At 61.9% G+C, this 115,343-nt stretch carries 100 protein-coding genes and 2 pseudogenes (2 of these 102 only partly in view); 53 read left to right on the top strand and 49 right to left on the bottom strand.

The genetic code is table 11. The features are described 5' to 3' along the window. On the top strand, positions 1-314 hold the 3' portion of the coding sequence (locus C4N04_RS16445; RefSeq protein ID WP_077989079.1) for a heparinase II/III family protein. The gene continues 1,480 nt to the left of window position 1, outside the view; 314 of the gene's 1,794 nt are visible here — the last part of the coding sequence; its start codon lies beyond the left edge, outside the window; the stop codon is at positions 312-314. Positions 315-348: 34 nt separating this feature from the next. Further along, entirely contained in the window at positions 349-1,197 is an 849-nt protein-coding gene (locus C4N04_RS16440; protein WP_077989080.1) for a carbohydrate-binding protein, read from the top strand. Here C4N04_RS16440 and C4N04_RS16435 read toward each other — a convergent pair. Both C4N04_RS16435 and C4N04_RS16430 read right to left on the bottom strand, forming a co-directional pair. Further along, complete coding sequence (locus C4N04_RS16435) at positions 1,192-2,202, bottom strand: helix-turn-helix domain-containing protein (RefSeq protein ID WP_077989081.1); 1,011 nt, start codon at positions 2,200-2,202, stop codon at positions 1,192-1,194. The two genes, C4N04_RS16440 and C4N04_RS16435, sit on opposite strands and share 6 nt — an antisense overlap. Beyond that, positions 2,199-2,765 (bottom strand): isochorismatase family protein, encoded by a 567-nt coding sequence (locus C4N04_RS16430; protein WP_096763145.1) that lies wholly within the window; start codon positions 2,763-2,765, stop codon positions 2,199-2,201. The genes C4N04_RS16435 and C4N04_RS16430 overlap by 4 nt, the downstream gene beginning before the upstream one ends. Positions 2,766-2,970: 205 nt before the next feature. On the opposite strand from C4N04_RS16430, the gene C4N04_RS16425 reads away from it, so the two are divergent. Together C4N04_RS16425 and C4N04_RS16420 are read left to right on the top strand one after the other, a co-directional pair. After that, complete coding sequence (locus C4N04_RS16425) at positions 2,971-3,639, top strand: response regulator (protein ID WP_096763146.1); 669 nt, start codon at positions 2,971-2,973, stop codon at positions 3,637-3,639. Further along, complete coding sequence (locus C4N04_RS16420) at positions 3,629-5,029, top strand: sensor histidine kinase (protein ID WP_077989084.1); 1,401 nt, start codon at positions 3,629-3,631, stop codon at positions 5,027-5,029. The genes C4N04_RS16425 and C4N04_RS16420 overlap by 11 nt, the downstream gene beginning before the upstream one ends. A gap of 308 nt (positions 5,030-5,337) precedes the next feature. Here the strand turns inward: C4N04_RS16420 and C4N04_RS16415 are convergent, their stop codons facing one another. The 4 genes from C4N04_RS16415 to C4N04_RS16400 all read right to left on the bottom strand — a co-directional run bounded on the left by C4N04_RS16415 (position 5,338) and on the right by C4N04_RS16400 (position 9,162). Further along, entirely contained in the window at positions 5,338-6,219 is an 882-nt protein-coding gene (locus C4N04_RS16415; protein ID WP_077989085.1) for an ABC transporter permease, read from the bottom strand. An 11-nt stretch (positions 6,220-6,230) separates the two neighbouring features. Further along, positions 6,231-7,049, bottom strand: coding sequence for an ABC transporter ATP-binding protein (locus C4N04_RS16410; protein ID WP_040112544.1), 819 nt, complete (start codon positions 7,047-7,049; stop codon positions 6,231-6,233). Between the two features lie 93 nt (positions 7,050-7,142). After that, positions 7,143-8,156: an ABC transporter substrate-binding protein gene (locus C4N04_RS16405; protein WP_077989087.1), complete on the bottom strand. Its 1,014-nt coding sequence runs from the start codon at positions 8,154-8,156 to the stop codon at positions 7,143-7,145. A gap of 277 nt (positions 8,157-8,433) precedes the next feature. Continuing rightward, positions 8,434-9,162 carry a FadR/GntR family transcriptional regulator gene (locus C4N04_RS16400; protein WP_077989088.1) on the bottom strand — a complete coding sequence of 243 codons (729 nt, stop codon included), beginning with the start codon at positions 9,160-9,162 and terminating at the stop codon, positions 8,434-8,436. 192 nt (positions 9,163-9,354) lie between these two features. Between C4N04_RS16400 and C4N04_RS16395 the strand changes: the two genes are divergently transcribed. Further along, positions 9,355-9,615 (top strand): ribbon-helix-helix domain-containing protein, encoded by a 261-nt coding sequence (locus tag C4N04_RS16395; protein WP_077989164.1) that lies wholly within the window; start codon positions 9,355-9,357, stop codon positions 9,613-9,615. Beyond that, positions 9,615-9,890: a type II toxin-antitoxin system RelE/ParE family toxin gene (locus C4N04_RS16390; RefSeq protein WP_077989089.1), complete on the top strand. Its 276-nt coding sequence runs from the start codon at positions 9,615-9,617 to the stop codon at positions 9,888-9,890. The genes C4N04_RS16395 and C4N04_RS16390 overlap by 1 nt, the downstream gene beginning before the upstream one ends. Before the next feature lie 64 nt (positions 9,891-9,954). On the opposite strand, the gene C4N04_RS16385 is transcribed toward C4N04_RS16390, so the two are convergent. After that, positions 9,955-10,962: a LacI family DNA-binding transcriptional regulator gene (locus C4N04_RS16385; RefSeq protein WP_077989090.1), complete on the bottom strand. Its 1,008-nt coding sequence runs from the start codon at positions 10,960-10,962 to the stop codon at positions 9,955-9,957. Between the two features lie 175 nt (positions 10,963-11,137). On the opposite strand from C4N04_RS16385, the gene C4N04_RS16380 reads away from it, so the two are divergent. The 4 genes from C4N04_RS16380 to C4N04_RS16365 all read left to right on the top strand — a co-directional run bounded on the left by C4N04_RS16380 (position 11,138) and on the right by C4N04_RS16365 (position 15,642). Then, positions 11,138-12,469 carry an alpha-L-fucosidase gene (locus tag C4N04_RS16380; RefSeq protein ID WP_106796552.1) on the top strand — a complete coding sequence of 444 codons (1,332 nt, stop codon included), beginning with the start codon at positions 11,138-11,140 and terminating at the stop codon, positions 12,467-12,469. Positions 12,470-12,518: 49 nt separating this feature from the next. Then, on the top strand, positions 12,519-13,742 hold the full coding sequence (locus C4N04_RS16375; RefSeq protein ID WP_106796529.1) for a sugar ABC transporter substrate-binding protein: 1,224 nt from the start codon (positions 12,519-12,521) through the stop codon (positions 13,740-13,742). A 99-nt stretch (positions 13,743-13,841) separates the two neighbouring features. Beyond that, on the top strand, positions 13,842-14,768 hold the full coding sequence (locus tag C4N04_RS16370) for a sugar ABC transporter permease (RefSeq protein ID WP_106796528.1): 927 nt from the start codon (positions 13,842-13,844) through the stop codon (positions 14,766-14,768). Further along, positions 14,758-15,642, top strand: a complete 885-nt coding sequence (locus C4N04_RS16365) for a carbohydrate ABC transporter permease (RefSeq protein WP_096763151.1) — start codon at positions 14,758-14,760, stop codon at positions 15,640-15,642. The genes C4N04_RS16370 and C4N04_RS16365 overlap by 11 nt, the downstream gene beginning before the upstream one ends. Before the next feature lie 109 nt (positions 15,643-15,751). Here the strand turns inward: C4N04_RS16365 and C4N04_RS16360 are convergent, their stop codons facing one another. Then, positions 15,752-17,014, bottom strand: coding sequence for a DUF3422 domain-containing protein (locus C4N04_RS16360; RefSeq protein ID WP_106796527.1), 1,263 nt, complete (start codon positions 17,012-17,014; stop codon positions 15,752-15,754). Positions 17,015-17,351: 337 nt separating this feature from the next. Beyond that, positions 17,352-18,638, bottom strand: a complete 1,287-nt coding sequence (locus C4N04_RS16355) for an ABC transporter substrate-binding protein (RefSeq protein WP_040112223.1) — start codon at positions 18,636-18,638, stop codon at positions 17,352-17,354. Positions 18,639-18,829: 191 nt separating this feature from the next. Here C4N04_RS16355 and C4N04_RS16350 point away from each other — a divergent pair, with 191 nt between their 5' ends. The 6 genes from C4N04_RS16350 to C4N04_RS16325 are packed head-to-tail and all read left to right on the top strand — an operon-like array spanning position 18,830 to position 26,967. After that, complete coding sequence (locus tag C4N04_RS16350) at positions 18,830-21,352, top strand: hypothetical protein (protein ID WP_106796526.1); 2,523 nt, start codon at positions 18,830-18,832, stop codon at positions 21,350-21,352. Positions 21,353-21,368: 16 nt separating this feature from the next. Then, positions 21,369-22,463, top strand: coding sequence for a glycoside hydrolase family 88 protein (locus C4N04_RS16345; RefSeq protein WP_106796525.1), 1,095 nt, complete (start codon positions 21,369-21,371; stop codon positions 22,461-22,463). Further along, the gene (locus C4N04_RS16340) at positions 22,460-23,824 is read left to right on the top strand and encodes a glycoside hydrolase family 28 protein (protein WP_106796524.1); all 1,365 of its coding nucleotides are present in this window, start codon (positions 22,460-22,462) and stop codon (positions 23,822-23,824) included. Before C4N04_RS16345 ends, C4N04_RS16340 begins: the two co-directional genes overlap by 4 nt. Further along, positions 23,812-24,918, top strand: coding sequence for a sn-glycerol-3-phosphate ABC transporter ATP-binding protein UgpC (gene ugpC, locus C4N04_RS16335; RefSeq protein WP_077989097.1), 1,107 nt, complete (start codon positions 23,812-23,814; stop codon positions 24,916-24,918). Before C4N04_RS16340 ends, ugpC begins: the two co-directional genes overlap by 13 nt. A 2-nt stretch (positions 24,919-24,920) precedes the next feature. Beyond that, on the top strand, positions 24,921-25,907 hold the full coding sequence (locus C4N04_RS16330) for a sugar ABC transporter permease (protein WP_106796523.1): 987 nt from the start codon (positions 24,921-24,923) through the stop codon (positions 25,905-25,907). Between the two features lies 1 nt (position 25,908). After that, the gene (locus tag C4N04_RS16325) at positions 25,909-26,967 is read left to right on the top strand and encodes a carbohydrate ABC transporter permease (protein ID WP_040141842.1); all 1,059 of its coding nucleotides are present in this window, start codon (positions 25,909-25,911) and stop codon (positions 26,965-26,967) included. A gap of 205 nt (positions 26,968-27,172) precedes the next feature. Here C4N04_RS16325 and C4N04_RS16320 read toward each other — a convergent pair whose 3' ends face one another. Then, positions 27,173-28,324, bottom strand: a complete 1,152-nt coding sequence (locus C4N04_RS16320) for an ROK family transcriptional regulator (protein WP_077989099.1) — start codon at positions 28,322-28,324, stop codon at positions 27,173-27,175. 170 nt (positions 28,325-28,494) lie between these two features. Here C4N04_RS16320 and C4N04_RS16315 point away from each other — a divergent pair, with 170 nt between their 5' ends. Then, the gene (locus tag C4N04_RS16315) at positions 28,495-29,526 is read left to right on the top strand and encodes a helix-turn-helix domain-containing protein (RefSeq protein WP_106796522.1); all 1,032 of its coding nucleotides are present in this window, start codon (positions 28,495-28,497) and stop codon (positions 29,524-29,526) included. A 39-nt stretch (positions 29,527-29,565) separates the two neighbouring features. Here C4N04_RS16315 and C4N04_RS16310 read toward each other — a convergent pair whose 3' ends face one another. Next, entirely contained in the window at positions 29,566-30,603 is a 1,038-nt protein-coding gene (locus tag C4N04_RS16310; protein WP_077989101.1) for a LacI family DNA-binding transcriptional regulator, read from the bottom strand. A 163-nt stretch (positions 30,604-30,766) separates the two neighbouring features. After that, positions 30,767-31,399 (bottom strand): TetR/AcrR family transcriptional regulator, encoded by a 633-nt coding sequence (locus C4N04_RS16305; protein WP_077989102.1) that lies wholly within the window; start codon positions 31,397-31,399, stop codon positions 30,767-30,769. A gap of 98 nt (positions 31,400-31,497) precedes the next feature. On the opposite strand from C4N04_RS16305, the gene C4N04_RS16300 reads away from it, so the two are divergent. The 5 genes from C4N04_RS16300 (at position 31,498) to C4N04_RS16280 (ending at position 39,625) form a co-directional block, all read left to right on the top strand. Continuing rightward, the gene (locus C4N04_RS16300; protein ID WP_096763160.1) at positions 31,498-32,565 is read left to right on the top strand and encodes an efflux RND transporter periplasmic adaptor subunit; all 1,068 of its coding nucleotides are present in this window, start codon (positions 31,498-31,500) and stop codon (positions 32,563-32,565) included. After that, positions 32,562-33,647 (top strand): efflux RND transporter periplasmic adaptor subunit, encoded by a 1,086-nt coding sequence (locus C4N04_RS16295; RefSeq protein ID WP_096763161.1) that lies wholly within the window; start codon positions 32,562-32,564, stop codon positions 33,645-33,647. Before C4N04_RS16300 ends, C4N04_RS16295 begins: the two co-directional genes overlap by 4 nt. Then, entirely contained in the window at positions 33,644-36,715 is a 3,072-nt protein-coding gene (locus C4N04_RS16290) for an efflux RND transporter permease subunit (RefSeq protein ID WP_077989105.1), read from the top strand. The genes C4N04_RS16295 and C4N04_RS16290 overlap by 4 nt, the downstream gene beginning before the upstream one ends. Before the next feature lie 160 nt (positions 36,716-36,875). Then, positions 36,876-38,030 (top strand): alpha/beta fold hydrolase, encoded by a 1,155-nt coding sequence (locus tag C4N04_RS16285; protein WP_077989166.1) that lies wholly within the window; start codon positions 36,876-36,878, stop codon positions 38,028-38,030. Positions 38,031-38,173: 143 nt separating this feature from the next. Continuing rightward, positions 38,174-39,625 (top strand): NCS1 family nucleobase:cation symporter-1, encoded by a 1,452-nt coding sequence (locus tag C4N04_RS16280; protein ID WP_040141824.1) that lies wholly within the window; start codon positions 38,174-38,176, stop codon positions 39,623-39,625. Positions 39,626-39,690: 65 nt separating this feature from the next. On the opposite strand, the gene C4N04_RS16275 is transcribed toward C4N04_RS16280, so the two are convergent. Continuing rightward, positions 39,691-41,574: a HAMP domain-containing methyl-accepting chemotaxis protein gene (locus C4N04_RS16275; RefSeq protein ID WP_077989106.1), complete on the bottom strand. Its 1,884-nt coding sequence runs from the start codon at positions 41,572-41,574 to the stop codon at positions 39,691-39,693. 201 nt (positions 41,575-41,775) lie between these two features. On the opposite strand from C4N04_RS16275, the gene C4N04_RS16270 reads away from it, so the two are divergent. Together C4N04_RS16270 and C4N04_RS16265 are read left to right on the top strand one after the other, a co-directional pair. After that, the gene (locus tag C4N04_RS16270; protein WP_106796521.1) at positions 41,776-42,486 is read left to right on the top strand and encodes a DUF4272 domain-containing protein; all 711 of its coding nucleotides are present in this window, start codon (positions 41,776-41,778) and stop codon (positions 42,484-42,486) included. Positions 42,487-42,620: 134 nt separating this feature from the next. After that, positions 42,621-43,664: a magnesium and cobalt transport protein CorA gene (locus tag C4N04_RS16265; protein ID WP_106796520.1), complete on the top strand. Its 1,044-nt coding sequence runs from the start codon at positions 42,621-42,623 to the stop codon at positions 43,662-43,664. A gap of 104 nt (positions 43,665-43,768) precedes the next feature. Here C4N04_RS16265 and C4N04_RS16260 read toward each other — a convergent pair whose 3' ends face one another. From C4N04_RS16260 to C4N04_RS32175, 3 genes and pseudogenes are all read right to left on the bottom strand, one after another. Continuing rightward, entirely contained in the window at positions 43,769-44,542 is a 774-nt protein-coding gene (locus tag C4N04_RS16260; RefSeq protein ID WP_009994434.1) for an aminoglycoside phosphotransferase family protein, read from the bottom strand. Between the two features lies 1 nt (position 44,543). After that, positions 44,544-45,419 (bottom strand): MBL fold metallo-hydrolase, encoded by an 876-nt coding sequence (locus C4N04_RS16255; RefSeq protein WP_077989109.1) that lies wholly within the window; start codon positions 45,417-45,419, stop codon positions 44,544-44,546. 62 nt (positions 45,420-45,481) lie between these two features. Beyond that, positions 45,482-45,807, bottom strand: a pseudogene (locus C4N04_RS32175) (hypothetical protein). A 77-nt stretch (positions 45,808-45,884) separates the two neighbouring features. Between C4N04_RS32175 and C4N04_RS16245 the strand changes: the two are divergent. The 3 genes from C4N04_RS16245 to glgB are packed head-to-tail and all read left to right on the top strand — an operon-like array spanning position 45,885 to position 54,601. Then, on the top strand, positions 45,885-49,112 hold the full coding sequence (locus C4N04_RS16245) for an alpha-1,4-glucan--maltose-1-phosphate maltosyltransferase (protein ID WP_106796519.1): 3,228 nt from the start codon (positions 45,885-45,887) through the stop codon (positions 49,110-49,112). Next, entirely contained in the window at positions 49,113-52,394 is a 3,282-nt protein-coding gene (gene treS, locus C4N04_RS16240) for a maltose alpha-D-glucosyltransferase (protein ID WP_106796518.1), read from the top strand. Further along, the gene (gene glgB, locus C4N04_RS16235) at positions 52,391-54,601 is read left to right on the top strand and encodes a 1,4-alpha-glucan branching protein GlgB (protein WP_106796517.1); all 2,211 of its coding nucleotides are present in this window, start codon (positions 52,391-52,393) and stop codon (positions 54,599-54,601) included. Before treS ends, glgB begins: the two co-directional genes overlap by 4 nt. Positions 54,602-54,607: 6 nt before the next feature. Here the strand turns inward: glgB and C4N04_RS16230 are convergent, their stop codons facing one another. Both C4N04_RS16230 and C4N04_RS16225 read right to left on the bottom strand, forming a co-directional pair. Continuing rightward, complete coding sequence (locus C4N04_RS16230; RefSeq protein ID WP_106796551.1) at positions 54,608-56,236, bottom strand: thiamine pyrophosphate-dependent enzyme; 1,629 nt, start codon at positions 56,234-56,236, stop codon at positions 54,608-54,610. A gap of 34 nt (positions 56,237-56,270) precedes the next feature. Next, positions 56,271-57,449 (bottom strand): amino acid aminotransferase, encoded by a 1,179-nt coding sequence (locus C4N04_RS16225; RefSeq protein WP_106796516.1) that lies wholly within the window; start codon positions 57,447-57,449, stop codon positions 56,271-56,273. 150 nt (positions 57,450-57,599) lie between these two features. On the opposite strand from C4N04_RS16225, the gene C4N04_RS16220 reads away from it, so the two are divergent. Then, positions 57,600-58,067, top strand: coding sequence for an Lrp/AsnC family transcriptional regulator (locus tag C4N04_RS16220; RefSeq protein ID WP_009995216.1), 468 nt, complete (start codon positions 57,600-57,602; stop codon positions 58,065-58,067). A 24-nt stretch (positions 58,068-58,091) separates the two neighbouring features. Here C4N04_RS16220 and C4N04_RS16215 read toward each other — a convergent pair whose 3' ends face one another. The 10 genes from C4N04_RS16215 to C4N04_RS16170 all read right to left on the bottom strand — a co-directional run bounded on the left by C4N04_RS16215 (position 58,092) and on the right by C4N04_RS16170 (position 66,490). Next, a complete protein-coding gene (locus C4N04_RS16215) occupies positions 58,092-58,853 on the bottom strand; it encodes an ABC transporter ATP-binding protein (protein WP_106796515.1) in 762 nt (253 codons plus the stop codon). Beyond that, positions 58,850-59,890, bottom strand: coding sequence for an iron chelate uptake ABC transporter family permease subunit (locus tag C4N04_RS16210; RefSeq protein WP_106796514.1), 1,041 nt, complete (start codon positions 59,888-59,890; stop codon positions 58,850-58,852). Before C4N04_RS16210 ends, C4N04_RS16215 begins: the two co-directional genes overlap by 4 nt. Further along, a complete protein-coding gene (locus tag C4N04_RS16205) occupies positions 59,887-60,912 on the bottom strand; it encodes an ABC transporter substrate-binding protein (RefSeq protein ID WP_106796550.1) in 1,026 nt (341 codons plus the stop codon). Before C4N04_RS16205 ends, C4N04_RS16210 begins: the two co-directional genes overlap by 4 nt. A gap of 160 nt (positions 60,913-61,072) precedes the next feature. Continuing rightward, positions 61,073-61,918, bottom strand: a complete 846-nt coding sequence (locus C4N04_RS16200; protein ID WP_077989114.1) for a metal ABC transporter permease — start codon at positions 61,916-61,918, stop codon at positions 61,073-61,075. Next, positions 61,915-62,775 carry a metal ABC transporter permease gene (locus C4N04_RS16195; protein WP_096763169.1) on the bottom strand — a complete coding sequence of 287 codons (861 nt, stop codon included), beginning with the start codon at positions 62,773-62,775 and terminating at the stop codon, positions 61,915-61,917. Before C4N04_RS16195 ends, C4N04_RS16200 begins: the two co-directional genes overlap by 4 nt. Then, positions 62,772-63,671, bottom strand: coding sequence for a manganese/iron ABC transporter ATP-binding protein (locus C4N04_RS16190; RefSeq protein WP_106796513.1), 900 nt, complete (start codon positions 63,669-63,671; stop codon positions 62,772-62,774). The genes C4N04_RS16195 and C4N04_RS16190 overlap by 4 nt, the downstream gene beginning before the upstream one ends. Beyond that, the gene (locus C4N04_RS16185) at positions 63,668-64,585 is read right to left on the bottom strand and encodes a metal ABC transporter substrate-binding protein (protein WP_106796549.1); all 918 of its coding nucleotides are present in this window, start codon (positions 64,583-64,585) and stop codon (positions 63,668-63,670) included. Before C4N04_RS16185 ends, C4N04_RS16190 begins: the two co-directional genes overlap by 4 nt. Before the next feature lie 266 nt (positions 64,586-64,851). Beyond that, positions 64,852-65,715 (bottom strand): alpha/beta hydrolase, encoded by an 864-nt coding sequence (locus C4N04_RS16180; RefSeq protein WP_106796512.1) that lies wholly within the window; start codon positions 65,713-65,715, stop codon positions 64,852-64,854. Positions 65,716-65,717: 2 nt separating this feature from the next. Further along, positions 65,718-65,999 carry a hypothetical protein gene (locus C4N04_RS16175; protein WP_040112194.1) on the bottom strand — a complete coding sequence of 94 codons (282 nt, stop codon included), beginning with the start codon at positions 65,997-65,999 and terminating at the stop codon, positions 65,718-65,720. A gap of 26 nt (positions 66,000-66,025) precedes the next feature. Then, a complete protein-coding gene (locus C4N04_RS16170) occupies positions 66,026-66,490 on the bottom strand; it encodes a hypothetical protein (protein ID WP_179363839.1) in 465 nt (154 codons plus the stop codon). 202 nt (positions 66,491-66,692) lie between these two features. Here C4N04_RS16170 and C4N04_RS16165 point away from each other — a divergent pair, with 202 nt between their 5' ends. Both C4N04_RS16165 and C4N04_RS16160 read left to right on the top strand, forming a co-directional pair. Then, a complete protein-coding gene (locus C4N04_RS16165) occupies positions 66,693-72,992 on the top strand; it encodes a HAMP domain-containing protein (RefSeq protein WP_106796511.1) in 6,300 nt (2,099 codons plus the stop codon). A 10-nt stretch (positions 72,993-73,002) separates the two neighbouring features. Further along, complete coding sequence (locus C4N04_RS16160; RefSeq protein ID WP_106796510.1) at positions 73,003-74,676, top strand: response regulator; 1,674 nt, start codon at positions 73,003-73,005, stop codon at positions 74,674-74,676. Here C4N04_RS16160 and C4N04_RS16155 read toward each other — a convergent pair. Together C4N04_RS16155 and C4N04_RS16150 are read right to left on the bottom strand one after the other, a co-directional pair. Beyond that, complete coding sequence (locus C4N04_RS16155) at positions 74,612-75,058, bottom strand: type II toxin-antitoxin system RelE/ParE family toxin (protein ID WP_106796509.1); 447 nt, start codon at positions 75,056-75,058, stop codon at positions 74,612-74,614. The two genes, C4N04_RS16160 and C4N04_RS16155, sit on opposite strands and share 65 nt — an antisense overlap. Continuing rightward, positions 75,058-75,339, bottom strand: coding sequence for a type II toxin-antitoxin system ParD family antitoxin (locus tag C4N04_RS16150; protein WP_040112189.1), 282 nt, complete (start codon positions 75,337-75,339; stop codon positions 75,058-75,060). Before C4N04_RS16150 ends, C4N04_RS16155 begins: the two co-directional genes overlap by 1 nt. 172 nt (positions 75,340-75,511) lie before the next feature. Here C4N04_RS16150 and treZ point away from each other — a divergent pair, with 172 nt between their 5' ends. From treZ to C4N04_RS16095, 12 genes are all read left to right on the top strand, one after another. After that, positions 75,512-77,290, top strand: a complete 1,779-nt coding sequence (gene treZ, locus C4N04_RS16145) for a malto-oligosyltrehalose trehalohydrolase (RefSeq protein ID WP_106796508.1) — start codon at positions 75,512-75,514, stop codon at positions 77,288-77,290. Between the two features lie 13 nt (positions 77,291-77,303). Then, entirely contained in the window at positions 77,304-79,211 is a 1,908-nt protein-coding gene (gene malQ, locus C4N04_RS16140) for a 4-alpha-glucanotransferase (protein ID WP_106796507.1), read from the top strand. 17 nt (positions 79,212-79,228) lie between these two features. After that, positions 79,229-79,429 (top strand): hypothetical protein, encoded by a 201-nt coding sequence (locus C4N04_RS16135; RefSeq protein WP_009994205.1) that lies wholly within the window; start codon positions 79,229-79,231, stop codon positions 79,427-79,429. A 99-nt stretch (positions 79,430-79,528) separates the two neighbouring features. Beyond that, entirely contained in the window at positions 79,529-79,744 is a 216-nt protein-coding gene (locus C4N04_RS16130) for a hypothetical protein (protein ID WP_040141785.1), read from the top strand. Positions 79,745-79,755: 11 nt separating this feature from the next. Then, positions 79,756-79,938, top strand: a complete 183-nt coding sequence (locus C4N04_RS16125) for a hypothetical protein (RefSeq protein WP_040112185.1) — start codon at positions 79,756-79,758, stop codon at positions 79,936-79,938. Between the two features lie 9 nt (positions 79,939-79,947). Beyond that, a complete protein-coding gene (locus C4N04_RS16120) occupies positions 79,948-80,136 on the top strand; it encodes a hypothetical protein (protein ID WP_040112184.1) in 189 nt (62 codons plus the stop codon). An 80-nt stretch (positions 80,137-80,216) separates the two neighbouring features. Further along, on the top strand, positions 80,217-80,378 hold the full coding sequence (locus tag C4N04_RS31850) for a hypothetical protein (RefSeq protein WP_167482290.1): 162 nt from the start codon (positions 80,217-80,219) through the stop codon (positions 80,376-80,378). 134 nt (positions 80,379-80,512) lie between these two features. Next, entirely contained in the window at positions 80,513-80,917 is a 405-nt protein-coding gene (locus C4N04_RS16115) for a hypothetical protein (protein ID WP_106796506.1), read from the top strand. Between the two features lie 254 nt (positions 80,918-81,171). Next, complete coding sequence (locus C4N04_RS32170) at positions 81,172-81,402, top strand: hypothetical protein (RefSeq protein WP_040112537.1); 231 nt, start codon at positions 81,172-81,174, stop codon at positions 81,400-81,402. A gap of 99 nt (positions 81,403-81,501) precedes the next feature. Further along, positions 81,502-81,765, top strand: a complete 264-nt coding sequence (locus C4N04_RS32165; protein ID WP_009989019.1) for a hypothetical protein — start codon at positions 81,502-81,504, stop codon at positions 81,763-81,765. Between the two features lie 128 nt (positions 81,766-81,893). Further along, entirely contained in the window at positions 81,894-82,397 is a 504-nt protein-coding gene (locus C4N04_RS16100) for a hypothetical protein (protein WP_106796505.1), read from the top strand. Positions 82,398-82,527: 130 nt separating this feature from the next. Further along, entirely contained in the window at positions 82,528-82,779 is a 252-nt protein-coding gene (locus C4N04_RS16095) for a hypothetical protein (RefSeq protein WP_077989123.1), read from the top strand. Positions 82,780-82,856: 77 nt separating this feature from the next. On the opposite strand, the gene C4N04_RS16090 is transcribed toward C4N04_RS16095, so the two are convergent. Further along, positions 82,857-83,585 carry an endonuclease/exonuclease/phosphatase family protein gene (locus C4N04_RS16090; RefSeq protein ID WP_040112179.1) on the bottom strand — a complete coding sequence of 243 codons (729 nt, stop codon included), beginning with the start codon at positions 83,583-83,585 and terminating at the stop codon, positions 82,857-82,859. Between the two features lie 123 nt (positions 83,586-83,708). Here C4N04_RS16090 and C4N04_RS16085 point away from each other — a divergent pair, with 123 nt between their 5' ends. Then, the gene (locus tag C4N04_RS16085; RefSeq protein ID WP_106796548.1) at positions 83,709-84,671 is read left to right on the top strand and encodes a lysylphosphatidylglycerol synthase domain-containing protein; all 963 of its coding nucleotides are present in this window, start codon (positions 83,709-83,711) and stop codon (positions 84,669-84,671) included. On the opposite strand, the gene C4N04_RS16080 is transcribed toward C4N04_RS16085, so the two are convergent. After that, the gene (locus C4N04_RS16080; RefSeq protein WP_106796504.1) at positions 84,618-86,129 is read right to left on the bottom strand and encodes a phospholipase D-like domain-containing protein; all 1,512 of its coding nucleotides are present in this window, start codon (positions 86,127-86,129) and stop codon (positions 84,618-84,620) included. The two genes, C4N04_RS16085 and C4N04_RS16080, sit on opposite strands and share 54 nt — an antisense overlap. 90 nt (positions 86,130-86,219) lie before the next feature. Between C4N04_RS16080 and C4N04_RS16075 the strand changes: the two genes are divergently transcribed. Next, the gene (locus C4N04_RS16075; protein ID WP_106796503.1) at positions 86,220-87,470 is read left to right on the top strand and encodes a DUF763 domain-containing protein; all 1,251 of its coding nucleotides are present in this window, start codon (positions 86,220-86,222) and stop codon (positions 87,468-87,470) included. A 3-nt stretch (positions 87,471-87,473) separates the two neighbouring features. Here C4N04_RS16075 and C4N04_RS16070 read toward each other — a convergent pair whose 3' ends face one another. From C4N04_RS16070 to C4N04_RS16025, 10 genes are all read right to left on the bottom strand, one after another. Beyond that, on the bottom strand, positions 87,474-88,391 hold the full coding sequence (locus C4N04_RS16070) for a DMT family transporter (RefSeq protein WP_106796502.1): 918 nt from the start codon (positions 88,389-88,391) through the stop codon (positions 87,474-87,476). Between the two features lie 189 nt (positions 88,392-88,580). After that, entirely contained in the window at positions 88,581-89,324 is a 744-nt protein-coding gene (locus C4N04_RS16065) for an ABC transporter ATP-binding protein (RefSeq protein WP_106796501.1), read from the bottom strand. Then, a complete protein-coding gene (locus C4N04_RS16060; protein WP_077989127.1) occupies positions 89,321-90,175 on the bottom strand; it encodes an ABC transporter ATP-binding protein in 855 nt (284 codons plus the stop codon). Before C4N04_RS16060 ends, C4N04_RS16065 begins: the two co-directional genes overlap by 4 nt. Further along, positions 90,172-91,107, bottom strand: a complete 936-nt coding sequence (locus C4N04_RS16055; protein ID WP_077989128.1) for an ABC transporter permease — start codon at positions 91,105-91,107, stop codon at positions 90,172-90,174. Before C4N04_RS16055 ends, C4N04_RS16060 begins: the two co-directional genes overlap by 4 nt. A gap of 4 nt (positions 91,108-91,111) precedes the next feature. Beyond that, entirely contained in the window at positions 91,112-92,206 is a 1,095-nt protein-coding gene (locus tag C4N04_RS16050) for an ABC transporter permease (protein WP_077989129.1), read from the bottom strand. Positions 92,207-92,211: 5 nt separating this feature from the next. Then, complete coding sequence (locus C4N04_RS16045) at positions 92,212-93,798, bottom strand: ABC transporter substrate-binding protein (RefSeq protein WP_106796500.1); 1,587 nt, start codon at positions 93,796-93,798, stop codon at positions 92,212-92,214. 62 nt (positions 93,799-93,860) lie between these two features. After that, entirely contained in the window at positions 93,861-94,811 is a 951-nt protein-coding gene (locus tag C4N04_RS16040; RefSeq protein ID WP_077989131.1) for a dihydrodipicolinate synthase family protein, read from the bottom strand. 23 nt (positions 94,812-94,834) lie between these two features. After that, positions 94,835-95,722, bottom strand: a complete 888-nt coding sequence (locus tag C4N04_RS16035) for an SMP-30/gluconolactonase/LRE family protein (RefSeq protein ID WP_106796499.1) — start codon at positions 95,720-95,722, stop codon at positions 94,835-94,837. After that, positions 95,719-96,549 (bottom strand): NAD(P)-dependent oxidoreductase, encoded by an 831-nt coding sequence (locus C4N04_RS16030; RefSeq protein ID WP_106796498.1) that lies wholly within the window; start codon positions 96,547-96,549, stop codon positions 95,719-95,721. Before C4N04_RS16030 ends, C4N04_RS16035 begins: the two co-directional genes overlap by 4 nt. A 21-nt stretch (positions 96,550-96,570) precedes the next feature. Next, complete coding sequence (locus tag C4N04_RS16025; protein WP_009993885.1) at positions 96,571-97,284, bottom strand: FadR/GntR family transcriptional regulator; 714 nt, start codon at positions 97,282-97,284, stop codon at positions 96,571-96,573. A 367-nt stretch (positions 97,285-97,651) separates the two neighbouring features. Here C4N04_RS16025 and C4N04_RS16020 point away from each other — a divergent pair, with 367 nt between their 5' ends. From C4N04_RS16020 to C4N04_RS15995, 6 genes and pseudogenes are all read left to right on the top strand, one after another. After that, the gene (locus C4N04_RS16020) at positions 97,652-99,589 is read left to right on the top strand and encodes an ABC transporter substrate-binding protein (protein WP_086156604.1); all 1,938 of its coding nucleotides are present in this window, start codon (positions 97,652-97,654) and stop codon (positions 99,587-99,589) included. Positions 99,590-99,709: 120 nt separating this feature from the next. Beyond that, positions 99,710-100,696, top strand: a complete 987-nt coding sequence (locus tag C4N04_RS16015) for an ABC transporter permease (RefSeq protein ID WP_040112166.1) — start codon at positions 99,710-99,712, stop codon at positions 100,694-100,696. 9 nt (positions 100,697-100,705) lie between these two features. After that, positions 100,706-101,827: an ABC transporter permease gene (locus C4N04_RS16010; RefSeq protein WP_077989135.1), complete on the top strand. Its 1,122-nt coding sequence runs from the start codon at positions 100,706-100,708 to the stop codon at positions 101,825-101,827. Between the two features lie 7 nt (positions 101,828-101,834). Next, positions 101,835-103,571 (top strand): ABC transporter ATP-binding protein, encoded by a 1,737-nt coding sequence (locus C4N04_RS16005; protein WP_077989136.1) that lies wholly within the window; start codon positions 101,835-101,837, stop codon positions 103,569-103,571. A gap of 74 nt (positions 103,572-103,645) precedes the next feature. Beyond that, positions 103,646-103,801, top strand: a pseudogene (locus C4N04_RS16000) (mandelate racemase/muconate lactonizing enzyme family protein); the annotation flags it as partial. A gap of 12 nt (positions 103,802-103,813) precedes the next feature. Further along, positions 103,814-105,001 (top strand): galactarate dehydratase, encoded by a 1,188-nt coding sequence (locus C4N04_RS15995; RefSeq protein WP_106796547.1) that lies wholly within the window; start codon positions 103,814-103,816, stop codon positions 104,999-105,001. Between the two features lie 65 nt (positions 105,002-105,066). Here the strand turns inward: C4N04_RS15995 and C4N04_RS15990 are convergent, their stop codons facing one another. The 7 genes from C4N04_RS15990 to C4N04_RS15960 all read right to left on the bottom strand — a co-directional run bounded on the left by C4N04_RS15990 (position 105,067) and on the right by C4N04_RS15960 (position 111,796). After that, complete coding sequence (locus C4N04_RS15990; protein WP_096769936.1) at positions 105,067-105,639, bottom strand: NADPH-dependent FMN reductase; 573 nt, start codon at positions 105,637-105,639, stop codon at positions 105,067-105,069. Between the two features lie 84 nt (positions 105,640-105,723). After that, positions 105,724-106,389, bottom strand: a complete 666-nt coding sequence (locus C4N04_RS15985) for a nitroreductase (protein WP_077989139.1) — start codon at positions 106,387-106,389, stop codon at positions 105,724-105,726. A 288-nt stretch (positions 106,390-106,677) separates the two neighbouring features. Continuing rightward, positions 106,678-107,037 (bottom strand): metalloregulator ArsR/SmtB family transcription factor, encoded by a 360-nt coding sequence (locus C4N04_RS15980; protein WP_096769938.1) that lies wholly within the window; start codon positions 107,035-107,037, stop codon positions 106,678-106,680. A 209-nt stretch (positions 107,038-107,246) separates the two neighbouring features. Further along, the gene (locus C4N04_RS15975) at positions 107,247-107,939 is read right to left on the bottom strand and encodes a response regulator transcription factor (protein WP_096769939.1); all 693 of its coding nucleotides are present in this window, start codon (positions 107,937-107,939) and stop codon (positions 107,247-107,249) included. Position 107,940: 1 nt separating this feature from the next. After that, positions 107,941-108,318 (bottom strand): response regulator, encoded by a 378-nt coding sequence (locus C4N04_RS15970; protein ID WP_040141746.1) that lies wholly within the window; start codon positions 108,316-108,318, stop codon positions 107,941-107,943. A gap of 2 nt (positions 108,319-108,320) precedes the next feature. Further along, complete coding sequence (locus C4N04_RS15965; protein ID WP_096769940.1) at positions 108,321-108,962, bottom strand: response regulator; 642 nt, start codon at positions 108,960-108,962, stop codon at positions 108,321-108,323. Then, on the bottom strand, positions 108,959-111,796 hold the full coding sequence (locus C4N04_RS15960; protein WP_106796497.1) for an MASE1 domain-containing protein: 2,838 nt from the start codon (positions 111,794-111,796) through the stop codon (positions 108,959-108,961). The genes C4N04_RS15965 and C4N04_RS15960 overlap by 4 nt, the downstream gene beginning before the upstream one ends. A gap of 330 nt (positions 111,797-112,126) precedes the next feature. On the opposite strand from C4N04_RS15960, the gene C4N04_RS15955 reads away from it, so the two are divergent. The 3 genes from C4N04_RS15955 to repA all read left to right on the top strand — a co-directional run. Next, positions 112,127-112,879, top strand: coding sequence for an NAD(P)H-binding protein (locus tag C4N04_RS15955; protein ID WP_009995534.1), 753 nt, complete (start codon positions 112,127-112,129; stop codon positions 112,877-112,879). A gap of 291 nt (positions 112,880-113,170) precedes the next feature. Beyond that, the gene (locus C4N04_RS15945) at positions 113,171-114,484 is read left to right on the top strand and encodes a hypothetical protein (protein WP_106796496.1); all 1,314 of its coding nucleotides are present in this window, start codon (positions 113,171-113,173) and stop codon (positions 114,482-114,484) included. A gap of 276 nt (positions 114,485-114,760) precedes the next feature. Then, positions 114,761-115,343, top strand: partial view of a plasmid partitioning protein RepA gene (gene repA / locus C4N04_RS15940; protein ID WP_077989142.1) — the 5' portion only. The gene runs 611 nt beyond the window's last position; the window shows 583 of its 1,194 coding nt (coding positions 1-583); its start codon is at positions 114,761-114,763; its stop codon lies beyond the right edge, outside the window.

Below are 115,343 nucleotides of genomic sequence, written 5' to 3'. Positions count from 1 at the left end.
ATCCAGAGGAAGCGCAACTGCGCAGCTATCGCCGCACAGTCTCCTTGCTGCGCGGGCGCCATGTCGAGATCGTCGACACCCAAGACGGCGACCGGCCGGCTGTCCTGTCGCTGATGACGTGCCTCGCGCCGACCGTCAACTCCGACAGAATAGATCTCGCCGATCTCGGCAACATTTTTGTCGAGGGCGCCGGCGAAATCGAAGTCGATGAGATCGAGGTCAATGACATCAGGCTGAGATCGGCCTGGCCCGAGCAGCTCTACCGGCTGCGTCTGCCGCTCGCCGGCAATCGCCTGAAATTGCAGATCAATTAGAGAGTTAGAGCATGATGTCCTCCGGAGGTCGAGCATGGAATTGACGCTGAAGATCGTGGATGCCGACGGGTTCGTGCGGGCAAGCGCCACCGGGCGGGACGAGACCTTTCTGGTCTATCGCCAGGATTATCGCGAGGGCGACTGTGTCGTCGTCGAAGCTTCCGAACCCGGGCATCTCTTTCTCGCCTTGGACAGCGCGATCCAGCCCGGTTTTGTCTACATTAGGGAAAGCGCCTACTCGCTCGCCGTGCCTTTCGACGATAAGCGCAAGTCCTATTCGCCGAATGCCTTCAAGGGGGACATCCACCGGCTTTCAGCGAGAAAGGCGCGGCCCGACGAACTCGCGCAGCGGCGCAATCTCGCTCTGAACCCCTGGGACGACCACGCCAATCGGGCGCTCTTCCCGCATGCGCGGGCCAATGTCGAGACCCGCGGCGAAGCGGTCTTTGCGGCGCGCAATGCGATCGACGGGGAAAAGGCCAACGATAATCACGGATTCTGGCCCTATACGAGTTGGGGCATCAATCGCGACCCCGAAGCGACTCTGACGGTGGAGTTCGGTAGGCCCGTCCGGATTGATGAGATCGTCTTCTACCTCAGGGCCGATTTCCCGCATGATTCCTGGTGGGAGCAGGCGAGCGTCACCTTCTCGAACGGCAAGACCCGCTCCTTTTCGTTGACAAAAACCGGCGCCGCGCAATGTTTTTCCATCGAGCCCTACATCGTCGAATGGGTGGAGCTGCACGGCTTGGTTAAGGCCGAGGACGGTTCGCCTTTTCCGGCGCTGACGCAGATCGAAATCTGGGGAGCAGAGGCGTTGGGCGCCGCAGCCGTCGCTGCCGAAGATCAGACCGGTCACGCCGCTCTTTCTGTTCCTCTATGAACCCAAGGCCGGCCTCGGCCGCGCTGCGCTCGGCGGGCTGTCGTACAGACGGTTCCACGCTCGGCGCAGCTGCCGGGCCGAGCCGAAGCCTGAGCGCATTGCCACAGCCTCCATATCCAGCCGTGAACCGGCGAGCATTTCGCGGGCAAGCGCCACGCGCATGCGGTTGACGAAATCCGTGACGCTCATGCCGGTCTGCTCGTTGAACAGCCGCGAGAGGTTCCGCGGACTGGCACCGCTGAGGTGCGCAAGCGAGGCGACCGACCAGTCGCGAGTGGGATCGGCGGCGACGGCATCCTGTGCACGATGAATGACCGGATGGATATGGTTACGGCCTTCGAGCCAGGGCGAAAGCTGCGGGTCCGAGCCGGCGCGCCTGAGATAGACGACGAGATATCGCGCCACCGCAAGCGCGCACGCATGTCCCGCCGCTTCGGCGACGATATACAGCATGAGATCAATGCCGGCGGTGATGCCGGCGCTCGTCAGGCGCTCTCCATCCTCAACATAGAGGCGGTTGTCCCGGATGCGCGCGGTAGGCGCGAGTCTGGCCAGGTCTTCCATGCAGCCGTGATGGGTGGTGCATTCGCGGCCATCGAGCATTCCGGCCTCGGCGGCGAGCAGGGCGCCGGAGCAGATCGAGACCAATCGAACTCCCGGACGGATGCCGCGCTTCAGCCATGCGACGATGGCGGCCTGCGCGGCGCGCTCCTGCCCGTCCCAGGGACGGTTGTTCTCCATCGGCGCGTCGGCGCTGCCCGCGATGACCACGAGCGCCCGATCGGGCAAGCGCTCCGGCAGGGTGGCGACGCCGGTGACGGAAAGGCCGATCGAGCTGCCGACCGTTGCCGAAGGGCCGATATAGGTGACGCTGAAGCGCACCGCCTGCTGTTCGAGATTGGCCTTGCGCAGCACTTCGATCGGACCGGCGACGTCGAGCAGCAGCACGCGCGGCGGCACGACGACGAAAACGGGAATCTCGAAGGGCTGCGCGACTTCCGTCATGCGGCGAGTTGCTCAGCGCGCCCCGCCAGCGCCTGTTCGACGGTTGAGATCCTTGCGAAACGGCCCGACAGGACCAGTTCCGTGCGGCCGCGTATTTCCCCGGCGCTCCAGGTGCGTCCCGCCGCGTCGGTCATCGGGAAAGTCAGCGTCGCTTCGCCGACATAATCGACCTGATAGCCGAGATCCGATGCGTGGCGGGTCGTGGTCTCGCAGCACTGTTCGGTGCGGATGCCCGAGACGATGATGCGACGGACGCCGTTCTCGGTCAGCCAGACGTCGAGACCGGAGCCGACGAGCGCGCTGTGACGGCTCTTTTTGAAGGTCACGTCGGGGGCGATCCTCAGCGGAGCGAGCGTCCTGACGAAGCCCCAGCTTTCCGAAAACGGCCCGCTTCCATCGACATGGAAGATCTGAACGACGGGTATCCCGCTTGCCGCCGCGCCATCGATCAGAGCCTGCTGGCGATCGATATAGGCGGATGCGAGGCTTTCATCCCAATAATCGCGCTGCCGGAAGGACTCCTGAGCGTCGATGACGAGAAGTATGGTTTCATGGCCGGACATTTCTTGCTCCGTGGATGTTGATCATGAAGCCATATTCGGTGATCCCTGGACAGAGGAAAATGCACGCGTCGGACAAATAGCGGACACTTCGCGCCAACTAAGGCGGAAGGCAGCCCGATGCCGCGAACGGTGGACGCGATCGAATGTTGCCGCCCTTCCATGCGCCCGCTTCCGCGAGCCCCTCCGCACGTGCTAAGGGGATTGGATGCGACTGCTTGTGGTGGAGGACAACAAGGAACTGGCGGCCTGGCTGGGCAAAGCCCTGCGGCAGGCGCAATATACGATCGACATTGCCTATGACGGCGAAGACGCGGAGCATCTGCTCAAGGTGGCGGAATATTCGGCGATGATCCTCGACCTTTCGCTGCCGAAGCTCGACGGATTGACGCTCCTGAAGCGGCTGAGACAATCAGGCAACAAGCTCCCGGTCATCATCCTGACCGCCAATGCGAGCCTCGACGGCCGCGTGGCCGGGCTCGACAGCGGCGCCGACGATTACCTCGCCAAGCCCTTCGAAATCGCCGAACTCGAAGCCAGGATCCGCGCGGTGGTGCGCCGCGGGCAGGACCGGGCCTCGTCGGAAATCACCGTCGGAAACCTGCGTTTTTCCGGCGGCACACGGCAGTTCTTCGTCGAGGGCGAGCCGCTGCAATTGACGCCGCGCGAATATGCGGTTCTCGAGCAGCTGGTTATGAAGCTCGGCAACACGGTCTCGAAGGCCGCCCTGTCGGAAAGCGTCTTCGGTTTCGATGACGAGGCGGATCCGAGCGCCATCGAAATCTATGTCCATAGGCTTCGAAAGAAGCTCGAGGCCAGCTCCGTGCAAATCGCGACGTTGCGCGGCCTCGGCTATCTCCTCAGACATGTTCAGTAGCGTCTACAGCAAAATCGGCGCCGCCTTCGGCCGGCTCAGCCAGAGCCTCAGGGTGCAGTTGCTTTTCCTGGTGCTGCTGACGCTATTCGGCGCGATCGGCTTCAATCTCTACGACAGCTTTTGGTCGGCCGACGCGACAGCGAGACTGGTGACGGACCGCACGCTTCTGGCCTCGGCCCGCGTCATTGCCGAGGCGGTGCGCGTCGACGAGGGCGGCAATGTCCAGGTCGATGTGCCGCCCGCAGCGCTCGAGATGTTCGATACGGGGTTCGGCGACCGCGTTTTTTACCAGGTGACCACCGTGTGGGGCAATCTGGTGAGCGGCTTTCCCGATTTGCCGCTGCCGGCCGCTCAGCGTGTCGGCGAGGACCACGCCTTCCATGGTGCCGATGTGCGCGTGCTGATGCTCGACCATCCCGTCGTCGGGCTTCCCAATGACGGCACGATTTCCGTGACCGTCGCGGTGACGCATAAGAGCCAATATGCGATGCGAAGGCAGCTCTGGCTGTCGGATTTTTCGAAGCAGTTCGTGCTGGTCTTCTTGGCGAGCCTGGTAACCATTCTTGGGCTGCAGCGCGGCCTTGCGCCGGCCCTCAGGCTGCGCGACGCGGTGCGAGAGCGCGGCCGCAACCGTTTTGATCCGCTGCCGCCGGAGATGGTTCAGAGCGAGCTGCGCCCACTCGTCCATGCGTTGAACGACCATATGCAGCGCGTCCAGAGCCAGATGGCGGCGCAGCGGCGGTTCGTATCGAATGCAGCGCATCAGCTCAGAACGCCGCTCGCGCTGATTTCGACGCAGGCGAGCGTGGCTGCCCGCGAAGGCGATGCGGTTCGCCGCGACGAGGCGCTGGTGGCGCTTCGCACGAGCACCCGGCAGATTTCGCGCCTCGCCGGCCAGCTCCTGACCTTGTCGCGGGCCGAGCCCGGCAGCCGGCGCCCGCGTGGCGACGTGACCGATCTCAGCAAGGCCGCCCGCGAGATATTGGAAGCGCATGCCGAAGAGGCGCTGAAGCGCAACATCGATGTCGGCCTGGAAGCGGACGGCCCCGTCATCGTCGAGGGCGACGGCACGATGCTGCGCGAAATGCTGGTCAACCTCATCGACAATGCAATCCGCTACAGCGGCGCGGATGGACGGGTGACCGTCTCGGTCGGACAGGCGGACGGAAGTGCAGTCGTGACCGTGGAGGACAGTGGTCTGGGCATTCCCGAGAGTGAGCGCGACCATGTCTTTGAACGCTTCTACCGGATCATGGGAACCGAAAGCGAGGGAAGCGGCCTCGGGCTTGCGATCGTTCGCGAGGTCGTCGAAGGCGCCGGAGGTTGGGTGTCGCTCGGCGATGCGGAAGGCGGCGGTCTCATTGTGACGGTGCGGCTGCCGCTTGCTTAGATCGGAGAGGTATCAAACGAAAGCCGGGCTTGTGTCGCGGCTGTCCGGTTCGAACCTCATGGCTGCCCCTCACCCTAACCCTCTTCCCGTAAACGGGGCGAGGGGACTTGCCCTGCGAGAGAGTGACAGGGAATGGAGAGGTCGCGGCATCTTCCCTTCTCCCCGCAGGCGGGGAGAAGGTGGCGGCAGCCGGATGAGGGGCAGGCGCCAGACGAAGCGGGCAGAGACGAGCCTTGCCATCAAAAAACGAAGACCGGGCTTCACGCCCGGCCTTCATTTCGATCTGCCTTGGGAGGAGGCCGATCCGATTACTGCGTATCGAGCTGCTGCTGCGGCCGCCAATTCGCCAGGCGGTTCTCGATCAGCGTCATGATGTATTCGGCAACGAGTGTCACGACCATGACGAGGAGGATTGCAGCGAACATGCCGGCCGCGTCGAAGGTGCCCTTGGCGATCGAGATCAACTGGCCGATGCCGAAGCGGGCGCCGACGAATTCGCCGACGATCGCGCCGATGATCGCAAAGCCGAAGGAGACGTGCAGGCTGGCGAAGATCCAGCTCATCGCCGAGGGAATGACCACGGTGCGGGTCACCTGCCAGTCAGAGGCGCCGAGGATGCGGGCATTGGCGATCATGTTGCGGTCGGCCTCGCGCACACCCTGGAAGGCGTTGGCAAAGACGACGAAGAACACCATGATGAAGGCGAGCGCCACCTTGGACGGCAGGCCGAGGCCCATGATCATGATGAAGATCGGCGCGAGAACGACGCGGGGGATCGAGTTGATCGCCTTGATGTAGACAGAGAAGATATCCGACAGGAACCGGTTGCGGCCGAGGCCGATGCCGACGAAGACGCCGGTGATCGAGCCGGCGAAGAAGCCGATCAGCGCCTCTTCCATCGTTACCCAGAGATTGTACCAGAGCGACCCCTCGGTGGTGCCTTCGGTTGCCCATTCGTAGAGACGCTCGAGAACGCCGCTCGGGCTCGAATAGAAGAACGGGTCGATCCATTGCAGGCGGGAGGAGAGCTCCCACATGCCGATCACGAAGACCAGAATGGCGATCTGCCAGAAGCGCACCAGCGTGTTGCGCCGGCGCATCGCCTTCAATGCGGTGGCTTCGATCTCGGCATCGGATGTGCCCGGACGGAAGAGAGCGGCCGAACCGGCCTCGAATGTGATGTTTGCCATGAGATCCTCCCTCAGGCCGCTTCGCTTGCGCGGCGGTAGCTGGTCTCGACCTCTTCGCGCAGGTCTTCCCAGATCGTCTTGCAGTAATCGATGAAGCTCTGCTCGTAGCGAATTTCCGAGACGATGCGCGGCCGGGGCAGATCGATGGTATAGACGGACTTGACCGTGGCCGGGCCGGCGGTCAGCACATAGACCTTGTCGGCAAGGGCGACTGCCTCTTCGAGGTCGTGGGTGACGAACACCACCGAGGCTTTGCGCTCCGCCCAGAGCTTCAGGAGTTCCTCGTGCATGACGGTGCGGGTCTGCACGTCGAGCGCCGAGAAGGGTTCATCCATCAGCAGGATTTCAGGTTCGTTGATGAAGGTCTGTGCCAGCGAGACGCGCTTGCGCATGCCGCCGGAGAGCTGATGGGGATAGTGGTGCAGGAATTTCGAAAGGCCGACGCGCGCCAGCCAGTCCCGGGCGCTCTTTTCCGCCTCTGTGTGTGATTTACCGCGAAACAGCGGCCCGGCCATGACGTTGTCGATGACATTCTTCCAGGGAAAGAGCGCGTCGGTCTGGAACGCGAAGCCGACACGCGGGTCGATGCCGGTGATCGGCCCGCCCATCAGCCGGACTTCGCCGGCGGAGGGGCGTGCGAGGCCCGTTACGAGATTGAGCGTCGTCGATTTGCCGCATCCTGTGGGGCCGACGACGGCGACGAACTCGCCGCGGGCGACCGTCATGTTGAAATCGCGCAGTGCGGTGAGCGACTTGCCGGTCGGCGAGACGAAGCGGCGGCTGACATTGATCAGCTCGATCGCCGGGATCTGAGTGTTGTCCTGTTGCATGGTGATACCTGAGGCGTGCTTGAGGGCGCGCACGCAATGCCCTGATCGAACGGAGGCCGCTCCCGCTTGGGAGCCGGGAGCGGCGCGACTGACTTACTTGACGTTCTTGACGAATTCCGTCGTGTAGGTCTTGGAAAGGTCGATCTGCTTGCCCTTGACGTTCTTGGAGAACTCCGACAGCACGGCAAGCACGGTCTTCGGACCATCTTCCGGCATGACGCCGTCGGGCGTGAACATGCCTTTGCTCTCTTCGAGAGCCTTGATATAGCCGTCCTTGTCGCCGACGTAGAAATCCTTCGGCATCTTGTCGGCAATTTCGGCGGCCGAATGCGTGTTGATGTATTTCAGCGTTTTGACGAAGGCGTTGGCGAGCTTCTGCGCCTCTTCCTTGTGTTCCTCGACCCAGGACGTTTCCATGTAGAGCGAGGCGGCCGGATAGGTGCCTCCGAGCGCCTGACGGGTCGCTTCAACCGTGCGCATGTCGACGAGAACGCTCGCTTCGCCGGTCTTGATCATGCGCGAGATCGTCGGCTCCGTCGTCATGCCGGCGTGGATCTGGTCCTGCTGCATGGCGGCGATGAAGGTGCCGCCGGCGCCGACCGGAATGGTGACGACGTCGCCGGGCTTCAGGCCGGCCTTCGAGGCCATGAAGAGGGTCAGGAAATTCGTGGACGAGCCGAGACCGGTGACGCCGAGGCTCTTGCCCTTGAAGTCGGCCGGCGACTTGATCTCCGGATGCTTGCTCGACACCATTTCGACTTCGCCCGGCGCCTGGCTGAACTGGACGATGGATTCGACGAACTTGCCCTTGGCCTGGAGATCCACACAGTGGTCGTAGAAGCCGACGACACCCTGGACGGCGCCTGCCAGCAGCTGGTTTTCGGCATCGACGCCGGCCGCTTCGTTCAGGAGCTCGACATCGAGACCCTCGTCCTTGAAGTAGCCGAGGGATTCGGCGAGCTTGGCGGGCAGATATATCTGCTTTTCATAGCCGCCGACCATGATGGTGATCTTGTCGGCCGCATGGGCGGCGCTGGTGGTCAGCGATGCCGCGGCCATGAGGGCGGAAAAAGCGACGGTGTGCAAAAGGCTGCGTGAAGAACGCATGGAAAACTCCTCCTAGTGGTTTACCCGCATCGTCGTCTCGCCACCTTTGACCCGTGTCTCCTCCACGATGCTGCCCTTTCCTATGACGCCGAAGCTTTCAACTAGCTTTCAGCCGCAGGCGGGTAGACAGCCCGTCCATGACGCATGGGGAATAGGGGCTGCGCAGCAGCCCTACAATAGACGTGATGACGCAATCGGCCAGCAGATTCGCCTGCTGCTGCCGGATGATGGCTTGGCCCCGTGATGCCCGAAGAGTTTGCGGCGCTTGCCGCCGCCCTCAGCTTGTAAAGCTGCGCAGATCCTTCAGCAGGTTGCGATATCGCGTTTGGCTGCCTACCAGATGCTCGCGCATGGCGTTGCGCGCCGCCTGATCGTCCCTATCGGAGATCGCGACGATAATCGCTTCATGTTCGCGATGGATGAGCTTGCGATAGGCGGTCTGCTCGGCGGTTCTGGTCTCCGGGACGAGCCTCGACTGCGGGATGATCGCCGAGCCCTGGGATTCCAGGAAGTGCTTGAACAGCGGATTGTTCGTCGCCTCGGCGATAGCGACGTGCAGTTCCAGGTCCGCCTCGCGGATGGATTTGTCCGTCTCGATGCAATGGAGGATTTTCCGGTGGCATTCGAAGATCGCCTCCTCCTGCGCCGGTGAACGGCGGAGCGCAGCAAGCCCCGCTGCCTCGATTTCGACGGGGGTGCGGATCTCGAGCACTTCGAGATCCGAAGCGACGCGGGCCTTGTCGACCTTCCGGCCCGACAGCGCCGGGTCGGGGCTGATCACGAAAATCCCGGCTCCCTGGCGCACCTCGACAAGCCCGTCGGATCGAAGCGCGGCGACGGCCTCGCGCACTACGGTTCGGCTGACGCTATGCGTTTCGGTGAGTTCATGCTCGCTCGGAAGCTTGTCGCCGGCGGCATACTGCCCGCTCAAAATGGCTTGCCGAAGGCTTTCGCCGACCCGTGAGACCAGCGACCCCGAGCCTCTGCCGCGATCCTTCCCCTGCATAGCCACGCCTTCACCCCGCATCGGCCTTGATCCGGATGCCGGCGGCACTCGGAAATTTACGATTCATCACACATGTATGACAAATTTCGCTTTCTTACAATGGAGGAAAGGCGGTGCGGCACTGATGCACCTCGACATGGACTTCATCAGAACCAATCGCTATGATTGACGCTGATTCAAAAGGAGGTTTCGATGGAAACTAAAGTGCTGACCGCGCACGTGCCTCTACCCCTCGCGCAGAAGGTCGATCAACTCGCAGTGAGACTTGAGCGCTCGCGCGGCTGGATCGTCAAGCAGGCGCTGACGGCGTGGATCGACCAAGAGGAGGAACGGCGACGTTTGACGCTTGAGGCGCTGGCTGATGTGGACAGCGGCAACGTCATCGATCACCAGTCCGTCCAGGCTTGGGCTGATAGCCTCGACAGCGATGCGCCGGTTTCATTGCCTCGGTAATGGAACTTAAGTGGACGAGCAAAGCGGTCTCGGACATTGATCGCCTTTATGCCTTTATCGCGCCGGTTAATCGACAGGTGGCGGCCCGGACTGTGCAGGCGTTGACGACGGCGCCTCTACGGCTGCTTGAGCAGCCACGCCTTGGTGAGCGGCTGGAGGAGTTCGATCCTCGAGAGGTTCGCCGCATTCTCGTTGGCCGATATGAGCTGCGTTACGAAATCCAGCAGTCGGTCATCTATGTATTGCGGTTCTGGCATACGCGTGAAGATCGGTAAAGCTTGGAGGCTTAAGCCATGTCGTTGGAAGCGTCCTCCCGCCGCGTCGCAGGCTTAGTATTGCTCACAGCCGCCTGGTCGACTCCCCCCGCACGAATCTCGGGGTCAGGATGAAATCCCGCGGCGGCTCGGCGGCGGCTTCGGGACTTGAGATTCTTGCCAGCAGACGCTGCGCCGCCAGCTCGCCGAGCTTGTGCGCATCCTGCACCACCATGGTGATGCGCGGCGTGATGACGTTGCTCCAGGGCACGTCGTCGACCATCGCCAGCGATACGTCCTCTGGGCAGCGGAAGCCCATTTCCTGCATCACCTGCAGCGTCGCGAGCCCCATCATGTTGTTGGCGCCGATGATGGCGGTCGGCCGGTCGCGGCGGGTGAGCAGCCGCATCGCCTGCGTATGGCCGCCCGTCCTGGTATAGCCGCCCTCGGTGACCAGCGACGGATCGACATCGACGCCGGCGGCCGCCATCGTATCCATGAAGCCATTCAGGCGTTCATCGGCCGTGTGCAGGCCACTCGGACCGGAGATGAAGGCAATGCGCCGATGGCCGAGCTGCAGCAGGTGCTCGGTCAGGATGGTGGTCGTCAGCGGATTGTCGGAGCCGACGAAATCGCGCTCGGCACCTTCCACCTTCTGATCGAACATCACGATCGGCGTCTTGAAGTCGCGCAGGAACGCCGCGTATTCCGCGCCGTGGCCGTTTGTCGCCAGCGCAATGCCGGCGATCTTCTGGGCCTCCATCCGCTCCAGCAGCGCCCGTTCGAGATCAGCCCTGCCGGAGGAGTCGGCGATCAGGACGAAATAGCCACGGTCGAGCGCCTGATGCTCGATCTCGCGGCGGATATCGCCGAAGAACATGTTGCCGAGATTGGCCGACACGAAACCGATGAGCGAGCTGCGCCCGCGCGCCAGCGTCTGGGCCACCGGATCGATACGGTAGCCGGTGGATTTGATCGCCTGCTGGATGCGGTCGAGCGTCTCGGCGCCGACCCGTTTCGGGCTGTTGAGCGCGAGCGAGACGGTCGAGATCGAAACCCCCGCCAGGCGCGCGACATCTCGTATGGTCGTCATGTCTATCGAACCGGTTCTAAAGCTTTCTGTTTGTCAGATTTTAATGGTCTGCGCAACTGATCCCGCTCTTATGGTCCAACTTTTAGGTATTCGGCTGTATTCGGCGGTATCTCAATTTGAGCTTGACAGAGACAGTATCAAGAAAGATGATCAGTCACCGAACCGGTTCGATATGATGTCGAACCGGAAAAACAGGGAGGAGAAACCTGTGACGAGTTCGGAACGCCAGCCGGGCAAGCACGCCTGGTTCAGCCATGATCGCCTTGGCATGTTCATCCATTGGGGTCTTTATGCTCTGGGGGCGCGGCATGAGTGGTTGAAGAACCGCGAAGAGCTGAACGACGACCATTACCAGCGCTATTTCGAGAATTTCGATCCCGATCTCTACGATCCCAAGGCCTGGGCGCGCCGCGCCCGGCTTGCCGGCATGAAATATGTCGTGGTGACGACCAAACACCACGAAGGCTTCTGCCTCTGGGACAGCAAGGTCACCGATTACAAGGCGCCGAACACGCCCTGCGGCAAGGACCTGCTGACTCCGTTGGTCGAAGCGTTTCGCGCCGAGGGGCTGAAGATCGGCTTCTATTATTCGCTGCTCGACTGGCATCACCCCGATTTCCCGATCGACGTTCACCACCCCTTGCGCAACCACCCCGAGGCTGCGGCGCTGAATGCCGGTCGCAAGATCGCCAATTACGCCGCCTATATGCGCGAGCAGGTGCGCGAGCTTCTGACCGGCTTCGGCCGCATCGATATCATCTGGTTCGATTTCAGCTATCCCGGCCGCGAATATCGCGGCCTGCCAGGCAAGGGCCGCGCCGACTGGGAGAGCGAGCGGCTGCTCGAACTGGTGCGCGAGCTGCAGCCCGAAATCATCGTCAACAACCGCCTCGACCTGCCGCCGGGCAAGCTGCCCGACGTGACGACGCCGGAGCAGTATACGCCGCGGGTGGCGCCCGCAATCGCCAGTCAGGGTGTGCTTTGGGAAGCCTGCCACACCTTCAGCGGCTCATGGGGCTATCACCGCGACGAGGACAGCTGGAAGAGCCCGGAGCAGATCATCCAGCTGCTGATCGATTCCGTCGCGCTCGGCGGCAACCTCCTGATGAATGTCGGCCCGACCGGCCGCGGTACCTTCGACACCCGCGCCATCGCCGCGCTCGAGGTCTACCAGAACTGGATGGAGGTCAACGGGCGCTCGATCTATGGCGCCGGCCCCTCCGAATATCCGGTGCCGGCCGGCTGCCGCTACACCCAGCGTGGCAACCGTCTCTATCTGCATGTCTACAACTGGCCCTACCGCCACATCCATATCGAGGGCACCGCCGACAGGATCGCCTATGCGCAGTTCCTGCACGATGCCAGCGAAGTGCGCTGGCTCAGCCAGACGAAGGAAGTGGATTCCAATATCGGCGTGATGGTGCCGGAGGGCATGATCACGCTCGAACTGCCGGTCCGGCGACCTGATGTCACCGTTCCGGTGATCGAGATCGTCCTCAAGGCGTGAACTCGGTCGCATTCGCGTGTTCATTGCGTCATGGAGGGAGGAGAAACCCATGAAGGTTCTGAAGAAAACGCTTTTGCTTGCCACAATCAGCGGCAGCCTCTTTGCCACAACAGCATCGGCCGAGCAGATCAACCTGACCTGGCAGATGTGGACCGGTTCCGAGGCCGATACCAAGGGCTGGCAGCACCTGGCCGACATGGTGACCGCCAAATACCCCGATATCAAAGTGACGCTGACGACGACGGGCTGGGTCGATTACTGGACTCGCCTGCCGGTGCTGGCGGCATCAGGCCAGCTCGCCGACATCGTTTCCATGCAGTCGCTGCGCATGCCGAATTTCTATTCCTTGCTCGAACCGCTGAACGAACGGATCGAGGCGGATAAATTCGACATCGGCGCCTTTACGCCATCGATCATCGGCGGCATGTCGGTCGATAAGCAGCTTTATGGTCTACCCTATGACGTTGGTCCCTGGGTCGTCTATTATAACCAGGATGCGCTTGAAGCGGCAGGTATCCCGCTGCCGAAGCCGGGCTGGACGCTCGCCGAATTTACCGACGCCGCCAAGAAGCTGACGAAAGACGGCAAGTACGGCTTCGGGATCACTCCGCAGAACTATTCCGTCCTGGCGGCGGCTTGGGGTGATAAATATGTCAACGATGCCGGAGAGCTCGATCTTACCAATCCCAGCGCCATTGCCGCCGCCGAGAGAGTGATCGGCTTTCCCGCCAAGGATAAGATCGCGCCGCTGGTGCCGTCGAGCGCCGATGTCGGCACATTCATCCAGGGCCGGTTCAATTCGGGTAACGTCGCCATGTATGTCGACGGGCCCTGGTCGATCATCGGCATGAAGGACAAGGCCAAATTCAAGATCGGCCTCACGACCCTGCCACGCGATGATGCCAAGGAACTGGCCGCGGTCACGGCCGGTTCCGGTTTCGGCATCGCCACGACGAGCAAGAACAAGGACGCGGCCTGGAAGGCGATCCAGGTGCTGACCAGTCCCGAGGCGCTGCAGTATCTTGCCGAACAGGGCCGAGCGCTCCCGGCTCGTACGGCTTCGCAATCATCCTGGTACAAGGTGGCGGCCAAGGACATCACCAATGGCGGCGAGGCGCTCGATTATTCGCTGGCGCATTCGGTGCCCTATGTGATCACCAACAACTGGGCGGCGGTGGAAAACCTCTTCAACCAATATTTCCCGCCGGCCTTCGGCGGCAGTGCAGACGCCAAGCAGACGATGGAGTCCATCCAGAGCCTCGCGCAGCAATAGCGCATGTCGCGCAGAAGCGTGCGCGGCTTTGCGAAGCGACTTGCGTAAGAACAAGAGCTTAAAGCGCGGCGGCAGAAGTTGCCGCGCGTGGAGGAAGACATGTCGGAAAGCGCCGTTGCCGAAATCAGACTGCAGCCCGGTCAGCCTCGGCCCTTCCTGAAGCCGGAAACGCAGACGGCCATGCTGTTCCTGCTGCCGAGTTTTCTCGGCTTCATGATTTTCATGGCGCTGCCGATCCTGGCGTCGCTGGCGCTGTCCTTCACCAACTGGCAGCTGTTGACGACGCCGTCCTTCGTCGGCTTTCAGAATTATATCAAGCTCTTCACCGTCGATCCCGCTTTCTACACCATCCTCGGCAATACGCTGTTCTTCGCGGTGGAATATCTGGCACTGAATATCATCGTCTCGCTGACGCTCGCTGTTTGGATATCGAGCCTCAAGCGCGGCAAGGCGATCTTCCGGGTGATCTTCTTCCTGCCGACCTTCACCCCGACGATCGCAGCCTCCGTGGTGTGGCTGCTGATCTTTACGCCGGATGGGCTGGCCGACAGCATCATCCGCTCTCTCGGCCTTGGCCTGCCGAATTTCCTGCTGAGTTCGAGCTGGGCGATGCAGGCGGTCGTGCTCGTTACGCTTTGGGCGAATGTCGGCTATAACGTCGTGATGTTCAACGCCGCGCTCGACCTGGTGCCGAAGCACTATCTCGAGGCGGCGATGATCGATGGGGCAGGGCCCTGGCGGCGCTTCTGGCGCATCCGCCTTCCGCTCATCTCGCCGACGGTTTTCTTCGCTACCGTCATGACGGCCATCACCTCGCTGCAGGTCTTCGACGAAATCTTTGCGATGACGCGCGGCGGCCCGGGCTCGGCGACGGCGACACTCGGCTTTGCCATCTACCAAAAGGGCTTCACCAATTTCCAGATGGGTTATGCCTCGGCGCTGGCCTGGGTGATGTTCGTCATGATCATAAGCCTTACCATCCTGCAGTTCTACATGCAGCGCAAATGGGTGCATTATGACGACTGAAGCGAGCTCACGGCATCCGCATTCCGTCTCTGCGGGCCGGCGCCGCATCCTGCGGCGCATCGGCACTTTCTTCAGCTATGCCGGCCTATCGCTGGTCGCGCTGCTCTTCCTCTTTCCGTTCTTCTGGATGGTGTCGAACGCGGTGCGCTCGAATAACGAAGTGCTGACCGTGCCGGTGCGCATCCTGCCTGAGGAATATCAGTGGGGCAATCTTATCGAGGCGCTGGTTTCGCTGCCCTTCGGCACCTTCCTGATGAATTCCTTCATCGTCGCCTGCGGTGTGACCGCGATCGTGATCGTGGTCTCCTGCCTGTCCGCCTATGCTTTTGCCCGCCTGCGGTTTCCCGGACGGGAAGGGCTGCTGCTCACCTATCTCAGCACACTGATGATCCCGCAGGTGATGCTGGTCATCCCGCTCTTCCTCGTCGTCAGCAAGTTCGGCTGGATCAACACCTATCATGGCATGATCCTGCCGGTCGCCTTCTCGTCCTTCGGCACCTTCCTGCTGCGGCAGTTTATTCTCGGCATTCCCAAGGATCTTGACGAGGCAGCGATGATGGACGGAGCGTCTCGCCTGCGCATCCTGGTCACCGTCATCGTGCCGCTCGCCATGCCGGCGATCGGCCTCTTGTCGCTCTTCACTTTCATCGCGCAGTGGAAGAGTTTTCTCTGGCCGCTAATCGCCACCAGTGGGCTCGACAAAGCCACGCTGCCGCTCGGCCTCACTCTGTTCCAGACGCAGCAGGGCACCTCCTGGAACTACATCATGGCCGGCGCGACAATATCGATGGTGCCGGGCGTCATTCTGGCGATCGTGCTGCAGCGGGTGATTTACAAGGGCATCACCGTCGGCTCCGGCTTCGGCGGGCGCTGATACCTCGAAAACAAAGACATGATGCCGTCGCAAGAATGCTTCAATCTAACCAGGAAAGGCTCTAACGCAGCAAAGAGAACGCCGCCGCCTCGAAAGGGCGGCGGTCACGTCAGTGGCTTCCGGCTGTCGGAACGTGCGGCGTACCCGTGATGCTTTTGCGGACATGGCGAACGGCGGTCCAGACGGCGAAGAGCACGAGGGGGATGGCGCCGAGAACGGCGAGCTTCGTCACATGCGGATCGACACCCAGTGCGGAGATGCTCTCGAGGCATATCTTCGCCAGGCCAACGGTATAATAGGTGATGGCGATGACCGAGAAGCCTTCGACCGCTTGCTGGATATGCACCTGGATGCGCGCCCGCTCTTCCATCGAGGTCAGCAGGGAGGCGTTCTGATCTTCGAGCTGAACCTGCACGGTGGTTCTGAGCAGGTCTCCGGCCAGGCTGACGCGTTCCGCCAGTTCGTCGAGGCGCCGTTCCGCCGCATAGACCGAGCGGACAGCCGGTTGGAAGCGCCGGTCGATGAACGTACCCAGCCTTTGCCTTTGCTCGACCCGCTCTTCTCGAAGCTCCGACAGCCTGCTCGCCACGATCTCGGCATAGGCTTTCGTCGCGCCGAAGCGGTGGCGGGCGAGCGCTGAGAAGTTGAGCACATCTGAGGAGAGCCTCGTCACCTCCGACAGCAGCGCCTTGTCGACTTTGACGGCGCTCTGCATATGGACGATCAGGAGATCGAGGCGCTGGTCAAAGGCGGAGAGCTTCGACACGGTCTCGCGCGCCATCGGCAACGCCAGCAGCGCCATCATCCGATATGTCTCGATTTCCAGGAAACGCCGGACCATGCGGCCGGTGCGATAGGCGTTGAGATTGCGATTGAAAAACAGGAACTCGAGGAAGCCGCTGTCGGTCAGTCGAAAGTTCGAATGCACCTCGGCGTCACCGCCGCCGACCCGCGAAGCGACATAGTCGAGCTTGGGTTTTTCCAGGGTGCGCCCGTCCTTTTCGTCACGCACCAGCACGCGCACGGCGGCTATGACCTTTCCGCCAATCCGGCTGCAGCAGGCTCGAAAGGCTTCCGGCGGGTTGCTGCCGGGTTCGGTCGATGCCGGCACGACGAAAGTGAGGGTGAGGAACTCGGTATGGGCTTCCCATTTCAGCCGGCCGTCGCCGACGCGGCCGATGCCGTGGTTGCCCTCGCCGGTCGTGGTCACATCTTCCAATCCCGGCAGCGAACCGGGCAGCGAAGGAGGGCCATTCTCGCCGACGATGGCGACGTGCCAGACATCGGTATCGCCATCGAAATAAAGCGACGGGCGCGCATGGAGCTCGTTGTGAAGTTCCCTTCGCAGCGGATGCTCGGAGCCGAGTGGCATGGAGATGCACCTCAATGGGCTGGACTGCCGCCGGTTTGCCGGCTTCAGTAAGTTGAGCCTGACGCCGGCGCGCCGCGCAGGCCGACACGCCTATAGCCTCTCGCGAAGTCCGTGTCACGACGCCAAGGAACCATCTTTCCATCCGCGCCGATCTGCCGCGGCGGCTAGCCGGATCGTCCGAGCGAGCGCCCAAGCGCCATTGCCGTTGCGACCGGTTCATGACCCGAGCGACCGTGCGCGGACTTTGTTGCAGAGGAGGCAAAAAACGATCAGCCACGGCCTGTTGCGAGGCCGTGGCTGATGCAGCGCGCAATCTGTGGGAGACAGGCGCGGCCGGTTACTTGTTGGCGGCGAGCGCCACGTTGACCTTGTCGACGTCTGCGCTCATCGCCTTGAAGGTGTCTTCAAGGGAAAGTTCGCCGACGATCAGCTGGCTCATCCGCTGGACGATGAGCTGATAGATGGCGGAGGAGCCCTTGAGGCGTTCGAGGTCGCGGGCTGCCTTCGGCGCGCTGTTGCGGGCCGCGAGGAAGACGGCCATGGCATCCTTGGCGTTCTTGCTCTCGAGCTTGTACTGCGGGTCCTTGATGTCGGCGCCGGTCAGGATGACGTAGTTTTCGGCGATTTCACGCTGGATCTTTTCAGAACCGAGGAACTCGATGAAGGCGGCGACAGCTTCAGGATGCTTGGTGCGCTTGAAGCCGACGATCGCGGTACCACCAGGCATCGCGTAGCAGCCGGCATCACCGCAGGGTGCGCTGATCGCCGTCCAGTCGAAGGCGTCGCCGATCTTCTTCTGGAACGGGTTGACCATCCAGTTGCCGGCGAGATAGGTCACGACATTGCCGTTGACGAACTCGTCACCCATGTTCTTGTACTGGGTTCCGCCGGCCGCACCCCACATTTCCTTCGGGAAAGAGCCGTCCTTCGTCCAGTTGTAGAGATCGGTGATGTAGCGCTTGGCGGCATCGTCGGGGAACGAGAACTTGCCGTCCTTGACGTAGTTGGAGCCGTAGGAGAAGGCCGCGCCGGAGAAGCGGTGGCCCGAGCGGTCCATCGTGAAGGGGATCTGGGCGCCGGTTGCCTTGGCGACACGTGCGGAAGCTTCGACGATGTCCTTCAGCGTGGCGGTCGGTTGCGGAAGCGGTTCCTTGGCCTGTTCGAACAGCGTCTTGTTGACGAAGGGCAGGTTGAAGGTTTGCGACGCGACATAGCCGTTGATCGAATTCGGATCATTGACGCCCGGGAAACGAAGCGTGTTCAGGCTGTCGCCGTGGAGCTTGGCGAAACCATCCGGGTCTTTCATCAGCGGCCGCATGTCGAGGTAATAGGGCGCCAGCTGCCAGTCGGTGATCTTGGCGACGTCGGGACCTTCGCCGATGGCAAGCTGCACCGGCAGCTGCTTGGCGACGGCATCGTAACCCGACGAGACGAAATTCACCTTGATGTCGGGATGCGCCGTCTCGAATTCCTTGCTCAGCGCTTCCATCCGCTCGACGTAAGCCTGGTCGTCGTCGGTGAAGAGAAAGGTGATCGTCTGGGTTTCGGCCATGGCCACGCTGGACCAGGCGAAAGAAACGGTGGCCAGCGCCAGTGCGAAAGCCCCTGAGAGATAGGTTTTCATTTTCATCCTCCCATGAAAACATTTTCATCAATCGCGGCATAAGCCATCGATAAGTGAATTTCATATACTTGACATTCGTTCCGTCAAGCTATTTTCTAAGCGAATAGCGATGTTTTTGAGCAATTTTCAGAAATAACGCGTCAAAATCACCTAATGAAAATATTTTCATAGGATTGCGGAGGAGGCGATCTGTGAAAACGGAAAGCATCAAGCAGCCGGACGACTCGGCGCCAGCCTACAGCGTGGCCGAGGGGCAAACGATCACGGCATGGGCCGTTTCCGCCCTCATCGAGCGCTCTTTTCCCGGCGAGCCGGCCCCGGCCGAAGATCGCGTGAACTATCGTTTCATCAACGGTTTCGTCGATGTCGGCGACCTGCCGTGCCGCAAGGCCTTCTGGTCCAGCATGGTCGGGCGGGCGCTGGAGCCGGACACGTCCTGGCCGACCGAAAGCCTCTATCTTCCCGGTTCGAACCGGCGCGTCGAGTTTACCAGCTTCTGGCATGTGCCCACGCATGTGCGGCGATGGCTCAAGGGCACGTTCAGGACGGAAGCCCCGCGCGCACTCAAGCTCGCGCTGAAGACCTGCGGCGGCGTCCGCATCTGGGTCAACGGCGAAGAGGCTGTGCGTTTCGAGCCGTTCAACCGCAACACCGAGAACGCAACCGAGATAGTGCTGCGGCTCGAGGCCGGCGACAACGAAATTCTCGTCCATACCGAAGACCTGGCCGAACGCGACACCACGTGGTTCTTCGAGCTCGAAATGCTGGACAAGGAGCCGCTCTGCGTGCTGCTGCCGGTCGCGCTCGATCAGGACGAGGTGCGCGAGCTGGAAGCGCTTTCGCGTGGCGTGCGCCCGGCCCGCGACGTCTTCGTCAATCAGCCGCTGGAGATCATCTTCGACACGGCGCCCGAGCGCGACCTGCCGGTCGAACTCAAGGTCGTCGGCCATGGCCATGAGCGGCCGGTTCTCGCCCATTCGAAACTAACGCTGCGTGCCCATCAGGGCCGTCTGATCGCCGAGGATGTCTGCGGCATTGCGGACGGTTATCATGGCATCCACATGACGATCGGCTCCGGTCCTGGCTCCGTCACCCGCGTCATCGATGCCGCCTTCATGAGCAGCATCTCGCCATTGCCGGCAGAGGCGTCGCTTTCCGCCCGCAAGCGCCAGGCGCTGGAATATAGCGCCCGCTTCGGCGCCAACCGCGCCGGGCGCCTCATCGCGATGATGGAAACCGGCCATACCGACCAGGAAAGCTTCGACCGCATCGTCGATGCGACGCTCGCCTCGATCGATGCGCGGGAGGATTGCTCGGACTTCATCATGGTGCCGCTCTTGTGGCTTCTCGGCGCCTATGGCGACCGCATGCCCGAGGCGACGGTCGAGCGCATCCGCCGTTCCGTTCTCTCCTACCGCTACTGGGTCGACGAGCCCGGCAATGACGCGATGTGGTTCTGGAGCGAGAACCATGTGCTCTGCTTCCATACCAGCCAGCTGCTGGCGGGGCTTCTTCTCCCCGATGCGGTGTTCTCCGCCTCCGGACGGACGGGACGACAGCAAGCGGAACTTGCCGTCGAGCGGCTCGGGCACTGGTTCGACAGCGTCGAGGCGCATGGCCTGGCGGAGTGGAATTCGGCCGCCTATTACCCGATCGATTTCATCGGCCTGCTGGCGCTGGAGCGCTGGGCGGAGAGCGGGATTGCCGATCGCGCCCGCGGCCAGATCGATCTCATCTTCCGCATGATCGCCCTTCATACGCTGGCCGGTGTTCCGGCCGGCTCGCAGGGCCGCGCCTACGACAAGGAACTGCGCGCCGGCCCGCTGACCGAGCTTGCACCCTTCGCCCAGGTCGCTTTCGGCACCGGCTGGCTGAACAATGGGGTGGCGGCGCTGACGATGTTCTGCGCCGGCGGCTACGAGCCGCCGGCCGATCTCGCAGAGCTTGCAGCCCTTCCCAGGGGTAGAAGCGTCGAGGCACGCTACAGCCAGGGGCTGGAGAGCGGAAAGCTCGTGCTGTTCAAGAACGAGGCGGCGCAGCTTTCGACGGTGGTCGATCACAAGACCGGCCGGAAGGGTCACCAGCAGCACGTCCTCGACATCAGGCTGGCCGGCCATCCGATGGCGAGGTTGTGGGTCAACCATCCCGGCGAGGACGATCCCTGGGGCAATCAAAGACCGTCCTACTGGGCCGGTAACGGCATCCTGCCGCGGGTCGCCCAGCATCGCGATGTCGCCCTGCTGATCGAGGACACAAGCGACGCGCGGCATGCATGGACGCATGCCTATATCGGCCGCGACGGTCTCGACGATCTCATCGTCGAGGACAAATGGCTGATCGCCCGGTCGGGCCGGGGATTTTCCGCTCTTTGGGCCTCGAACGGCCTGGAACTGATTACCGAGGGGCCGACCGCCGGCCGCGAGGCGCGCTCCTATGGGTCGCTCTGCGGCTGGGCGGCCATCGTCGGATGCGGCAATGGCGACGCCTTCAAGGCCTTCCTCGAACGCCTGTGCCAGACGACGGTTGCCTTCGATCCTTCGCTTCGCCAGCTAAAGCTGACGCCGCCCGGCGGCCCGGCGCTCTCTCTTTCCTATGCCGACGGTCTTTCGATCGGCGGCAAGCCCCGGCCGTTCACGCATGATCAGCCGCACCCGATCCTCACCCACGACAGTGCGGCGTCCGGCGCCGGCACTGACGGACCCTTCTACTCCTGAAACATAGGTCTCCAGCATGAACACAGCATCTGTCGATAACGCCGCCCTCCTGACGACGATCGATCGCGTGGCAACGGCCTTCAGCCGGCTCAGAGGCATCAAGGAAGGTCTCGTCAGTGGAAGCGCCACCTCCGGGATCCAGTTCGACGAGTGGGACTGGGAAGTCGGCGTCGGCCTCTACGGATTCCTCCGGCGCGCGATTTCCACCAATGACCAGAAGGCGCTGCAGGAGCTCGTCGTCTGGTACAGCGGCCAGATCGAACGCGGGCTGCCGCCACGCCAGATCAACAGCACGGCGCCGATGCTGCCGCTGGCGATCCTCGTCGAGCATGTCGATCGTCCGGATTTCTGCGCCCTCGTCGAGGACTGGGCCGAATGGCTGATCAAGGAACTGCCGAAGACGGAGGAGGGCGGCTTCCAGCACGTCGTCAAGGAACGCCTCAACGACGGCGAGTTGTGGGACGACACGCTGTTCATGGCCTGCCTGTTCCTCGCGCGCGCCGGCGTGCTCTGCGAGCGCAACGACTGGATCGACGAGGCCGTCTATCAGTTCGTCATCCACACCCGCTATCTCTCCGATCCGGTCAGCGGGCTCTGGTATCACGGCTGGACCTTCAACGGCCGGCACAATTTCGCCAAAGCTTTCTGGGCGCGCGGCAATGCCTGGATCACCGTGGCCATCCCGGAACTCTTCGATCTCGTGCCGACCCTCGGCGAGAAGGACCGGCGCTTCCTGTCGAACGTTCTCGTCAGCCAGGTGCGCTCGCTGAAGGCATATCAGCGGCCGGACGGCATGTTCACGACCTTGCTGGACGACCCGTCCTCGCCGCTCGAAACCTCGGCCACGGCGGGAATCGCCTACGGCATTTTGCGCGCTATCGATGCCGGCATTCTCGGCGAGAGCGACAAGGTCCATGCCGAGCGCGCGCTGAAGGCCGTGCTGGCGCAGATCGACGAAGAGGGCGTCGTCAACGGCGTTTCGGACGGCACGCCGATGGGCCATGACCTCGATTTCTACAGGCGCATCCCGAACCTGCCGACGCCCTACGGTCAGGCACTGACCATGCTGCTGCTGACCGAAGTCCTTATCGAGAGCGGCCGACGCCAATGAGTGCCACCTCCCTCGTCGCGATTGAGGCGCTCGAAGGCGACAATACCGGCCGCGTGCAGGCGGCGATCGACGATCTCTCGGCTTCCGGCGGCGGACGCCTGGAGCTGCTGGCGGGCATCCACCTCTGCCGGGGGCTCCAGCTCCGTTCGGGCGTCGAACTGCATCTGACCGCCGGCGCAATCCTGCGTCCTGTTCCCGACTATGAGGCTTACGCGCATACGATTGTTTCGGTGATCGCCGAGAAGTCGGATCGCGGCATGATCGTCGCCAAGGGTGAGCGGCGGATCAGCCTGACGGGGCCGGGGCGCATCGAGGCCGGCTGCGAGAGCTTCATCATCGGTGACGACGAGACGGTGGGGACCTTCATTCCGGCGGAATTCCGCCCGCGCGTCGTCGTCTTCGAGAGCTGCGGCGAGGTCGAGATTAGCTCGCTGAATATCAGCCGTTCGCCGATGTGGACGCTGCACTTCGTCGACTGCACCGATGTCGCGGTCCGCAACGTCACAATCGAAAACGACCGTCGCCTTCCCAACACGGACGGCATCGTGCTCGATGCCTGCCGCGGCGCCGTCATCGAGGACTGCACGATATCGACGGCCGACGACGGCATATGCCTGAAGACCAGCATCGGCCCGCAGGGTGTCGCCATAGGGCGGTGCGAGAATATTCTTATCCGCCGCTGCTCCGTTCAGAGCCTCAGCTGCGCGCTGAAGATCGGCACGGAAACGCATGGCGACGTTAGCAATGTCGTCTTCGAGGATTGCAGCGTCTCATCCTCCAATAGGGCGCTCGGCATATTTTCGCGCGACGGCGGCCGGATCTCGAATGTGAGGTTTTCGCGGATTTCGGTAGAATGCCGCGAAACGCTCGACGGTTTCTGGGGCTCGGGGGAGGCGCTGACCGTCAATGTCGTCGACCGTGTCGCTAAACGTCCGGCAGGCGCCATCGAAAACCTCATTGTCGAGGACATTACCGGGCGCATGGAGGGGGTGATCACCGTCATCTCGACTTCGCCCGCCGGCATCCGCAATGTATCGCTGTCGCGCATCGGCATAGACCAGCGGCCCGGCGAACTCGGCACCGCGCAGTCTTACGACCTGCGCCCGACGAATGCCGATCTCGCGCCGAAGGCCGAGGGCGGCGGCCGCGCCAATGCCTGGACGCGCGGCGCGGACGGGCGGGTAATCGGCCTGCAGAACTATCCCGGCGGAATGCCCGCCGTCTACGCGGCTGATGTCACCGGGATCTTGATGAACGAGGTGCGGATCACAAGGCCGACACCGCTGCCGCAAGGCTGGAACGCAATCGACGTCGTCTTCGAAACGGCGGCACCCGATGGGAGTGGGGCATGGCAGAACTGAAACTTTCCACCGTTAACAAGTCGTATGGCTCCGTCAAAGTGCTGCATGACGTCGATCTCGATATCAAGGACGGCGAGTTCGTCGTCTTCGTCGGCCCATCGGGCTGCGGCAAGTCGACCCTGCTGCGCGTCATTGCCGGCCTCGAAGAGGTCACGTCGGGCGCAATTGCGATCGGCCGCCGCGATGTCAGCGCCCTTTCGCCGGCCGAGCGCAAGATCGCCATGGTCTTTCAGTCCTATGCGCTTTATCCGCATATGAGCGTGCGCAAGAATCTCGCTTTCGGCCTGGAGAATCTGAAGTTCAAGCGCGCTGAAATCGACGCTCGCATCGCCGAAGCCGCCAGGATGCTGGCGATCGAACCTTATCTCGACCGGCGCCCGAAGCAGCTTTCCGGCGGTCAGCGCCAGCGCGTGGCGATCGGCCGGGCGATCGTGCGCGAACCGGATATTTTCCTCTTCGACGAGCCGCTTTCCAATCTCGATGCGGCGCTGCGCGTCCAGACCCGGGCGGAGATCACTAAGCTCCACCGCGAGATCAAGACGACGATGATCTATGTGACGCACGACCAGGTCGAGGCGATGACGATGGCCGACAAGATCGTCGTGCTGCGCGCCGGCCGCGTCGAGCAGGTCGGTGCGCCGCTCGAACTCTTCGACCATCCGCGCAATCTCTTCGTAGCCGGTTTCCTCGGCTCACCGCGCATGAACATCGTCAAGGGCAAGGTCGCAGCCATCGGCGAGAGCGGCGTTGCCATTGATGTCGTCGGCGGCGGCAGGATCGTCAGCGATGTCGATCCCAAGGGCATCACGGTCGGCCAGGAGGTGCTTGCCGGCATAAGGCCCGCGCATTTCTCCCGTTCCGGCGAAAAGGGCCTGCCGTTCATCGTCCAGTATCACGAGGGACTCGGCACCGAGACCTATGTCTACGGCAATCTTGCCGGGCAGGAGGAGCAGATCATCATTCATGAAGCCGGCCATTTCGCGCCCATTCAGGGTGACCGGATCATGATCGATGCCGATCCGGCACGCGTTCATCTGTTCGAGCCCGAAAGCGGGCTGGCTTTTGCCCGCCGATCCGGACAGGGGAGGCGCTGACCATGGCTGCGGCTGCATTGCTCTCCCAGGCGGGCGACACGGCGATGAGGGTGGTTGAAGCTCCGATGAATGCGTTCGAACGCCTCTTCGGCCGCAAGCGCATGCCCTGGCTGTTCCTGGCGCCGAACCTCGTTCTGTTCGCCATCTTCACGTTTCTTCCGATCGCCATCGCGGTCGGTTACGCCTTCACCGGCGGCACCAATCTCTTCGTCTCGGAGCGGCCCTTCGTCGGCTTCGACAATTTCCGCGCCCTGCTTTCCTGCGGCAATTACCTGCAGCCGGGAACCTGCCAGGAATCGCTGTTCTGGACGGCGGTGTGGAACACGCTCTGGTTCGTCGCATTGAACGTCACCGCCACTTTGCTGGTGGCGCTGATCACGGCGCTGATCCTCAACAGGGCAATCTTTGCGCGCGGCTTCTTCCGAGCGATGTTCTTCTACCCCGTTCTCTTGTCGCCGGTCGTCATCGGCCTGATCTGGAAGTGGTTCCTCGACCGCAACGGACTGCTGAACGCTTTCTTTCAGATGATTGGCGTGCCTCCTGAAATTTTCCTGCTCGATGTCGGCTGGTCGCGCTTCTTCGTCGTCGTGGTCTCCGTCTGGTTCCATATGGGCTTTTACACGCTCATCCTGCTTGCCGGTCTCCAGGCGATCCCGAAGGAACTCTATGAGGCCGCCTCAATCGACGCCGCCTCGCCGCGCCGTATGCTGTTCAGGATCACGCTGCCGCTGCTTGCGCCGAACCTGCTCGTCGTATTCATCCTTCTGATGATCAAGTCAGTGCAGATCTTTGACGAAGCTTGGGTTCTGACGAATGGCGGCGGTCCTGGCACGGCCAACAGCTTCATCGTCCAATATATCTACCAGATGGCCTTCAGCAGCGATCTTCGCCTTTTCGGCCTTGCCTCGGCCGCTTCGGTTCTGATGGGGCTGGTGCTTCTGGTTCTCACCCTCATCCAGCTGCGCCTGGGCAAGCGAATGGAGTCTTGAGATGAACAGATCTTTGAATCCGATCAGCTTCATGACGCGCACGCGCCGGGCCGGACGCATCGACATCACCGACATCCTGTCGTGGGTCTGGTTGATCGGCGGCACGCTCGCCGTGCTCGTTCCGGTGCTCTGGGCCGGCCTCTCCTCGTTGAAGCCGGCGGCCGAAATCACCCGCTTTCCGCCGACGCTGCTGCCGCGCGCCGCCGTGGAGCAGACAGTGCCCGGCTTCGACAAGCCGCTCAGCCTTTGGCAAGTCACGATCGACGGCCAACCGCGTGAGATGGCGATGGTCCGGCGCATCGGGCTCAAGGCCCAGATGGTCGATCCGGCAAATCCGGGACAGCCGGTCAGCGTCGACGTCAAGGGGATCACGCCGGTGCAGCACATGACCGTTGCCACCGAAAACTACACCGATCCGCTGACGCGCTTCAACTTCCTGACCTTCCTCAAGAATTCGGTGTTCGTCACCGTCGTTGCGACGCTTCTGACGCTGATCGTCAACGCCATGGCTGCCTTTGCCCTGTCGAAATACAAATTTCGCGGCGACACAACGGTTTTCGTCATCATCATCTCGACGCTGATGATCCCGCTCGCCGTGGTCATGGTGCCTGCCTATCTCGTCATCGTCGGAGTGGGGCTTGCCGACAACCTCTGGGGCGTCATCCTGCCGACCATCGCTTCTCCCACAGCCGTCTTCCTGCTGCGGCAATATATGCTGACCATTCCGGACGAACTGATCGAAGCGGCGCGCGTCGATGCCGCGAGTGAATTCTGCATCTTCTGGCGCATCATCCTGCCGCTGACGGCGCCGGCTCTCGCGGTTCTCGCGATCTTCTCCGTGCTCTGGCGCTGGAACGATTTCCTCTGGCCGCTGATCGTCCTCAACAGCCGCGAGAATTTCACCCTGCAGGTGGGCCTCAACGCCTTCCAGGGCGAGTTCTCGGTGCAGTGGCACTATATCCTGGCCATGACCTTCCTCAGCCTGCTGCCCGTGACCGTGGTGTTCCTGTTCCTGCAGAAATACATCACGACCGGCATCGCCGGCACGGGGATGAAGTAGGCGAAGCTGGCGCACGGGCGTCGCAGCCGCAACGCTTGCCGGCGAGGCAGATCGCCTTCAGGCCGAATTCGACATCGGCACCATTGCGCGGGTAGAGCTATGGCCTCCCGCTTTCGACAGGAGCGATTCAGGCTCGATCGCCTGAGCCGCTTCAAATGTTGTGTGAGGCAATGCCCGCAACGGGTACCCTGCCGCGGGCGAAATATCACAAAACGGTTTCGAAGAGGGGGATCAAGGCCGCACCGATTGCGCCGGGGGCATCGATGATCTGCGCCACGGCAAGCCGCGGAACGTCGCGCAATGCGCCGTGCCGAGGCAGATTATTGAATTCGGTCCGTTCGATCAGCATTCTTGCGAGTGAATGCGGAAGCTCGCCGCCCAGCACGATCAAAGCCGGGTCGAAGATCGCGCAGATCGCATTGATGGCCCGATTGTGGGCCGGCGTGACACGGCCGACCCACTCCTCGACGCCGTCCCAATCCACCAGGTTTTCGTTCTTCAGGTCCTTCAGGGTCAGCCCCAGCCGCCCCTTGGTGCGAAGATGTTCGAGCAGTTGGTTGAGAGCGGGTCGATCGTCGTAATCCTGACGCCCGAAGAGAACGGAGAATTCCCCGGCGTTTCCGAAGCTGCCGCGGAATGGCATGCCCCCGCAAACTAGGCCGCCGCCATAGCCATGAAGATGGGCGATATAGGCGAAATCGGCGACGTCACGGCCGACGCCGAAGATCGCTTCCGCCAAGGCAGCGGTCCTGGCGACATTGTCAGCCCAGACCGGCAGACCAAGGCGCTCTCCAAGCAGGGGGGCAAGGTCGATCAGCGACCAATGGGCGAGCGGCAGCGGACAGTTGAATGCCGTCTCCAGCATGCGGTGGCCGGCGACTGCCAGGCCAACGCCGAGAACATCGCTTCGTCCGGCGCCGCGACGGGCAAGAATGTCTTCGACCGCCGCCTCTATTCGCTCCAGCTCCACGGAAAGTGAGGACCCAGCCTGCGGGATTTCCATATTCTCCAACGGCTCGCCGAAACCCATGAGGCAAAGGCCGATCGAACCCACGTTAATGGAGATGCCGAGCGTCAGACACCAGTCCCTTCGGAGCGTCAGTTCCGGACTCGGCGGTCCCGCGCGCCGATTTTCCGATTGGGAAAAGACGAGCATTCCCCGCTCATGAAGGCGTCCGACGATCCTATGCAGCGATTGCTGGGTCAGATCCAGCGGCTCGGTCAGATCGGAGCGCTCAATGCCGGGAGACTTCCAGATCAACCGCAAGAGGTCCCGTTCGTTGCGAGAAGCCACTCGTGCCGGTTGTGTGTCTCGCAAGAAATGTGCAGCGACATGGTTCAGAGGAACGTACTTCATTTTCCGATCATTTTGATTTACACTGTGAGTGTGAAGCAGGTGAAGGGGACGCTTTGCTTCTGCGGGGCAAGGAAGTCGTCCGTGGTTTCGCCGGTCATGCTTACCTCATCGAGATTGGTCATACCAGTCGAGATGACGAGTCATGTAGCAAGGGAAAAGAATCGAGTTGCATGGATTCATTGAGACCCGAGAATACGGTCCGCCTTGCAGAGCATGGGCGTTACGGTTTTGTGCCGACGCATGAAGGCACCAGCTTCGAATCGATGGTGCAGGCCTTTTCGGCAGGCTATGGGGTTTTCGGCGCCCAGCCGCTGAAAAACGAACGGAACTTTGCCTGGGCCGCGGATTTGAGAAGAACCGAGGCACTCACGACGGTTCATTCGGTCTATCAGAGCCCCTGGATAATCCGAACGCTTGACGAGAGCCCGCAACATCTCACCTTTTTCTTGCCGCACACCGGATCCTTTCGTGTGTCGATCGGCAGGAGAACGGTCGAAAGCGGCGCCGGTTACCTTCTTATGGCAAACAATCACGAGGCCGGCGATCGCGTCCTCCAGGGTGGCCCGCATCGCTCGGATGCTCTCTTCCTGGACTGGAAGGTCGTGAGGCAGGCGCTTACTTCGCTGGTGGAGACGCCGCTCTCCGAGTCGCTCGACCTGGAGCCCATTCTGGATCTCTCGACACAGGCCGGCCAACTCATCGGCAATCTGGTGCAGACGATTGTACAGGGTATGCGCGACGGTGGTCCGCTGCTGTCTTCACCCCTTGCGGCGGCAGCGATGAGCGAAACTCTCGCTCACCTGGTGATCCGATTCGCACGCCACCGTCTTTCCGATCGTCTCGAAAGGAAGAACGTGTCGCTGATCGCGCCTTGGCATGTCAGACGGGCCATCGAGTACATGCATGCCAATATCGCGGAACCTCTTACCATGACGATGGTCGCCGATGACGTCGGCGTTTCCCTTCGTGCGCTGCAAACGGGTTTCAAGGCCTTCCGGGGGACGTCGCCGGCAGGCTATCTCCGTACGATCCGGCTGCAGGCAGCCCGCGAGCAGTTGCGGGATCCGACGAATCAGCAATCTGTCCGCGAAATCTGCGCGATATGGGGGTTTGCTCATGCCGGCAGGTTCTCCATCGTCTATCGCAGCACTTTTGGCGAAAGCCCACGGGATACACGACTGCGGACCGAGCGCTTGCGCTGATCTGAGCTTTGGAGTTCGAGCCCCGACCTTACAGGCGGTTCAACCCGGCGGCGCTATGCTGCCGCGCAGGACGAGGTGGCATCCGAGTTCCAGGCGATGAGCCGGCCGCTGCGGATCGTTGGCGATCAGCCGCTGTTCGATGAGTGCGAGTGCCGCGGCGCCGAGCCTGTCCGTGGGGACGCTGATCGTCGAAAGCGGCGGGCGACTGAACTCGCCGGGGACGATGTCGTCGAAGCCGAGGACGGAAATCGCTTCGGGCACGCGGATGTCGCGATCGGCCAATGCCTTCAGGCAACCGAGGGCCAGATTGTCGGCCGCGCAGAAGACGGCGCTGGCGCCTTTCATCGTCGGATCGCGGTCGAGCAGCGCGTTGATGGCTGCCTCGCCGTGCCTGGGCTCATATCCCTCGGCCTCGACGATCATCTCCGCCGGCACCGGAAGCTGTGCCGCGAGAAAGGCATCGGAAAAGCCGTCATAACGGCGCTGGATGGTGGTGCGGCCCTTCCAGGTCAGGTGCAGGATGCGGCGATGCCCGAGCCCCAGCAGGTGCTCGATACCGAGCCGGGCGCCGAAGCGGTTTTCAGGGGTCACCGTATCGACCAGCATGGTCGGGTCCTCGCCATTGACGATGACGACGGGCATATCGGCGGAGGCGAGGCTGCGGATCAGTTCCGGCTGATCGTCGTTCAGGACCACGATGCCGTCGGCCCGCTCCGCCAGCGCGATCTGTCTGACCTGGGCACCGTCGATGCGCCGGCCGGTGCTGACGAAAGGCACGATCCGAATGCCGCGGCGTTCGCATTCCCTCCTGAGACCGTTGAGGATCGTCCAGCTCACCAGGTTGAGGTCGCTCTCCGGCGCAGCGTCATCAGGAATGGCGAGAAGCAGAACGTGCAGGGCAGCGATCGTCGCCTTTTTTCTCCGGCGGTCGAGGTAACCCAGACGTTTTGCCGAATCCAGAACCCTTTCGCGCACCTCGACCGTCAGCGGCGCGGTTCCGTTCAAGGCGTGCGAGGCCGTGCTCAGCGACACGTCGGCATCGCGCGCGACATCTTTAAGATTGACTTTGCGTTCCACTTTTTCCGTCACGAGTTCAGGTGGCGCCTTTGAAGGCACGAGCTAACTCGATGTTTTCACATAAAGACTTCAGAAAAGCTACGTGCCCCGCAGCTATTTTACTGCTTTCGGCGAAATCCGTCTGCATCGATCGATGAATGCAGGCGCCGGGAGCCATTGCCGATCAGTGAGGCTTGGCAAGCAGACCGTTGAACAGCAGGTCGAAATAGGTCCGCAGGAAGGCCTCCTTGTTGGGAGTGGGTACGCGACGGTCGTCGAATATCAGCCGCAGGACCGTCGTCGTCAGGATGGGCGCGACCACGATGTCGGAGAATTCCACCGGAATTGGGCGAAACTCGCCCGACGCCACGCCCTCCAGGATCAGGGCGTCGATCTTGGCGATGATCGGCGCAATGAACTGATCGTGGTGGCGATCGATCAGGTCGGGGAAACGCTGCCCCTCCGAGATGACCAGCCGCGTCAACTCTCGCGTCGCGCGGTCCTCTGGAATTTGTTCGTAGAAGAGGCCGAGAATGGAAATCAACCTGTCGGTAGCGCTGCCGCTGAGCCGATCGGCGATCGCGAGCAGTTCCTGAAACGGCACGGAGAAGTGGTTGATCATGGCTTCGAAGAGCTTTTCCTTGGTCCCGAAGTAGACATAGACCGTGCCCTTGGTGACGCCGACCCTGTCGGCGATGTCTTCGACGCGCGTGCCGGCGAAACCGCTTCTGACGAATTCCTCGAAAGCCGCATCCAGAATCTGGACGGGGCGCAGGGCCTTCTGCTCCGCGCGTGTGAGCTTCTTCTGAGCTGCCATTTCCTGTCTTCCCCGTCGTTTTCCTGCGACGCAAAGTTTCATTGACTAATCCGTCAGTCAATTATATAGGAGCTGCCGTTGAGAGCAAGAGGTCAATTATGAGAACCATTCTGATCGCGATCGTATGCGCCATCGGTCTCGGATCCTGCAGCGATGAGAGCGGGCCGGCTGAGCCGACCCCGCGGCAGGTCGGTGTCGTCGTCGCCAAGCCTGAGCCGCTGGTTCAGGGGGGCGCGATTACGGGAGAGGTGCGGGCGCGCGTCCAGACCGACCTGTCCTTCCGCGTCAGCGGCAAGATCATCGAACGGCTGGTCGAGGTCGGTCAGTCCGTAAAGGCGGGGCAGCTCCTCGCGCGCATTGATCCGGAACAGCAGAAGGCCGACCTGGATGTGGCGGCGGCCAATCTACAGTCGGCCGAGGCGCAGCAGACCCAGGCGCAGCTTGCATTCGACCGCCAGCAGAGCCTGTTTCGGACGCAGGTAACGACCCGCGCCGCGCTCGATCAGGCGCAGGAGGCGCTTCTGACGGCACAGGCATCGACGAAGTCGGCGCAGGCACTCTTCGAAACAGCTCAGGACACCTTGTCCTACACGGAGCTGAAAGCGGATGCCGACGGGGTGATCACCGCCCGCAATGCCGAGGTCGGACAGGTGGCGCAGGCCGCTCAGGTCGTCTTCACGCTTGCTCATGATGGCGATCGCGATGCCGTCTTCGAGGTGGTGGAAAGCGCGTTCTTGCGTCCGATCGAAGGCGACGGCACCGTAACTCTGTTGTCGGATCCGACCCAGAAGATCACGGCAAAGGTTCGCGAGATTTCGCCGACGATCGATTCCGCCACCGGCACCATCAAGGTCAAGGTGGCGATATCGAGCGATGCTCCCATTCCGCTGGGCGCTCCCGTCGTTGGACGATTCAATTACCTCCCACAGGACGTCATCCAGCTGCCCTGGTCGGCAATGACCTCGAAGGACGGCAAGCCGGCCGTCTGGATCATCGACCCCGCATCCTCCGTGGTTTCGGCCAGGACAATCGACGTCGCCGGCTACGAGACCGGCAGCTTCGTCGTGAAATCGGGCGTGTCGGCGGGAGATGTCGTGGTGACCGACGGCACCAAGTTCCTCAGGCCCGGCGAGATCGTGTCTTACGTCAAGGAAGCGTCCAAGTGAGTATTCGTCTAAAGATAGTCGCACTTATGCTGGGCACGGCCCTGGTGTCCTCCTGCGAGCCGAAGGCAGAAGAGAGGACGGACGCGCCTCGTCCGGTGCTGTCGACAACGGTCAGGCAGACGCCCGCCACGAGCCTCAGCCTGACCGGCACCATCGAACCGACGATTGAGACCGAACTCGGCTTTCGGATACTCGGGCGAATGATTGCCCGCAATGTCAATGTCGGCGATGTCGTCAAGAAGGGTGACGTCGTCGCCGCCATCGATCCGCTGGCGCTGGAGCTTGCCGTGCGCAGTGCCCAGTCCGATGTGGAAAACAGCGATGCCCAGCTTAGAAACGCGGTGACCACGGAGCAGCGGCAGCGCGCGCTGGTGGAATCACGCTCCGGCACGGAAGCCTCGCTCGAAGAGGCCGAGCAGGCAAGGCGGACGGCCGCGGCCGCCGTGGCCAAGGCGCAGGCCAATCTCGACAAGGCCAAGGAGCAACTGGGCTATGCACAGCTTCGGGCGGAATTCGATGGAGTTGTGACGGCGACTTCGGCCGAGGTAGGTCAGGTCGTATCGGCCGGCCAGACGGTGGTGACCATTGCCCGGCCGGACAAACGCGACGCCGTCGTCGACGTGCCGCAGGCAGCCGCGCAGAAACTGAAGATCGGCGCACCCTTCGAAGTGACGCTGCAACTCGATCCGACAATCCGCACCTCGGGGATCGTGCGTGAGATTGCGCCGGAGGCGGAGACCGCCACCCGCACGAGCAGGACCAAGATCGCGCTCACCGATCCACCTGAAGCCTTCAGGCTCGGCTCGGTCATCACCGCCTCTGCAACGATATCGGCGGAGCCCGAGATCGTGCTGCCTTCCTCGGCCATCCTTACCGGCAGCGACGGCCAGAGCGTCTGGATCGTCGACGTGCCCGGCAAGAAGGTGTCGCTGCGCCGCGTGAGGATCGCGGGCGAGGTCGTCGACGGCGGCACTGTCCGCGTCACCGAAGGGCTCGCACCCGGAGAACGGGTGGTCGTGGCCGGCGTGCATAAACTTCAAGATGGCCAGGCCATCAAGATCGACCAGGAGATCAGCCAGTGAAGTCCTTCAATCTTTCCGACTGGGCGCTCGAACACCGATCGCTCGTCTGGTACTTCATGATCGTTTTCATTCTCGCAGGCGCCTTCTCCTACCTGAACCTCGGCCGCGAGGAAGATCCGAACTTCACGATCAAGACGATGGTGATCACCGCTCAGTGGCCCGGCGCCTCCGCCGAGGAGGTGACGCGGCAAGTGACCGACAGGATCGAGAAGAAGCTGCAGGAACTTGAATCGCTCGACTATACCAAGAGCCAGACCGTCGCCGGTCAGACGACCGTCTTCGTCGAGCTTCTGCCAACGACCAAGGCGAGGGATGTCGCGCCGACCTGGCTGCGCATCCGCAACATGATCGCCGACATCAAGGGCGATTTTCCGAGCGGCGTCGTCGGTCCGTTCTTCAATGACCGTTTCGGCGATGTTTTCGGAAACATCTATGCCTTCACCAGCGACGGCCTGACCCAGCGGCAGCTTCGCGATCTTGTCGAAAACGCTCGCTCCGAGGTTCTGAAGGTGCCTGATGTCGGCAAGGTCGACGTGATCGGCGCGCAGGACGAGGCGATTTATCTCGAATTCTCCACCCGCCAGATCGCAGCGCTCGGAATCGACCAGCAGTCGGTCATCCAGACCCTGCAGGCCCAGAACGCCGTGACGCAGTCCGGCTTCGTCGATGCCGGGCCGGAGCGCATCGCCTTGCGGGTGAGCGGACAGTTCACATCCGAGGAAAGCCTGCGGTCGATCAACCTGCGCATCAACGACCGCTTCTTCCCGCTGACCGACGTCGCCACGATCACGCGCGGCTACGTCGATCCGCCATCGGCGCTGTTTCGCTTCAACGGTGAGCCGGCGATCGGCCTTGCCATCGGCATGAAGCAGGGCGCTAATCTTCTGGAATTCGGCGAGGGGCTCGATGCCGAGATGAAACAGGTCGTCGCCGATCTGCCGATCGGCGTCGATGTCCACCGTGTTTCCGACCAGCCGCATGTCGTCGACGAAGCTGTCTCAGGCTTTACTCGCGCGCTCTTCGAAGCGATCCTCATTGTACTCGTCATCAGCTTCATCAGCCTCGGTCTGCGCGCCGGCCTGGTGGTGGCGATTTCCATACCCCTCGTGCTCGCCATCACCTTCGTGGTGATGGAATATTCCGGCATCTCGCTGCAGCGCATCTCGCTCGGCGCACTCATCATCGCGCTCGGGCTGCTCGTCGACGACGCCATGATTGCCGTCGAGATGATGGTGGCCCGTCTGGAGGCGGGCGACGATCTGAAGAAAGCTGCCACATACGTCTATACCTCGACGGCTTTTCCGATGCTAACGGGAACGCTCGTCACCGTCGCCGGCTTCATACCTGTCGGTCTCAACAACAGCGCCGCCGGCGAATTCACCTTCACGCTTTTCGTCGTCATCGCGGTTTCTCTGGTTGTTTCCTGGATCGTGGCGGTGCTGTTCACGCCGCTTCTCGGCGTGACGATCCTGCCGAAGACCATGAAGTCGCATCACGAGAAGAAGGGGCGCTTCGCCGCCGTGTTCTCCTGGCTCCTGGGACTGGCGATGCGCTGGCGCTGGGTCACCATCGTGCTGACGGTCGGCGTCTTTGCCCTTTCGGTCGGCGGCATGGGGCTGGTGCAGCAGCAGTTCTTCCCGAACTCGGACAGAACCGAGCTCGTCATCGACTGGAATCTGCCGCACAACAGCTCGATTTCCGAGACCAACAGGCAGATGGCCAAGTTCGAAAAGGAGATGCTGGCCGGTAACAAGGATATCGATCACTGGACGACCTATGTCGGCCAGGGCGCGCCGCGCTTCATCCTCTCCTTCGACGTGCAGACGCCCGACGTGTCGTTCGGACAGACGGTGATCGTCACCAAGGGGCTTGAGGTGCGCGACAAGGTCCGGGCGGAGCTTCAGGACTACCTGACCAAGACCTTTCCCGGCACCGACGCATTCGTCAAGCTGCTCGACATCGGCCCGCCTGTGGGCAAGCCGGTTCAGTACCGTATCAGCGGCCCGGACATTCAGAAGGTGCGCGACATCTCACAGCAATTTGCCGGCGTTGTCGGTACCCACCCGCTTCTGTCGAACATGGTGCTGGATTGGAACGAACCCTCCCGCGTCGTGAAGGTCGATGTTCTGCAGGACAAGGCGCGTCAGCTCGGCGTCTCCTCCGAGGATATCGCAACCGCGCTTAACGGTATCGTCGAGGGTTCCACGGCAACGCAGATCCGCGATGACATCTACCTGGTCAACGTCGTTGGCCGGGCCAGGGCATCCGAGCGGGACTCCATCCAGACGCTTGAGAATCTGCAGCTCTCGACCTCCAACGGCAAGGTCGTGCCTCTCTCGGCGGTTGCGAATTTCCGCTACGAACTCGAGCAGCCGACGATCTGGCGTCGCGACCGGCAACCCACCATCACCCTCAAGGCGGCGGTGATCGGTTCGACGCAGCCGGCGACGATCGTCGACCAGCTGAAGCCCAAGGTGGAAGAGTTCCAGAAGAACCTTCCCGTGGGATACAAGGTGGAAGTGGGCGGCGCGGTCGAATCGAGCGCCGAAGCTCAGGGACCGATCGCCGCTGTGGCGCCGCTGATGCTGTTTACGATGGCGACGATCCTGATGATCCAGTTGCAGAGCTTCAGCCGCCTGTTCCTGGTGTTTGCGGTCGCGCCGACGGCGCTGATCGGCGTGGTTGCGGCACTGCTGCTAAGCAACGCGCCGATGGGCTTCGTCGCGATCCTCGGCATTTTGGCGCTGATCGGCATCCTGATCCGCAACTCGGTCATCCTGGTCGTGCAGATCGAGCATCTGCGCGCCGAAGGGGTCGCGGCGTGGCAGGCGGTGATCGAGGCGACCGAACACCGGATGCGGCCGATCATGCTGACGGCGGCGGCCGCTACCCTCGCCCTGATCCCGATCTCGCGCGAGATCTTCTGGGGGCCGATGGCCTACGCCATGATGGGCGGCATCGTCATCGGAACCGCGCTCACCCTGCTGTTCCTGCCGGCGCTCTACGTCGCCTGGTTCAGGATCCCGAGGGATGAAGGCGTTCGGGCCGATGCCGCGGCGGAAGCATGAGGACAGGCTTTGACAGCCACCTCATGCCGCCGCGGCTTGCAACACGGACCGAACGCAAGGCGTGGGTGGCGCAAGCAAAGCCATCCCACGCGGGAGCAGGGTGTGGGACCTCGACATGAGCGCACTGAAACGCGTCTTCGGCATAGAAGGGGAGGGGGCGATAGTGAAACGGCGTTTGAAATTGCTACCGAAAGCAGGCCCAGTGATCCTTGCGGCGATCGCGCTCACCATGCTTTCGGGTTGCGCCACAAGGCCGTCGCCGAATGTTCTTAAGCCGGTTCATCTGAATGAGGCGCTTCATTCCGAAGTCACCTCCGAACGGGTGAGCGTCCTGGCTGCGACCAACCGGAGCGCTGATGCCATCCTAGGCGGGTTCGGGAGCGCATGGTCCGAGACCCTTACCTATGAACAGTACGAATTTTCAGTTCCTCCCGGCCGGAAGGGCACGGTGATTAGCTATCCGACGTCAAGGCCTGATCCCGAACGGCAATTTGCCGTCACCGGGCGCAAGCAGCTTCCAAAGGATGCCTTCGTGCAGGAGGCAATCCGCTCCGTGCAATCCGACGGCACCATCGGCATCTTCGTGCACGGCTACAATTACAGTTATCAGGAAGCGCTGTTTCGCACCGCGCAGATCGCTGCGGACGCGAAAATTCCGGGTGCCCCGATCCTGTTTTCCTGGCCGTCGGCCGCAGCCGTCGCCGGATATGTCGCCGACCGCGACGCAGCGCTTTCCTCGCGTAGCGAACTCGGTTCGCTCGTCACCTCGCTCTCTGCTTCCGGCAAGGTGAAACGCATCATCCTGTTCGGACACAGCATGGGCGGGTTCCTGGTCATGGAAACCGTGCGGCAGCTCAAGCTGCAGCATCGCGACGATGTCATCAGCAAGCTGGCGGTGGTGCTCGCCGCCCCCGATATCGACGTCGACGTCTTCCGCTCGCAGCTTGCGGATATCGGGCGAATGCCGATCCCGATCTCACTTCTTGTTTCGAAGGACGACCGGGCGCTGGTTGCTTCGAGCTTCATTGCGGGAGAGAGGCCGCGGGTTGGACGCCTCGATATCGACGATCCCGTCATCGGGGAGGAAGCCTTGCGGGAAAGGCTTCGGGTCATCGACATCACGTCGATCCAGGCGTCGGACGGGCTGGGGCACGACCGCTACGCGTCGCTCGCCAAGTACGGCGCGCAGCTTGCCTCCTTCGAAAGCGGCAAGCGTGCATCCGCCGGCGATGTCGGCGCCTATGTCTTCGATGCGGCCGGCGCTGCCGTCGCAAGCCCGTTTCGCCTGGCCGGACGTTTCGTCGGCGCGCACTGACTGGCCCGGGCGCGCTCCGGAGGATCTGTACAATGCGGCCATCAGCATTGTGTACAATGTGACTATTAAATTGTCAGATGCCTAAATGAAGCGCAGACTTCCCCCCGTGGTCGAGTCGCCACAGGGGATATGGGAGGGCATTCATGAGCATTCGAGATCCGTCTCCCTCGTTGTATAACGAGGACCTTGCACCCGCCGCGGAGCGCAAATGGGGTGCATTCAGCATCTTCAACGTCTGGACGTCTGATGTCCACAGCCTGTGGGGCTATTACCTGGCGGCGAGCCTGTTCCTGCTGTGCGGCAGCTTCGTCAATTTCGTCATCGCCATCGGCATCGGCTCTCTGGTCATCTTCTTCCTGATGAGCCTGGTCGGCAATGCCGGCGTGCGCACCGGCGTACCCTTTCCGGTTCTGGCGCGAGCGTCCTTCGGCACCTTCGGCGCCAACGTTCCGGCACTCGTCCGTGCGGTGGTTGCCTGCTTCTGGTACGGGGCGCAGACGGCCGCGGCGTCCGGTGCGATCGTTGCCTTGCTGATCCGCAACGAGAGCCTGCTCGCCTTTCACCAGAACAGCCACATGCTTGGACATTCGACGCTGGAGCTCATTTGCTACGTCATCGTCTGGGCGCTGCAACTGCTGATCATCCAACGTGGCATGGAAACGGTCCGCAAGTTCCAGGATTGGGCCGGCCCTGCCGTCTGGATCATGATGCTGATCCTCGCGGTTTATCTGGTCGCCAAATCAGGCACCTTTTCCTTCGGTTCGGAGATCCCGCGCGACGTGCTGATCGAAAAGACCAAGGATGCCGGCGTGCCGGGCGAGCCCGGCTCGTTTGCGGCGCTTGCCGCTGTCGCCGCCACCTGGATCACCTATTTCGCTGCGCTCTACCTGAATTTCTGCGATTTCTCGCGTTACGCAACGAGCGAAAAGGCGCTGCGCAAGGGTAACCTCTGGGGCCTGCCGATCAATCTTCTGGCCTTCTGCCTCGTCGCAGGCGTCACGACCACAGCCGCCTTCACTGTCTACGGCGAGGTGCTGTTGCATCCGGAAATGATCTCGGCGAAATTTGATAGCTGGTTCCTGGCGCTGCTTGCCGCTTTGACCTTCGCAGTCGCCACGCTCGGCATCAACGTCGTGGCGAACTTCGTGTCGCCGGCCTTCGATTTCGCCAATGTCTTCCCGCGCCAGATCAACTTCAAACGCGGGGGATATATCGCCGCCCTGATCGCTCTCGTGCTTTATCCGTTTGCTCCCTGGGAAACGGGTGCGGCACATTTCGTCAACTTCATCGGTTCGACGATGGGTCCGATCTTCGGCATCATGATGGTCGACTATTATCTCATCCGGAAGAGCCAGCTGAACGTTGAAGCGCTCTACCGCGAGAATGGCGAGTTCCGCTTCCAGAACGGCTGGCACGGCAATGCCTTCATCGCATTCGCGGTCGGCGCGCTGTTCTCCTCGATCTTGCCGACCTTCACCTCGATCCTGCCAGATTGGTGGGGCACCTATGGCTGGTTCTTCGGCGTCGCCATCGGCGGAGCGATCTATTTCGTGCTGAGGATGGGCGCGCGGCGCAATCCGGCCTTCGCCGCATGACCAAATAAAAGGCGCCGGGCAAATGGCCGGGCGCCTTTTACCTCGGATTTCCTGCAGACGTTCGTTCAGCGGCGTGCGGCAACCGCATGGATGGCAGGGCGGCCGGCGGGTTGGGCCATGGATCTCGCCGTCGCGCGAAGGGTGGTGGATTGGCCGGAGGCCGTATCGTCTAGCCTGAACTGGGCGACAAGCTCGCGAAGCTTCTGGGCTTCCTGCGCAAGCGAGTCCGATGCCGCCGTCGACTGCTGCACCATCGTCGCGTTCTGTTGGGTGGTCTGATCCATCTGGTTGACCGCGACGTTGACTTCGCTGAGGCCGATCGACTGTTCTTTCGCAGACGTGGCAATCGAATCCATGTGCTGGTTGATCTGAGTGATGAAGCCGCCGATGGTCTTCAAAGCCTGACCGGTATCGCGCACCAGCTTCACGCCGCTCTCCACCTCTTTCGAGGAATTCTGGATCAGGCCCTTGATTTCCTTGGCAGCACTCGCGGAGCGCTGCGCGAGTTCGCGCACTTCCTGGGCGACGACGGCAAAGCCCTTGCCCGCTTCGCCGGCTCTCGCCGCTTCCACGCCGGCATTCAGGGCCAGAAGGTTGGTCTGGAATGCGATTTCGTCGATGACGCTGATAATGTTGGAAATCTGCTGCGACGAGGTCTCGATGCGTTCCATCGCTTCCTCTGCATGGGAGACGACTTCTGCGGAGATCCCGGCGCTGCGATTTGCTTCTGTGGCGACCGTGCGCGTCTCCTCGGTCCGCTTGCTGGAATTCGACACGTTGGCGGTGATCTGTTCCAGCGCGGCGGCCGTCTCCTCGAGCGAGGCTGCCTGCTGCTCCGTGCGCTTGGAAAGATCGCTGGCGCCGGAAGAAATTTCTCGCGTGCCTTCGTCGATCGTGCCGATGCTTTCGGAAATTGCTCTCAGCGTCGCGCCGAGCTGTGCTACCGACTGGTTGAAGTCGTGGCGCAGCGCCTCGAAATCGGGAGCGAAGGCCTCGTTGAGCTGGAAGGCGAGGTCGCCCGCGGCGAGCCGCTTCAAACCGGCGGCAAGACCCGAGGTGGCAATGCGCAGCCGCTCCGAAGCGTCTTCTTCCGCCTGCTTTTGGGCGGCAACGCGATCGGCCTCCGCCTTGTTACGGTTTTCTTCGGCGTCCAGCGCCAGCCGCTTGTTCGTAATCGCCGCTTGGCGGAAGATCTCTACTGCCGCAGCCATCGAGCCGACCTCATCGGCGCGGTCGGCAAAGGGAATTTCCGAGCCGGTGTCCCCCTCGGCTAGGCGCCGCATCGAGACGGTGATGCCGGCGATCGGGTTGGCGATGCTCTTCAGCACGAAGGCGACGGCGCCGAGAACGAGCAATCCCGCAAGTCCGATCGCGGCAAGAAGGTAGAATTCTATCGAGGCGAAGGTTTCCTTACTGAGTTCGGCAGCCTTGTTGCTGCCGCTGACATCAAGCTCGACCAGGCTCGACGTCGCTTCCTTGAGCTTGTCCGAATAGGAGCGCATCTCGCCGCCCAGATATTGCCCGGCTTCTTCGGTCTTGTTGGCGCGGGAAAGGGCGAGCAGCTGCGAACTGCTGGCGATGTAGCCCCCGACGCTCTCCTTGATCGTCTTGATCAGCTCGCGCTCATGGTCGGATGACGCCAGCTGAAGATAAGCGTCCACCGATTTGCCGACCGTATCCTCGGCGACATTGATGGCCTCTTCGCGTGTCTTCTTTTCCGCATCCGTCTGCGCGATGATGTGATCACGATAGGCGAGGCGCAAATTCGACATGGCGAGATTGATCGCCTGCGAAGCCTGCACGCTCGGCAGCCAATGGTTTGCAATTTCCTCGGTGGAGCCGTTCGTGTTTCGGAGACCATCGACCGCAAGATAGGCGACGAGACCGAAAAGAAGAGCTATGCCGCTGAAAATCAACAGCAAACTCGATTTAATGTTTGGACGACGCATTAAAAGTCCCCATCGAACGGTCCCGGCGTCATACCGGCTTGATGAGATCTCTTTGTAACGAAAAGAATTTAACGATGTGTTCCGAGAGGTAACAAGGCCGTTTACCAGTTTTCCGGAAACTTGCCGCGCCTTGCGTGTTCATGATCCCGCTCAGACAGGAAAATGCCTATCCATAATCGTCAGCGATGACAGGAGCCAGTCATGATGAAGCGCATATTTTCAGTCCTTCTTGCATTGACCCTTCCGGTGCAGACAGCCGTTTCTCAAACCCCTGACGAGGCGCAGGCCCGCAAAGCCCGGTCTATCGCCCAGCTTCAGTCCGAAGGCGTGCCGACCATCGATCATCTGCCGGCCGTCGAAACGGAGAGCGGCAGCACCCGGCGCGATAGGAAGGTTGTCGTTCAGCGCGCCATCGCGCTTGTAATCGTTGCCGTCAAAGGTGAGACCGGCGACCACGCCATGGGCCAGACGCTCATCCGGCAGTTCGACGCGGCACAATTTTTTACTCCGAAGGAACGGGCATTCATGGACGATCCCAACCCATCGGAGCAGGACCGGGTGAATTTCGCTTGGCGCTACGAGGGCGTCCACGTCATGTTATGGGCGCTCGGGATTGCGCCGGAGCTCGAACGTCCCGACCATATTTGCGATGTTCCGTTCATCGCAAACACGCTCAGGGAGCTGGGGACGGATGGGCTGATGCGCCGCGCCAGGCTGCGCCCGCAGAAGGAGCTGCTCGACGCTGCCGACCTGATCTACCGCTATGATTGGGCTGTCGTGAACGCCCGGCTGAAGGGAGAGGAACCGCCCGCCGGATTGGACAAGGGCGTCGTTTACGAACGCCACTACGCCTTCAACTGGCTGATCGGCTACATGGATCAGGACTGGGACGATATCTCGACGGACACATGATGCCGTCCTGCGCCTGCGCGGCTTCCACCAAGGCGGATGCATGTTTAGTGAAATAGCATTATGATCGCCGCGATGCGGATCGGCGAGGAGGCTGGGATAGCGGTGCTATTCCTGGAAATGGAGGACGGCAGGATTTGGAACGGTTGAAGGATCCAGACAGTGTTTCGTCGCAGGCCGGCAACGGCTCTGACTCGCCGCGGCATGAGCGGCGGGGCGTGGTGGCTGCCGCCGTATACCAGCACGGGCAGCGCATTCGCGACATCAGAATAGAAGAAGCCGGCGAATGGCGCAGCCGGGAGAACGCCATCGTCTGGATCGGCCTGCATGAGCCGGACGAAGTGCTGCTGCACCAGGTGCAGGCCGAGTTCAATCTCCATCCGCTGGCGATCGAGGATGCGGCGCAGCCCCATCAGCGCCCGAAGCTGGAGATTTACGGGGACGCGATGTTCATCGTCGCCCGCACCGCCCATATGAAGGATGGCGAGATCATCTTCGGCGAAACGCATCTGTTCGTCGGCCGCGGCTATGTCGTTTCCGTTCGCCATGGAGAGTCCTCTTCCTATCTGGCAGTCAGGCAGCGATGCGAGGCGACGCCTGCCGCGCTTGCCCATGGCGAGAACTACATCCTTTATTCCATCCTCGATTTCATCGTCGACAACTACATGCCCGTCATCGAGGTCGTGCAGGAGGAGGTCGAGAAACTCGAAGATCTGGTGCTGCGCGAACAGCTGGGAAAGTCCGACATCGAACGGCTGTACCTCTTGCGTCGCAAGCTCTTGCGGCTGCGCAACGCCGTGGTGCCGCTGGTGGATGTCTGCCGGCGATACGAGCACATCGACCTTCCCGGCATGGATCCGACGCTGCAGTCGCTGTTTCGCGATGTGACGGATCACGTGCGTCGGGTCCAGGAGGATATCGACGCGTTGCGTGAGGTCCTCGCCTTCGCCTTCGAGGCGAGCGTGATGATCGGCCAGACGGAGCAGACGGCGATTGCCCGCAAACTCGCCGCCTGGGTGGCGATCCTCGCCGTCCCCACGGCGATCGCCGGCATTTACGGGATGAATTTCGACGATATGCCGGAACTGAAGTTCCAATACGGCTATTTCGTCGTGCTCGGCGTCATCGGTGTCCTTTGCCTCAGCCTTTTCACCTTCTTCCGCAGGCGGAAGTGGCTTTAAAGCATGTCGCGCAAAAGTGTGCAGCGGTTTTGCGGCAACGACATGCGAGAAGATAAAGAGCTAAAGCACAACGAGCGAATCTGAAAAATCGCGACACGCTTTAGTCAGGACAGCGCTTTCAAAAGCCGATCCCGGTTCATGCCGACATAACCGATGTCGTTCAGATAGAGGCGTGCGTCTCCCGCCGAGACATCCTCGGCGAAGGCTTCGTCTCCGGCAGCCGCACTTGCCAGCATGAAGTCGACGAGAGCTTGAAGCCGCCTGCAGATCATCTCCGGAAGCAGGCGCCGTTCTTCCGCCGTCGCTCCATAGGCGGTGCAGAAGATTTCCGCCCGCCGCAACTGCTCGTCGAGACTGAATGCAACAGCCGGATTGGCGGGATCGGAGAGAGGCGCCCAGCGATAGACCGCATAGGCGAGATCCCACAGGCGCGGAGCGGGGTGGGCGGTGTCGAAGTCGATGATCCCGACAGCCTCGTGATCTACGGTGGCGACGTTATAAGGCGCAAAGTCAGCGTGGCAGACGATCTCCCGCGGCTCCTGCGGCGGCAGCATCCATGCTTTGATCTCGCCATCCGCTTCCAGAAAACCTTCAGAGGCCGAATGAAACCCGCGCAGAAGCCTCGCTGCCGATATCAGCATGCTCTCCGATCCGACAAAGGGATCGCTGAGGTCTTCGCAGACGCGCCCGGTGACGTAGCTGACGACTTCGTCGCCTTCGGCTGATATCGCGATGGGCTCCGGCGCTGCCCGGAAGCCTCTATTCCTGAGATGGCGCAAAAACCGATGCACCGTCGGCGTCCATGCGCCTGATGGTCTGATCACGCTATCGCCGTCGCGCCAGATCTGCCCGGTCCGTCCGCCCTCCAACTGTTTCACGTCATGGCCTCCCCTCGCCATGAGCCTCAATCGTGGCGCCCAGATTTGTCTCATGGCAGCTCCGGTAGAACGCCAAAGTCGCCGAGGGCATGTCCTGGGGAATGGCGACGAAGTCTTCCAGCCTGAACCCACTTGCGCTGCCGAGTTCCGGGTCCGCGAGCCGGCTCCCGCTCAAACGACCGACGCGATCGGCCAAAGTTTCGAAATAGGCCAGGTTTTCAGCGACCGTCGAAGGGGAGGACGTCCTGCCATGTGCAGGGATGACCAGCCTCGCATCAAGGTCACGGATACGCTCGAGCGAGGAGCGGATCAGGCGAAGATCATCTGCACTTCTGCTCCAGACCTCAGGAATGGGATATTCCACTGCGTCGACGGCGAGGCAGATGCGCAATTCGGGAATCCAGACGGCGATATGGTCGGGCGTGTGTCCCGGAGTATGGATGAGTTCGAGCGTCAGATCGCCGCCGTTCAGAACCATCGAGCCGGAGAAAGTGATGTCGGGGCCGATGATCTCCACATCGCGAAACCGCGATTCCTCGCTCGCCTTATCAGTCAGGACCTGCCGTGTCGCTGGGTCGCGCAGGCGGTCGAGGGCTGCGGCATGCGCGATGATGGGAGCACGCCCTGCAATGGCGGCATTTCCCCAGAAATGATCCCAATCCATATGCGAATTGACAACGACCAGTGGGCGCGCCTCGGGTCTTTGCTCAAGCAGATCCAGCGCTCTCCGGCACAGCTCGGGCGTGCCGAGCGTATCGATCATGACATTGAACCTTTTGGTCCTGACAAACACAGCATCCACTTCGTCTCCCGCCCGGACGATCACAATCCGCTCGTCGAGTCCGGGATAGGAGCTTAGTTCCACCTGTGGGTTCACGTCTGGTCGCCTTTGTAAAATCGCGAGAATTCGATTGATATCACAAATGTTACCTGCTTCCTCTACGGACGGGCAGGCTTCCGCTCCACCGCCACATGCACATCCCACCGCCTCATCATGCCATTCGGCACGGCGGCTGCGCATATCACGATTTCGCTGGGTGGAGCGACCAAGGCTTTTCGGGGTCCATTGCGTCCGCAGCGAGGACCAGCACTTTCGCATTAGGTTCCAACAAATCCCACTGCTCTTTGGCGTTTTCCTGCGAGATAAAGCGTCTGGCCTCCTCGCGGATTTCGAAGAGGCCGTGCTTGTCTGATGTCGAGCGATCGGTGTCGATGCTCCAGGAAGCGAGACATAGCACGCAAGCCGACTGCGATGTCCCATGCAGCCGTAAATTGACGGGTCGCGTGGAACAACCTCCGCCAAAGGAAGTTTGCCTGAAAAGCAAACTCGAGGCGGCGGCCGATGTTGTTATCTGCGAAGCAGGGTGCGGTGAGCACCCCACCCAGGATCTATTATGTCAATCCGCTACTTCTCCAGGGTATCGATGCATGGCGCGAGGTTTTCGACCATGCGGCCGATACGGGTTTCGACCATGTGCTGACGGCTCCCCTTTTCGACCGGGGCAAGCAATGCAGCGTCTTTTCCTCGCAAGACTTTGATCGCCTAGATCCTGAGCTGCAGCTCGGAAGCGCAGTCGCGGATGGAGTATCGCGGCTGGCGGAGGCTGCCGGCAAGAGTGGCGTCGGCTTGATGATGGATCTGATGCTCGATGGGAAGGCGCGTGACCCGCAAGCAGGTTTTCGTCCCGTTGATCCCCGGCGCTCGCCGCTCGATCCGGCGGAGCCAATGACCATGATGGGAGCGGAGCGGCAGTCGCAGCTTCTGGCGGAATGGACCGAACGGCTGCGGCGTCTGTCCGGCGCCGGTCCTTCCGGCTATCGGGTTCTCGGGATCGACCGGGCGGCGCCGGCCTTTTTCAAATCGCTGATCGCGGGTGTGCGCGAGAGGGCGGAAGCGCAATTCTTCGCCTGGACGCCCGGCACCGACTTTGCGGTGAGAAGCGCCATTGCCGGTGCGGGTTTCGATGGGTGTTTTTCATCGATGGCCTGGTGGGATCTCGACGAGAGGTGGTTCGTCGAGGAGCATCGTATCCAAGAGCCGCTCGGCTGGCAGGTTGCCTTTCCCGAGCCGCCCTTCGCCAGGCGTATTGCGCATGGAACCGAGAGCCGTGAAATTCTCGAGCGGCGCGCCGTCCGAGCGCTGCGGCTTGCCGCCTCGCTCGGCGGCGGCCTCATGATTCCCATGGGTTTCGAATATGGTGCGGCGACACCGCTTGATCCGACCCATGGCGATGGCTCGGGCCTGCGCAGGCTGCGTCATGATCTCGCCTTTGATATCTCATCCGAGATCCGGCTCGCCAACAGCGGGATCGGCAAGGCCGGCCAGGCGCGGGCTCCCTCGCTTCGCTTGATCCGCAATGCCAATGGGCCGGTTTCGGTGCTTGTTCAATCCGAGGCGCAGGATCTTCGCAGCGCGTCAGATGTGCGCTTCATCCTGCTCAACCGGGACCTCAGGCGAAGCGCGCCTGCGCCGGTGACGGCGCTTCGCGAGGCCGCCTCCGGTTTTCTTCCCGTCACTGCCGATGGCGCGACCCTTCGCCTGCGGGCAGGGGAGACCCGGGTGATAGAAGGCAAGGCGCCGGAGCCGATCACATCGAGGCCGGCCTTCGACGTCGAGCAGGCGACGGCGTCGCCGCGGCTTGCCATTGAAAACATCATGCCGCGGGTCGATGACGGGCGGTTTCCCGTCAAACGCATCGTCGGTGAGAGCGTCACCGTCGAGGCCGATATATTTGCCGACGGTCACGATCCGCTCGCAGCTGTCCTGCTCTGGCGGCCGCATGACGCCATGGCGGAGTGGAACGAGACGCCGATGCAACTGGTCGAGAACGACCGCTGGCGGGCCGAATTCCTGCTGGAGCGCATGGGCCGCTACGAATTCGCGGTCGAGGCTTGGAGGAACCCGTTCGCGGTCTTCCGTTACGAGCTGACCAAGAAGAACGATGCGAGACTGGACCTGAAGCTGGAGCTCCAGGAGGGGCTGAACCTCGTTCGCGCCGCGCAGGCGCAAGCGCCGGCAGCGCTCGGCGCCGACTTGCAGGCTCTGATCGACAGTCTCGAAAACGCGTCCGATCGCGAGCGCACGACGATCCTGCTCGCTCCCGAGACATCCGAGCTGATGAACAGGGCCGACAGGCGGCCGTTCCGGCTTCGCTCAACGGCAAGCGCTGTCGATGCGGAACGTAAGGAAGCGGCCTTCGCCAGCTGGTACCAGATCTTCCCGCGTTCGCAGAGCGGCGATCCCAACCGGCACGGCACCTTCGACGATGTTATTCCGAGACTGCCTGACATCCGCGGCATGGGCTTCGACGTGCTCTACTTCCCGCCCATTCACCCGATCGGCTCGACCAACCGCAAGGGGCGCAACAACAGCCTGAAGGCCGCACCCGGCGATCCCGGAAGCCCCTATGCCATCGGCTCGGAAGAGGGCGGCCACGACGCCATCCATCCCGAGCTCGGCGATTTCGAGGATTTCGGCCGGCTGGTCGAGGAGGCGAGCCGGCACGGGCTGGAGATTGCGCTGGACCTCGCCATCCAGGCCTCGCCGGATCATCCCTGGTTGACGGAGCATCCCGGGTGGTTCGACTGGCGCCCCGACGGCACGATCAAATATGCCGAGAACCCACCGAAGAAATACGAGGATATCGTCAATGTCGATTTCTACACGAAAGACGCCTTGCCTTCCCTATGGGTGGAGCTGAGGGATATCGTCCAGCTCTGGGTCGACCAGGGCGTCAAGCTGTTTCGTGTCGACAATCCGCACACCAAGCCCTTTCCGTTCTGGGAATGGCTGATCGGCGATATCAGGGCGCGCCATCCCGATGTCGTCTTCCTGTCGGAAGCCTTCACCAAGCCGAAGGTGATGTACCGGCTGGCGAAGATCGGCTTCTCCCAGTCCTATACCTATTTCACCTGGCGCAACGCCAAGTGGGAGCTTGAGCAATATATGCGCGAGCTGACCGAGACGGCGCCGAAGGAATTCTTCCGGCCGCACTTCTTCGTCAACACCCACGACATCAACCCGGATTTTCTGCAGAACGCGCCGCGCCCGGCCTTCCTGATCCGCGCCGCACTCGCCGCTACTCTTTCCGGATTGTGGGGCGTCTACAACGGTTTCGAACTTTGCGAGGGGCGCCCCGACGCCAAGCGCAAGGAATATGCCGACAGCGAGAAATACGAAATCCGCGCCTGGGACTACGACCGGCCGGGCAACATCATTGCCGAAATCAGGATGCTCAACCGCATCCGCAACGAAAACATCGCGCTGCATTCGCATCTCGGGCTGACGCTGCTGAACGCCTGGAACGACAATATCCTGTTTTTCGAAAAGGCGAGCCGCGCGCGCGACAATGTTTTGCTGATCGCGATCAGCCTCGACCCCCATAATTTCCAGCAAAGCGACGTGGAGCTGCCGCTCTGGAAATGGTCACTCGGGGACAGCGGCGCGCTCGACGTCGAGGATCTGGTCGGCGGGCATCGTTTCAGGTGGAACGGCAAACGGCAGACTATCAGTCTCAATCCTCAGATTCTGCCCTTTGCGATCTGGCGCGTTCGCGCAGCGGAGGCATGAATGGACACGATGAACCCCGGCAACACCGAGCCGCTGCTCTGGTACAAGGATGCGATCATCTACCAGCTGCATATCAAGTCGTTCTACGACGCCAATGGTGATGGCGTCGGCGATTTTGCCGGTCTGCACGCCAAGCTCGATCATATCGCTGCGCTCGGCGTCAACGCCATCTGGCTGCTGCCCTTCTTTCCCTCGCCGCGCCGCGACGACGGCTATGACATCGCCGATTACGGCAATGTCAGCTCCGACTATGGGACACTGGAGGATTTCCGGGCCTTCGTCGACGCCGCCCACCAGCGCAATATCCGCGTCATCATCGAGCTCGTCATCAACCACACCTCCGACCAGCATCCCTGGTTCCAGCGCGCCCGCCAGGCTCCGGCGGGTTCACCCGAGCGGGATTTCTATGTCTGGTCGGATACCGATCAGAAATTTCCGGAAACGCGCATCATCTTCATCGACACCGAAAAATCGAATTGGACATGGGATGCGGTTGCCGGCGCCTATTACTGGCACCGCTTCTATTCCCACCAGCCGGACCTCAACTTCGACAGCCCGCTTGTCATGGAGGAACTGCTGAAGGTGATGCGCTTCTGGCTGGAGACCGGCATCGACGGTTTTCGTCTTGACGCCATCCCCTATCTCGTCGAGCGTGAGGGGACGATCAACGAAAACCTGCCGGAAACCCACGGGATCCTCAAGCGCATCCGCGCCGCCCTCGATGCTACGCATCCCGGCGTGATGCTGCTTGCCGAAGCCAACCAGTGGCCGGAGGACACACGCGAATATTTCGGCGACGGCGACGAATGCCACATGGCTTTCCACTTCCCGCTGATGCCGCGCATGTATATGGCGATCGCCAAGGAGGATCGGTTCCCGATCACCGATATCCTGCGCCAGACGCCTGAGATTCCGGAGAATTGCCAGTGGGCGATCTTCCTGCGCAATCACGACGAACTGACACTCGAAATGGTGACGGATGCGGAGCGCGACTATCTCTGGGAAACCTATGCCTCCGATAAGCGGGCCCGCATCAATCTCGGCATCAGGCGGCGCCTGGCGCCGCTGATGGAGCGCGACCGCCGCCGCATCGAGCTGATGAACGCGCTTCTTCTGTCGATGCCGGGGACGCCTGTCATCTATTACGGCGACGAGATCGGCATGGGCGACAATATCTATCTCGGTGACCGGGACGGGGTGCGGACGCCGATGCAATGGTCACCGGACCGCAACGGCGGCTTCTCCCGCACCGATCCGGCGCGCCTCGTCCTGCCGCTGATCGCCGATCCGCTTTACGGCTTCGAGGCGGTCAACGTCGAGGCGCAGAGCACGGATGCGCATTCGCTGCTCAACTGGACGCGCAAGATGCTGTCGCTGCGCGGCCGGCATCCCGCCTTCGGGCGCGGTTCGCTACGCTTCCTCTCGCCCGAGAACCGCAAGATCCTCGCTTACCTCAGGGAATATGACGGCGAGACGCTGATGTGTGTCGCAAACCTCTCGCGGCTGCCCCAGGCGGTCGAGCTCGACCTTTCGGCCTTCGAAGGCCGCGTGCCGATCGAGCTGACCGGCATGTCGCCCTTTCCGCCGATCGGGCAGTTGACCTATCTCCTGACCTTGCCCCCCTACGGCTTCTTCTGGTTTCAGCTGGAGGCCGATGCCGATCCGCCGGCTTGGCGTACCGCGCCGCCCGAGCAGCTACCTGATTTCATGACGATGGTCCTGCGCCGCGGGCTGCTCGATCTCGTTGACGAACCTGCGCATGCCCGTGTCTTGAGCAGCGAAATTCTGCCGGCCTATCTCAAAAGACGGCGCTGGTTCGGAGCCAAGGATCAGCCGCTTCAGGCGGCGAGGCTGATCTCCGCAACGCCGATACCCTTCGCCGATGGGGTCGTTCTCGGCGAATTGGAAGCGGTGCTGCCGGATCATACCGAATCCTACCAGTTGCCGCTGACCGTCGCCTGGGACGATGCGCAGCCATCGGCGCTGACTCAGCAGCTTGCGCTCGGGCGTGTCCGGCAGGGCAGGCGGGTCGGATTCCTGACGGATGGATTTGCCGTGGAGCGGATGGCGCGCGGCATCCTGCGCGGGCTTGCCGACCGCTCGCGTACTACCGGGCGCACCGGCACCCTGGAATTCCTCGGCACGGAAAGGCTCGACCGCCTTCAGATCACCGATGACATGCCGGTCCACTGGCTTTCGGCCGAACAATCCAACAGTTCGCTCATCGTCGGCGACATTGCGATGATCAAACTGATCCGGCACATTTTCCCCGGCATCCATCCCGAGGTGGAGATGACGCGGTTTTTGACCCGCGCCGGCTACGATCACACCGCGCCGCTGCTCGGCGAAGTCGCGCACACGGATTCCAGCGGGCGCCGCTCGACCCTGATCATTGTCCAGGGTGCTATCCGCAACCAGGGCGACGCGTGGAACTGGATGCTGAACAATCTGCGGCGCGCAGCCGACGAACTCGTGCTGGCCGATCCGGCGGTCGAGCCCGGCGACGATGTCTTCCGGCCGCTGATCAGCTTCGTCGCCATGGTCGGCATGAGATTGGGCGAATTGCATGTGGTGCTCGCCGGCGAGAACGCGGATGCCGCGTTCAGCCCTGTTGTTGCCGGCGACGATGAGGTGGAGGCGATCAAGAAGGCCGTGGCGGGCGAGGTCGCTTTTGCCATGTCAAAGCTTGCCGAACGCGAGGAGAATGCCGATCCCGCGGTGGATCTGTTCGCCGCTCCGCTTCTCGAGCGCCGCTCCGAACTCGTCGAGCTTGGCGCGAGCCTTGCCGAAAGCGCCCGCGGCACGCTGATGACGCGGACGCATGGCGATTTCCATCTCGGCCAGATCCTGGTCAGCGAAGGCGATGCCGTCATCATCGACTTCGAAGGCGAGCCCGCGAAAAATCTCGCCGAGCGCCGGGCCAAGACGGTTCCCCTGCGCGATGTCGCCGGGCTTTTGCGCTCGCTCAGCTATCTCGTCGCCACCGCCCAGCTCGATAATGACGCGGTGACAGAACATGAGAACGAGGTCCGCCGCGATGCCATTGCCCGTTTCGGACGCAATGCCGAGGCGGCCTTCCTCGAGGCCTATTGGCAGGCCGTCTCCGCCTCGAAGGAGCTTGCCATGCCGGCCGAACAACGCAGGCGGGTGCTGGATGCCTTTCTTCTGGAAAAGGCCGCCTATGAAATCGCCTATGAAGCCCGCAACAGGCCGAAGTGGCTGCCGATCCCGCTCGCCGGCCTTACCGAAATCGTATCGCGCTTAGCGGGGGTCAATGCATGAATGTTGAACGCTCGGAACTTCTCGCAGGCATCGGGCACGACGCGCTCTGGGCCCTGATCGAAGGGCGCCATGGCGATCCCTTCTCGATCCTCGGCCCGCACGAGAGCGGCGGCATGATGGTCGTGCGCGTCTATCTGCCCGGAGCAGAGGCGGTCGATCTCATCGAAGCATCAAGCGGCAGGGTGGTGACGCCTTTCAGCATCGCTCACCCGTCCGGCCTGTTTGCGGCTGCCACGGCTTCGAGAATGGGATACAGGCTGCGGATCCAATGGCCGGATGGTGAGCAGCTCACCGAGGATCCCTATAGCTTCGGTCTTCTGCTGGGAGAGCTCGATCTTCATCTGATATCCGAAGGCACCCATTATAGTCTGAGCCGGACGCTCGGCGCGGTGGCAATGTCGGTCGACGGCGTCGCGGGCGTTCGTTTCGCCGTCTGGGCGCCGAATGCCCGCCGGGTCTCCGTCGTCGGCGATTTCAATGCCTGGGACGGCCGGCGAAACCCGATGCGGTTGAGGCAATCGGCCGGGGTATGGGAGCTATTCGTTCCCCGGCTGGCCCCCGGCGAAAGATATAAATTCGAGATCGTCGACGCGCATGGCAATTGCCTGCCGCAGAAGGCCGATCCGGTGGCACGGGCAAGCGAGGCCGCCCCATCTACCGCCTCGATCGTTGCGTCGTCGACGCCGTTCCGATGGACCGATGACGGTTGGATGAAAGGCCGCGACCGGCAAGCGAGGCTCGAAGGCGCGATCTCCGTATACGAGGTGCACGCCGGCTCCTGGCTTCGCGACCGGCAGGACGGCAACAGCTATCTCGATTGGGCCGAGCTCAGCCAGCGGCTTGTTCCCTATGTCCGCGACATGGGGTTTACCCATATCGAATTGCTGCCGATCATGGAGCATCCGTTCGGCGGCTCGTGGGGCTACCAGCCGCTCGGCCTATTCGCGCCGACTGGCCGCCACGGGACGCCGGAGGATTTCGCCTATTTCGTCGATCGCTGTCACGGCGCCGGCATTGGTGTCATCCTCGATTGGGTGCCGGCCCATTTTCCCACGGATGTCTGGGGCCTTGCCCGTTTCGACGGCAGCGCGCTCTACGAGCACGAGGATCCCCGCGAAGGGTTTCACCGCGACTGGAACACGCTGATCTACAATCTCGGCCGCAACGAGGTGAAAGGCTTCCTGATCGCCAGCGCGCTCGAATGGCTCGAGCGCTACCACGTCGACGGATTGCGCGTCGATGCCGTCGCCTCGATGCTTTATCGCGACTATAGCCGCAACGAGGGCGAATGGATTCCCAACCGGTATGGCGGGCGCGAGAACCTGGAGGCGGTGGAGTTCTTCAAGCACCTCAACAGTATCATTCACGAGCGTTGCCCGCACGCCATGACCATCGCCGAGGAATCGACGGCCTGGCCGGGTGTGACCAAACCGCCGGAGGAGGGCGGGCTCGGATTCGATATCAAATGGAACATGGGCTGGATGCACGACAGCCTGAGTTATATTGAGAAGGATCCCGTCTACCGGAGCTATCACCACGGCACGATGACCTTCGGCATGATCTATGCCTATTCCGAGCGTTTCATGCTGCCGATATCCCATGACGAGGTGGTCTACGGGAAAGGCTCGCTGCTGACGAAGATGCCGGGAGACGAATGGCAGAAATTCGCCAATCTGCGTAGTTATCTCGCCTTCATGTGGGGCCATCCCGGCAAGAAGCTGTTGTTCATGGGAAGTGAAGTCGCCCAGCCGGGCGAATGGAACCACGACGCTTCGGTGAGCTGGGAGGTGCTGGACCGGCCGGCGCATGTCGGCATTCAGCGTTTGGTCAAGGATCTGAACGCCATTTACGGTGACGAGCCGGCATTGCAGTTCGGCGATTTTCATCCCGAGGGCTTCGAATGGGCGACAGCCGATGACGCCGTCAATTCCGTTCTCGGCATGCTCCGTTATGCCAAGGACCGCTCCTCATCCGTGCTTGTCCTATCGAATTTCACGCCGGTGCCGCGTTACGGCTACAGGATCGGCGTTCCGCAGGACGGCCTGTGGATCGAGCGGATCACGACGGATGCGCGGGAATATGGCGGCTCCGGCCTTGTCAACGGTGCACTCTCGACCGAACCCATCCCCGCCCACGGACGACCGGTCTCTCTGTCGCTGACGCTGCCGCCGCTGGCGACGATCTTCCTCACGGGACCGTCGCCGTGATCGGGTTCACTCGACGTGGGGAGCCGGATGAATGAATGGCCAGGGGCTTGCTTCAGATCCTTTGTCGACGGGAACTTCTATGAGAACCGGTTCATCGAGGGATAGGGCTTTTTCGATCACGATTCTCAATTCGCTGGGGCTCGTCACCCTGTATGACCGGACACCGAAGCTCTTCCCAAGGGCGACAAAATCCGGATTGGTGAGATCGGACCCAAGGTAGCGGCCACTATAGGCCTGTTTCTGGTCGCGCAGCACGTTGCCATAGGCCGAATTGTTGAAGATGATGGCGATGACGGCGATCTTGTGCTGGACGGCGGTGGCAAGTTCCTGCACCCCGAACATGAAGCCGCCGTCGCCGGAAATCGAAATGACGGCTTTGTCAGGATTGGCTATCTTCACGCCCAGCGCAGTGTTGAAGCCGAAGCCGAGATTGTCCTGATAGCCGCATGTCACATATTGGCGAGGACCGTAGACCGGGAACGCAAAGCGGGCGGTAAAGCCCATCTGGCTGACTTCCTCGACGAAGAAGCCGTCTCTTGGAAGAACCTCGCGAATGGCATCGAGATAGGCGAGCTGCGGCTGCACGCCTGAGAAACGAGATCTGGCTTCTTTATTAAGTTCGGCGAACTCGCTGGTGCGATCCTCGTGACGGCAACCTGCCAGCGCATCGATCAGCGCCTGCGTTCCGGCCTCGGCATCCGCGACGATGCCCACCTCGGGCTTGAGACGAACCATTTCGGTCGGATCGATATCGATGCGGATGATCTTGAGGCCCTTGGGAAGCCACTTCCATCGCATGAACTGCAATTCGAGCCGGCTGCCGATGCCGATCAGAACGTCGACCTTCTTCCAATATTCGTAGGCGGCGACGAAATTCAGATAGTGCGGGTGGTCGTCGGCGACGATGCCCTTGCCGGAGCGATGCGAGGTAACCGGCGCCTGCAGCAGTTCCGCAAGAGCGGCAATCTCGGCCCCGGCATCTGCCGCACCGCCACCGACCATGATCATCGGATTCCTGGCGCCTGATATCAGTGCCACTGCGGCAGCGACCTGATCGGCGTTGACGGCCGGATGAGGCGCGCTGGCGCCAACGGGGAGATTGACTTCGGGACCGGATTGTCCAAACACATCCCAAGGCGCTTCGATTGCCCCCGGACCCTGCCGGCCGGAGAGCATCTTGCAAACGACCCCTGATAAAACGGGGCCGGCTTCGGACTGGTGATTGATGCGCTCCGCCACTTTGGCAATTCCGCGCATTGTCGCGAGCTGATCCGGCAGCTCGTGCAGCTGGCCTCTGCCCCGGCCGATCAGGTGGGACATGATGTTGCCGGTAATGCAAAGCACCGGGGCATTGGCGCCGTAAGCGGTGCACAGCGCCGCGCCGGAATTGAGGACGCCTGGGCCAGGGACAACGGTATAGGCGCCAATCCGGCCGGTGGATTTGGCATAGCCGTAGGCCATGTAGCCGGCGCCCTGTTCATGCCGGGTATGGATGAAGCGAAGCTTGTCGCCGGCGCCGTAAAGGGCATCGTTGAAGTCATACATGTGGGCGCCCGGAATGCCGAAGACCGTGTCGACCCCATGGGCGACAAGCGAACGGGCGATCGCCTGGCCGGTCGTTTCTTTCCTGTTCATCTGGAAATCCAATGACTTGGGTTCGGTTATGCCACTATTGCTTCAAGCAACCTTCGGCTCGAAGTGCGGCAACGATGGCGCCGGCGTCGGCCGGCTGCATACCGGCAAGATTCATCCGCCCGGAATCGGCCATGTAGATGCCATGCCTGGCTCGGAGGACCGCCGCGATATCCTTCGACATCGCGAGATTGGAGAACAGACCACGCTGCCGGCGGATGAAAGCGAGATCGGGTGCTGCGTCGGCGAGTGAAGCCCGATTGCCGTTGACGCGCTCGCACATCGCATCGAGCTCGGCGCGCCACATTGCCGACATCTCGGCATTTTCGAGGATGGTCCTAACGATCGCCGCACCATGATCGGGCGGCATCGACCAGTTGACGCGGGCGAGGGCGGCCATATTGCTTTCAGCCTTTCCAAGCTCATCGCTGTTGCGGGCAATGACATAGAGCGCGCCGACGCGCTCGCGATAGAGACCGAAATTCTTGTCGCAGGAATAGGCGATCAGCGCCTCGTCGACGGCTTCGAGGATCATGCGTGTCGGCGCTGCATCCTGTTCGAGCCCGTCGCCGAGCCCCTGATAGGCAAGATCGATGAACGGTACCAGCCTGTGCGCGACGAGGAGCTCGGCAATCCGCCGCCACTCTTCCATGGTGAAATCGATGCCGGTCGGGTTGTGGCAGCAGCCGTGAAGAAGCACGACATCGCCTGGGTTGGCGGAAGATAAAGCCTCGCTCATGCTTTCGAATTTCACCTGCTGCGAGGTGAGGTCGACGAAGGGATATTCCCTTACGGCCAGCCGCGCCGAACCGAAAATCGGGGCGTGGTTGGGCCAGCTCGGCGTGCCCAGCAAAACCTTCGCCGATGGCTTTGCCGTCTGGATGAGTTCCGCGCCGAGACGCAGCGCGCCGCTGCCGCCCGGCGTCTGAATGCCGACAAGACGCTGCTCGGAGGCCGGCGATTGCCCGAAAATGATCGGCTGCAGCAGACGGACGAATTGCAGATCGCCTTCCGGACCGAGATATTTCTTGCTGTCCTGCGTCTCCAGAAGAAATTGCTCCGCCGCCTTCACGGCCCGCATGACCGGCGTGCGGCCCATCGCGTCGCGATAGACGCCGACGCCGAGGTCAATCTTTCTGCTCCGCTCGTCGGCCTGAAAGGCTTTGATGAGGGCAAGCAGGCTGTCGGCCGGCCGGCTATTCAGTTCTTCAAACACAGGTACACCTCCGTTTTATCCTTTGGTTGGAGATTAATTGAAGTTCCACGGCGAAACTCTGCGATTGTCTGCCTGTTTCAGTGTGTCGGTGCAGACATTCTGCGTAGAATGGCTATACTATGCCGAAATTCCTCTCATCTCGGGTGAGTCATGCTTGATCAGTTCGATATCAAATTGCTCGCGGCGCTTCAGCAAAACAGCGAGATGACGCAGGGCGAGCTGTCGCAGAAGGTCAACCTGTCCGCCACCCAATGCGCACGCCGCTTGGAACGGCTGCGCAAGGAGCAATATATCCAGAGCGTCGTGGCCATTCTCAACCCCGCGAAACTGGGTTTCAGCGTCGTCGCCCATACGCTCGTCAGCCTCAGAGCGCATACCGAAGGTGGAAACGAGCGGCTCCATCGCTTCATCGAGACTGCGCCGGAGATCTTGGAGTGCTATTCGCAGACGGGGGACGCCGATTTTCTGATGAAAGTCATGACGCGAGATCTCGACCATCTCAGCCAATTTCTCGAAAGGATGATCCGGGTCACCGACAATCTGGCCTCGGTCAAGTCGAGCATCGTCCTGAAAACGATCAAAAAAACAACGGCTCTGCCGCTGCAGATCGTGACGTGACAGCGTCGCGCGGCTCCGGCCACCTCACCTGAGGTAGTGGATGTGCGGGCGCGAATGATAGGGGGAGGCCTCGACGCGGGCGTCGATGGAAAAGACGTCGCGCAACAGGCTTTCGCTCAGCACTTCCTCAGGCGCGCCGGAGGCGACGATCCTGCCGTGCTGCATGATGATCAGCTCGTCACAGAACATGGCGGCATGGTTGAGATCGTGCAGGGCGACGATGCTGGTGATCGGCAGGCCGGAGACGAGCCGCATCAGGCCGATCTGGTGCTGGATGTCGAGATGGTTGGTCGGTTCGTCGAGGATCAGCTCCTGCGGTGATTGGGCGAGCGCCCTGGCGATGTGGGTGCGCTGCTTTTCGCCGCCCGACAGGCTCTGCCAGCGATCGTCGCGCTTCTCCGCCATGCCGGCGCGGGTGAGCGCTGCCTCGACCGCTTCTTCGTCGGCCTTCGTCCAGCCCGAGAACATGGAGCGGTGCGGAAACCTTCCGAGCTTGACGACGTCGATGACCTTCAGATTAGCATTGGTCGTCGCATGCTGCTCGACAAAGGCAATGCGCCGGGCGATCGAACGGCGGCCGATCTTTCCAATATCGTTCCGGTCAAGCGTGACGCTGCCGGAATGCGGCTGCCGCAGGCCGGCGAGAAGCCGCAGCAACGAGGTTTTGCCGGAACCGTTCGGCCCCAGCAGGCCCAGCATCCTGCCCGGCTGCGCCTCCAGCGATACGCCGTCGACGATGGTCTTCCTACCAATTTTCCAGGTGAGGTTGTCGGCCTTGATGCTCATGATGCGCGCTGGAACCGATAGAGGATGATCGAGAAGAAGGGAACGCCGACGAGCGCGGTGACCACGCCGATCGGCAGGATTTGACCGGGAATGAGGGCGCGCGCGGCAATATCGGCGAACATCATGAAGATCGCTCCCGCGATCGCGCAGGCCGGCAGGAGGCGGATATGCAGCGGCCCGACGACGAAGCGGGCGACATGCGGCACGACAAGGCCGACGAAACCGATCGAGCCGACCATGCTGACGATCGTCGCCGTCATCATCGCCGTCAGCGCAAAGAGCACCATGCGCGCACGGCCGACATTGACGCCGAGCGAGGAGGCTGCCTCGTCGCCGAAAGCGAAAGCGTCGAGCACGCGGGCGTAGAGCACACAGGCGGCGAGGCCGAGGCCGACGACGATCGAGACCAGCGCGAACTCCGGCCAGCGCACGCCGCCGAAACTGCCGAGCAGCCAGAACATGACGTCGCGGGCCTGCTGCGCATTGGCCGAGGTCGTGACGATATAGGAGGTCGAGGCGTTAAAGAGCTGCGAAGCGGCGACACCGGCAAGGATGGTGCGGTCGGCGCCGCCACGCGTGCCGTTCGAGAGCAGCGCCACGAAGAAAAAGGCGGCGAATGCGCCGGCAAAGGCGCCCAGTGACAGCGACACCGCGCCGGAGCCGATGCCGAGAATGACGATTGCGACGGCCCCGGTGGAGGCGCCAGCCGAGATGCCGAGCACATAGGGTTCGGCAAGCGGATTGCGCAACAACGACTGCATGACGGCGCCCGACAGCGCCAGCCCCGCACCGCAGAAAGCGGCGACGAGCGCGCGGCTCAGCCGATAATCCCAGATCACCGTCTCATGGATGCGGTTCAGTTCGACGGTGGTCCAGCCAAGCCGGTTGGTGACGGCCGAAAATGTAGTGGCGAGTGGGATCGGCAGGTCGCCGATCCCGACGCTGACGCCGATAGCGACAGCGATAAGGCAGAGGGAGGCCAGGAGCAGCGCGACGGCTGCTCCCAACTGCCGGAAGAGGCGGTCCGCTTCGGTCACTTCAAGAGACCGAGGGCCTTCAACTGCTCGGCCACCTGCTCGGCGCCGTAGATCGTGCGGATGGTCGGGTTCATCGCCTGGCCGTCCATGACGACGAGCGCCTTGTTCTTGACCGCCGGGATTTGGCTGACGGCCGGATCGCTGTTCAGGAACTTGATCTTGGCTTCAGGCTTGTCGAGCTCCCAGCGGTTGCGGTCGAGGCTGGCGACAACGATCACGTCGGGATTGGCGGAGATGATGCCCTCCCAGCCGACGGTCGGCCACTCCGCTTCCGCTGTTATAGCATTATGTCCGCCGAGCAGGTCGGCGATGAAGCCGGAGGCGCCGTTCTTGCCGCCGACATAGGCATCGGCAGACGGGCTGGGGCTCGAAAACCAGAAGACGTAGGAAACGTTCTTGCCGTCCTTGGAAACGCTGGAGCGGAGCTTGGCCTCACGCGCCTTGAAATCGGCGATCAGCGCCTGGCCGCGATCGGCGACGTTAAAGATCTGCGAGAGCTCGTCGATCTCCTTGTAGAGAAGATCCATGTTCCAGAGTTCGGCGCGGCTGCCGTACTGGTCCTTGACGTCCTTGGTGCTGAGGCAGGTGCTGGGCGAGAGATAGGTGGCGACGCCGACTTTGTCGAAATCATCGCGCTTGGCGATCTTGCTGTTTGGCCCGACCAGGCTCGGCAGCGCCACCGCGACGAAATCGGGGTTTTCGGCAAGCATCGATTCGAACGTCGGCATCTCGACGGTCAGGAGCTTCACCTTGGCATTGGCTTCGGCAAGCTGCGGCAGGACCTTGCTCGGCCAGAAGGCGGTGCCCACCATCTTGTCCTGAAGGCCGAGCAGCAGCAGGATTTCCGCGCTGTTCTGGCCGAGGCCGATGGCCCGCTCGGGCGCCTTCTTGAAGGTCACCTCAGCGCCGCAGTTTTCAAGCGTCAGCGGGTAGGTCGTCGAACCCGCCAGCGATGGGGTTGCGGCAAGGCCGATAAGGGCGGAGAGGCCGCAGGCGGCCAGAAGCGATTTGAGGTTGGTCACGAAGAAATCCCCGGTGCGTGAGTATATGCGGCCGCGGTATAGCCTCAGGAGAAGCAAGGAAACAAGACCGAATAAATCAACTTATCGCAAAATCGACAGCACCGATGCGGTGGGCACCCTTCATTCCGGAGACCGGCGGTGGTTCAGCGACGACTGCTGCTCAGCTCGCCTCTCTGGTTTCGATCTGCGCGGCCTTGCGCGTGGCATGGAGGAAGGCTCCAATGAAGGCGACAGCGAACAGGAGAACGATGGTCGGGGCCGGCGCGCTGTCGATAAAGAAGGACAGATAGACGCCGGCAAAAGCCGTGATCACCGCGATTGCGACCGACACAGCGAGCATCGTGCTGAAGCGGCGCGTCAGCAGATAGGCGATGGCGCCCGGTGCGATCAGCAGCGAGATGGCGAGAATGATCCCGACCGAGCGAAGCGCTGCCACGATCGTCAGCGAAATAAGGCAGAGCAGGCCGTAATGAAGGAGGTTCACCTTCAGCCCGACCGCTCTTGCCTGCGCCGGATCGAAGGCGTGCAGCAGCAGGTCACGCCATTTGACGGCGATGATGATGGCCGTCAGCGCCGCAATGGCTCCGGTCTCGACGATGTCGCGGAAGCCGATGCCGAGCATATCGCCGAAGAGGATGTGATCGAGATGTACCTCGGACTGGATCTTCACATAAAGGACCAGGCCGAACCCGAACATGCCCGAAAAGACGATGCCCATCACCGTGTCCTGCTTGATACGGCTGTTGTCTTTCAGGAAGCCGGTGGCAAGTGCGCAGACCATCCCCGCCGAAAAAGCGCCGACCGCTAGGGGGAAGCCGACGATATAGGCGATGACCACGCCTGGGAATACGGCATGGCTCATGGCGTCCCCCATGAGTGCCCAGCCCTTGAGCACAAGGAAGCAGGAGAGCAACGCAGTCGGGATGGCGATCAGCACCGAGATGATCAAGGCATTGATCATGAAATCGAACTGGAACGGCGCCAGCAGGACGGTGAGACCGCTCATGGGGATGCCTCCAGAGCTTGCGCGGCTCTGCGCCGGCTTGCCAGCATGCCGTGCTTGGGCGCCAGGAAGAAGGCGGCAAGAAAGATCAGCGTCTGGAGCACGATGATGATGCCGCCGGTCGCGCCGTCGAGGAAATAGCTGACATAGGCGCCGACGAAGCTGGTCGCTGCTCCGATCGCCACAGCGATGACAAGCAGCCGCGGGAAACGATCGGTCAGCAGGTAGGCTGTCGCGCCCGGCGTTACCACCATGCAGATGACCAGAAAGGCGCCGACGGTCTGGAGTGCGGCGACCGTCGAAGCCGACAGCAGCGTGAAGAACATGATCTTCAGCCGCGTCGGATTGATCCCGATCGAACGGGCGTGGGTCTCGTCGAAAAAGACGACCATCAGGTCCTTCCACTTCACCAACAGGATGGCGAGCGAAACAAAGCCGATAACGGCAAGCTGGAGCGTGTCCTCGGGCGTGATTGCAAGGATGTTGCCGAGGACGATCGTCTGGATGTTCACTGCGGTCGGTCTCAGCGACACCATGAACAGGCCAAGCCCGAAGAAGGAGGAGAAGATCAAGCCGATGATGGCGTCTTCCTTCAGCTTGGTGCGCTGGTTGAGGAAGAGCATCGCCGCGGCAGCCAGGCCGCCGGAGAAGAAGGCGCCGATCGAGAAGGGAAGTCCGATCATATAGGCGCCGGCGACCCCCGGCACGATGGAATGCGAGAGTGCGTCGCCGATCAGCGACCAGCCCTTAAGCATGAGGTAACAGGAGAGGAAGGCGCAGACACCGCCGACAAGAGCCGAGACCCACATGGCGTTCAGCATGTAGTCATAGGTGAAAGGTTCGAGAATGGCGGCCATCAGCCCTGCTCTCCGGTTTCGTCCGCCGGGATGGGCGTCGGCAGCTTGCCCTCCCGCAGAACCAGCGGCCGCTCGTCGTCGGTGAGGATGCCGACGGGATATGACTTGCCGCCGGAGCCATTCAAGACGAGATGGCGAAGTACGCCGCCGAAGGCTCTCTCGAGGTTTTCCTGGGTAAAGGTCTCGTCCGTCGGTCCATAGGCCAGGACCGTGCCCTTGATCAGCACCGTGCGGTCGCAGAATTCCGGCACGCTGCCGAGATTGTGGGTCGAGACCAGCATCACGCGACCTTCGTCGCGCAGCGAGCGCAGCAACTTGACGATGGCCTCTTCGGTCTTGACATCGACGCCGGTGAAGGGCTCGTCAAGCAGGATGACCCGGCCGTCCTGCGCCAGCGCACGAGCCAGGAAGACACGCTTCTTCTGGCCACCGGAAAGCTCGCCGATCTGGCGCTTGCGGAATTCGCTCATGTTGACGCGGGCGAGCGCCTTGGACACAGCGTCGTGGTCGGCCGCTTTCGGTATTCGCATCATCCCCATGTGGCCGTAGCGCCCCATCATGACGACGTCTTCGACCAGCACCGGAAAGTTCCAGTCGACCTCTTCCGATTGTGGCACGTAGGCGACGAGATTTTTCCGCAGCGCCTGTTTGACTGGCATGCCGAGCACCGAAATCTCGCCCCTGGCGAGACGCACGAAGCCCATGATCGCCTTGAAAAGCGTCGACTTGCCGGAACCGTTGACGCCGACGAGCGCGGTGATGGTGCCGGTGGGTGTTTGGAAGCTGGCGTCGCGCAGCGCCGTGTGGCCATTGCGATAGGTGACCGTGGCATCCCTTACGAAAATGCCTCCCCCCGCATCCAAGGATGCGGGAGGAACAGAGGAAGCAATCGCGTTCATTGCGACAGGCCTTCGGCAAGACCCTTGACGACAGTGTCGGAGGTGACGCGCAGCAGGTCGATATAGGTCGGCGTGGGACCGTCGGCTTCGCTTAAGGAGTCGACATAGAGCACGCCGCCATAACGGGCGCCGGTTTCGCGGGCGACCTGCCGGGCCGGCTTGTCCGATACCGTGCTCTCGCTGAACACCGCAGGGATCTTATTGGCCCTGACGGCATCGACGACCTTGCGAACCTGTTGCGGCGTGCCCTGCTGATCGGCATTGATCGGCCACAGATAGAGCTCCTTCAAGCCGAAGTCGCGAGCGAGGTAAGAGAAGGCCCCTTCGCTGGATACTAGCCAGCGCTTGTCCTCGGGAATGGTGCCGAGCTTCTCGCGGATCGGCGCGATGGTCGCCTCGATCTCCTTCTTGTAGGCCTCGGCGTTCGCCTTATAGACCTCGGCATTCTTCGGGTCGTATTTGACGAAGGCGTCGCGGATGTTGTCGACATAAATGATTGCGTTCTTCGGCGACATCCAGGCATGCGGATTGGGTTTGCCGCTATAGGGACCTTCGCTGATGCCCATCGGCTCAACGCCGGTGGAGACCACGACGTCGGGAACATCTTTCAGGTTCTGGTAGAATTTCTGAAACCAAAGTTCGAGATTGAGCCCGTTCGACAAGAGGATCTGGGCGCCCTGCGCCCGTCGGATGTCACCGGGCGTCGGCTGATATTCGTGGATCTCAGCGCCGGGCTTGGTGATCGATTCCACGATCGCCGCGTCCCCGGCAACGTTCTTTGCCATGTCGGCAATGACGGTGAAGGTGGTCACCGCTTTGAATTTCTCCTGCGCGGCGGCACCGCCGGCCAACAGGGCGAGCGCGGCGACGGCCACCATCCCGGTTATGACTCTGCGTCTCAGGCAACTAAGCATGAATATTCCCTTCTTTGCTTCATCCATCCTCGCGAGCCATCCCCGGCAATTAAGACTGCCTTGGTGTGTTCGTAAGGCAGAAAAAACGTTCGGCGCGACGGCCGGCAACGAATTTCCCGAGGAAATGCGACGCATATGCAGTTACTGCCGATGAGCCTCTTTTTATCTATTCTGCAATTGCGACTGAATTGCAACAAGGATTTTCGAAAAGAGGCGGCAGACTGTGATGTTAGCGACGATATGAAGCCAACTGACGGGCGGGACCATTAACAAGCTTCAAGAAATGCCCGGATCGCCTGAAAGAGTGCATCCGGATTTTCCTCGGCCACGTGGTGGCCGCTGTCTATCCCGAAACCCCGCACGTCCTCGGCCCAGTTTCGCCAGATGAGGATGGGATCGCCATAGATCTGTTGCAGGTCGTCGCGTAATGACCAGAGGCATAGCGTGGGGCACGTCACTTTTCTGCCGGCATCGCGGTCCTCCCGGTCATGGTGATGATCGATGCTGAGACTGGCGCGATAGTCTTCGATCATACCATGAACGACAGCCGGATCATGAATGACGTCGATGAGATCGTCATAAGCTTCCTCACCCATCAGCCCGGGCGAGAGCTTGTCGTACCATGCCAAGGGATCAGTTGAGATCGCTCGTTCAGGCTTTTTCGGCTGGGCGAAAAAGAACCAGTGGTACCAGTCCCGGGCAAATTTCCAGTCGGCGCGTTCGAGATGCTCGATAACAGGGAGGCCGTCGACGACGATGAGCTTGCGCACGCAGGCGGGATGATCAATCGCCATCCGGAACGCCGTCAGGCTTCCACGATCGTGGCCGACGACGAAGAAGCTTTCGTGCCCCAATCGCCTCATCAGCCCAATGAGTGCGTGAGCCTTGGCGCGCTTGGAGGAATTGCTGCTATCGGGAGTGTCAGGTGGCTGGTAGGAGCGGCCGAAGCCGGGAAGATCGGGACAAACGACCGTGAAGTGCGGTGACAGCAATTCCGCCGTCTTGCCCCATGTCATATGCGTGCGGGGATGCCCGTGGAGGAGAAGAACGGCAGGCCCCGAGCCTCCGTGGCGGACCCGCAGCGAACCCGGGCCGATGTCGACAATGTCGAGGGCAAAGCCGTTAAACATCGTCAGGTCAGTTTTCCCACAGCCTTGGCGTAGTCCGAAAACGTGAAACGTTCGCCTCGCTTGTTTGCCTCATCCGCAAGCATCAGCACACGGATGGGAAATAGGATGGCGGCGCGGTTGGCATCGGACAACTCGTGGTCATCATCGTCCTCAACGGCCTTCCTCGCTTTCGCGAGCGCCGCATTGAGTTCCTGGTGGGTGAGCAGTTCTTTTTCCACGATTGCGTCGCAGATCGACGCCATCGCCATGATCAGGCCCTTGAGCTGCAGGTTGGCGGTATTCATGAGAACTCCAATGAAAGAGGCGTGCTCTAATCCGGTTCAACCGACCGGATCGTGTCGACCGAGACCGTACCCTCGACGATGCCACGTTTGACATCGCGCCTGTTCCGGTCGATCTCGATGACAGTATAGAGCTTGTCATCGCGGAAGGCACTGGCATTGGCCGTCGTCACATCCTCGGCGGGCGCCGCATCCACTTCCATGAAATCGAGTTCGCGCGCCGCGGCGACGATCCTGGCATCACCAGGCGTTCTGGCGGCCACGACGACGATGCCATGGCCGGGGGAATTGTCCCATCTCGGATCATCGGGGGCGGCGATCGGTTCCAGCCGGTAGATGTTGAGCAGTTCATCGCCGGCATCGGCGGAGGCTTCCGCCGCCGCATCCTGCATCTGCGCCTGGCTTTCGACCGATTTTCCAAAGGTGGTCGGGCTGGTGGCGTTGTTGATCTCTTCCTTGCCGGTCCTCGAGACGTTCGACATGTCGCTCTCCATTGTCAGGACCGAAACGACGGTCGGCGGAGAACGGTTCCAGCATGCGCGAAAAACTGCAAAGCCGGCTGCCTGCAGGGCTTTGGGTTTATGCAGCTATTAAGTTCATTTTGAATGATAAATCATGATAAGCTCTACCGGGGATGACCCATACCATTTTTCAAGTTGAGCACTAAATTACCAGTCGTCGAAGAGGGGGACTTTCGTGAGCAACCAAACCAGCGAATTCGCGCGTGACGACGCCGCGGCAGAGAGCCTCATTGGGCCCGACCACAAAACCATGGCGTTCGATGACGCCAGCGCGCTTCTGGAGGTCCTGGTCGCGGTCAGGCGCGGCGATTTCTCCGTGCGGATGCGCTCTGATCTCACCGGCGTCACCGGCAAGATCGCCGACGCCCTCAACGACATTATTGCCGCCAACCAGCGCATGGCCCAGCAGCTCGAACATGTCGGCCAGGTCGTCGGCCGCGACGGGCGAACAAGCACACGGGTGCGCTTCGGCCTTTCCGATGGGTCCTGGTCCGAGATGGAAGGATCGATCAACGGCCTGATCGACGATCTCCTGTGGCCGACGACGGCGGTGACGCGCACGATCACCGCGGTCGCCAAGGGTGACCTGCTGCAGACCGTGCCGCTCGACGTCGACGGCCGGCCGCTCAAGGGCGAATTCCTGCGCTCGGCCGATATCGTCAACACGATGATCAAGCAGCTGAGCGTCTTCACCTCGGAGGTGACACGCGTCGCCCGCGAGGTCGGCACCGACGGAAAACTCGGCGGCCAGGCGCAGGTGTCCGAGGTGACGGGCGTCTGGAAGGACTTGACCGAAAGCGTCAATTCGATGGCGTCGAACCTGACGGCGCAGGTGCGCAACATCGCCGAGGTGACGATCGCCGTTGCCAACGGCGACCTTTCCAAGAAGATCACCGTCGACGTGCGCGGCGAAATCCTGCAGCTGAAGGAAGCGATCAACACCATGGTCGACCAGCTGCGCTCCTTCGCTTCGGAAGTGACGCGTGTGGCCCGCGAGGTCGGCACCGAAGGCAAGCTCGGCGGCCAGGCGCTGGTGCCGGGTGTCGCCGGCACCTGGAAGGATTTGACCGATAGCGTCAATGCCATGTGCGGCAATCTGACGGCCCAGGTGCGCAACATCGCCCAGGTGACAACGGCCGTGGCGCGCGGCGACCTGTCGCGCAAGATCACCGTCGACGTCTCGGGCGAAATCCTGGAGCTCAAGGAAACCATCAACACCATGGTCGATCAGCTCAACGGCTTCGCCGGCGAGGTGACGCGCGTGGCGCGCGAGGTCGGCACCGAGGGCCGGCTCGGCGGCCAGGCGCAGGTGCCTGGAGTCGCCGGCACCTGGAAGGATCTGACCGACAACGTCAATTCCATGGCCTCGAACCTGACGGCGCAGGTGCGCAACATCGCCGAGGTTTCGACCGCCATCGCCAATGGCGACCTGTCGAAGAAGATCACCGTTTCGGTCTCGGGCGAAATCCTCGAGCTGAAGGAAACCATCAATACGATGGTCGACCAGCTGAACGCCTTCGCCTCGGAAGTGACGCGCGTCGCCCGCGAAGTCGGCACGGAAGGCCGGCTCGGCGGCCAGGCCAATGTGCGCGGCGTCGCCGGCACCTGGAAGGATCTGACCGAAAACGTCAACTCGATGGCCGGTAACCTGACGGCGCAGGTGCGCAACATCGCCGAGGTTTCGACCGCGATCGCCAATGGCGACCTGTCGAAAAAGATCACCGTCCCGGTTTCGGGCGAAATCCTCGAGCTGAAGGAAACCATCAACACGATGGTCGACCAGCTGAACGGTTTTGCCGGCGAAGTCACACGTGTGGCGCGCGAGGTCGGCACGGAAGGCCGGCTCGGCGGCCAGGCAAACGTGCGCGGTGTGGCAGGCACCTGGAAGGATCTGACCGACAGCGTCAATTCCATGGCCTCCAACCTCACCGGCCAGGTGCGTAACATTGCCGAAGTCGCGACAGCGGTTGCCCAGGGTGACCTGTCGAAGAAGATTACCGTTCCGGTTTCGGGCGAAATCCTCGAGTTGAAGGAAACCATCAACACGATGGTCGATCAGCTGAACGGCTTTGCCGGCGAGGTCACGCGCGTGGCGCGCGAGGTCGGCACGGAAGGCCGGCTGGGCGGTCAGGCGAACGTGCTCGGCGTCGCCGGCACCTGGAAGGACCTGACCGACAGCGTCAACTCCATGGCCGGCAATCTGACGGCGCAGGTGCGCAACATCGCCGAAGTCTCGACCGCCATCGCCAATGGCGACCTGTCGAAGAAGATCACGGTGTCGGTCTCGGGCGAAATCCTCGAGCTCAAGGAAACGCTGAACACCATGGTGGATCAGCTGAACCGCTTCGCCTCGGAAGTGACGCGTGTCGCCCGCGAAGTCGGCACCGAAGGCAAGCTCGGCGGCCAGGCGCAGGTGCCGGGTGTCGCAGGCACCTGGAAGGATCTGACCGAAAACGTCAATTCCATGGCCTCCAACCTCACCGGCCAGGTCCGCAACATTGCCGAAGTGACGACCGCCGTGGCGCGCGGCGACCTGTCGCGCAAGATCACCGTCGACGTTAAGGGGGAAATCCTCGAGCTGAAGAACACCATCAATACCATGGTGGATCAGCTCAATGCCTTCGCCGGTGAAGTGACGCGTGTGGCGCGCGAAGTCGGCACCGAAGGCAAGCTTGGCGGTCAGGCGCAGGTTTCCGGTGTGGCCGGCACCTGGAAAGATCTGACCGACAGTGTCAACTCGATGGCCGGCAACCTGACTGCACAGGTGCGCAACATCGCCGAGGTGGCGACCGCGATCGCCAATGGCGACTTGTCGCGCAAGATCACCGTCGATGTGCGCGGCGAGATCCTGCTGCTAAAGGACACGCTGAATACTATGGTCGATCAGTTGCGCTCCTTCGCCGGCGAAGTGACGCGTGTGGCCCGTGAAGTCGGCACCGATGGCCGCCTTGGCGGCCAAGCCGTCGTTCCCGGCGTCGCCGGTACGTGGAAGGACCTGACCGACAACGTCAACCTGCTCGCCGCCAATCTGACGACCCAGGTTCGAAACATCGCCGAGGTAACGACGGCCGTGGCGCGCGGCGACCTATCGCGCAAGATTACCGTCGACGTAAAGGGTGAAATCCTCGAGCTTAAGAACACCATCAACACCATGGTGGACCAGCTGAACGCTTTCGCCGGCGAAGTGACGCGCGTCGCCCGCGAGGTCGGCACCGAGGGCAAGCTCGGCGGCCAGGCGCAGGTGCCGGGTGTCGCCGGCACCTGGAAGGACCTGACGGACACCGTCAACGTCATGGCCGCCAACCTCACCGAGCAGGTGCGCGGCATCGTCAAGGTAGTGACGGCGGTGGCGAACGGCGACTTGAAGCAGAACCTCACCGTCGCCTCCAAGGGCGAAGTCGCCGCACTTGCCGAAACCATCAACAACATGACCAACACGCTTGCCACCTTCGCCGACCAGGTGACTACGGTGGCGCGCGAAGTGGGCGTCGAGGGCCGCCTCGGCGGCCAGGCGAACGTGCCGGGCACGGCCGGCACCTGGAAGGATCTGACGGGCAACGTCAACCTGCTCGCCGCCAACTTGACGACGCAGGTGCGCGCCATCGCCGAAGTGGCGACCGCCGTCACCAAGGGTGACCTGACGCGCTCGATCAAGGTCGACGCGCGCGGTGAAGTGGCCGAGCTCAAAGACAACATCAACACGATGATCGACAATTTGCGGCTCACCACCGAGCGCAACACCGAGCAGGACTGGCTGAAGACGAACCTGGCGCGTTTCACCAACATGCTGCAGGGGCAGCGCGACCTGACGCTGGTCGGCAAGATGCTGCTGTCGGAGCTGGCGCCGCTGGTCGGCGCCCATCAGGGCGTCATCTATCAGGTGGATGCCGACGAGAGCCAACCCTTCCTGTCGCTGCTCTCGGTCTATGCGCAAGGGGGCGAGGCGGCGCATCCGCCGCGGCTCGACCTCGGCCAGGGCCTGGTCGGCCAATGCGCGAGCGATGCCCGCCGCATCCTCGTCACCGATCTGCCCGATAATGTCGTACCGATCAGCTCCGGCGTGTTCACCACCCTGCCGAGAAGTGCGATCGTGCTGCCGGTGCATTTCGAGGGGCAGGTGAAGGCGGTTATCGAACTCGCCTCCGCAGGCGAATTCACCGAGCTGCAGCTCTCCTTCCTCGACCAGTTAACGACATCGATCGGCATCGTTCTTAACTCGATCGAAGCGACCATGCAGACCGAAGGCCTGCTCAAGCAATCGCAGCAGCTCGCCGCCGAGCTGCAGACGCAGCAGCGCGAACTGCAGCAGACCAACGAACAGCTCGGGCAGAAGGCGCAGCAGCTCGAGGAACGCAACGTCGAAGTCGAGGCGAAGAACCAGGAGATCGAGCAGGCGCGGCGGGCGCTGGAAGAAAAGGCGGCGGAACTGGCGCTGACCTCGAAATACAAATCCGAATTCCTCGCCAACATGTCGCATGAGCTGCGCACGCCGCTGAACTCCATCCTGATCCTCGGCCAGCAGCTCGGAGAAAACCCCGACGGCAACCTGTCGGGCAAGCAGGTCGAGTTCGCCAAGACGATCCATGGCGCCGGCACCGATCTGCTGAACCTCATCAGCGATATTCTCGATCTTTCCAAGATCGAGTCCGGAACGGTCTCGGTCGATGCCGAGGAGATCTTCGTCAACAACCTGCTCGAAGTGATGGCGCGACCGTTTCGGCACGAAGCGGAAACGCGGAACCTGTCCTTCGAAGTCGAGGTCGGCGCCGACGTTACAAAGAGCATCATCACCGACTCCAAGCGGCTCCAGCAGATCCTCAAGAACCTGTTGTCGAACGCGTTCAAGTTCACCGCGCAGGGCGGCGTGACACTTCGCGTCGCATCGGCAACGAGCGGCTGGTCGTCGGATCACCCCTCGCTCCGGCACGCCCCGTCGGTGATCGCCTTTGAGGTCGTCGATACCGGCATCGGTATTCCGCCGGAAAAACAGCGCATCATCTTCGAGGCGTTCCAGCAGGCGGATGCCTCGACGAGCCGCAAATATGGCGGCACCGGCCTCGGGCTGGCGATCAGCCGCGAACTGGCAAACCTGCTCGGCGGCGAGATCCAGCTGCGCAGCACGCCGGGCGTCGGCAGTATCTTCGTGCTCTACCTGCCGCTGACCTATGTCGGCGCCGGTGCGGTTGCACCCAGGCCTGTTCCGCCGGCGAATGTCGTGGAATTCGCCGAGGCGGCGGCAAGCCGCCGCGCCGAAAAGCCCGCCGAGCACGTCGCAGACGACCGTCACCGGATAGAGGCCGGCGACGCGGTGCTGCTCGTCGTCGAGGACGACGCGCATTACGCCCGCGTCCTGGTCGATCTCGCCCGCGACAACGGGTTCAAGGTGCTGGTGGCGATGCGCGGCAGCGATGCGTTGACGCTCGCGCAGGATTACAAGCCATCGGCGATCTCGCTCGATATCTTCCTGCCCGATATGCTCGGCTGGACGGTGCTGAGCCAACTCAAGCAGAACCCGCAGACGCGGCATATTCCGGTGCAGATCATCAGTCTGGACGAGGATCGGCAGCATGGACTTACGCGCGGCGCTTTCGCCTTCATGAGCAAGCCGACGACGCCCGAAGGCCTCGGCAAGGCGCTGTCGCGCCTGAAGGCCTATGCTGAGCCGCGCCGCAAGCAGTTGCTGCTCGTGGAAGACGATGAGGCGGAGCGCTTGAGCGTCACTGCGCTTCTCGGACATGACGACATCGACATCACCAGCGTCGGCTCCGGATCCGAGGCGCTTGCCGCTTTGCGTCGCAATTCCGCCGACTGCGTGGTGCTCGATCTTTCTCTTCCCGACATGTCGGGCTTCGACGTGCTGGAGCAGATACGCGACGATGTCGAAATCGGCGAGGTGCCGGTGGTCGTCTTCACCGGCAGGGAGCTCTCTGCAGAGGAGGACGCGACGCTCCACAGCATGGCCCGCAGCGTCGTGGTCAAGGGTGTGGAGTCCCCCGAACGGCTTCTCGACGAGACGGCGTTGTTCCTGCACCGGGTCGTCGCCGACCTTCCGGCGGCAAAGCAGGCGACGTTGCGGGAACTGCATAGTTCGGACGAGGATCTCGTCGGCGAGACCGTGCTGCTCGTCGACGACGACGCCCGCAATATCTTCGCCCTCAGCAGCGTGCTGGAGCGCCGCGGCATGCGGGTGCTGACGGCGACGACCGGCAGCGAAGCCATTGACGTCATCAGCAACGAACCCTCGGTTGCGATCGTGCTGATGGACATCATGATGCCCGGGATGGACGGTTACGAGACGATGCAGGTCATCCGCTCGGAGCCCCGCTTCCGGCGGTTGCCGATCCTGGCGCTGACGGCCAAGGCAATGAAGGGCGACAGGGAGAAATGCCTGGAGGCGGGAGCGTCGGATTACCTGGCGAAGCCCGTCAATACCGAGCAGCTGCTGTCGGCGCTGCGCATGTGGCTGCACCGCTGAGGATCCGGCCATGAACCGCGTCAACATCCTTCTCGTCGACGACCAGCCCGCGAAGCTCTTGAGCTACGAGGTCATTCTCGAAGAGCTCGAGGAAAACCTCATCAAGGCGCAATCGGCGCGCGAAGCCTTCGAGCACCTGTTGCGCACCGAAATCGCCGTCATCCTCGTCGACGTCTGCATGCCCGAGCAGGACGGATTCGAGCTCGTCAGCATGATCCGGCAGCATCCACGCTATCAGAATACGCCGATCATCTTCGTCTCCGCCGTCATGCTGGCCGAACCGGACCGGCTGCGCGGCTACGCGGTCGGCGCCGTCGACTACGTCTCCGTTCCGATCGTGCCCGAGGTGCTGAGGGCCAAGGTCAGGGTCTTTGCCGATCTTTACCGGAAAACGCGGGAACTCGAACGCCTGAATGCCGAGCTGGAGGCGAGGGTGCACCAGCGCACCGCCGAGCTCGAAACATCGGCAGCGCAGTTGCGTCAGCTGAATGAAGAACTCGAGCACCGGATCGACCAGCGGACGCGCGAGCGCGAGGAGGCGCTGGCACAGCTCTTCGAAGCGCAGAAGCTCGACACGATCGGTCACCTCACAGGCGGCGTTGCGCACGACTTCAACAATCTTCTCATGGCGGTGCTCGGCAGTCTCAGCCTGCTGAAGAAACGCCTGCCGGCGGATGAGCGCAGCGAACGCCTGGTGACCAACGCCATCCAGGCGGCCGAGCGCGGCACGGCGCTCACTCAGCGCCTGCTCGCCTTCGCCCGCCGTCAGGAGCTGAAGCCGCAGGCAGTCGACTTCCTCAGGCTGTTCGAAAACGTCGAGGATCTGCTCGCCAAGGCCGTGGGGCCGCGCGTCGAGATCCGAAAATGCATCCCGGCGGATCTGGCGCCGCTGTTGGTGGACAGCAACCAGCTGGAGCTGGCGCTGCTCAACCTCTTCGTCAATGCACGCGATGCACTCGAAAGCGGCGGCGCGGTGACAGTCACCGCGGCGGCGGAAGAGGCACGGCCGACCGGTCTTGCGGGCGGGAATTACATCAAGATATCGGTTTCGGACGATGGCGAGGGGATGGACGAGGCGACGGTCCTGCGTGCCGCCGAGCCATTTTTCACCACCAAAGGGATCGGCAAGGGCACCGGTCTCGGCCTGTCGATGGTGCACGGCCTGGCCGCGCAATCGGGCGGCTCGATCCAGATTTCGAGCACGAGAGGGAAGGGCACCACCGTCTCACTCTGGTTGCCCGTCGCCGAGAGCTTCACCGGGGCGCAGCCGGCGGTCGTGCCGACGCCCGCAGAACCGGTGAAGCCGGTGTCGCGATCGCTTGCCATTCTTGTCGTCGACGACGATGCGCTCGTCAGGACCGGAACCGTGGCGATGCTGGAGGACCTCGGACATCTCCCGCGCGAGGCTGCTTCCGCTTCCCAGGCGCTGGAATTCTTCGCCGGCGGAGAGGAGTGCGATCTTGTTATCACCGATCATGCCATGCCGGGCATGACCGGCGCCGAGCTCGCGCGTCACCTTCGTGCAGCCTTCCCCAACCTGCCCGTGATCCTCGCTTCCGGCTATGTCGAGCTTGCCGAAGACCAAGGGCTCGGGCGGATGCTCAGGATGACGAAGCCGTTCACCCAGGAGCAGCTTCAGGCGGCCATGGACGAAGCGCTCCGGGACAAGGTCGCGGCGGCGTGATCGACAAAGCGAGTGGCAGGCGGTTCACCTTGATAGGCGGGCAGCGTGCGATTGTGATAAGTTTAGGACCGCTGCTCTTGCTTTCCTCGCTTTCAAACCGCTGGCCGGCATAGAGGATACGGATGATAACAACCTCAGTGGGCTCGACAACGAACGCTACGCTTACCCGACGCTCAAAGCCCACTATGCGCAAGCCTGGGCGAACATGATCAGGGAGGCTGCCCCGTTCAGGATACATCTCGAACCCACCCACGCAGGTCCTGATGCGGGCCACATATTCGCGGGCGACGGCGGCAGACGCGGATTTCCTACGAACGAAAGCATAGATACGCGCCACATCCAATTCCGCCTCATCGGTGAGGCGGATATGATAGCGCCTCATTAATCTTCTGCCCGATCAATCTCGTCCATGCGGGCTTCAAGGCGCTTCCAGACCTCATCGAGGGGTTTGGCTTTAGTGGGATCGGCCTTATATGCGTCATAGGTTGCCGCAACTTCCGTTCGAAGCCAATGCTCGACAGCATTTTCGCGTTCTTGCAAAGCTCTCAGCCCTTCGCGAATAACTTCGCTTTCTGAGGCGTAATCACCGTTGGACACTCGTTGCTTAACCAGCTTCGCCATTTCCACGGGTAATGTAATGCTCATCTGCTGGGTCGATCGCATCGATTGCACTCCTATCTGTCTGCACCTCAATAACACATGATGGGATGCAATCCTACTCCATCTCAGCCGATTTGCTTCTGACAATCGCAGCTTCTCACGTCTGCTTGCAGACGAAACTTTTTCCTCCCGCAAAAGTTACCCATATCCCGGCCAACCATCAAAGGCGCTCCCCTTGACCAAAACGACGTTCGGCCCCGCCTTCAGCGAAGACGGCATTCTGTTCCGACTCTGGGCTCCGCTGCATGAAAGCGTGTCATTGAGGATCGAAGGCGCGGACCCCCGTCCGATGCAGGCGGATGACGATGGCTGGCATCGCTGCATGGTCGCGGATGCCGGAGCCGGCACGCGCTACCGTTTCCTGCTGCCGGATGGTCTCGAAGTTCCCGATCCGGCCTCGCGCTTCCAGCCGCAGGATGTGCACGGCCCGAGCGAAGTGGTCGATCTTTCCGACTACCGCTGGAAGACCAATGCCTGGACCGGCCGGCCTTGGGAAGAAATGGTCATCTACGAACTGCATATCGGCTGCTTCACAGCGGAGGGAACTTTCAGGGCTGCGATCGAGCGTCTCGACCATCTGCGGGAACTGGGCGTGACGGCGCTGCAGATCATGCCGCTCAGTGAATTCCCGGGCCGCTATAGCTGGGGCTATGACGGCGTGCTTCCCTATGCACCCGACAGCAGCTACGGCCGGCCGGAGGATCTCATGGCGCTTGTGGACGCCGCACACGAGCGTGGCATCTCGGTCTTCCTCGACGCGGTCTACAATCACTTCGGGCCGGACGGAAACTATATTCCGTCCTACGCGCCGCTCTTTACCGATCATCACAAGACACCCTGGGGCAACGGCGTCAATTATGACGGCGACGGCTCCGAGATGATCCGCGAATTCATCATTGAGAACGCCCTCTATTGGATCACCGAGTTCCGGCTCGACGGTTTTCGCTTCGATGCCGTCCATGCCATCAAGGACGACAGCAAGGAACATCTTCTTCATGCGCTCGCCCGTCGTGCCAGGGCAGCGGCCGGCGACAGGCAAGTTCATCTGATCGTCGAGAACGAGGAGAACGACAGCGACCTGCTGCAACGCGATGAGAGCGGCGAGCCGAGACTGTTCACGGCCCAGTGGAACGACGACTTGCACCATGTGCTGCATATCGCTGCGACCGGCGAGACCTTCGGCTATTATGCCGACTACGCCGGTGATGCCGATAAGCTCGGCCGCGCGCTGACGGAAGGCTTCGTGTTCCAGGGCGAGCACATGCCTTATCGCGGCGCGAGCCGGGGCAAGCCGAGCGGCCACCTGCCGCCGACCGCCTTCGTGTCCTTCATTCAGAACCATGACCAAATCGGCAACCGGGCGCTCGGCGACCGCATCATGGCTGCGAGCCCGGCCGATGCCATCAAGGCGGTCACATCAATCTACCTGCTGGGCCCTGAGATCCCGATGCTGTTCATGGGCGAGGAATGGGGCGCCAAAGAGCCCTTTCCATTTTTCTGCGACTTCGACGAGGATCTGAACGACAAAGTCCGGAAAGGCCGGCGCGAGGAGCTGTCGCGCCTGCCGGGCTTCGATGCCGACGAGCTTCTCGACCCGACGGCGCCGTCGACCTTCGCGGCGGCAAAGCTCGACTGGTCGAAGCTCGCCTCCTCCGAGGTCCTCGATTTCTACAGGACGCTTCTCGATCTGCGGCGCCGGAGGATTACTCCCTTGCTGAAAGCCGGTGTCGGAAATGCGTTCTATCATTCGGCCGGCACTGCGGTCGCGGTGGATTGGACGCTTGCCGGCAACCGACGCCTGCACCTCAGTGCCAATCTCGGCAACGAGAGGGCATGGCTTGCCGATCAGGCGGCAGGCGGAGAGATGATCTTCCGCCTCGGAGACAACGCCGACGGCGAGCTGGCGCCCTGGACGGTGATCTGGAGCCTTGGTGAAGCATCAGGGGCCATATGAAAGCGACTGAACCATGAAGCCCGCGGAGCTTGACAGGCTTGCCCAGTGGTACGGCATCAGCCCGACGAGGCCAAGCCCCGACGGTCGGGAGGTGCCGATCTCCAGAGAGACCAAGCGCAAGATATTGTCGGCGCTGAAAGTCGACCTGACGGCAGCCGTTGGTCACAGGCGGGGCAAGGCGCGGCGGGAGCCGAAGCCGGCGGTGGAAAAGATCGCAATGTCATACCTGCCGAGCTTTTTATCCGGCACGCGGATCTGGGGCATCAGCCTGCAGCTCTACGAACTTCGTTCGGCGCGCAACTGGGGCATAGGAGACTTCGAGGACCTGGTCGTGATGGCGGATCTGGCGGGATCGCTCGGTGCCGATTTCGTCGGCCTCAATCCGCTTCATGCGCCGTTCCTTGCCGATCCCGACCGCTGCAGTCCCTATGAGCCGTCGAGCCGCCAGCATCTCAACCCGCTCTATATTGCCGTTGACCGCCTCCCCGGTTTTATCCTGAGTCGAGAGCTCGAAAGGAAGCTGGAGAGGCTTCGCCGGGCCGATCTCGTCGATTATGCGCAGGTGGCTGGGGTCAAGCTTCAGGCGCTGCGGGATCTCTGGCCGGGCTGGCGGGTACGGAGCGCAGTCGACAAGGTTTATGCTCCCGCGGATTTCGACGCCTTCGTGGCGCGAGGCGGCGACGGCCTGCGGCGGCACGCTCTGTTCGAATGCCTGTCACTTTCGATGGTCGAGCGCGGCGCGGGCGCCGGCTGGCAGGCATGGCCCGCAGATTTTCAGCGTGCCGACAGCCCAGCCGTCGCAGAATTCGAGCGCGATCATGAAGATGATGTGCTGTTCCATATGTGGCTGCAATGGCTCGCCCACCGGCAGATGATGCAGGCGGCGGAGCGGGCGCTGAAGGCCGGCATGCGGATCGGGCTCTATCTCGATCTTGCCGTTGGCGAGGCAGTCGACGGCTCCGCGACATGGAGCGAACCAGAGGTCTATATTTCCGAGGCCACCATCGGCAGTCCTCCCGATCCCTTCGCCGTCGACGGGCAGGACTGGCATCTTGCCGGCTATCTGACTTCCAGGATCGCATCGGGGAAAACTTCTCCCTTTCGTCGTATGGTGAGTGCCGCCATGCGCTACGCTGGCGCGATCCGCATCGACCATGCCCCGGCGCTCCGGCGCCTCTTTCTGGTGCCGCTCGGCAGCAGCGCGGCGGGCGGCGGCTATGTGCGCTATCCCCAGGACCGGCTCCTGCAGATCCTTGCCGAGACGTCCGCCGAGCATCGATGCCTCGTCATCGGCGAAGCTTTGGGAATGATCCCTGAAGACCTGCCCGACGATCTGGCGGCGGCCAGAATTCTCTCCTATCGGATCCTCTCCTACGAACAGGACGAAGGCGGTTTCAAGCCGGCGGATGCCTATCCCGTTCTTGCCTTGGCATGCATCTCGACGCACGATCACCAGACCCTGGCCGGCTGGTGGCGCGGCTCCGACATTCAGGACCGGCGCGAGCACGGCATTGTCCCGACCGATCTCACCGAAAAACATCTCGAACATCGCAAGCGCGAGCGGAGAAGCTTGAAGGCGGCACTCCGGGCCGCCGGTCTCGGCCTGCCGCAACGTCTTGACACAAGGGCAAGTCGGGAGGCGCTGAGGGAACTGACCGTCAGCGCCTATCGCTTCATCGCCAGAAGCCCGTCACTCCTCGTCGCGGTTCGCCTTGCCGATCTCACAGACGAAAAAAGTCCGACCAATATTCCGGGCACCAGCGACAGCTATCCGAATTGGAAGCCGAAGCTGTCGGTTTCGCTCGAGGACCTGATGTCGAACCCACTCGTCAAGCGTGTGACGGCGGCGATGCGCGAGGAAAGGCCGCAAAATCGTATGGCAAGGGAACGAATAGGAAGCCGGCGGATTCTGAATAGATAGAGAAAGGGATCGCCGAAATGAGTTCCAAGAAACAACTGGTCGAAGTCGCGGTGGATACCGAAGAAGGGCGTGTCCCTCTCGGCATCATGAACGCCAAGCAGGCGCTCGAGCTTCCCGATGATCTCGATGTTGAAGTATCGCATCCCGATCACGAGCCGGGCAGCACCGATGTTTTCATCCAGAAGGACGAGTTGCGACGGCATCTCGACGAACGCTAGAGCCAGTTGGCCAAGCGGCGCATCGTCGCGTCATTTACCCTCGATCCCGGAACCTCGGCCGATCTGCATTGTTTGATACGATGAATTAAGGAGAACGTCATGGCACATGCCGACCGGAAACATATCGGCGCTGGCGCAAAGGGAAAAGGTGATGGCAGCGGCGCCATGACCGACCTTAACGAAGAGCAGCTTCCCGAAAACAAGGTCCTGTCGAACCGCGATAAAACGCAACACTCCAAGGAGCGCGGTCTGGACGGCAAGACCATTCAGACCGAGCAATATATGGATCACAGTTCCAACCGAGACCCTGACTGAGGAGAGGCGCGATGAGCAGCAGGCTACCTCCAATTCCAGCGGGCAACGTCAGCAGCAAGGGTGCAGGCAAGCCGCTGAAGACCAAAGCAGAAGACGCCGCAATGGCAAGCGGCGGCGAAGACCCGGATAAGAAGGGTCAGCAAGGCAACAGCAAGATCAATACCAGCCATCAGGGCCATCAGCAGGATCGCTAGGAGGCATCGATGTCCACATCCAAGAAGAGCGCCGCGACCATCCGCCAGGGCGGCCCGGGGGCTTCGCATGAGAATGCCAAGGCTCCGCTCGACATTCCGAAGCCGGCGGCGGAGCCGGACAAGCGCACGCAAAGCAAGGTCTCCGGCGGTGGCGGCGAGCATGATCGCCATCATGGCCACGACCCGCAGCGGAAGTGAGGGGCAGACATAGCGGCGGAACCTGACCAGTCGAAAGATGGTCCGTCGTTTCACATGATCAACATGATGGAAAACAGACCATGACGACCGCATTCATCCTTGTTGCATTGGCTCTCATCGTTATCTACGCCGGCCCGACATTGCTGTTTATCTGCGTCGGTTATGCCGACTACATGATGGAGCGGCGCAGACACTTGTTGGCTTTGAAGCACGCGGTAAGGCGTCGCAGCGACAAGTTTTAGGCGTCCGACAACATCATTGCCGGCGCAAGCGCTAGGCAGACTGCGCGTGTCGCGACATGCGCTGTCAATCGATCATCAAAGCAGTTCTCGTGGAGGACCGCGAGGTCGGAACGTTGATTTAAGGAGATGTGAAAATGCCGCGGCGCAAGAGCAGTGAGACAAATCTCGAAACCAGCGGAGCCAAGATCGGCGAACCGGTGCCGAAAGCCATTATCGACGTCAACACCGCATCCGTCGGCATCCCCCGCCAGCCCGAAGAGGACCTGCGAGCAGAACTGAGCTCGCTGCGGAAACAGATTGGCATGCTCCAGCAGCAGGTCCTGCGCGCTGGGCGATTGGCGAAGGACCGCGCCGGAAAAGCGATCCATCAGACCGAAGCAGTGGTCAAACACCATCCGCTTTCAACGGTTTTGCTCGTGGCTGCTGTCGCGGGTGTGTTCGCCTTTTCCTCATATCACGTCTCCTCGCCGCGTCGTCGCGAGCCATCCGCCTTGCGAGATATTAGAGACTTCTACGACAGGATGCGCGAGCGGATCTGACAAGATTTCAGGATTGTAAGCATCGCGATTTTGCCCGACGCTGCACTGATTGCCTGACTTTCGCAGCAACTCGATGTCTAAGTGGCTGTTCCGAAATGGTTTTCCTATCACGGATCGGCATGTCACGCCGATGTCACGCGACCGTGGAGGTAATATGTGCTTGATTGGGCGTTCGGCGCTTCCGATTTCCAGGCCGGGTGACCTGGAACTAGGAAAATGAGGGGCAGGGGCGCTATTATCGTTGGGGCATGGCGATGACTTTGGAGACCTCCGGGCAGATATCAGAGCCCGACGAATTCGTATTTCCGGTTCACACCCGGACGATCGCGCAGATACGCTATGATATTCTTGGGCAAGTCATGACGGTCGTCTATCATGACGGCCGCTCGCGCACCTCTACCGGCATACAGGGCCCGGCGATGTTGAGAATCCTCGCCCAGCGTCCACTGGAGCGCTCGCCGTTTCTGTTGCGAACGGTCATCTGATAAAGAAATCGGCGCATCCGCAGCTAAATCGTGCTCATGGTGCATCCATTTCCTGGGAACTGCGTTCATCCTCGATAGCCAGTCTATGGAGGGAAGACGATGACCTTTCCACGGCCGAAAGCCGAAGCCCCCGCTCAGCGCTTCGAAGAAGCGCGCGCTGCTGCACGCGACGCTTTGGAAAAACTGATTGCAGCCGCCAATGAAGCCGGATGGGGGACCGAGGAAATCTCGGTCGCATTCGTCGAGGCCGCACGGTTTTTGAGCGAAGCCAACAGAAAAGATCCCGATCCTGCCGACGATCCCATCATCAGCGACGTTCCAGGCAAGCGGGAGCAGATTGGACATGGCGAGCTTTTTGATTAGAGCAAATCCAGCAGAAGCTTGCAGCTTTTTCGGCAACGAAAGCATAGGCCCCGTAGCGGCCACGTCGGCGGGTGGGATCAATTCGAGCCATCGGGCGTTCTGCGGTGAGGAAACACGGGAGACGCATCATGTTCAAGAACGAATCTGGCACGGGCGCGGACGATAGGCTAGACGACGCCGGCATCCCGCTGGCAAACAGAGAAGAGGCGGACATCAATCCTGACCTCCTCAGACGCGAGGGTTTTGCGAGCGAGGCCGAATACCGCGCCTACCTCGCCACGCTTGGCCAAGAGATTCCGTTCGACGCCTATGTGGTGGAAACCGTCGAGATCTCCGAAGGGCATGTTCTGGAAGGCCGTCTGCGGGAGTTGCGGGAAGAGCTCGAAAACCTCCAGGCCCGTCTGCACGTGATCAGGCGACAGGCCGCGACCGTCTTGACCGAAAATGTCCGCTGGGCCGATGCCAGCGCCCATGCGCAACTCGGTGACCGGCCATGGCTCAAGCTGGCCGGCGCGATGGCGGCGGCCTTCGTCGTTACCAGGGGTCTCCGGCGATTGCCTCTCGGGACTGTGGCGACTACGGCGCTGCCCCTGGCCGCCGCCGCGATCAACCGGAAGCTCGCCAGAAATTGATGTCCGAAGGCCAGAGCATGATGCCGAAAAGTGTGAGCGGTTTTCGGATGACATCCTGTTCTAGGCTGAAAGAGCGCCATCTTCTCGCCGAAGTGTTTGTGCCATCTTACTGTCTGGAAGGGAGATGAACATGGCTGGACATGACGACCGCTATGTCGAGATCACGACGCGTCTTCGCTCGATGCGGTCGTTCTGCGACTTCCTCTCACAGGGTGGAACCGTCCGCGTCGCCTTGTCGGACGGTGGACCCTACAAGGACGTCACCGCCATTCTGCTGGAGCGGAATCGCCGGGAGGCGGAAGCGCTCGCCCGCACCCGCAGGCAGCTTTATCCCGACCTCGCAGACGAAGATGTGACGCCGCCACTCTACAGCCGTCACTGACCTTCCTCAAGCAGCGGCCACGCTACGTCTGTCCGTTTCCTCCAGCTGGAACTGATCAATCAGTTGCAGAAGTGTCCTCAAGCAAAACTGATTTCGGCAAAGAGAGGGAGATGGTCCGAGGCGACCCTCGTCAGCCGATTTTGCAGGACAGTGGCTCTTTTGACGACCAGGTCGTCGGTGACGAAAATGTGGTCGAGGCGCATCAGCGGGTAGCGGGAGGGAAAGGTCGCTCTTGGTGCGGCCTTGCCTCCAAGCAGGGCGTCCTTCAATGACCGCGTGGCAAGCCGGTACGTCGCCGATGACGGAATGGCATTGAAATCGCCGCAGAGAATGCAGGGAAGAGGTTCGTCCTTGGTGCCGCGCAGCCAGCCCGAATTCAAGAGCGTCGTCATCTGCCGGATGCGGTCGCGCCCGCGAAGGCCGAGATGAGTGTTGACGACCAGCAGCTTCCTGTCGCCGACCAGGACTTCGACCGAAAGCGCGCCGCGCTGTTCGCCGATCGATGGCAGCGGACCGGCCTTGACCGCAGCGGTCGGCAGCGCCGTGATGATCGCATCGCCATACTGTTCTTCGGCAACCGATAGCGCCGGATGAAAATGAGCCTGCATCTTCAGCAGCGAGGCGATGAGGTGGGCCTGATCGACGCCGCCGGTCCTCCGTCTCAGAACATCGACCTCCTGCAGAGCGATGATATCGGCTCCAGCCTCGGCGATGACCGAGGCGATGCGGCCGGGGTCGAGCTTCCGGTCGTTGCCGATGCAGCTGTGCACGTTATAGGTCAGGAGTTTGATCGATTTATCCGGCATAGACCCGCTCAAGCTGGTCTCCCCACAAGAGACAGGACTCGTACTCCGGTGGGGAACACAAAACTCTTTTGATCGTTCCAGATGATCGAGCCATGGCGCTCGCACTTCGAAAACGGACAATCGATGAGTCTGAAAAAGGTAATCTGGAAAGGACTGCTCGTTGCCGCCCTTTGTATCGCGGGCTTTCTTCTCTATCGGATCTTCCGCCAGTACAGCCTGGAGCAGGTCGTTCAATCGGTCCGCAGCATACCCTTTGCGACCTTTTGCACAGCACTTCTGTTTGCGGCGGCATCCTATCTGTGCCTGAGCTGTTTCGACTATCTGGCGATCCGCTCGCTCGGCAAATCCCTGCCTTACCGGAAGATCGTGCTCGCCTCCTTCATCAGCCTTTCGCTCGGCCACAATATCGGATTTGCGGGGCTGAGCAGCGGCGCCTTCCGCTATCGTTTTTATTCCCGCTGGGGCCTGAGGGCCGAGGACGTGGCGAAGATTATCCTGTTCTGCGGCGTCACCGTCGGCCTTGGCTTGATCACACTCGGTGGCCTTGCCCTGATCGTCAATCCCGGCGATGCCGCGCGTCTGCTGCGCATCGACCCAGCGAGCACTCGGCTATTCGGTCTGCTAGCGCTGGCCGTGCCGGTCGTCTATGCCGGGCTGGCGTTTTTTATCCGCCGCCGGCTGCGGCTCTGGCGCTGGTCGTTGCAGCTGCCGAGATTTTCGATCGCGGTCGCCCAGGTCGGGGTCGGGACGATCAATTTCATGCTGGTGTCCGCCTGCCTGCACCAGATGCTCACGGTCTTCGGCGACGTTGCCTTCTTCAGGTCGGTTACGGCCTACGTGCTCGCTAATTCCGCGATCCTGGCGACGCATGTCCCGGGCGGTCTCGGCGTACTCGAGGCGACCGTCTCCTATGCCGTGCCGCAGGAGGCATCGATCGGCGCGCTGATTGCATTCCGCTGCGCCTATTTCTTCATTCCGCTGGCGCTCGGCACCACGCTTCTCATCATCAGCGAAGTGATCTTCCGGCGCCGGTTACGCGGGGCGGATCAGGAGACGGAAGAGCGCGCCGAGGCCCAGTCGGTCTAGGAGCCCCAATGGCCGCGCCGGGTCGAAGAGCGCGGTGCCCCTGATCGGCGAAATACTGCCCGAGAGATCGACGGCAAATTCCCGCAAGCCCCGAGGCCCATCATTGAGCTTGTCGATTGCTTGGATGATCGAGCCGCTCTGCGCAAAGGCTGCGGCAAAGGTCTCCGTGGTCGTTCCGAGATATTCGGCCAGCAGATGATGGCGCAGTTCCGCGATTGCGCCGCGATGCTCGTCATTGCCGGCCTCGAGAAGCATGTCGCATTCCGAATCCAATCCCTCCGAACGGTTATTTAGGTTGGAGGAGCCGATGCGGATCAGTTCGTCGTCGGCAATGATCAGCTTGGAATGGATGAGCACCTCCACCCCGTCGGCCTTCCCCGGCTCTGACGCCCCGGGCACTGGCGGCCCGGGCACGACGGGGAAATAGACCCTGAACCGGTCGGCACGATCGGCGCGCTTGAGGCGGCGGATGACGCGGTCGCGATTGCCGCCCATGAAGAGCTTTTCGATCAGGCCATGGGAAAGACGTGTGCAGATGACGACGATCTCGGGGCCATCTTCCTCCTGCAGCCGCGCGGCGAGGGCGTCAGCGACGCGGAAAGAGGCAAGATATTGCGCTTCGATGTAAAGCTGCCGCCGTGCCCGGGCGATGATATCGAGGGTCGAGGCGATGCCATCGCTGATTCCGGCGCGGAAAGTGGTCGCCGGCTCCGTCAGCACGAAGCTCACGGGGATCTGCTTCAGCGAAACGGCAACATCGCGCGGCCATGTGAAGGGGAAGCTCTCGGCAAGCGGTCCATGCTTTTCGCCGGTGGCCCTTTCCCAGCGCCGCCGTGCGATATCGCCGATCAGCCTGGCCGCGTCGCCGGTGACCATCGCCTGAACGTCATGCAGCGGATCGTAGGACACGCCTTCGGGGTCGCGTCGCAATGCCTCCCTTGCCCGGTGGCGTCTCGTATCCCACCGCCGCGATGTCAGGTCCATGCCGCCGATGAAGGCGACGGCGTCGTCGATACAGACGAGTTTCTGATGGTGGCAGCCGCGCACCGTGTTTTGAAGATCGAAGCGCAGATCGATCCCGGCATTCCTCGGGAAGTTTTTCTTGCGAAGCACCTGCAGAGATTTGTCCGAATAGATCGGCCCGAGCGCCCAGATGAGGATGCGTATTTCAAGTGCCGGATTTGCCGCCGCCAGGGCATGCAGTAGGTCTGCCAATGTTTCCTCGGATTTTTCGGGCTCCATCCGGATGTCAGGATTGAAATCCCACCCGACGATCCACACACTGCGCCGCGCCTGCCGCAGCGTGCGCGCCAGCTCGGCGAAATACTGGTTGCCATTGATCAGGAAGGCCGCCTTTTCGGCGTAGCCTTCGAGTTCCTGTTTTTCACCGCCGCCTGGCTGTTGCGCTTTTGTTCTAAGCAGGTAGGGTTGATTGAGCATGGTTTCTAACGCGGTCATGGTTGCCTCGGCCTTTCGACTGAAAGCAAACGCCCGGGACTTTCCCGAGTTCCCGATCGCAGCCGGCGATGGAAAATGTAAGGAAAAGAAATGTCAAAGCGAGCAGGCAGCGCCGATCTTCCCCTCCACGGGGGACGTGTGCCGCATTGGCTCGGCGAACGGATGACACGGCTCGGCACGCTGATCACCGAGGCGATCGTTCATCACTACGGCCGCGACGAGTTTCTGCGCCGGCTTGCTCACCCTTTCTGGTTTCAGTCCTTCGGTGCTGTCATGGGCATGGACTGGCATTCCTCCGGCATCACCACAAGCGTTCTCGGCGCCTTGAAGCGCGGGCTGAAACCGCGCGCCGGCGAACTCGGCCTGCATGTTTGCGGCGGACGCGGCCAGCACTCGCGTAAGACGCCGCAGGAGCTCGTGTCGATCGGCGAGCGCGTCGGCCTTAACGGGGAGGGGCTGGCGACGACCAGCCGTCTGATCGCCAAGGTCGACAGTGCCGCCCTTCAGGATGGGTTCGACCTTTATCTTCACGGCTTCATCGTCGCCGACGATGGTCATTGGGTGGTCGTACAGCAGGGCATGAATGGCGACCGGCGGCAGGCCCGGCGCTATCATTGGCTATCCGAAGGCCTGGAGAGTTTCCTCGACTCACCGCATGCGGCGATCGAGGGACGGAGCCAGGGCGAGATCGTCAATCTCGCCGACAGGCGCGCCGAGCGCTCGCGGCAAGGGCAGCTCGATCTGCTGGCGACCCTCGGTCCCGACAGGATCGTCCGCGAGGCGGCCGCGCTGCAACGCGCCGAGCAACCTGAGCCCGCGGTCGACGAACAGCCGATGCTGCCGCACCTGATCATGCCCGCCCATCACGATGTCCGCGAGAGCGATGTCAATATGCGCCGTCTGCATGGCAATCTCGCCGCGGCGGCCGATCGCGGGCCAGCTGATTTTCAGGAACTGCTGCTCGTTCCGGGTGTCGGCGCACGCACGGTGAAGGCGCTGGCGATGGTGGCGGAAGTCGTCCACGGTGCGCCCTGTCGTTTCTCCGACCCGGCGCGCTTCTCGATCGCCCATGGCGGCAAGGACCGCCACCCGTTCCCGGTCCCGCTCAAAGTTTACGACGAGACGATCGGGGTGATGAAATCGGCGGTGCTGAAGGGCAAGCTTGGACGGGAGGAGGAGTTGCAGGCGCTGAAGCGCCTGGATGAGCAATCCCGGCAGATGGAACGTTATGTGACCGGCCCCGACCTCAAGGAAATCATCGCAGGCGAGTTCCGTCAATCCGCCGATTTCGGCGGGCGCAGCGTCTTCGGCTGGGAAGCCCCGCTGGCGGGTAAAGACTGACGGTCAGTGCCCATCCGGCGGGACGGCTTCGGCCGGCACCGTCTCTTTCAAATTCTTCCGGTGGAAGATGAAGAGCCCGGCAAAGACGATGATGGCGGCGCCGATGACGATCTGCATGTCGGGAATATCGTTGAAGAAGATGTAGCCGAGCACGATCGCCCAGAGCAGCAGCGTATATTGCAACGGCGCCAGCAGCGATGCCGGTGCGAGCTTCAGCGAGCGGGTGATGAGCAGATGCGCGCAGGTGGCGACGATCCCAAGCAGCAGCATGCCCGACCAATCGACCGGTGTTGCCGGCTGCCAGTGGCCGATGCTTAGGCCGATGCCGGTGACAAGGGCGGCGACCGTCTGCCAGGTTACCAGCGTCGTGTCGCTGGTCGAGCGCAGATAGCGGCTCATGACCAGCGACAGGGCAAAGCAGAAGCTGCCCGCAAGGCCGAAGAAGGACGGAAGCGATAGCATCGCCGTCGACGGGCGCAGCGCAATGACGACGCCTGCGAAGCCGATCAGAACGGCGAGCCACCGGCGCCAGCCGATCTTTTCTCCGAGAAAGAAATGCGAGAGTGCCGCTATGTAGATCGGCCCCGCCATATAGAAGGTCATGACGTCTGCGAGCGGCAAATAGGCGACGGCGGCATAGAACAGGGCGACGTCGCCGGTCGCCATGGCCACCCGCATGAACTGGAGGCCTTTCTGCTCGACACGGAACAGGGCCCTCAGCCCTTGCCGCGCGATCATCGGTCCGAGCACGATGAAAGCGCCGAGCGAGCGGATGACCAACACCTGGCCGACGCCAAAGCTGGTCATCAACCACTTGCCCATTGCATCGTTCAGCGCAAACAGCAAATCGCCGAGCAGCATCAGTACGACGCCCGTCATGATCAGGTTTCCTGTATTGGCGACGGCCGTCTTGGTCTTCATTCCCGAATCCTCACAAAAATGGCCGCGCATGCGCGGCCGAATGCGGCTTCGGCCTTAACAAGGCCGATGTCAAGTGTTCACTTGTGTACAGACGGCGGTCGGCCGGCGTGGAAAGAGCATGCCAAGGCTGAACCGCTGGCGGTCATCGCCGAGCGAAGCGGTCAAGCCTTCTCTTGGCTGGAGGGGGAGCTAACCCCTGCCATACATCCGGCTCGCCCGCAGCAGGCGTTGCGAATAGGGATGTTCGACCGCGCCTCTTCGCAAGGCCTCTATATCGACCTGTTCGACGATCTCGCCCGCTTCCATGATGGCGACGCGGCTGCACATGTGGGAGACGACAGCGAGATCGTGGCTGACGAGGAGATAGGTGAGGCCGCGCTCCCTGCGCAGGTCCTGCAGCAGATTGAGGATCTCGGCTTGGACCGACACATCGAGCGCCGACGTCGGCTCGTCGAGAAGCAGGACATCAGGGTTCAGCATCAGGGCACGGGCGATCGCCACACGCTGCCGCTGCCCGCCGGAGAGCTGATGCGGAAACCGGTAGCTGAGCGCCGGATCGAGGCCGACCGATCGCAGCACGGCGTTCGCATCGACGGAGTTTCGGTCCAAGCCCTGGTTGCGCAGCGGCTCCTGCAGCTGCGAGCGGATGGTCTTGCGCGGATGAAGCGAGCCATAAGGGTCCTGGAACACCATCTGCACCCGCCGATAGAACGGCCGGCCGCGCTGCTGCTCCAGCGTCTCGCCGTTGAGGGCGATCCGGCCGTCATAGTTGGCGTTGAGGCCGGAAACCGCCCGGAGAACCGTGGACTTGCCGCAGCCGGATTCGCCTACCAAGCCGAAGGCCGTGCCGTTCTCGATGGCGAGGTTCACATCCTTGACGACAGGCCGCTGGCCGTGCCCGAAGCGGATGGTGAGATTGTCGATCCGGATCATCGTGGCGCCTCCGCGAAGTCATTCAGCCACGCGGGATCGCGCTTCAGGATCGGCAGCCGGGCGGGCGGATCCTCGATCGTCGGCAGCGAGGCGAGCAAGCCCTGCGTATACGGGTGCCTCGCCTTGTCGAGATCGCGCGCCTCCAGCATTTCCACGACGCGACCGGCATACATGATGAGCACGCGGTCGCAGAAATTGCGGATGAGGTTGAGGTCGTGGCTGATGAAGATCAGGCCGAGATTGCGGCTTGAAACGAGTTCGTCGAGCAGTGCCAGGATCTCGAGCCTTACGGTTACGTCAAGCGCGGAGGTCGGCTCGTCGGCGATCAGCACCTCTGGTTCGGCAATCAGCATCATGGCGATCATCACGCGCTGGCCCATCCCGCCGGATATTTCGTGCGGATAGAGGCGGGCAACGCGCTCGGGATCGCGGATCCGCACGGCTTCGAGCATGTCGAGCGCCTGGGCGTAGGTCTTTTTCGCGCTCACCTTGGGATGATGGAAGCGGTAGGTCTCGGCGATCTGCTCACCGATCCGCATGACAGGATTGAGCGAATATTTCGGGTCCTGCAGGATGAGGCCGATCCGCCGCCCGCGGATCGTCATCATCGTCCGCTCATTCGCCTTGAGGAGATCCACATCTCGGAAGCGCATTCGCTCGGCGCTGACCTGTGCTGTCGGCGGCAGCAGTTTCATGATTGCCCGGCCGACTGTGGATTTGCCCGATCCGGATTCGCCGACGATGCCGAGCTTTTCCTGGCCGAGCGCAAAGCTCACGCCGCGCACCGCGCGCATGTGGCCGCCGCCATAGGCGATTTCGAGATTGCGGATGTCGATCAGGGGCTGCGTCATTCCGAACCTCTCGGGTCGAGTACGTCGCGCAGCGTATCGCCGACGAGATTGAAGGCGAGGCTGACGAGGGCGATGGCGATGCCGGGCGCGGCGATCACCCAGGGGCTATCGAGCATGAATTCGCGGCCGCTGGCGGCCATCGAACCCCATTCCGGCCATGGCGGCTGTGCGCCGAGGCCGAGAAAGCCGAGACCGGCAGCGGTGATGATGATGCCGGCCATGTTGAGCGTGACGCGCACGATCACCGAGGGAATGCACATCGGCAGGATGTGGCGTGTGATGATGGCGATCGACGTTGCGCCCTGCAGGCGCACGGCGGCGATATAATCGGCCTTGCGCAGGCTGAGCGTTTCGGCGCGCGCCAGTCGCGCGATTGGCGGCCAGGCCGTCAGCGAAATGGCGATGATCGCATTGGTGATGCCGGGCCCGAGAGCGGCGGCAAAGCCGAGCGCCAGCACCAGCCCGGGGAAGGAGAGGAAGATATCGGTGATGCGCATCAGGATTTCGTCGACGATTCCGCCGAAATAGCCCGAAAAGGTGCCGATCAGCAGGCCGAGCGGCGCGACGATGATCGTGACCAGCATGATGATGTAGAGCGTCGTGCGGGCGCCGTAGATCACCCGCGCAAAGACGTCGCGGCCGAAATTGTCGGTGCCGAGCCAATGTTCGGCGGAAGGCGGCGCAAGCCGCCCTGCCATGTCCTGAACGATCGGATCGTAGCTCGTCAGCAGGGGAGCGGCTGTCGCCACGACGATCAGCAGCACGATGATGACGAGGCCAGCGAGCCCGAGCGGATGCAGGCTGAATTTCTGCCAGCCCTGATGGATCTGCTGCGCCGACGACTGGAACCAGCCCTGAGGCTCGGGCGCGTGCAGCCAGTTGCGAAAGCCGCCGGCATGGGTGGTCTCTGCGTCTTCGGTAGAGATCGTCATGGCGTCACCGTGTTCTCGGATCAAGGATGCGATAGAGGACGTCAGACAGGATGTTGATGGTCAGGAAGACGGCGCCGATCGTCAGCACCGAGCCCATCACGACGTTCATGTCGTTCATCTGCAGCCCGCGGGTGAGGTATTGGCCAAGCCCCGGCCAGCCGAAAACCGTCTCGATCAGCACCGCGCCTTCGAGCAGGCCGCCGAAGGTCAGCGCCAGGATCGTCAGGAGCTGCACGCGGATATTGCGGAAGGCATGGCGCCAGACGACCTTGCGGGTGCCGAGCCCCTTTGCCCGGGCGGTGATGATATATTCCTGGCTGAGCTGTTCCAGCATGAAGCTTCGCGACATGCGGCTGATATAGGCGACGGAGTAATAGCCGAGGATTGCCGCCGGCAAGATGATGTGGCCGAGCGCATTGTAAAACACGTCCCATTGGCCCTCAATCGCCGCATCGATCAAGAGAAAACCGGTCATCGGCGTGACGAGGCCTTCGTAGAAGACGTCGACCCGGCCCGATGCGCCGACGAGCTTCAGCTTGGCGTAGAAGATGAAGAGCGCCATCAGGCCGGTCCAGAAGATCGGAATGGAATGGCCGGCAAGGGCGACGATGCGGGCGATATGGTCGATGATCGTCCCACGCCGGACCGCAGCGGTGATGCCCAAGGGAATGCCGACGATCGCTCCGATGATCATCGCGATGATGGCAAGCTCGATGGTTGCCGGAAAGATCGTCATCAGATCGGTCAGGATCGGCTGGCCTGTCGTCGCCGACATGCCGAGATCGCCGGTGGCGATCTTCCCGACATAGGAGAGGAACTGCATCCAGATCGGCTGCCCGAGGCCGAGCTCGTTATAGACGCGGTCGTAAACCTCCTTGCTGACCTCCGCCCCGGTGATAGCAAGCACCGGGTCGGCAGGCAGCAGGCGGCCCATCGAGAAGGTCAGAAAGAGCAGGCCGAGCAGCGTCGTCACAACGGCCACCACGCGTCCCGCCAGCCGCCGCAGCAGACTCAGCAGCGGATGCGGAGCCGCATCGGTGAACCCGCTCCCTGCCGGTTGCCGGCCCTCCCGCTTCGATGTCAGATCGGCGCTCGCCACGCGCTCTACTCCTTGGTCACATCATGCCAGCGCGTCGACCAGGTCGTATGCCCGCGATAATTCTTCACGTTGGCGCGCATGACATAGGGGTCGGTTCGCTGGAAGAAGATGACGAGCGGCGAAGCCATGCCGGCATAGATGCCGTCCATCTTCTTGAAGATGTCGGTGCGCTTTTCGGTGTCGCGCTCCCGCATCGACTGGTCGATGAGCGTGTTGAGCTCGTCCACCTTCATGCCCGTACGCCAGAGATAGTAGCTGCCGAGGCGCGCCTCGTCGCTATTGTCGGGGTTGAAGGCATATTGCGTGGCGACAGCGAAGGGATCCGGCAGGCGGGCGCCGGAATTGCCGAGCAGCACCTCGAATTTGCGCTCGCGGAAGGCGGGCGTGAACTCGCCGGGCACCAGGTCGAGATCGAAACCGGCGGCGCGCGCACTCGCCTGCAGCGCCTCCGCGAAGGGCAGGGTTGGGGCTCCCGAGGGATTGAGCACCTTCTTCAGGCCGTTGGGATACCCTGCCTCCGCCAGCAGCGCCTTGGCCTTGGCGGGGTCGTAATCATAACGAACGGCCGCCTCCTCGGGCGCGCCAATCATGCCGCGCGGGATCATCGACTGCCAGGGAAAGCCGGTATAACGCATGATGTTGCCGGAGATCGCCTTCCAGTCGAAGGCATGCTGGAATGCCTCGCGAACCTTCGGCTTCTGCAGATCGGGGTCTTTCTGGTTGAGGGCGATGTAGTAGAACCCGAGCCCCGGAACGTTTTCGATCACCACGTCCTTGTTGCTGGCGAGCGCATCGAGATCGCCGCTTGCCACATACTGGCCGACATCGACGTCGCCGGCCTCGAGCTGGAGCCGGAGATTGCCGGATTCCGGGATGTGGCGGGCGACGACGCGCGCCATGGCCGGCTTGCCGCCCCAATATTTCGGCTGCGCATTGAAGATCGCCACATCGTTCGGACGCCATTGCGCCAGCCTGAACGGGCCGCTGCCGGCGGAATTGGCCGAAAGCCAGGCGCCGCCGAAATCGCCGTTCGCCTCATGCGACAGGACCGTTTTCTTGTCGACGATGCCGATCGACGAGCCGGCCAGCGAATAGAGCACGAGGTCGGTGTTGACGGCCTGCGGCAACTCGATCTCCAGCGTATGCTCATCTTTGGCGCGAACGAGCTTTTCGACGTTGTCTGAAGTAAAACCCCAGAGAGCGATATCGGTGGAGCCGACCTGGCCCATCTTGATGACGCGCTGGATCGACCAGGCAGCATCCTCGGCGGTCACCTTGTTGCCGCTCTGGAAGACCGCATCGTCGCGCAGGGTCAGCGTGATGATCTTGCCGTCGGCCGAAACCTCCCATTTCGTCGCAAGCATCGGCTTCAGCGTCTTGAGGTCGTCGGGCGAGAGTTGCACGAGGTTGTCGTAAAGATTCGAGATCAGCTCGGACACCGTGCGGGCGTTGTTCTGGGCCGGATCGAGCGTCCGGATACCGGTCAGATTCGTTCCGATGACCAGCATGTTGGGCGGCGATGCCGCCACGCTCGGCTGCGCCGCCATCAGGGCTCCGGTAACTGCGATCGTCGTCAATAGCTGTTTCAGCATCTCAAGACCTCCCAATCTCATGGCGCCATCCCGCGCCTGTTGCTTGCAGAAGATGTTCGAACTCAGCCGGCAGCCTTCACGGCCTGCCGGTCCGGTTGCGTTTGAATGTCGCCCTCGGCCTCCCAGCCTCGAAGCAGGCGATGCAGCTCCTGGCGATCATGTTGATCGAGCTGCGGCAATCCCGGCACACGCACCGGCCCGACATCGAGGCCGGAATAGGTGACGGCTTCTTTGACGACCGTCACGTTTGCGCCGTTGCGAAATTTGGTTCGCATCCGCTCGAAGGGTTCGAGCTTGCCGACGATTGCTCTTGCTGCGGCGAAATCGCCCCTCTCAAGTGCGTCGTGGACGGCGAGCGAAAGCTTCGGTGCGACGTTGACGAGGCCTGACGTGAAGCCACGCGCGCCGGCTGCGGTGAAGGTCGGCGCCCAGCTTTCCGCCAGGCCGCAGACGAACAGCGCACCGTTCGGGTCGGCGGCGGGAATCGCGCGCGACAGCAGCATCAGATCGGTCGTGGCGAATTTGATGCCGGCAATATTACCGTGATTGGCAAGGCGGACGATTTCGGCGACGGTGAAACCCTCGGCCCTGACATAGGCGACGAGCGGCAGGGCCGACACATCGGCGAGGTTGCAGAAATAATCGATCTGAGCCGAAGGAGCCGCGAAAGGATCGACGGGCTGATGCGACATGACGGCCGATGCGCCGATCGCCGCCGCATCCTTGGCCATGCCGATCGCTTCGCGCAGCGAGCGGCCAACCGCCGCCGTCACCGGCGCGCGGCCGTCGACGCCTGCAACCGCCGCTTCGTGGACGATCCGGATCTCCTGCGGCGTCAGGGCATAGAATTCCCCGGTATTGCCGGCTGCGACGATGTTGTGAATGCCCGCCGCAGCCACCCGCGCATAAACCTTCGCCGTAATTCGGGGTTCAACTTCGCCCCCACCGTCATAAGCCGTGACTGGCACGCCCGACACGCCCGTAAGCGCCTTGCGCATGATCGCGATGCTCATTTTTCTACCCCGCTCGCTTTCCATCAAAATGACTGTTTGCCGAAGCGGAAAGGCGGCAGCCCCTCCGCCTCCACGTCGAAGGCGATGACCGTGCCCGCCTCGAAACGGCCGGTCCGGTCGGTCGACAGGCTCGTGACGTAGAGGGTGCTGAAATCAGGCCCTCCGAAACACGGCATTGTCGGTGCTGCGACCGGCAGAATGTAGATTTCGACGATCTCGCCTTCGGGAGATATTCTGTTGAGGCGGCCGGCGGAAACGCCGGCGCTCCAGTAAAACCCGTCGCGATCGGTCGTCGCGCCATCAGGCCGTCCCTGTTCTTCGGTGAAGCTGCGAAGGCGGCGTCCTTCGCCGAGTTCACCCGTCCCGGGATTGAAATCGAAGGCCTGCAGGAAACATTGCCGGCTGTCGGAGTGATACATGCGCCGGCCGTCCGGCGACCAGGCGAGGCCGTTGGAACTCGTTAGACCAGTTGCGACGGCGCGCGCGCTGCCGTCGGCTCCCACGCGAAAAAGCGCGGCGTCATTTACCTGTGGCTTGGCTTCGCTGATCGAGCCGACCCAGAAGTGTCCTTCCGGGCCGACCTTGCCGTCGTTGAGGCGGCCGTTGACGTGACGCCCGACCGGATCGCAAAGAAACTCGATATCGCCCGAGGCGGGATCGAAGAGGTGGACGCCCGTCTGAAGACCGACGACTATCCTGCTGTCACGGCAAAGCCCGAGGCAGCCGACCGCCGCCGGCATTGCGAAGCGGTCGACCGCGCCTTCCGGGGAAAGCCGCAGCACTGCCGGCGCCAGGATGTCGACAAGCCAGAGAGTACCAGTCTCCTCGTCCCATACGGGCGATTCACCGACCGTCAGTGGCTGCTGCAGCACCGAACGGATCTTCGGCTCAATGATGCGGGGCGCCGTCACGGTGCCGTCTCCAGGTCTTTGATGAGACCCTCGGCATCGCGCATGCGGATGTTGCCGTCATGGTTGAACTCGCAGAAACCGCCGCCCTGGAAGGCGCGGGCGACCCGTCCCTCGGCTCCGCCCTCGATATGGGCGTGATCGCGGGGCCGGTCTTGAGGCTGGTAGCCGAGCCGCCTTGCCAGATCGTTGTTCCACCATTTCTCGTCCGTATCGGAGACGCCATAGACCACAGTCGCGGCGATCGACGGATGGGTGAGCCCGATCTGCACCAGCTGCGCGAGATCCCGGGCGCTGATCCAGATCGCGATCGATCGCTCGCTGTTCGGATAGCTGCCGGCATTGCCGATGCGAATGGAAAGAGAACGGATGCCCGAAGTGTCGTAGTAGAGCCCCGCCACCAGCTCGCCCCAGCATTTGGACAATCCGTAGGGACTGTCCGGCCGCATCGGATCAAGCGGCGATATGACTTCGCCACGCGGATAAAAGCCCGTCGCGTGGTTGCTCGAGGCGTAGACCATCCGCCCGACCTTGTTGATCCGGGCGGCCTCGTAGAGATTGTAGGTCCCGAGCACATTGGCCTGAAGAATGGCATTCATGTCGACGCCGCTGGCGATGCCAGCAAGATGAACGACGCCATCGACCTCTCTGAGGGCCGCCATCGCCTCGTCGAGCTGCGAGAGATCGGCGCGCACGAAATCTTCGTTTTCAGCCAGCTCGGCGGGCTCATGAATGTCGATCAGACGCAAGTGCTCTGCATGCTGGCGAAGGAACGGGCGAAGCAGCGCCCCGACGCGTCCGGCAGCACCTGTCACAGCAACCCGTCTCATCGTTCTTCCTTCCATCATCGCTCAAACCCCCTGGAACATGCGGGCGCGCGCATTCAGTATGTGTCTCTTCATCGCATCGTGGGCTTCGGCTTCCTGCCGCGCGAAGATCGCCTCCACGATCACCGCGTGCTCGTCCTGCACGCTGCGGATCTGCTCCGGCGTGCGCTTCAGGCTGAGGCTTCGCGTCACCGAATGGCCGATGGCGAAATGCGGCCGGAACCATTCGCGCACGGTGATGTGAAACTGGTTGCCTGTCGCCATGGCGATCGCGTCGTGGAGGGCTTGGTCCTCCTCGGCGCCGAGTTCGCCATTCTTCAGGCATTGCTCGATCGCGACCAGGGCCGCCGTGATCCGCTCCTTGTCGGCCGGCTGCCAGTTCCGCGCGGCCAGCTCCGCGGCCTCTGCCTCGAGCCCAGCGCGGAATTCGAAGAAGCGCTGCACGTCGGCGAGCGAGCCGACCGGAACCATTTTCAGCATCGACGAGTCCGGCCGCTGCCGGACATAGGAGCCGGACCCCTTGCGCGAGACGATGAGGCCGTCGGTTCTGAGCCGCTCCAGCGCCTCGCGCACCACGGGCCTCGACGCGCCGAAATCGGTGGCGAGCTTCGTCTCCGACGGCAGCCGCTCATTTACCGGAAACTTGCCGTCCGCGATCATCCCTACGATCTTCTCGTAAATGATGTCGCTGAAGCGCGTTGCGCCTCTGTTGGAAACGGCATCGACTGCGAATGTCATTATCGTCCTTTTCTCTCCCGCCCCCGCGGCAATTTCAGCCGCCGCCTTCCTGGCCGGCGAGTAGAAGCCGAATGTGCCTGCTCGATCATGCGCCGGGATGGCGCCGTGCTGTCGCAGCCACGGTGTGGCTACTGGACAGCATCTGACAGATCAGCCGTTTTTTCTCCCCAAGGCTCGTCCCAACGGCTTTGGCGCCAGGTTTGATGCTGCATCGCTACAGAATCTGTAATTATCTGTCAACTCTTGTAATCATCTGGGAACGTGTCTATGGTTTCCTCCCAGCGCCGAGGAGGGCGCGAAACGGCAGGTCGGGAGCCTGCCGTGCCAAGCGGGACAAGCCTGTTCCGGCATAAAAGGGGAGGAATCGATGCCCAATGAAATTCTGTCTCGCGGTGTCACCCGCCGCGCCGTTCTCGGCGGCATGGCCGGCGCTGCGGCACTGTCCATCGCCGGTCGCGCTTTTGCGGCGGGAGGTGAAGCGCCGGCTTTGGCGCAGCTCGTCAAGGACGGAAAACTGCCGCCGCTCGCCGAGCGCCTGCCGAAAAAGCCGATGGTGGTGACGCCGTTCGAAAAGGTCGGCACCTATGGCGGTACGCTGCGGCGCGGCCTGCGCGGTTCATCGGATCACAACGGCATCCTGCGCATGGTCGGCAACCAGAGCCTCGTGCGCTGGAACCTGGAATTCACCGCTGTCCAGCCGAACCTGGCCGAACGCTGGGAGGTCAGCGACGACGCCACCCAGTTCACCTTCCATCTGATCGAAGGCGTGCGCTGGTCCGACGGCCATCCCTTCACGGCCGACGACATCGTTTTTGCGATCGAAGACTGCGTCAAGAATACCGAGCTCTACAGCGCCACGCCGGCGCAGCTTGCCGTCGCCGGCAAGCCGGTCACCGTCGAGAAAATCGACGATTACACGGTGAAGTTCACCTTTGCAGCGGCCAACGCGCTTTATCTGGAAAATCTTGCCACGCCGCTCGGCCAGCATCCGACGCTCTTCCCGAAGCATTACTGCAGCCAGTTCCTGCCGAAATATAATCCCAACCTCGAGGCCGATGTGAAGAAGGCGGGGGTCACCAGCTGGACGGAACTGTTCCGCAGCCGCTGCGGCGACATCGAAATTCCGACGCGCTGGGGCAATGTCGACAAGCCGACGCTCGATCCCTGGGTCGTCCAGGAGCCTTATGTCGGGGGTGCGACCCGCGTCGTCATGACCCGCAACCCCTATTTCTGGCAGGTCGATACCGCAGGCAACCAGCTTCCCTATATCGACGAGGTCAACTTCGGCATTTCGCAGGACGTCGAATCGCTGATGCTGAACGTCATCTCCGGCAAGATCGACATCCAGGAGCGCCACATCAGCGTGCTCGCCAACAAGCCGACGCTATCGCAGAATATGCAGAAAGGCGACTACCGCCTGCTGACGCTCGTGCCGTCAGCCGCGCAACAGTGCCAGATCTACTTCAACATCACCCACAAAGATCCTGCCATGCGCAAGATGTTTGCCGACAAGTCGTTCCGGCAAGCGCTGTCGATCGGCATCAATCGGCCGGAACTGATCGACATCGTCTATTTCGGACAGAGCGAACCCTACCAGGCCGGGCCGCGTCCGACCCATCCCTGGTACAACGAGAAATATGCGCGCCAGTTCACCGAATATGACGCCGACAAGGCCGGCGCGATGCTCGATGAAGCCGGCTACAAGAAGGGCGGCGACGGTTTTCGCCTCCGGCCCGATGGCCAGAAGGTATTCTTCTCGATCGACGTCATTCCGACGCTCTATCCCGACCTCGTCGATGCGCTGGAACTGGTCAAGACGCATTGGGCTCAGATCGGTATCGACATGAAGGTCAACACGATCGAGCGGGCGCTCTATTACACCCGCGGCGACGACAATGCCCATGATGCGGCGGTGTGGCCGGGTCCTGGCGGTCTCGATCCGATGCTCGACCCGCGTGACTTTTTCGCCTTCCATCCGCAGGGCTCGCGCTACGCCATTCCTTGGACGCTCTGGTACACGTCCAACGGTGCGCGAGGCGAGGAACCGCCGGAAAGCCAGAAGAAGCGCATGAAGCTGTTCGACGAGGCGCGTTCCACGGCCGATCTCGACAAGCGCGGCGCGATCATGAAGCAGATCTTCGATATCGCGGCGGAGGAATTCGAGACCGTCGGCCTCTGCCTCGCCGTCGGCGGCTTCGGCATCATCCGCAACAATCTGCGCAATGTTCCCGAGAAGGAGCCGGACAGCTGGTCTTGGCCCAATCCGGGGCCGGCGATGCCGCAGCAATTCACCTTCACGAGCTGATTTTGATCGAGCGCCGTACCGACGGCACGGCGCTTTCTTTCGGTTCGTCCTCCGAGACGCCTTGCCGGCCGCGACAGCCGGCAAGGCCCGAAGGGCGGTGTTCAATGCAAGAGGCGCCTCATGCTGGTCTTTATCGCCAAACGTTTGCTATGGATGATTCCATCGCTCTTTGCCGTCAGCTTCCTGGCTTTCGTGCTGATCCAGCTGCCGCCGGGCGACTATGTCACCACCTATATCGCGACGCTGGCAGCCTCCAACGAGATCGTCGACCAGAACACGGCGGCGCAATTGCGTGAGCGCTTCGGCCTCGATGATCCGATGCTCATCCAATATTTCAAGTGGATGTGGGGCATCCTCTCGCGCGGCGATTTCGGCATCTCCTTCGAATGGCAGCAGCCGGTCTCCGACCTGATCTGGGAGCGCATGGCGCTGACCCTCGTCCTGGCTCTTTCGACGTTGATCGCCACCTGGGCGATCGCGCTGCCGATCGGCGTGTTTTCCGCCGTACGCAAATATTCGATCGGCGACTATTTCTTCACCGCCTTCACCTTTTTCGGTCTGGCCGTTCCCTCCTTCCTGCTGGCGCTGGTGCTGATGTATATCGCGGCGGTCGAATTCGGCCAGGATGTCGGCGGGCTGTTTTCGCCTCAATACGAGAACGCCCCCTGGAGCTTAGCCAAGATGGTCGATCTCTTCTCGCATCTCTGGCTTCCCGTCATCATTCTTGCCGTCTCGTCGACGGCGAGCCTCATCCGCGTCATGCGCGCCAACATGCTCGACGAACTGCCGAAGCCTTACGTGACGACGGCGCGGGCAAAGGGACTCTCCGAGTTCCGGCTGCTGATGAAATACCCATTGATGATCGCGCTCAATCCGTTCATCTCGACGATTGCCTGGCTGCTGCCCAATCTCATCTCCGGCTCGGTCGTCGTCGCCATCGTCCTCAATCTGCCGACGGCAGCACCCCTGCTGCTGCAGGCGCTGATGGCTCAGGACATGTATCTGGCGGGCGCCTTCGTTCTGCTGATCTGCGCCCTGACGCTGATAGGCTCCCTGATCAGCGACATCCTGCTTGCGCTGGTCGATCCCCGCATCCGGTTGGAATAGGAGCCTCACATGGCCGACATCACCGTTACAAATCTGCAGCCGGACCGCGCCGCCGTCGCATCGCAGTGGCAGCTGATCTGGTGGGCTTTCCGCCGGCATCGGCTGGCCATGGTGGCGCTCGTCGTCACCGTGCTGATGTATTTCGTTGCCCTGGTTCCCGGCTTCTTCGCCATCAACGATCCGAATCTGCAAAATGCGCGGGCGACCTTTCATCCGCCGCAGAAATTGCATCTGATCGATACCGAGAACGGGTTCTCCTTCGGCCCGCATTATTATCCGATGAAGCTGACCCGCGATCCGGAAACCCTGGCGGCCATCTTCAAGGAAGACACGACGAAGCGTGTCGACGTGCAGTTCTTCGGGCGCGGCTACGAATATTCGGTATTTGGCCTGTTCAATAGCAACATCCATCTGATCGCCTCACCCGACAAGACCACGCCACTGCTCCTCTTCGGCGCCGACCGGCTGGGGCGCGATGTCTTCAGCCGGACGGTGCAGGGTTCGCAGGTCTCGCTGTCGATCGGCCTTGTCGGCGTCTTCCTGTCGTTGATGCTCGGCATCGTCATCGGCGGCATCTCAGGATATTATGGCGGCCGCATCGATTTCTTCATGCAGCGCGTGATCGATTTCGTGCTGTCTCTGCCGACGATCCCGATCTGGCTCGCCATGGCCGCGGCCCTGCCGCAGGATTGGCCGGCAACACTGCAATATATGATGATCACAATCATTCTGTCGCTGACCGGCTGGGCGCAGCTCGCCCGCGTCGTTCGCGGCCGGTTCCTGTCCTTGCGCACCGAGGAATTCGTTGCTGCCGCGAGGCTCGACGGCGTGCGTGAAAGACGCATTATTTTTCGCCACATGCTGCCGAGCTTTGCCAGCCACATCATAGCATCGATCACGCTTGCGGTGCCGGCGATGATCCTTGCCGAAACCTCTCTCTCCTTCCTGGGGCTCGGGTTGCAGCCGCCGACCATCTCCTGGGGCGTGCTTCTGCGCGAAGCCCAGAACATTCGCTCGATCGCCACCGCACCCTGGCTGTTCATGCCCGGCTGCGCCGTCGTGATCGCCGTGATGGCGCTCAACCTTCTCGGCGACGGCCTGCGCGATGCGGCCGATCCCTACAACAAATGAGGCCGGCATGACCGATATCGTTTCCATTGCCGGCAAACCGCTGCTCCAGGTGAAAAACCTGACCGTCGAGTTCCCGCTGCGCACCGGTGTTTTTCGCGCCGTCAACGATCTTTCTTTCTCGATCGAACAGGGCAAGACGCTCTGTGTCGTCGGCGAAAGCGGATCCGGTAAGTCGGTCACGGCGCGTTCGATTCTGCAGATCGTCGATGCGCCCGGTCGCATTGCTGCCGGATCGATCGTGCTGAACGATCAGAACGGCGGCTCTACCGATTTGACCAGTCTCAATCCGCGCGGGCGCCAGATCCGGGCGATCCGCGGCCGGGACATCGCCATGATCTTTCAGGAGCCGATGTCGTCGCTGTCGCCGATCCACACGGTCGGCAACCAGATCGTCGAGGCGCTTCGTCTGCACACCAGGATGAGCAAGGCCGAGGCGCGCGCGGAAGCGATATCGCTGCTCAAACAGGTCGAAATTCCGTCACCGGAAAAAGCGCTGGATCGCTATGCTTTCCAATATTCCGGCGGCATGCGCCAGCGTGCGATGATCGCCATGGCGCTTGCCTGCAAACCGCAGCTTCTGATCGCCGACGAGCCGACTACGGCGCTCGACGTGACGACGCAGGCCGAAATCCTCGACCTGATCGCCCGGCTGCAGAAGGCCAAAGGCATGGCCGTTCTCTTCATCACGCATGATATGGGCGTCGTGGCGCAGATCGCCGACGACGTGCTCGTCATGCACAACGGTGTGGCGAAGGAATATGGACCGGTCGAGCAGATCTTTCATGCGCCGAAAGACGACTATACCCGCATGCTGATCGGCTCGGTGCTGAAGCTGGAGCAGAAGGCCGAAATCCGGTTGGCGCGCGCACCGCTCGACAGGACGGCGGCGCCGATCCTCGAACTGCGCAATCTGTCGATGAATTTCGGTGATTTGAAAGCGCTGGACGATGTCTCCATTTCGCTTCTGCCGGGCGAAACGCTCGGCATTGTCGGCGAGAGCGGATCCGGCAAGACGACGATGGGCCGTTCGATCATGCGGCTGCTCGACCCGACTGCCGGCGAAATCCTCTACCGCCGCGCCGGCGGCGAGGTCATCGATCTGGCAACGGCAAAGGGCCCGACGTTGGCCGCTGCACGGCGCGAATTGCGCATGGTGTTTCAGGATCCGTTCGGCTCCCTCAACCCACGTATGACCGTTTCCCAGATCATCGGCGAGCCGTTGCTGGTCAATGGCGTTGCAAAGGGGCGGGCGCTGGACGAGCGCGTCTCTCATCTCATGGAGCAGGTCGGCCTCGATCCGAGGGCGCGCGAACGCTACCCGCACGCTTTCTCCGGCGGCCAGCGCCAGCGCATCGGCATTGCCCGCGCCATCACGCTCAATCCGCGTGTCATCGTCGCCGACGAGGCGACCTCGGCGCTCGATGTCTCGGTGCGCTCACAGGTGCTCGATCTGCTGATGCGCCTGCAGGATGAGCTTGGTCTCGCCTATATCTTCATCAGCCATGACATCGGCGTCATTCGCTACATGTGCGACCGTGTTGGCGTCATGTACAAAGGCCAGCTCGTCGAAATCGGTGACGCGGAGAAGGTCTGCAATACGCCCGAGCACGCCTATACGCAGGCGCTCATCTCGGCGATCCCGCGCCCCGACCCGCGCGACCGCGATCATTCGAGGCGCTTCCGCTACGTCGCGCCTGATAGTCTGAAGCCAGACAGTCTGAAGAATGGAAGTTCTCAGAGATGAAAATCACTGGAATCCGCACGTTTCTCATGCATGTCGGCCAGCCCGATCCCTCGAATTGGGCTCCCGAACAACGGCTGGGCTGCGATATCGACGACGAATTCGTCGCCCGCTTCCCGAGCGGCGGCAATGTCTCGGTGCCGCAAGCCGCGGGCGCCCATAATCCAGGAACCGACAACGAACATGTCTACGTGCAGACGCGCGTGGCGTGCCGCAGCTATTTCAATCGCTAGAAGGACAGAATGATGAAGATCGACCGCATGCGGGTTTTCATGACCCGCGACAAGGACCGTCCGCGCGTGATCGTCGCCCTCGATACCGATGACGGGCTGACCGGTTGGGGCGAATGCTACAATCACGGCCCCGACAAGGCGCTGCCGCCGCTGCTCGATTATCTCTACGGATTCCTCTCCGGGCAGGATCCGACACGGGTCGAGTATCTCGTTAATTTGCTGATCCAGCAAAGCCGCTTCCCGCCGGGCGCGCTCGGCCTTGCCGCGATCTCCGCCCTCGACCATTGCCTGTGGGATCTGGCGGCCAAGGCGGCGAACGTGCCGGTTTACAAGTTGCTCGGCGGCGAGGTGCGTGACCGCATCAAGGTCTATGCCGGGGTCTACACCGCGCCCGATGCGCCGGCCGCCCGCGACGAATTCGACCGCCTGAAGGAGGAATGGGGTTTCACCGCCTTCAAGCTCAGCCCTTGGCGGATCGATATGCACGCCCATCGCTGGGGCAATGTCGTGAAAGCGTCTGCGGATTATTTCCGTTCGCTTCGCGAGACGGTCAATGACGAGTACGAGATCGCCTTCGACGCGCATGCCAAGATTTTCGAGCCGATCGCTGCCCGCCAGCTCGGCAATGCGCTGGCGCCCTACGACCCGCTGTTTTTCGAGGAGCCGCTGCGCCCGGAGAATATCGAGGCCTGGGGTGATCTGAAACAGGGCCTCAACTGCACGCTTGCGACCGGCGAGTCGCTCTACAACAGGAACGAATTCCTGCGTCTGCTGCAGGTCAAGGGCGCCGATCTGATCCAGCCCGATATCTGCGTCGTCGGCGGTATCAGCGAAATGCGCCGCATCGCCACGCTTGCCGAAGCCTATTTCGTCGGTGTCGCTCCACACAACCCGATGGGGCCGCTGGCGACGGCGGTCAATGTGCATTTTTCGGCGGCCGCGCAGAATTTCCGCATCCTCGAATACCGGCTGCCGAAGGGCCAGGCCTATGTCTATGGCGGCCTCGATGTCGAGAAGCGCCAGGGAGAGACGCGCTACGTGGTCGACCCTTACCTGCCGAAGGATGGCTATCTCGAACTGCGGCCCGACCGGCCCGGCTGGGGCGTCGAAATGGACGAGAAGGCGATGGAGGAGGAAGGCTACATTCACTGGCAGCGGCGCGTGCCGAAGCGGCCGGACGGCTCCTACGCCTTCGCTTAAATAGGTCGCTGAAGAAAACCGGGAACTGGCCGCTGCCGCATCGCAGCGGCCAGTTCTTTTAAGCGCTACGCATCTTTCGGCAGCACCGAGCGAACCCTTGCGATGAAGACATGGAAGTCCTGCATGAACTTGCGAAGGAAGTCGGCGGTGGCCTCGTTCGTGACCTCGCCGTCATCGGTGATCAGCCCTGGTGTGAACTGGATGTAAGCTTCCGGGGCATTCATCTGGGGCGAGTTGCAGAAACTGAGCACGCTGCGCAAATTCTGCTGGGCGACTGCGGTGCCGATCGCGCCCGGCGAGGTGCCGATGACCGCTGACGGCTTGCGCGTGAACGAGTTGGTGCCGTAGGGGCGGCTTGCCCAGTCGATGGCGTTTTTCAGCCCGCCGGGTATGGATCGATTGTATTCGGGCGTGACGAACAACACGGCGTCGACTGCCGCGATTGCCGCCTTGAATGCCTTGCCGGCCGGAGGATAGTCGGCGTCATAGTCGTAGCTGTAGAGCGGCAGATCCTTGAAGGATATCTCCGACATTTCAAGTTCCGGCGGGGCGAGCCGCACCAGCGCCTTGGCGAGCTTGCGATTGATCGAGCCCTTGGCGAGGCTGCCGATGAGATAACCGACTTTATGCGTGGTCATGGCGTTCTCCAATATCGCGGATGATCAAGGACCTATCATACGCAGGACGCATGGAAGGGGTCTCTTGTTCCTTGAGCGCAGGTATTACTCATCGACGAAAGTGACCGTCTCGGCGAGGGGCGCGCGGCCCGTCCGGGCAAAACTGACTGCGGGATCCTCGTATCCGATCGACATGCCGCAGAAGAGGATGAGCCCGTCCGGCGGTGACAGGGCTTCCGCGACCGTCTCGCGAACCTGTGACCATGCCATCTGCGGACAACTGTGCAGTCCTTCGGCGCGCAGCAGCAGCATGACGGTCTGCAGATACATGCCGACATCGGCCCATTGGGGTGGACCAAGGTCACGGTCGATGTAGCAGAACAGGGCGGCGGGCGCGCCGAAGCAGTTCCAGTTGGCGATTGCTGCGCGCTGGCGGGCCTCCCAGTCCTCGCGGGCAATACCGAGCGCGCCGTAGCGCTCCTTGCCGAAGGCGGATCGGCGTTCCCCGTACGGGGGCTTGAGCGCGGCCGGGTACATCTCGTACTGCCGTTTGTCCCAGGGGTCGCCGTGGGCCACGCGCTCGATGGCTGACGTCTTGAGCTCGGCCAGCGACGCGCCGGTCATCACATAGGTGTTCCACGGCTGGATGTTCGATCCTGAGGGCGACCACGCCGCGGCGGACAGCACGCGCTCGAGTATCTCCCTCGCCACTGGCTTGTCTTTGAAACCGCGCACCGACCGTCGGCTTGTGACTGCCTCATAGACGTCCATGATCCCTCTCCTGACCGTTCCGTTGCTGATGGGTTCATTATCGCCGTTCGCCATGGAGACGTAACCACACCGTGGTCTAGGAGGCGTACATCAAACGTCCATCAGGGATCGATGCGTCAGAGGGGTATGTCGGTGAAGTGCCACAGGCCTCCGCTTGGTGCTGACGCGCAAGCCGCTGTCATCTCGTTCAAACCGCGTTCTCGTCGCTGCGGCGCCGATGCTGATTGGCTGCAAGGTCAGCCTCAGCAAAATTGGAGGCGAGTCAGAAGCGGCAAGGGCAACGTGTGGTCATTTCGTCAGGTGCCCGGCTCGGAGGCGTTCTCCAGGGGCGCGACGGCGCGATCCGAAGATATCGGCGAGCGTATCGAGCATCGTCCTGGCAGCGCCGGATTGAAGGGAATAATAGATCGTCTGGGCAACCCTTCGCGTCTGCACGAGTCCGTGTTCTCGAAGAATTGCCAGATGCTGGGAAGTCGACGATTGGCTCAATCCCACTTCATCGGCGAGGACGGTCACCGACACTTCTCCCTCGGTCAACAGATGCAGGATGTGGAGTCGTTTGGCGTTCCCAATGGCCGACAAGAAGGTTGCTTCGGTGTCGAAGGCGTTGGTTTCAGGGGAAGGCGTGGCTGACGATCGATTGTTCAGGCGTGATCTCCTTATGGAATCAAAGCCGGGGATGAGGTCATATCCCTGAGCTTTAATTTAGAGATACCGCAAGGGTGCGAAGCCGAAACCCATTGCCGGCTCCGCGTCGTCTTTTTCAACGCGAATCGGATACGGCGCGCATTAAATGGACAGGCCGACCGTGCGCAAGGCCGGTATTCGTCGTCATTGGAAGGCGCCAGGCAAAAGAGCTAACGCGCGCCGGCCTGACGCATTTGCGCCGGCAGCGTTTCCCAGGCCCGGATCAGTTCACCGATTGAGGCGGCCTCCATCTTGTGCATGACATTGCTGCGATGCAGCTTGACCGTCACCTCGCTAATGCCGAGATCGAACGCGATCTGTTTGTTGAGGCGTCCGCGTGCCACTTCGTGCAGAACTTCGCGCTCGCGCTGCGTCAACGTCTCCAGGCGTTTGACATTGCGTTTGGCAATTGCGGCTTCGGCACGTCGTTCGGCATCCATCGCAATGGCCGCCGCGACGGCGTCGAGCAGCGTTTGATCGCGCACCGGTTTGGTGAGAAAATCCACAGCACCCGCCTTCATCGCCTGGACGGTCATCGGAATGTCGCCGTGGCCGGTCAGAAAAATGATCGGCTTGGAAATGCCGTTCTCGGCTAGATGGCTCTGCAGGTGAAGGCCGCTTGCCCCCGGCATGCGCACATCGAGGATCAGGCAGCCGGGATTTTCCAATATGTCGGCGTCAAGCAATTCTCGGGTCGAGGCAAAACTGACCGGCTGAAAGCCCGCCGACAGGATCAGCTCGGACAGGGCCTCGCGTACCGATGCGTCGTCATCGACGATAATGACGAGCGGCTGGTCCTCTTGATATCTGCACTGCAATGATAACGGCGCCGATCTCCGCAGCAACGGCTGGTCAACCCTCATGTTACCCTCCATCTCTCGATTGTTGTAAAGCATTGGCGATAGCCGTCAGCAGGGCCTGGGCATCGAAGGGCTTGCGGAAAAACCCGCCGGTGCCCTGCGCGCGGCCCTGATCGGCGATCTCGTGGCGGCCCGTGATCAGGAACACCGGCAGCTCCGGACGTGACTTCCTTACCAGGTCGCGAAGTTCGAAGCCGTCGATACCGGGCATTCCGATATCGGTGATGAGCACATCAAGGTCCGACAGCCCGCTGACGAGCAGCGAGCCCGCCGACGGGAAACCTCGGGCCACATAACCCGCCGATTCCAGAAGGTCGCCCATCGATTCAAGCAGTCTTGGATCGTCATCGACAACGGCGACGACATGTCTTGTCTCGTTCATATTCAATTCCCCCCCACCCGACGCGAGTGGGTAATCGGTATTTCAAGTTTCTCCGCGATCCGCACGAGATCGGCGAGCGACGCCGCCGCCATTTTCTGCATCACATTTCTTCTGTGGATCTGCAGCGTGACTTCGCTGATCCCGAGTTCGGCTGCCGCCTGCTTGTTGAGAAGACCGCTGACCACGAGCGGCAGCACTTCGCGCTCGCGCGGCGTCAGGTCGAGATAGTGCCGTTTCAGCGTGTCGAGCTCGGCGCGCTCGCCTCTCTTTTTTCGATCCTGGTCAATCGCCGCGTGGATCGCCGTCATGAGATCGGCATCGCTGAACGGTTTGGTCAGGAAATCTACGGCACCGCTTTTGATCGCACGCACGGAGGAGGGGATGTCGCCATGTCCGGTGATGAAGACGATCGGCGGATGATCGCCATCGGCGATCTGTCTCTGCAGCTCGAGGCCATTGATATCGGGCAGTTCGATGTCGAGGATGAGGCAGGCCGGGAGATCCGGCTTGTCAGCCTTCACATAGTCGCAGGCCGATTCGAAAGCGACGGCGCGCATGCCATGCGAAGCCAGAAGCTCGCCGAGCGCCTCGCGGATTCGTTCATCGTCGTCGACGATGAAAACGATATGCTCGACGGCCGTCATGGCGCCGCCCCCGTTTCAATGGGCAATGTGAAGACCAACGTCGCTCCGCGCGGTTTGTTCTTTTCCGCCCATAATCTTCCGCCGTGCAGTTCGACGATCGACCGGCAGATGGCGAGGCCCATGCCCATCCCGGTTTCCTTGGTGGTGAAGAAGGGCTCGAAAATCTTCTCGGGAAACTCTATGCCCTGGCCGCGATCGCTGATTTCGGTCTGCAGGAGGTTGCCGACCTGGTGGGCGCGGATTCCGACAATCCTGTCGTCTGCGGTGGCATCCATTGCCTCGATGCCGTTGCGGATAAGATTGATGAGAACCTGCTGGATCTGGATACGGTCGATCGCAATGAACGGCAGGTTGGCATCGACCGCGAGGTCGATGCGGGCGCGGCGACGCCACGCCTCGTCGGCCATGAGGTTGCGTGCTTCTTCGATGATGCCGGATAGCGTCGTCTGGATCTTCCTGTCTGCGGATTGTTTGAACAGGGCGCGGATGCGGCTGACGACATCGGCGGCCGAGTTGGCGTCCCGGATGATGCGCTCGACCGTCCGCTGCGCCCGCTCCATATTTGGCGGCTCCGCCATCAGCCAGCGCTGGCAGGCGTGCGAGTTCGCGACGACGGCGGCGAGCGGCTGATTCACCTCGTGGGCGATCGAGGCCGAAAGCTCGGCAAGGCTCGCCACCTGGCTCGCCCGCGCAAGGCCCTCTCGCGCCTGACGCAGATCTTCCTCTGCCCGAACTTCACCGTCGATATCGAGGCAGATGACATTCCACTGGACGATGATGCCTTCGGCATTGCGCATCGGCGCGGCGCGTGTCTCGACCCAGCGATATTCGCCATCGAACCGCCGCAAACGATGCCGGCGCGCATAGGGCTCGCCGGTGCGCAATGAATGGGCATAGTCCAGTTTGACGCTCGCCACGTCGTCGGGATGAACGCCGGCGTCGAGCGTGCCGTCCAACCGGGTCTTTCCCTTGCCGTCCAGTTCTTCCAGCTTATAACCGAGGAAGTCGCGGAGCTGAGGGTTGCGGTATACTGGTTCTCCGTCGGGAGCCGCGCAATCGATCATTGCCGGCAGGGTTTCGACGATCTGCCAGAGCGAACGCTCTCTCTCGCGCAGCTCCTCCTCGATGCGTAATTGATCGTCGATGTCATGCGTCAGGCCGTACCATTGAATGATCCGCCCGTTCTCGTCCCTCAGCGGCTCGGCGCTGCCTCTGACCCAGCGATAGACGCCATCGGCGCGCCGCAGGCGATATTGCTTGGAGAAGCGTTCGCCGGTGGCGAGGGAATGGTGGAGTGCTTCGGTAAGGCCGGCGGCATCGTCAGGATGGACGGCGGCCTCGATCAGGGCCGCAAGCCGGCTCACCCCGGGCGTTTCCATATCGATGATATCGAGACCGAGAAAATCGATCAGGCGCTGGTTGAAGAAGGTCGGTGTGCCGTCAGGATCAAGCCGCCAGAGCAGGCTCGGAACCATGTCCACCAGTTGCGAGAGCTCGCGCTCACGCTCGCGCAACGCTTCCTGCGCGCGCATCTCATCGTCGATATCGACTGAGATGACGTACCATTGCGTGATCGTGCCGTTCTGGTCCCGCAGCGGCTCGGCGCGACCGTCGACCCAGCGATAGGCTCCGTCGAAGCGGCGCATGCGGTATTTGATCGAGAAGGGATCGCCGCTGACGAGGGAACGGTGAACCGTCTGAAGTAGCCTCGGTGCATCATCGGGATGAACCAGCGTATGAATGACGGCCGAAAGACGGCTCACGCCCGGCTGATCCATGTCACCGACGTCGAGGCCGAAGAAGTCGATCAGGCGCTTGTTGAAGAAGACAGGCTCGCCTGTCGGTGTCAACCGTCGGATCTGGGCCGGGACCATGTCGACGAGTTGTGAGAGCTCGCGTTCCCGTTCGCGCAATGCCTCCACGCTTTGGCGCAGCGAAAGCACTGCCAGTTGATGCTGGCGGGATATGGCGGCGACAATGAGCGCCGAAAGCGCCGAGATGGCCAGAAAAAGCTGCAGCATGATCTGCTTGTGTTTCTGGGCCTCCGGATCGCCGGCGAATTGGCTGGCGCCCGTTATCGTGAAGATTGCCGTTATCAGCGCCAGTAGCACGAGTGACACCGCCGCGCCCTTGAACTCGAAGCGGACCGCGGCCCACAGAAGCGGCGGCATGATGATATAGGCGAAAGGCAGGTAGCCGCTCAGCGAAAGAGCGGCAATGGCTAGAAATATCAGCCCGAGAACGCAGGCTTCCATCCACTGTGTGGTCGAAAGCTGCGGTCTGCCCCGCCAGTTGTGGAGCACGACCAGCGCCAGCGGCGCCACGATGAGGACGCCGGTGGCATCGCCGATCCACCACAGAGGCCATGCCGTCAAGAAGGATTGTGACAGGATGCTGAACCAGGCAAGCGTCGCACTTCCCACGGTCGCGCTGACGATCGGCGCAACCCCGGCGCCCAGCGCGACGAAAGCAAGGACTTCCTGCAGGCTTTCCAGCCGCACCGGCCGTGTCAGCACGCGGTTCACGAGCCAGGCTCCCACCAGCGCCTCCAGGGCGTTGCCGACATAAATCAGGAAGGCGGCGACTGGTGGGCTGTGAAACCACAGGACATTGCTGAACATCTCCGCCAGGCAGCCGCCCAGCACCCACCACGGCCAGCTGTAGCCGGAGCTGAGAATCAGCGTCGCGATGAAAAGTCCGCTCGCCGGCCAGATGGAAATGCCGGTTCCGGGCACGATTGCAAGAGATTGAGCAAAGCCGCAGGCAAGCACATAAGCCGCAACAAAGAAGCCCAGATGCAAAAGCTTGGGACGGTGCGACCAGACGCTCATCATCAGCTGCTCCTGCCGGACGGAAATAACCGGGGGGTCGTCAGCATTTGCGATGGTTGTTTTTGATTTTGGGGCCGGCGAGCTCATGTTCGAACCGTAATCCTGCCGCACCACAACCGCAACTCATGGAAACCCATGCATTGCGCGGGGATGTAGCCGGATTTCGGAGTGAAGCAGGGGCCGCTTTATCCGATGGCGCACCCTATACCGGAGGCTGGCTCCCCTATGCCCATGGGCTAGGATGCAGGACCTCAGGCACGATGGAAGGTCTCTAACTTTCCGGTCATTGTCGCTCAACCGCGGGCATTGGGTAGAGATAGAGAGGGTGTCGATATGAAGATCATGGTGGCGGGAGCAAGCGGCGTTGTCGGAACGCAACTCACGGCGAAGTTGCGCCGGGCGGGCCACGATGTCACCGCCGCATCCTTATCGCTTGGCGTCGATACGGTGACGGGCAGGGGCCTCGAAGCAGCGATGGCGGGAAACGAAGTCGTCATCGATGTCACCAATGCCGCATCATTCGGCGACAGTTCGGCGTTTGATTTCTTCAGGACATCGACGAAGAACCTGCTCGCCGCTGCGGCCTGTGCCAACGTCAGACATTATCTCGCGCTCTCCGTCGTCGGCACGCCTTACCTCGTCGAAAGCGATTATTTCCGCGCGAAAATGGTGCAGGAAAATCTCATCCGTGCGTCCGGCCGACCCCATACGATCCTCCGCTCGACGCAGTTCTACGAATTCATCAGTGGATTGATCGATATCGGTGCTGATGGCGACGTCCTTCGGTTGCCGCCGGCGGCTATGAGGCCGGTTGCGGCCGGTGACGTCGCAGCGTTTCTGATGGAACTGGCACCGGGAACTCCGGTCGGGGACATTGTCGAGATCGGCGGCCCGGAACAGTTCGGTATCGACGAAATCGCGCGGATATATCTCGCCGCAAACGAAGACCAACGGCCGGTAACGACCGATACAGCTGTTTCCTATTTCGACGTCGAATTGACCGGCGATGTACTGCTTCCCGGTGCTGGCGCCCGCACGGCGAGGCAGACCCTCTCCGACTGGCTCTTCAAATCGATGGCCGCCTAACGGCCGGCTTGAAATTGGCGGCGCGAGGTAATAGGCGGATCACGCACCGGTGTGCTAGCCGATTTCTTTATCGGCGCTCACGCAGCCATGCAGCAACTGCCGCTCTTGGCGCGGGATGTCGGGCGCTACCGCACCTATTTCCCCTCGCTGAAATTGATATCGCCCGATTTTTAAGCCGGCGCTTTGCGGCGCGCGGCACATTCAATAAATCTTCATGAAGCCCAGGGTTGAAAAGCTCCGGTCCAGCTCCAAATCCCGCCGGCGGTCGCCGAAACGGCAGGGGAGGGGCGCATGGGCAATAGGGACGGCGGGCGGATCCGTGGGATTAAATCGGTCTTGGAACTCGTTGTTGTTCTCTTCTGCCTTCTATCCTGCCCGCAGGCGTTTGCCGCGCCCGCCGATATTGGGGGGCTGACGGTGACGCTGCCCGATGCCGCTTCCGGCTGGAGGAAGGCCGGCAAGGGCGATCTTTTCATGCTGCAGAAGGATTTTCCCGAAACCGGGGATGACAAGCGCGGCAGCGCTCTGATCCAGATATCCAAGCCGCTTGCGGGAGGGCGCAATTCCCTTCCGGCCGGGATGAAGACCTTTGTCGCAACGCTGCCCGACATGGCCAAGGAAGATATTCTGATTAAGTATTATGGCGTCACGATAAACGGCCACGATATCCGCGTGGAGGAACGCTGCTGCGTCCAGCAGAAGAATGTCAGCATCAGCCAGATCGTCGTCGGCATCGCCAATGACGAGCGGCAGGCCTATCTGCAGCTCGTGCTCTTGAACCTCAAAGGCGACGGAAGCCAAAGCGCCGAGGCCGAGTTCGAGGCTCTCGTGCGTTCGGTGAAGCTTGACCCTTCGGACAAGGATTTCGATCTTGCTCCCGCGAGCGACGACGGCGGGCTCGATGGCGTCTTCACCCATCTCGATACCGGTGTCCGCCCGAATCTCTTCGGCGGCGTGGATTTCTATTCCGATAGCGAGATCACCATGTTCGATCCGAAGGGCCTGTTCAGCACGGAACTGCCGAAGGGCGGCAGCAGCATGACCGAGCACTGCACGGAAAACCCCTCCGACTGCGGCCTTTATAAACTCACCGGCGGTGGCTTCTTCTCCTCCGCCGGATCGATCGAAACGCGCAGCGTCACCTCCGCCTACGGTACGATCGAGATCGAGACGAAGCCGTTTTCCAAAAAAGGCGACGACCTGGTGATCGACGAAGACGAGTATCGTGCGGTGCCGCCGTTCGAGGATGGCGCCACGCTCGACGGCGAATGGGTTTACAACTTCGCTTCAAGCGGCATGACTGCGACCTCGTCGGGATCGGTTGCCTCCAGCAATACGCTGACACTGCGTGACAACGGCACTTTCGAACGCAGCCGCTGGTCCGGCGTCTCAATGACGAACGAAATCGGCGAGTCGCGGACGGGTGTGACCGCGTCAGGCGATCGGCCCGGCTCCAGCGGCCGTTATAGGCTTTCCGGCTATCGCCTCGATCTGACCGACGCGACCGGTAAGACGGAGAGCCTGAGCATTTTCGAGCCGGACAAGGGTTCGGATGGGCTTCTGGTGATCAACGGCAACAACTATCTGAAGGATGACGGGCAATAGTCGGCTCGGGCCTTTCCATTCCGCCCGCGGCCTCGCAAAAATTTCATGAATTTCATGTGCATAACCGATGGCATAGTCCTTGCCCTTCGGCCCTCGCGCGGATGCGAATCACCCGCCGAGCCGTCCGCGAATTTGCCGGATTCCGGAACCCGTTTGGTGTGCGTCGAGGCGTGGTTTGGTTAAGCATTTGTAATTCGGTCACGAATCGCGGCATATAGTAACTGCGCAACTGAAGCGCTTTCGTTCAAAATTGCGCAGTTACTTGGGAAAACAATCATGCAGCCGAGTCTTGCTCTTCAAGACGATCAAGAGCATCTCCCGTCGCTTCTGGCAACAGATGCGAAGGAGTTGTCCTATCAGCTTCAGCAGCATCAGGCGAAAATCTTTCCGCCGCTTTCCCAGAAGACGATCAGGACCTTCTCGCCGGCGGAAGCCGCAGCCTTCATCGGCATCGGTGAAGGCTATCTCAGGCAGGTGGCGGCCGATGGCCACGGACCGGATCCGCTGCCAAACGGACGTCGGCTTTACAGCGCATCCGACATGGACCGCATTCGCCGGGTCCTCGACGAGCGCAACGGCACGCCGAAATATGTGCCGGCCCGCAGAGCCGGCGAAAAGCTCCAGATCGTCTCCGTCATGAATTTCAAAGGCGGCTCGGGCAAGACCACCACGGCTGCACATCTGGCGCAATTCATGGCGCTGCGCGGCTACCGCGTGCTCGCCGTCGATCTCGATCCGCAGGCATCGCTGTCGGCGCTGTTCGGTCACCAGCCGGAGTTCGACGTCGGCGAGGGCGAGACGATCTACGGTGCGATCCGCTATGAAGAACCGCGCCCGATCGCCGATATCGTGCGCGCCA

Origin of the sequence: Rhizobium sp. H4 (assembly GCF_003013335.1) — a bacterium.
Taxonomy (GTDB): domain Bacteria; phylum Pseudomonadota; class Alphaproteobacteria; order Rhizobiales; family Rhizobiaceae; genus Rhizobium; species Rhizobium sophoriradicis.
The sequence above is the reverse complement of the archived record's forward strand: the minus strand, read 5'-3'. Positions and strand labels throughout refer to the sequence as shown.

Excerpts from the sequence above, each read along its gene's own strand:
- C4N04_RS31850 (WP_167482290.1), top strand. The coding sequence starts at position 80,217 with ATGACGACCGCATTCATCCTTGTTGCATTGGCTCTCATCGTTATCTAC.
- C4N04_RS15975 (WP_096769939.1), bottom strand. The coding sequence starts at position 107,939 with ATGAGGGTTGACCAGCCGTTGCTGCGGAGATCGGCGCCGTTATCATTG.
- C4N04_RS16280 (WP_040141824.1), top strand. The coding sequence starts at position 38,174 with ATGAGCATTCGAGATCCGTCTCCCTCGTTGTATAACGAGGACCTTGCA.
- C4N04_RS32165 (WP_009989019.1), top strand. The coding sequence starts at position 81,502 with ATGACCTTTCCACGGCCGAAAGCCGAAGCCCCCGCTCAGCGCTTCGAA.
- C4N04_RS16125 (WP_040112185.1), top strand. The coding sequence starts at position 79,756 with ATGAGCAGCAGGCTACCTCCAATTCCAGCGGGCAACGTCAGCAGCAAG.
- C4N04_RS16005 (WP_077989136.1), top strand. The coding sequence starts at position 101,835 with ATGACCGATATCGTTTCCATTGCCGGCAAACCGCTGCTCCAGGTGAAA.
- C4N04_RS16375 (WP_106796529.1), top strand. The coding sequence starts at position 12,519 with ATGAAGGTTCTGAAGAAAACGCTTTTGCTTGCCACAATCAGCGGCAGC.
- C4N04_RS16020 (WP_086156604.1), top strand. The coding sequence starts at position 97,652 with ATGCCCAATGAAATTCTGTCTCGCGGTGTCACCCGCCGCGCCGTTCTC.
- C4N04_RS16300 (WP_096763160.1), top strand. The coding sequence starts at position 31,498 with ATGAGAACCATTCTGATCGCGATCGTATGCGCCATCGGTCTCGGATCC.
- C4N04_RS16055 (WP_077989128.1), bottom strand. The coding sequence starts at position 91,107 with ATGACGATCTCTACCGAAGACGCAGAGACCACCCATGCCGGCGGCTTT.
- glgB (WP_106796517.1), top strand. The coding sequence starts at position 52,391 with ATGAATGTTGAACGCTCGGAACTTCTCGCAGGCATCGGGCACGACGCG.
- C4N04_RS16230 (WP_106796551.1), bottom strand. The coding sequence starts at position 56,236 with ATGAACAGGAAAGAAACGACCGGCCAGGCGATCGCCCGTTCGCTTGTC.
- C4N04_RS16130 (WP_040141785.1), top strand. The coding sequence starts at position 79,529 with ATGGCACATGCCGACCGGAAACATATCGGCGCTGGCGCAAAGGGAAAA.
- C4N04_RS16135 (WP_009994205.1), top strand. The coding sequence starts at position 79,229 with ATGAGTTCCAAGAAACAACTGGTCGAAGTCGCGGTGGATACCGAAGAA.
- C4N04_RS16155 (WP_106796509.1), bottom strand. The coding sequence starts at position 75,058 with ATGAGGCGCTATCATATCCGCCTCACCGATGAGGCGGAATTGGATGTG.
- C4N04_RS16040 (WP_077989131.1), bottom strand. The coding sequence starts at position 94,811 with ATGAGCATCGCGATCATGCGCAAGGCGCTTACGGGCGTGTCGGGCGTG.
- C4N04_RS15960 (WP_106796497.1), bottom strand. The coding sequence starts at position 111,796 with ATGATGAGCGTCTGGTCGCACCGTCCCAAGCTTTTGCATCTGGGCTTC.
- C4N04_RS16175 (WP_040112194.1), bottom strand. The coding sequence starts at position 65,999 with ATGAATACCGCCAACCTGCAGCTCAAGGGCCTGATCATGGCGATGGCG.
- C4N04_RS16090 (WP_040112179.1), bottom strand. The coding sequence starts at position 83,585 with ATGCCGGATAAATCGATCAAACTCCTGACCTATAACGTGCACAGCTGC.
- C4N04_RS16425 (WP_096763146.1), top strand. The coding sequence starts at position 2,971 with ATGCGACTGCTTGTGGTGGAGGACAACAAGGAACTGGCGGCCTGGCTG.
- C4N04_RS16410 (WP_040112544.1), bottom strand. The coding sequence starts at position 7,049 with ATGCAACAGGACAACACTCAGATCCCGGCGATCGAGCTGATCAATGTC.
- C4N04_RS16435 (WP_077989081.1), bottom strand. The coding sequence starts at position 2,202 with ATGACGGAAGTCGCGCAGCCCTTCGAGATTCCCGTTTTCGTCGTCGTG.
- C4N04_RS16380 (WP_106796552.1), top strand. The coding sequence starts at position 11,138 with ATGTCGAACCGGAAAAACAGGGAGGAGAAACCTGTGACGAGTTCGGAA.
- C4N04_RS16275 (WP_077989106.1), bottom strand. The coding sequence starts at position 41,574 with ATGCGTCGTCCAAACATTAAATCGAGTTTGCTGTTGATTTTCAGCGGC.
- C4N04_RS16065 (WP_106796501.1), bottom strand. The coding sequence starts at position 89,324 with ATGATCCGGATCGACAATCTCACCATCCGCTTCGGGCACGGCCAGCGG.
- C4N04_RS16270 (WP_106796521.1), top strand. The coding sequence starts at position 41,776 with ATGATGAAGCGCATATTTTCAGTCCTTCTTGCATTGACCCTTCCGGTG.
- C4N04_RS15955 (WP_009995534.1), top strand. The coding sequence starts at position 112,127 with ATGAAGATCATGGTGGCGGGAGCAAGCGGCGTTGTCGGAACGCAACTC.
- C4N04_RS32170 (WP_040112537.1), top strand. The coding sequence starts at position 81,172 with ATGACTTTGGAGACCTCCGGGCAGATATCAGAGCCCGACGAATTCGTA.
- C4N04_RS16045 (WP_106796500.1), bottom strand. The coding sequence starts at position 93,798 with ATGCTGAAACAGCTATTGACGACGATCGCAGTTACCGGAGCCCTGATG.
- C4N04_RS16430 (WP_096763145.1), bottom strand. The coding sequence starts at position 2,765 with ATGTCCGGCCATGAAACCATACTTCTCGTCATCGACGCTCAGGAGTCC.
- C4N04_RS16325 (WP_040141842.1), top strand. The coding sequence starts at position 25,909 with ATGAACAGATCTTTGAATCCGATCAGCTTCATGACGCGCACGCGCCGG.
- C4N04_RS16025 (WP_009993885.1), bottom strand. The coding sequence starts at position 97,284 with ATGACATTCGCAGTCGATGCCGTTTCCAACAGAGGCGCAACGCGCTTC.
- C4N04_RS16200 (WP_077989114.1), bottom strand. The coding sequence starts at position 61,918 with ATGAGCGGTCTCACCGTCCTGCTGGCGCCGTTCCAGTTCGATTTCATG.
- C4N04_RS16185 (WP_106796549.1), bottom strand. The coding sequence starts at position 64,585 with ATGCTTAGTTGCCTGAGACGCAGAGTCATAACCGGGATGGTGGCCGTC.
- C4N04_RS16115 (WP_106796506.1), top strand. The coding sequence starts at position 80,513 with ATGCCGCGGCGCAAGAGCAGTGAGACAAATCTCGAAACCAGCGGAGCC.
- C4N04_RS16095 (WP_077989123.1), top strand. The coding sequence starts at position 82,528 with ATGGCTGGACATGACGACCGCTATGTCGAGATCACGACGCGTCTTCGC.
- C4N04_RS16245 (WP_106796519.1), top strand. The coding sequence starts at position 45,885 with ATGTTGTTATCTGCGAAGCAGGGTGCGGTGAGCACCCCACCCAGGATC.
- C4N04_RS16305 (WP_077989102.1), bottom strand. The coding sequence starts at position 31,399 with ATGGCAGCTCAGAAGAAGCTCACACGCGCGGAGCAGAAGGCCCTGCGC.
- C4N04_RS16360 (WP_106796527.1), bottom strand. The coding sequence starts at position 17,014 with ATGCCACTCGGCTCCGAGCATCCGCTGCGAAGGGAACTTCACAACGAG.
- C4N04_RS15945 (WP_106796496.1), top strand. The coding sequence starts at position 113,171 with ATGGGCAATAGGGACGGCGGGCGGATCCGTGGGATTAAATCGGTCTTG.
- C4N04_RS16190 (WP_106796513.1), bottom strand. The coding sequence starts at position 63,671 with ATGAACGCGATTGCTTCCTCTGTTCCTCCCGCATCCTTGGATGCGGGG.
- C4N04_RS16355 (WP_040112223.1), bottom strand. The coding sequence starts at position 18,638 with ATGAAAACCTATCTCTCAGGGGCTTTCGCACTGGCGCTGGCCACCGTT.
- C4N04_RS16080 (WP_106796504.1), bottom strand. The coding sequence starts at position 86,129 with ATGACCGCGTTAGAAACCATGCTCAATCAACCCTACCTGCTTAGAACA.
- C4N04_RS16100 (WP_106796505.1), top strand. The coding sequence starts at position 81,894 with ATGTTCAAGAACGAATCTGGCACGGGCGCGGACGATAGGCTAGACGAC.
- C4N04_RS15965 (WP_096769940.1), bottom strand. The coding sequence starts at position 108,962 with ATGACGGCCGTCGAGCATATCGTTTTCATCGTCGACGACGATGAACGA.
- C4N04_RS16060 (WP_077989127.1), bottom strand. The coding sequence starts at position 90,175 with ATGACGCAGCCCCTGATCGACATCCGCAATCTCGAAATCGCCTATGGC.
- malQ (WP_106796507.1), top strand. The coding sequence starts at position 77,304 with ATGAAGCCCGCGGAGCTTGACAGGCTTGCCCAGTGGTACGGCATCAGC.
- C4N04_RS16015 (WP_040112166.1), top strand. The coding sequence starts at position 99,710 with ATGCTGGTCTTTATCGCCAAACGTTTGCTATGGATGATTCCATCGCTC.
- C4N04_RS16150 (WP_040112189.1), bottom strand. The coding sequence starts at position 75,339 with ATGCGATCGACCCAGCAGATGAGCATTACATTACCCGTGGAAATGGCG.
- C4N04_RS15995 (WP_106796547.1), top strand. The coding sequence starts at position 103,814 with ATGAAGATCGACCGCATGCGGGTTTTCATGACCCGCGACAAGGACCGT.
- C4N04_RS16120 (WP_040112184.1), top strand. The coding sequence starts at position 79,948 with ATGTCCACATCCAAGAAGAGCGCCGCGACCATCCGCCAGGGCGGCCCG.
- C4N04_RS16085 (WP_106796548.1), top strand. The coding sequence starts at position 83,709 with ATGAGTCTGAAAAAGGTAATCTGGAAAGGACTGCTCGTTGCCGCCCTT.
- C4N04_RS16010 (WP_077989135.1), top strand. The coding sequence starts at position 100,706 with ATGGCCGACATCACCGTTACAAATCTGCAGCCGGACCGCGCCGCCGTC.
- C4N04_RS16385 (WP_077989090.1), bottom strand. The coding sequence starts at position 10,962 with ATGACGACCATACGAGATGTCGCGCGCCTGGCGGGGGTTTCGATCTCG.
- treS (WP_106796518.1), top strand. The coding sequence starts at position 49,113 with ATGGACACGATGAACCCCGGCAACACCGAGCCGCTGCTCTGGTACAAG.
- C4N04_RS16070 (WP_106796502.1), bottom strand. The coding sequence starts at position 88,391 with ATGAAGACCAAGACGGCCGTCGCCAATACAGGAAACCTGATCATGACG.
- C4N04_RS16215 (WP_106796515.1), bottom strand. The coding sequence starts at position 58,853 with ATGAGCATCAAGGCCGACAACCTCACCTGGAAAATTGGTAGGAAGACC.
- C4N04_RS16180 (WP_106796512.1), bottom strand. The coding sequence starts at position 65,715 with ATGTTTAACGGCTTTGCCCTCGACATTGTCGACATCGGCCCGGGTTCG.
- C4N04_RS16220 (WP_009995216.1), top strand. The coding sequence starts at position 57,600 with ATGCTTGATCAGTTCGATATCAAATTGCTCGCGGCGCTTCAGCAAAAC.
- C4N04_RS16340 (WP_106796524.1), top strand. The coding sequence starts at position 22,460 with ATGAGTGCCACCTCCCTCGTCGCGATTGAGGCGCTCGAAGGCGACAAT.
- C4N04_RS16160 (WP_106796510.1), top strand. The coding sequence starts at position 73,003 with ATGAACCGCGTCAACATCCTTCTCGTCGACGACCAGCCCGCGAAGCTC.
- C4N04_RS16370 (WP_106796528.1), top strand. The coding sequence starts at position 13,842 with ATGTCGGAAAGCGCCGTTGCCGAAATCAGACTGCAGCCCGGTCAGCCT.
- C4N04_RS15985 (WP_077989139.1), bottom strand. The coding sequence starts at position 106,389 with ATGGACGTCTATGAGGCAGTCACAAGCCGACGGTCGGTGCGCGGTTTC.
- C4N04_RS16400 (WP_077989088.1), bottom strand. The coding sequence starts at position 9,162 with ATGCAGGGGAAGGATCGCGGCAGAGGCTCGGGGTCGCTGGTCTCACGG.
- C4N04_RS16330 (WP_106796523.1), top strand. The coding sequence starts at position 24,921 with ATGGCTGCGGCTGCATTGCTCTCCCAGGCGGGCGACACGGCGATGAGG.
- C4N04_RS16345 (WP_106796525.1), top strand. The coding sequence starts at position 21,369 with ATGAACACAGCATCTGTCGATAACGCCGCCCTCCTGACGACGATCGAT.
- C4N04_RS16405 (WP_077989087.1), bottom strand. The coding sequence starts at position 8,156 with ATGCGTTCTTCACGCAGCCTTTTGCACACCGTCGCTTTTTCCGCCCTC.
- C4N04_RS16320 (WP_077989099.1), bottom strand. The coding sequence starts at position 28,324 with ATGAAGTACGTTCCTCTGAACCATGTCGCTGCACATTTCTTGCGAGAC.
- C4N04_RS16390 (WP_077989089.1), top strand. The coding sequence starts at position 9,615 with ATGGAACTTAAGTGGACGAGCAAAGCGGTCTCGGACATTGATCGCCTT.
- C4N04_RS16395 (WP_077989164.1), top strand. The coding sequence starts at position 9,355 with ATGGAAACTAAAGTGCTGACCGCGCACGTGCCTCTACCCCTCGCGCAG.
- C4N04_RS15990 (WP_096769936.1), bottom strand. The coding sequence starts at position 105,639 with ATGACCACGCATAAAGTCGGTTATCTCATCGGCAGCCTCGCCAAGGGC.
- C4N04_RS16030 (WP_106796498.1), bottom strand. The coding sequence starts at position 96,549 with ATGAGACGGGTTGCTGTGACAGGTGCTGCCGGACGCGTCGGGGCGCTG.
- C4N04_RS16170 (WP_179363839.1), bottom strand. The coding sequence starts at position 66,490 with ATGGAGAGCGACATGTCGAACGTCTCGAGGACCGGCAAGGAAGAGATC.
- C4N04_RS16420 (WP_077989084.1), top strand. The coding sequence starts at position 3,629 with ATGTTCAGTAGCGTCTACAGCAAAATCGGCGCCGCCTTCGGCCGGCTC.
- C4N04_RS16315 (WP_106796522.1), top strand. The coding sequence starts at position 28,495 with ATGGATTCATTGAGACCCGAGAATACGGTCCGCCTTGCAGAGCATGGG.
- C4N04_RS16365 (WP_096763151.1), top strand. The coding sequence starts at position 14,758 with ATGACGACTGAAGCGAGCTCACGGCATCCGCATTCCGTCTCTGCGGGC.
- C4N04_RS16075 (WP_106796503.1), top strand. The coding sequence starts at position 86,220 with ATGTCAAAGCGAGCAGGCAGCGCCGATCTTCCCCTCCACGGGGGACGT.
- C4N04_RS15970 (WP_040141746.1), bottom strand. The coding sequence starts at position 108,318 with ATGAACGAGACAAGACATGTCGTCGCCGTTGTCGATGACGATCCAAGA.
- ugpC (WP_077989097.1), top strand. The coding sequence starts at position 23,812 with ATGGCAGAACTGAAACTTTCCACCGTTAACAAGTCGTATGGCTCCGTC.
- C4N04_RS16440 (WP_077989080.1), top strand. The coding sequence starts at position 349 with ATGGAATTGACGCTGAAGATCGTGGATGCCGACGGGTTCGTGCGGGCA.
- C4N04_RS16415 (WP_077989085.1), bottom strand. The coding sequence starts at position 6,219 with ATGGCAAACATCACATTCGAGGCCGGTTCGGCCGCTCTCTTCCGTCCG.